The following is a 115,343-nucleotide window of genomic DNA, read 5'->3' as shown; positions in this document are numbered from 1 at the left end:
GCCTCTGGTCCTGGTCCTGCGCACGCCGCTGCTCCTGGTCCTGGTCCCGCCCCAGGTCGATGCCCTGTTCCAGGTCCAGTCGTATCCCGAGGGCGGTGAGGACGGCCCCGGCCTCGGCGCGCAGGGTTTCGGGGCCGGCCAGCCGCTCGCCCGTCGCCGCGCTGTGGATGACGGTGCGGGCGACGGATGCGTAGCGGCGGACCGCCTCGGGCAACGACACACCGGATGCAGCGTTCTTCGCGCAAGCCGGCGTGCAGACCGGCTCGACCACCCAGGGGTTCACCGGTTCTCCCCGCGCGGGACCGTGGTGCACCGACGAGTGGCGGGACCCGTGCCCACAGAAGCGGCCACGGAAGGACTGGGCTGAACAGAGACGCCGGAATCGGGCACGGTTCTTCCTTTCGTCGCCACTCGGATCGTCGCCACCCGGAGTATTGGCGAGCCGAATGAATACCGCGCGAATCGAGGGGGAAGCCGACCCCCCGGATCGGTGTTGGCCAGTGTTTCCGGCGGCGGGGAGTCGTTACCTCGTCGAGTTCGCCCGCCGACGTACCGGAGGATCCGGAAGGACGGGCGACGGCACGGAACCGAACGAAGCCGCACGGAGCTGCACAGGGCTGTACAGAGTTCTACGGGACGGCTCCTGGCCGGCGTGGACGACGTCGAAACGTGGAGCATCTCTGTCGGCCGCGCCATAGCGACTCGCATTCGCGCATGCACCCACAAAGAGGAAAGGTCTCTCCCGGGATCAAAACATCCTGGGCGGAAACTCTCCCGCTCACGCCGCGTACGACCGGTGCGAGGCTGGAGCGCACGACCCGCGATGCACACCTCAATGAGCCGTAGGAGTTCCTCAAGGCCCGGCGCGCCGAGCTCAGCCCCCGCACCGTAGGGCTGCCCGACAGCGGAGCGCCACGACGGGTTCCGGGTCTGCGCCGGCAGGAAGTGGCCCAGCCGGCCGCGATCAGTACCGACTACTACACCCGTCTGGAGCAGGACCGCATCCAGGCGTCCGCGTCCGCGCCCGTTCCGGCCGCCCTCACCCGCGTCCTGCGTCTCGACGACGACCAGCACGACTACCTCTTCAACTCGTCATCTGGACCGCCGAGGCGGGCACCCTCACCCACGACGGACTGCGCATCCTCGCCTCCTGGGCCGCGGACCACCCCAAGGTCGCCTCGGACAGCACCTACTGACCGCGCACACGCACCATCGGCGGCAACAATCGCTCGGGTATGGCGGAATCCAAGCACCACCGAGCCCGACCACACCTGCCCGGGCTCGAAGTCAATGAACGACACACGTCTTCCGGAGTGAATAGACCTCCAGAAGACACCCAAACGGGCGAACGGCACTTCAAATCACCCACACACAAAGCTATTGACGGCACGTCACGTTGCACCCGAATGGCATACGGGTGACTGCCGTCCCGGCCGATGCTCCGGCACCGGCATTTCGGTATGCCCCGATATGACAGCCATGGAGTCCCTACGTACGTTCAATCACGGGTCCGCTGCCCAGCCGACCCCACTCCGAGACAGGAGAAACGACATGACCACACGTTCCACCGTCCTCACTGCCGCCATCGCCGCCGCCGCGGCCCTGACCGCCACCGGCAGCACCTTCACCTCGGCCGCCACGAACGAGCCACCCAAGGCCGCCCCGGTCGTCCAGCAGGCCGCCGCGGCCCCGGCCCCCGCTGCGGCCCCCAAGGACAGAGGTGACGCCGGAAAGAGCGACGAAGGTCGCGGCAACGGCGAAGGCCGAGGCAACGACGAGGGCCGAGGCAACGACGAGGGCCGAGGCAACGACGAGGGCCGAGGCGGCAACGGCGAAGGCCGAGGCGGCAACGGCGAAGGCCGAGGCGGCAACGGCGAAGGCCGAGGCAATCAAGGCCGAGGCGGCGACGAAGGCAGGGGCGGCGACGAGCGCGGAGGCGACGAGGGCCGGGGTTACGGAGGCCGGGGCCACGGCGGCCGGGACTACGACGAGGGCAGGATTCACTTCAACGAGCGCACGTACTCCGCCTCCCCCGGCGGCTGCGTCAGCGTGGCCAGCGGCCTGGGCTCCACCAGCTTCAACATCTTCAACGAGAGCCGGCGGACCGTCGAGGTCTTCAGCGGGGCGACCTGCGACAACGGTGCGCCCGTCGCCGTCGTCGGCCCCCACGGCGCCACTTCAGGCGTGTTCCCGAACCGCGTCGAAGGGGGTGTGTTCGTCAACAACGGGGTAGGGGGCAGCTTCCGAGTGATCGAAAACGACTACTACGACTACTGACCGGTCCGCCCGCGCGACGTGACGTGGTCCGCCCGCGCGACGTGACGTGACGTGGTCCGCCGGCCCGCCGGAATCGGGCCGGCGTACCACGTCCCCACCGCCCCGCGTCCTCCATCCCGGCTTCCCATCCCGGCGTTCCAGGGACCACCTGTTTCCCCAGGCCAGGGGGATGGAACCATTCCAGCGTCCCGAATCAGGCGTGCCGACTTGATCAACGTCCCAGCCGTCCCCCACAGTTCAGGACGGCATCCGGCAGCCACACCGGACGGCCGAAGAACACGACCGAAGACCACTGCGCACGGGGGGACCCATGAAGCACACGCACCTCACCAAGAGCCTTCTCGCCGGCATCACGCTCGTCGCCGCACTCGCTCTCACCGCCTGCAACAGCGATGACACCGCGGCGGGCGCGTCAACTCCCGCGGCGAGCGCGTCCGCCGACCAGAGCGACAACAGCAACAGCTCCGGAACCGGTACCAGCACCGGTACCGGCACCAGCTCCGGCACCAGCTCCGGCACCAGTGGCAGCACAGGAAACAACGACAGCTCCAGCACGGGCGGCAGCAGCAGCTCCAAGACACCGATCTGCACCACCTCCACCCTCCGCGTCACCGCCGCCGACAACAGCGCGGGCTCGGACAGCAAGGACACCGGCGTCGTCACGGTCCAGCTCTTCAACAAGGGCGGGCAGAACTGTCGTGTCAGCGGCTTCCCCGGCGTCGACCTGAAGACCAATGCCGGAAGCATGTCGGTTCCGCGCAACAGCGAGAAGCCGTACCCGGCCACCCTCAAGCCCGGCGAGTCCGCCGCCTTCAACATCCAGTTCCCCGTCAACAACTCGGGCGGCTCCGGCGTCCGGCCCACCCAGATCGTCATCACACCCCCGAACGACACGCACCAGGCGACCGTGCAGTGGCCCGCGGGCTCGCTCCCCGCCACCGACGGTTCCGACAGCGGCCCCAAGCTGGAGGTCGGCCCCGCCAACAAGGTTGGCTGACACCTCGCACACCCCGCGCACCCCGCGCACCCTCGGCGACATCCCGACGGCCGGGCGCGCACCGGCATGGCACGGATCCATCACCCGGAGTTGTAGCCCCAGCGGGCATGGCCGTCCTTGCCCATGAAGCACTTCGCGGGCCGTCCGTCGACAGTCGTCGCGGTGGCGCCCACGGGAGAGCAGTACTGACCGAACCGGGCGCCGCCCTGGCTGCCGGTGCCGCCTGTGCTACCGCCCGAACTGCCGGAAGAGCCGCCGCTGGTGGTGCCACCACTGCTGGACGAGCTTCCACCGGTACTGCCCCCGCTGTTACTGCCGCCACTGGTACTGCCTCCTGTGGTGCCGCCGCCCGAAGCGGTGCCGTACGAGGGCTGGGGGCGCGGCTTCGGCTCGGGCTTCGGCTTCGGCTTCGGCTTGGGCTTCGGCTCAGGGCTGGGTGCGGTGCAGGGGTCACTGGGACCGATCAGCCACAGTTTGACCGGCGTCCAGGTCGAGACCTCGGTGTCGGGTTCGGGCTGCTGCCGGCACACCCGCCAGTCGGCCAGGTCACCCGTCTCGTCGTCCAGGTACTTGCCGGTGTGCGCGTGGAAGTACACCGCACGAGCGAGGCCGAGGTCCCCGAGGGCACCCGAGGCGTCGTCGAACCGTTCACCGATGAGGTCCGGCATGACGATCCGGCGGGAGCCGAGCAGCTGTGTCGGGCACTTCTCCCGCTCCGGGACCGCGTACAACGTCAGCGTCCTGGCGGCCGGGACTACAGCCTTGTCGCGGGCGGGCAGCTGGAAGCAGACCCGCCAGCCCGACCCGGTACTCGTCACCGGCCGGTGGGCGGAGGAGGCATCAGCTGCCGTCACCCCCAGCCACGCATGGGCGCCCGCCTCCGCCATGGCCACCGGCAGAGAGGACCCGGTGAAATCGGGAACGACCAGGGTGCGCTCCGCACGAACCTGCGCAACGGTCTCCTCCCCGCTGGAACCCGACCCCAGGCCGGTGAGGGCCATTACGGCCACGCCTGCGAAAATCAGGACGGGATGTCGGCGTACCCAGGTGAGGAACCGCGTCCCGCGATCCGGGCGCAAGGGAGATGCAGGGGGCAGGAGTTCCCCCGTGGCTTCGAGGAGCTCTCCCTTCGGGTCGAGCTTCGAGCCGTGCAGCTTGTGCGGTCTTCCGTCGACAAGGACCTCGACGGAGTCGAACAGGCCGTACCTGCGGCGGAGGATCCACAGCGGCTTGGGCACGCGGGTCGCCTTGGGCGACAGGAAATTCCTGAGAAGGATGAGGCCCCTTCGGGTGAGGGCGGCGTAGCCCCATCCGTTGTGGTAGATGGCCCGGACGACTTCGTCGGGCTCCAGTTCTTCCAGCAGCACCTTCTTGCAGTCGTCGGAAAGGGAGATGGTCTCGCCTGCGACGGCCGCGCTCAGGCGCCAGTCCCCGGCCGACGGCTCGGGCACGAGTGTCCCGGTGCGCAGGAGCAGATCGCCGGACTCGTCGATCCGCGAGCCCCACAGGCTTATTCGCCGCCCCTCTACGGACACGTCCACGCGCCGCAAAGACCCGTACGCGGGGCGCTGTATCGCCAAGGGCCTCGGAACACGCGCCGGAACATCCCCGTCCAGGAGAATGAGGGAACCCTCAGTGAGCGCGGCGTGCCCCTTCCCCTGGCGGTACAGGGCCAGCACGGACTCCCCGGCCCGGAGAGCACGGAGCAGAGCCTCCGCTCCACGGGTCGGGAGCCCAACGGCCTCATGGGCCGCCACCTGCACGGTGCGTGGGTCGTTTCGCAGGAGGCGCTGCGCGGCAGTCTCGGACATGTGGGGATATTAACGACTGCCGTTCGAGGCTCGGACACCGGTGCGCTCACCTCGCAACCCCAGCGGTTGCGGCGGTCTGTACTACTTCGGGGAGTTCAGCGATCACCGCGAGCCGGGAATCGCCATGCGGGCCAAGGAGACCTCGGACGGTTACGAAGCACGTAACGGTCCGTACAGCTGCCGCATCGACGGGGACACCGTCACGATCTACCAGAACGGCAATCGGATCGGCAGGGAGAGCCTCAGCCCCGAACCGTCCCCGTCCTGAGGCCGTGGTGTCCTGGGGCGGAACATGATCGGATGCAAACCGGTATCGCCGGAGTCGCCCGCCCTTGCCTCCGTCTGCGAACCCGACGTTAGGATTTCTCCCGGGGCGGCCCCGTCGTCCGCGCGCTCGACCGTGCGGGCCGACCGGGCGTGACCACGGGGATACGGAAACCAATGGGTGGGGACAGCGCATGCGAGAAGGCCGGTGGACCACGGTCACCGAGTCGGAGTTCGACCATGAGCGGCGTGGGCTGAAAGCCATCCGGGAGAAGCTGCCGGACGCCGACCCATGGCGTGCCTGGTCGAACTTCACCTTCACCGCGAACAGCGGCCACGTCCGCGAGGTGGACCTGCTCGTCGTCGCCCCCGGCGGCGTCTGCATGATCGAGCTCAAGAACTGGCACGGTTCCCTCGCCAGTGAGAACGGCACCTGGGTCCAGACGACACCCACCGGCCGCCGCGTCCCGCACGGCAACCCGCTGCACCTGGTCGACAAGAAGGCCAAGGAGCTGGCCGGTCTCCTCGGCCAGAACGGCAAACGGGTATGGGTGGGCGAGGCCGTCTGCTTCACCGAGGGCTCCCTGCGCATCCGTCTGCCCGCCCACGACCAGAACGGCGTGTACAGCGTCGACCAGCTGGTCGACATGTTGAAGCAGCCACCGAGCGACGAGCGCCGCCGCATCACGGCGATCGGCTCCCGTGAAATCAAGGCCGCACTGACCCGCGTCGGTATCCGCAAGAGCGAGGCCGAGTACAAGGTCGGCCCGTACGAGCTGAAGCGGAAGTCGTTCGATACAGGCCCGACCTGGGCCGACTACCTGGCCGAGCACACTGAGCTTCCGGAGTCCGCACGCGTCCGCATCTACCTGCGGGAACGCGGCTCGGACGCCACGATCCGGAAGTCGGTGGAGAACGCCGCCCGGCGCGAGGCCGCGGTACTGCAGCGGTTCCAGCACGTGGGTGTGGTGCAACTCAAGCAGTACAACCCGTCGGGGCACGCGGCCGGGCCCGCCCTGATCTTCGACTACCACCCGCAGACCCTGCGCCTGGACGACTACCTGCTCCAGTACGGCGACAAGCTCGACATCCTCGGGCGCATGGCACTCGTACGGCAGCTCGCCGAGACGATGCGGTCCGCCCATTCCAGCCGGATCTACCACCGCGCGCTGGCCGCGCACTCCGTGCACGTCGTCCCCCGCGACCGCGGCCCCCGGGAGCGGGCGACGGGCGAGGAAGCTGCCTGGCTCACTCCTCATCTGCAGATCTCCGACTGGCAGATCGCCACCCAGCGCAGTGGCTCGGGCAGCGCCGCGACGGGCGTGACCCGGCATGCGCCGACCGCCCTGTCCACGACACACCTGGCGGAGGACTCCGACGCCTACCTGGCGCCCGAACTGCGCGCCCCGAACGCCGACCCGGTGTACATGGACGTGTACGGCCTCGGCGTCCTCACCTATCTCCTGGTCACCGGAAAGGCGCCGGCCGCGAGCCAGGCCGAGCTGCTGGCCCGCCTGGAGGCCGGTGAGGGGCTGCGCCCCAGTTCCCTGGTGGACGGACTGTCCGAGGACATCGACGAGCTGGTGCAGGCGGCCACTGCTTACCGCGTGGAGCGGCGGCTGTCCACGGTCGACGAGTTCGTGGAGATGCTGGAGCTGGTCGAGGACACGCTGACCGCTCCTGCCTCTCCGGCCGCGCCCGAGGCTCCGGAGAAGGACCCGCTCGAAGCCGTGGCCGGGGATGTCCTCGGCGGGCGCTGGGAGGTCCGCCGCCGCCTCGGTACAGGCTCGACGAGCCGCGCGTTCCTGGTGCGCGACCTGGAGGCCGAGGCGCGCGGGAACCGGCCGCTGGCCGTCCTCAAGGTGGCCCTGTCCGACAGCCGTGGCGAGACCCTGGCCCACGAGGCGCAGGTGATGGGCCGACTGCGCCCCGACTCCCGCGTGATCCGGCTCGTCGAACCCGAACCGCTGCGCATCGCCGGCCGTACACTCCTGGCTCTGGAGTACGTGGGTGACGAACGGGACGACGCGACCGAGGGCGCCGAGCAGGGTGGCGGCAGCCGCACCCGGGCCCGCGAGGAGACGGTCGCCCGCCAGCTCCGGGACCGCGGACGCCTTCCGATCGACCAGCTGGAGGCATACGGCGACTATCTGTTCGGCGCGGTGGACTTCCTGGAGGGCGAGAGCGTCTGGCACCGGGACATCAAGCCCGACAACATCGCCATCCGGGTCCGACCCAACCGCACCCGCGAGCTGGTGCTCATCGACTTCTCGCTGGCCGGCTACCCGGCGAGGGATTACGAGGCGGGTACGGAGGGCTACCTCGACCCGTTCATCGGCACCCTGACCCGTACCGCCTACGACTCCCACGCCGAGCGGTACGCAGTCGCCGTCACCCTGCACCAGATGGCCTCGCGCGAGCTGCCCCGGTGGGGCGACGGCTCGGTCCTGCCCCGGCAGACGGACAGCGAGGAGTTTCCCTACCCGACGCTCGCGGCCGACGCCTTCGAACCGGCGGTACGCGACGGCCTGGTCGCCTTCTTCCAGAAGGCCCTGCACCGCGACGCCGCCCAGCGCTTCCCCGAGCTGAAGCCGATGCGGGACGCCTGGCGGAAGATCTTCCTGGACGCCTCGCAGGCCGTTCCGTCCAGCCGTCACCGGCACAGCGAAACCCCCGCGGCGGCCTCCGACGACGGCCGGCCGACGATCGCGGACGCCGAGCCGCTCACCGCGGAACAGCAGCGCGACCAGTTGGCCAAACAGGTCACCCGTGACACGCACCTGTCGGCGTCGGGCCTGACCCCGGCCGCCGAGTCGGTCCTGTACGGCCTGGGCATCACCACGGTCGGCGGGCTCCTCGACTACAGCCGCCGCAAGCTCGTCAACGCGCCGGGGCTGGGTGCGAAGACCCGTGGCGAAGTGCAGCGCCGCCAACGTGAGTGGGGTGAGCTGCTCAGCGAGACGCCGGTGTCGCCGCTCACTCCCCGGGGACGGGCCGAGGCCAAGGAAGAGATCGCGCAGCTGACCGCCCGCGAGGCCACCGTCCTGGACGCCCTCGCCACGGGCGGCAGCACGTCCGGTCTCCCCGGAGCAGCGCTCCGCTCGGTCAGCCTGGACGCCCTGGCCACGATCCTGGTACCGGAGCTGAACAACAACGGTGCCAACCACAACAAGGTGGAGATGGTCCGGCTGCTGTTGCGCCTGCCGAACGAGCGCGGGGTGCTCCCGGACATCGGTGTCTGGCCGAAGCAGAAGGATGTCGCCGACGCGCTGGGTCTCTCGGCGGGCCGGATCCCGCAGATGCTCAAGGAGGAGCGCAAGCGCTGGAAGAAGGATCCGGCCGTCCAGGCGCTGCGCGCCGAGATCATGGACCTGCTGACCGGTCTGGGCCGGATCGCTTCGGCCTCGGAGATCGCCGACGCACTCGCCGTGCGACGCGGCACCCAGCTGCCCGAGCGGGAGCAGCGGCGCGCGCTGGCGCTCGCGGCGGTGCGCGCGGTGGTGGAGCTGGAGCAGTTCGATCCGGAGAGCGCGCAGTTCCAGCACCAGCCGAACCGTAAGGCCACCGAGGAATCCCTCGGCGCGGGGATGCTCGCCCTGGACGTGCGGGAGGCCGACGAGGCCACGGGCACCGCGGGCGACCCGCCGGACACCCCCACGGCCCCCGGTCTGCTCGACTACGCGACCCGGCTGGGCAGGAAGGCGGGCAGCCTCGCGAAGCTGGACACGCTGCCCACGGCGACGACGGTCCTCGGAGAACTGGGCGCGCTGACCCCACCGCCGGGAGCGGTGGAGTGGGACGAACGCAGGCTGGTCGAACTGGCCGCCGCCGCGTCCGAGAACGCGGCGGCCACCCCGCGCCTGGAGATCTACCCCCGGGACCTGGACTTCGTACGCGCTCTGCGGCTCACCCAGGCCGGGCTGGTCCGGCTGATCCCGGGCGTGCCAGAGGGACGCCAGCCGGGGATCACCGGTGAGGACGTGCACGAGCGGGTACGGGCCCGCTTCCCGGAGATCGTCGTGCCGGACGGCCGCGGCGGCACGACCCACGACCTGCCGACGGCCGGCCCGCTGACGAAGGCGCTGCGCGAGGCGGGCTTCGACCTCACGCTCTCGACGCACGAGAACTCCGGGACGCTGCGCTATCTGCCGACCCGGATGGACACGGCGTCCAGCTACCTGACGACCGGCACCTGGCGCCGCGCGACAAACGTGGGCCTGGTGACGCGGTACGCCGACGACCCGCTGCTGGCAGGTGCCGTACGCACCGACGAACGCCTCACCGCCTCGGCCCGACAGGACGGCTACCGGGTACTGACGGTGCGCCAGGACCTCTCCCCGAAGGCCGTGAAGGCTCTGGGCGGTACGGGCAGCCGGATCGGCGCACACACGGTGTCGGTGACGGAGCTGTTCCTCGAATCCCTGCACGCACTGGTCCCGCCGGGGACGAAGCCGACCTGGGAGACCCTGCTCAAGGCGGACGCGGCGGAGCCGGGTCACCGCAACGCCGCGAAGTTCGCGGAGTACGCACGCACGGCCTGGGGGGCGGTCGAGCCGCGCGTCCGCGAGCTGCTGGCCGAGGGCGGCTCCGCAACGCCCCCGGTCCTGCTGACGGACGCGGCCGTGTTCGCCCGGTACGACGCGATGGGCGTCCTGCACCGGCTCGCGCAGGCGGCCCGGCACGGCGGGCGCGGGCTGTGGCTGCTGGTCCCGCAGGGCGACCCCGCCCGCGAGCCCAGGCTCGGCCAGACCGCGGTCGCCTACCAGGCGGGGCTGGGCGAGTGGATCGAACTTCCGGACGCGTGGGTGGACGACGCCCACCGGGCCGGCTCAGCCGCTGACGGCGGCGCCGAAGCACACCAGGGAGACGACAAGTGATCGATCGCAAGGCTCTGTTGGACGACCTGAAGCAGCAGGTCAAGGCGGCCGAGACCGATCTGGCGCAACAGGTGAAGGCCGTCACGGAGGTGGACACCCGCCTGCGCGCCGAGTACGACCGGGCCCGCAAGCTGGGCCGTACGGCGGCGACCTTTAACTCCTGGCTCGACGAACGCGTCACCCAGGTCGCGGTGGCCTGGGTGCTGGGCACGGTGTTCGTCCGCTTCTGCGAGGACAACCGGCTGATCCCGGAGCCGTACCTGACGGCCCCCGAGGACGACCGCCGGGACCTGGCGCTCGCCCGGTTCGAGGACTACGTGTCGACGTCCGAGGACCCGACGTACCGGGGCTGGCTGGAGACGGCGTTCGATGAGCTGGGCGCGGGCCAGGCGGGCCGGCTCCTCTTCGACAAGAAGCACAACCCGCTGTTCCAGATCCCGCTGTCCCACGACGGGGCCCGCGACCTGGTCGACTTCTGGCGCGGCCGGGACGAGGCGGGCGCGCTGGTGCACGACTTCACGGACCGGCTGGAGGAGGACGGCGACGGCACGAAGGGCTGGGACACCCGGTTCCTGGGCGACCTGTACCAGGACCTGAGCGAGGCGGCCCGGAAGACGTACGCGCTGCTCCAGACCCCGGAGTTCGTGGAGGAGTTCATCCTCGACCGGACGATGGACCCGGCGGTACGGGAGTTCGGGTACGCAGAACTGAAGATGATCGACCCGACGTGCGGGTCGGGACACTTCGTGCTGGGCGCGTTCCGGCGGCTGGTGCGGCTGTGGGCGGAGGGGCAGCCGGGGAAGGACCGGCACGAGCGGGTACGGGCTGCGCTGGACTCGGTGCACGGGGTGGACCTGAACCCGTTCGCGGTGGCCATCGCGCGGTTCCGGCTGCTGGTGGCGGCTATGGCGGCCAGTGGGGTGCGGACGCTGGGGGAGGCGGCGAGGTTTGAGTGGCCGATTCACCTGGCGGTGGGTGACTCGCTGATCAAGCACCGGCACAAGCAAGAGAACCTGTTCGACGGCCTGGAGGAAGAGGGCGCGGACGAGCTGGCGGATTTTAAGTACGAAACGGAAGACGTGCACGAGCATCCGGGGATTCTGGAGCCGGGGCGGTACCACGTGGTGGTGGGGAACCCGCCGTACATCACGGTGAAGGACAAAGAGCTCAACGCGCTGTATCGAGACCTGTACGACGCTTGTGCGGGCAAGTACGCACTGTCGGTACCATTCGCTCAGCGATTCTTTGAACTGGCCATGCGAGGGGACGCAGATGGCCACGGGTACGGCATGGTCGGGCAGATCACGGCGAACTCCTTCATGAAGCGGGAGTTCGGCACACGGCTCATCGAGACGTACTTCGGTCACGAAGTGGAGCTGACGGAGGTTATCGACACCTCGGGTGCCTACATTCCTGGGCACGGGACGCCCACGGTCCTCCTTGTGGGGAAGCGGCGCGCGGGAAGCGGACGTTCCGAAACGATTCGCACCGTGCGTAGCGTTGAAGGTGAACCCTATGCACCGGAGCGTGGCGATGAGGGAAAGGTCTGGCGAGCCATTGTCGACCAGATCGACAGACCTGGTTCGGCAAGCCAGTGGGTATCGGTCGATGATCTTGAGCGTGAGCGCTACTTCGGCCATCAGCCATGGGTCCTTGCCGACGGCGGCCTGGAAATGATGGAAGCAATGACCGAAGCCAAGCAGGGCGTCTTGAAGCGGGAAACTTCCCGCATTGGCTTCTACGGCATTATGGGTTCAGATGACGCAATGACTGCGACCTCTCGGACCTTTCGGAGAATCAATGCGGAAGAACGGTATGTCAAGCGTCTCGTAGTAGGCGATGAGGTTCGCGAATTTGGATTCCTGGACGGCGATGACGCCTTTCACCCCTACGACAGCAAGCGCAATCTGGAACAGCTCACGAGCTTCCCTCGACTAGGCCGTTTCCTTTGGACTTCCCGAACAGAGCTGGGGAATCGGGCCACCTTCTCTGGCGGGACCTATTTCACTGACGATCGCCCTTGGTGGGAATGGCATCAGCTCCCCAAAGACTCCAAGACCCACACGCTGTCCATCGTGTTCGCGGAAGTGGCAACACACAACCATTTTGTACTGGATCGGGCTGGGCATGTGTTCAAGCAGACTGCCCCAGTTATGAAGCTGAGGGAAGGAACCAACGAGGTAGAGCACATGGAGCTGCTCGGCGTGCTCAACAGCTCCGCGGCGGCACTCTGGCTCAAGATGCGGTGCCATAACAAGGGCAGCACTGTCGACGCCAAGGGAGCGCGTCAGTCTACGGTTCCTTTTGAGGACTTCTACCAGTTCAACGCCACCAATGTCGCCGAGTTCCCCCTCCCCGCCAGGTACCCCACCCTCGCAGCTACCGCTCTGGATGCCCTCGCCCAACAACTCACCGCTACAAGCCCTTCCGCCCTTGTTAGCGAAGGCACCAACAGTGTCTCCAATCTTCGCGAAGCCCGCGCCGCATGGCACTCAACCCGGGCCCACATGATTGCTCTCCAGGAGGAGCTGGACTGGCAGGTATATTCGCTCTACAACCTCCATCCGGAGGATTTGCGCGTATCCGAAAACCCCAATGACCCTGTCATCCCTAAACTCGCTCTCGGAGAGCGCGCCTTCGAGATCGCCCTTGCTCGCCGAGTCGCCGCAGGCGAGGCCAGCGGCGAATGGTTCAAGCGCCACGGCTCGACCCCCATCACAGAGATCCCCGCGCGCTGGCCCGCCGCCTACCGCGAGGTAGTCCAGAAGCGCATCGACGCCATTGAGTCGAGCCGGGCCATCGGCATGGTGGAGCGCCCCGAGTACAAGCGTCGCTGGGCCACCGAAGGTTGGGACGCCCTCCAGCAGAGGGCTCTCAAGTCCTGGCTGCTGGAACGGATTGAGAACCGGGTGCACTGGTTCGACGAGAACGACATGCCCGCTCTTGTCACCCTCTCCCGCCTCATCGACGCACTCTCCCGCGACAAGGACTTCGTCTTCTTCGCCAAGATCTACGAGCCTCGCAAGGAACTGCCGACAGTAGTTGCCGAGTTGATGACCACCGAGCACGTGCCGTTCCTCTCTGCCCTGCGTTACAAGCCCTCCGGGCTCAAGAAGCGGGCAGACTGGGAACGTGTCTGGGACCTCCAGCGGCAAGAGGACGCCGCGCCTGACGAACTGGCCAAGCGGAAGATCCGGGACACCATCCCCGTACCGCCCAAGTACACATCCGCCGACTTCCTGCGCCCCTCGTTCTGGAAGGCGCGCGGCAAGCTCGACGTACCCAAGGAGCGCTTCATCTCGTACGGGCAGAGCAACGCCGCCACCCCCGAGCTGTACGGCTGGGCCGGCTGGGATCACCGCGAGCAGGCGTACGCCCTCGACGCGTACATCGCCTCCCACGAGGCTCTGACCTCCGAGGAGCTGACGCCGTTCCTCGCCGGGCTGCTGGAACTCCAGCCCTGGCTGGACCAGTGGCACAACGAGTTTGACGCGGCCTTCAGCGCCTCCCCCGCCGCCTTCTTCCGGGGCGACCGTCAGATGGTCCAGGGCGAGCACGGCCTCACGGATGACGACCTGCGCGCCTGGCGCCCGGTCCCCGCCAAAAAGGGTGCCAAGAAGAAGTAGACCGGGCGCGGAGACGCCGACGGCCCCCGATGACCAGTCGCTGGTCAGCGGGGGCCGTCTCGTAGAGCCGGTGCGTCAGGCGCGCAGGGCGCCGTCTTTCACAGCGGACACGAACGATGACCAGCCATCCGCAGCGAACGTCAGCACAGGTCCACACGGGTTCTTGCTGTCCCGCACAGGAACGACGGTGGCCAAGTCATCAGAGACCTCGATGCACGCGCCACCGTCCTGGTTGCTGTAACTGCTCTTGCGCCAGAACACGGTACTCAGGTCGATGGATCGCACGTCACTTCCTCCAACATCCGCAGGATGAACTTCCGCGACTCGGCTGGGGACAACGCCAGGTCGCGAACCGCATCGTATGTCTTCTGCAAACGTACGACCGGCCCGGATTCCTCGATGAGTTCGCCTCGGTATCCGTTCTCGGTGTACGCGACGGTCCGCCCCTGCGGCAAGAGGAGGTACCACACGTCCGCCCCCATCAGACCGTGCAATCCAGCGCTCTGCGGCAGCACATGCACCGCCACATTCGAGCGATCCGAAGCCTCCGCCAGGTACTCCAGCTGCTGCCGCCACTCCCCCGCATGACGCATCGGAGTCCGGAGTACGGCCTCCGACAAGATCGTTCGGAAGTCCGGAGCGGTGTCCCCCTCCAGCAGCTCCCGCCGCCCCATCCGAGCCTCCACCTGCTGCGTCAGCTCCGGCTCCTTGATCCCGCCCGCCGCCAGCAACTCCCGCGCGTACCCCGGTGTCTGCAACAGCCCCGGCAGCACGCTCACCGCAAAGTGCCACAGACTCGTCGCCTCCGCCTCCAACGCCATGTACCGCCGGTACCGCTCCTTGAACTGCGTCTGGTCGCTGACCGCCAGCTCCCACAACGCCAGCAGCAGTCCCGGCGTCCCGTAGTGCTGGTCCAGTGCCTGCACCACCTCCGGGCCGCCGACCGTCTCACCCTTCTCCATCTTGCCGAACAACGACCAGTCCCAGCCCAGCCGTTCACCGAGCTGCCGCAGACTCTGGCCGCGCGCGGTGCGCAGGAGCCGCAGCTCCTCCGCGAACCGCGCACGTGGTTCTCTGCTGCGACCCGTGACCGTCCGCCTCGTCGGCATTTCACCCTCCGTGGAACGTGTTGCACCCGGCCACTCACGCGACCAGCCCCTCACGCACCGTAGTCGTAGACATGCGCCCAGGCAGAAGAATCCGCAAAGAACAACCGAAGGAAGGCACCCACGACACAACCCCCGCGGAGCACCCCTCCCCCGCAGAACACTCCAGGTCAACCCGTAAGCCCGGGATCGGAGTCGCCCAGCCCACCCGACACTCTCCCCGGCCCGACAAAGCGGCGCCCCCGCAGTAGTTTCCGAGAGTGCGACACAGACCTGTGCAGCGAACGGCGGGGGCTCGGTTGATTCGTTTCTACCAGCGTCCGGCCGTGAGTCAGCTGTCGAGGTTGGGTTCTACCAGGGGGAGCGTTGTCGGCCCTATGCCCTACTCTGTGAATAGGCGCGGGGCCTAAACGTCCTAGGAGGACGATGTGCGCCACGCCCATGTGAACGCCGCGAAGTTCATCAGCCGCGATCTCGGCGAGCCCTACGACGAGTTGCTCGGTGGCGAAGAAGCCCACCACCTCCTCGCCACCGCACACGCAGACCGCGTCTGCCCGCCGACCGGCCACCGCATCTCTTGGGAAGACTGCTACGCCTCGGCCGACCTCTATCCGCTCACCTGGAAAGCACTCCTCCTCCTCGATATGAGGGGAGCAGCCCTCCCACCCACCGAGCACTTGACTGGCGACGACCGGCAACGCGCGGTGGCAGCAGGGGACCTGGCCGAGTGGATCACCCGGGAAGCCCGAACGTTCCTCATCGCCTGAGCGAGGTGAGACGGTTCCGAGGCTGGGTCAGCCCTAGGCTCCGCGGCTCAGCCAATACGAGGCGGTACGCGAAGAGGCACCGGCTCATCCTGCCCATCCCAGACCAGACGCAGCACGGCGGGAATCGGGGACCCCATGGACCCCGCCATCATGAACTCGTGCACCTCGCCCGGCGGGAGCGAGAGGTCATCTTCCCAGCCTCGTACCACCGCCTCCGGCAGCTCGTCACAGCGGATATGCTCAGCAGCGGCGGTTCCCGAGTTGATGAGCTGCCACACCGCCTTCCTGCTGTGCTCGATACTGAGCACCGGGCGCGGCCGGTTGGCCTCCGCAACACGCTGCACCTCAGCCGCACGCTGCTGGTCAGCGAGCGTCAGCTCGGCCGCAACGGCCGAGCGTACTGCGGCATCCCCCGATCGGCGCGCCTCCCGCACCGACTCTTCGGCCGCGTTCGCCGAGCGCCGACCATCCCGCTGCGCCCTGAAGCTGACCCACAGCGCCCCACCTGATATCGCGAATGCAGCCCAACCGGCCGCGTCTCCCCAGTCCATGGGCGGACCGTACCTCTGAAAGATGCCGGCGGGATGAGGTTCGGGCACGAGCTGGAGGATCTCGCCAGGTCTGGTTCTACGTGGTGGCGTGCAGGGACCGGTTACGCAGGTCGGCGGCGCAGAACGCGACCACTATTCGGAATCAGGATGCATCTGTACCCACCTGCCGTCGATGGACCTCATCTCCACGCCGTAGTACGGCTGGGGCGGGTGGACCAACCGCTTGCCGCGGCGTGGCGCTGCCGGCGGCTTGGAGCGTTCGGCGCGTTGCGGCTTCGCTGCGCCCGGCTTCATCTTCGTATCCCGCTTCCGCAACGCTTCGATGCGTTTGAGGAGTTCGGCACGGCTGATGTCTTTCGGCGCCCGGGGTAGACCGAACGGAGCCGCCGAACGGGTCGACGAGCGGTCTGTATTCGACTGGCAGGCGCGGTGCACCGGCTCTCCGCCTGTGGCGAAGACGAGCTTCTTTCTGCTCACCGGCTGGCGGCATACGGTACAACGTTTCATCGCAGGCTTGGATTTGAACACGTCCGACACGATCCCCCCGGGGTGATGCCTTGGTGGGACAGCAGGATAGGGGCAGTAGTAGCAATCTGGGAATGATATCGAGCCCCGGCTCGCACCCGGAGCGGCGCAGTACACCAGTGACCACCTCTCCCACCTGTTCACCGCCCTGGCTCTCGACCTCGGCCAGGATGCGACCACCTTCGCCTTCCACGGGCAGGACTTCGACAGCCTCGCCGAGACCGCGCCGTCCTGGGTAGGGCAGGCACTCTGAGGGCCGCCAGTTCACCATCCTGCGCGGTCACGACAACTACGTGGACGACGTCGCCTGGGCTCCGGACGAACAGCGGGTGGCCACGGCCTCCGGCGACTGGACCGCAGCAGTGTGGGACGCGACCACGGGGCGCCGTATCGACGTACTGAAAGGCCACGAAGGCCGTGTCCGCGGCATTGCCTGGTCCCCCGACGGCCAGTCCATCGCCACCGGCTCGGACGACCGCACCCTACGTGTCTGGTCCGCCTCTTCCCTCGAAGAGATCGCCATCGTCGGCGTCCACCAGGACAAGGTGACCTCGGTCGCCTGGTCGCACGACAGCACGCGTCTGCTGACCGCCTCGTTCGACGGAACAGCCCGCATCTGGGCTGCCGCCCCCGACTTCGACCAGCTCGAAGCCCACGCCCGAAACCGTGTCTTCCGGACACTCGATGAGGACGAACGACGACGCCATCTGCTGCCGCTGACAACGACGTAGCCGAACCGGGTTCAGTACCGTTCCTCCACCGTGCGGTCGTCGGTGCTCACCAGATAGTCGTCCGGATCGAGCTTCATCGCCTTGCGGGCGGGCGATGCCCAGTACAGGGCGTTGCGATCCGCGAAAGTCTCCGGACCGTCGTAGGAGATCAACCAGACGAACTGGTTGCGCTCCCGGTCGACCCACGCCCCACCGATTTCGAATCCCAACTCCAGCCGCAGCGGCACGATGTCCGCCTGCCAGCGTTGCACCCAGGCGTCGAGCAGGCCGTCACGAACGACGTAGGTACGGAGCTGAGTTGTCTTGGCCATGGGATTTCATCCCTCCAGGAGTTCGATCTGCAGGCAGTACGCCAGGCCAGTGTTCCGCATCGGTTCGTCGAGGGCCGTGTGATCGGGCCGGCCGGAGAAGCTGGACCCCGAGGCGCAGAAGCCGCAGCTCCTTCGCAATCCGCGCCCGTGGTTTCCTGCTGCGGCCCGTGACCGTCCCCGTCATCGGGGTCGCACCCTCCACCGTCTGCCGGGCCCACCAGCACGCCGCTGGCGCGAGGAAAAGGGGGATCTCCAAAAGGAGCCGCCCGGCGGCATCACCGATGCGTCGGGCGGCACCTGCGGCGGACCACCCGCACTACGGTCCCCGACCCGGCCACGTCGCCGGCCCCGGACCTGAGGCTGCCCCCGGGATGTGGACACCCTGACAATGGATCGTCGTGCGAGCCTTGGAGCTCGCCGGTGAGGAACTCCAGGGGTGCCCCAGGTGCGTGATGGACCCGAGGCGCTCCTGTCGGCATGACCGTCGATCCGTCGCTCAGCGCATCGACTGGATCCAGCGCCAGCCACCCTCGCCGATCAATACGGACGGGCCGAAGCCGGTACCTGCCGCATCGCCCGGGAGGAACAGCAGGTCACCGGTGGTGGTGCCCTGCGGTGCGGTGGTGAGGAGCAAATCGGCGCGCCCGTCGCTGTTGATGTCGCCGACCGTGCCGGCGAGGGGGTACGGGGTGCTCGGCACGGAGCCGATGACAGTGGGCGCGGGAAGCGCCTGGGCCCCGGCGGACAGGAACTGGCGGAGCTGCCCCTCTGCGGAGCGGGCCCACAGGTCCGCGCGGCCGTCCTTGTTCACATCGCCGGGGGCGAGGATCTCGGGCAGGTCTGCGGGCTTCCACTCCGGGCCGCCCAGAACCACGGCGCTTCGCGGCAGGGTCGGGTTGGTGCCAACGCTGCCGCGGTGCATGTAGAGGCCGTTGACACTGCGGCCCAACAGGTCGGGCTGTCCGTCACCGTCGATGTCCCCCACAGCAAGGACATTGGCGTGTGCCCAGCCGGTGTGGCGTTCGCCCATCGGGATGCGGTCGCCGAGGCGGCCGAGGCCGATGTTCGGGTAGACCCACAGCTCGTCACCGATCCGCGCGATAACGTCCTCGAGGCCGTCGCCGTTCCAGTCGCCGCGGTGGCTGACGTCGGCACCCGCGAAGCCGCTCGCGCCGATGACCTGGTATGGGGCGAAGCGCCCGTCGCCGAGCCCGGGGTAGAGCCGCAGCGAGCCGTCGTCCTGGACCGCGAGCAGATCCCGGACGCCGTCACCGGAGAGGTCTCCGGCGACCGGCGTTCGCTCCCGGAACGCCGCCGCCGAGCGGACCAGCAGGTGGTCCTTCACCTTGGTGAAGGACGTCTCCACCGTTTCGCTGTGCAGGTCGCGGAAGTCCTGACGGGTGAAGAAGGTGAAGTCGAACTTTGAGACGTATTTCGTACCCGTCTCGTTGTCGACGAGGGTGGGAGCGCCGGAGCGGCACTCCGTGGCGCCGGCCGTCTTACACGCGGCCGTGAAGTACTGCTGGTCGGTACCGTCTGCCTCGGCCAAGGACAGGGTCCCCGGCCGGCCTGCGTATACCGGATCCATGTGTACGTAGTCGGGGCGGGCGTTGAAGTCGCCGGCCAGGACGACCGGCAGGCCGTTCGCCCAGGTCTCGATCCGCTCCAGTAGCGCCGGGGTGTCGTTCTTCGTGGCGTCGTCACGCCGAAGGTGCGTACCGCAGGCCAGGACGGCACGCCCGTCGAGCGGGGCCTTGGCACAGACCACCGAGCGCTTCTCCCCGGTGAAGCCGGGCGGTGTCAGCTCCGCCGACATCCCGGTGACCTCGCTCTGCGGGGCCTTGATCAGGAGCGCCTGGCCGAAGCTCCTGTCGTCACCCCACGCGGAGCAACCGTCTGCGGTCTGGGTGCTGGTCCACACGCCCGCGTAGCCGGGCAGAGCCTGCCGCAGTCGGTCGTACTGGCCCTTGCACATCTCCTGAAGCATCACCACATCGGTGTCCCAGTCGATGATGTGACCCTGGAGGCCGTCGGCCCAGGCGGCCAGCGGCATCTCGCTCTGACACTTCGCCGCATACGCGCCGCAGACGTTGTACGAGATCGTACGGACCGGCGGCGTACCCGCCGGCGCCTCGGCAAACACGGTCACCATCGACGGCACGCTCGCGAACAGACCCGCGGCCAGAACGAACCCCGCGGCTGCCCACCCCCGAAGTGCTCTTCTCTTTGTCAAAGCATTCCCTACCCTGTAGGAATCAAGCAAAGGGGGACAAGGGTAGATCACGCCACCGGCCCCGGCTGCCGGGTGAAGTTCCCCGCAAGTAGCTGAGGGGATTCTCACCCCTCGGCCCTCACAGATCCGTACGTGACGATCTCTCGTCATACGGTTCGGGGGTGGTCGGGCACGCCGGGGCACGTTTGCTGGCGGATCTCGCCGGGGCCACCGGCCTGACCACCGCGTACTCCACTGCGCTCGGGCCGCTACGACCGCGCGGCACCGGGCATGATCCGGGCCGGACCGCCACCGATCTCGCGGTGATGCTCGCCGACGGCGATGAGGCGATCGCGGATCTGGTCGCGCTGCGGGACCAGGGCGAGGTGTTCGGCCCGGTCGCCTCCACGCCCACGGCCTGGTGGTTCCTCGCCGACATCGACAAGTCTGCACTCGCTTAACTGCGAGCGGCCCGCGCCACGGCCCGGGAAGTCGCCTGGATGCAGGCCGCCGAGACCGGCGAGGGCATACCTGCTGTCCGGGCCGGCGGTCCGGAGCCAACACGCGAGCACCAACTCCCACTCCTGGCGTCCGATGTCTTCGCGGACATCCCCGACCGTCTGGCCGTTCTCTGCTGCAGCGTCCTCGGGCAATAGGTCGACGGCCTGCCGAAGGAGTGTGAACGCGTCATCCATGTCTCGCATTGCCTCATGTCCCCGGACGGCTTCTCATAGGCGATCAGGCAGGAGCCGACGGCGCGACACGCTCAGAAGTTCCCGGGCACCAAGATCTGCCCACTACTTTCAGCAACTCGACTGCGATCCGCCCTACCGGCCGGCCGGCTGGGTCAGTTCGGACAAGCCTGCGTCAGGTACTCGCTCCTGCGGCAGGACCCGGCCCAGCGGGCACGGCTGGCCGAGATCCGCGACAACCTCACCGCTCGCAGCGCCGAAGCCGAACGAGAGGGCTGGTTCGGCGAGGTTGAAGGGCTACGAACCAGTCTCGCCGGCGCCGACGTGGAACATGTGGAATGTGCGGCACCCGCCCGGGAAGCAAAACCCGCCTTCGGTGAGTCCTGCCCCCGGCCGGGCCATTCTCGCTATCAACCCCTCACGCAGAGCAGTTCAGCCCTGCGGCCGGGGCGGAGGATCCGCCCAACGACCAACCGAAGGAAGCCACCATGACGCCCACGTCGCCCCTCCCCCGCAGGACACCGCAAGGCAGCCCCTCCCGCGGTGCAGACGCTCCCGTACCGCCGGTCGAATGGCGGATGGAGCCGGCCAGGACCACGGAGGCGCTCGAAGCCCGCGACGCCCTCGCCGCCGCCCTCAGCCAGGCCGGTATCCAGCTCCCCGCCATGGATGTCCGTACCCCCTGGGCCGACACCATCCACCCGCACGGGCCGGCCACCGCCCACGCCGAGGAGCACGAGGCCGAGCGCACGCGCGAGGTCCGTTACGCCCTGATCCACCTCGGCATCTGCTCCGCCCCCGTCGCGCTGGCCCTGGCAGCCGTGATCAGGAACGGAGCAGCCAGGTGACCGACGACGGCAGCCCCCGCGTCGGGGCGGCCGTCCACGACACCGGGAGCGGCCGGGTGGGGCTGGTGATGGGCCACCAGGGCTCCTACATCCAGCTCCGCCCGCTCGGCGGAGGCCGCGAGTGGGACGCGGACCCCGCCCGCGTACGGCCGGCCAGCCGGGACGAGTTACTGAGCGCACAGCTCGCCGCGGTGAACGCACGCAGTCGGCACAAGATCTGATCAACGCTCCGCCCTGTCGGGCACTGCGGTCCGGCGAACCCGGCCGGGCAGACACCCGTTGTGTCTTGCGGAATCGCCCGAGCCCAGCTCGCCCGAAACCCCTGCCGCCCGATCCGCCCGCTGTCCTAGGATGAGAAGGATCATCTCAGCGGCCCGACGGGCTTCCGTTCCGCGTCAGCGGACTGAAGAGGACATGCCCCCACCCGCACGAGCTACTTCGTGCTGCCTGGGGGCATTCCTTGCTGTTCCGCGAGTCCGCCGCAACCGTCGCCGCCCGCAACCTCGAAGGGACGCTGGCGCTGCACCTGATGGAGAACTTCCAGCACGCGCAGGGCCACCGGCCCGGAGCGTCCGAGGTGCGATCCTGGGAGCGCAGCATTCCCGCCCTCACCGGTGCGCTGCTCGACGCCGGGCTCGACGACGTCGAGATGCTGATCGAGTACACCCTCCCTCTGACAAGCAAGCGCGCCGACGTGATACTCGCCGGGGTCCACCCGTCGACCGGCGAGCCGTCGTACGTCGTGGTCGAGCTCAAGCAGTGGAGTCAGGCCTTCGCCGAGGAGGAGGATCCCCTTCTCTGCCGTATAGACGCATACCCGCGTCCCGTGCTCAACCCGATCGAGCAGGTCCGTGGCTACTGCTCCTACCTCCTGTCGTTCAACGGCGCGCTGGAGCGGATGCCGGAATCGGTCGCCGGAGTGGCGTTCCTGCACAACGCGACGGAGTTCGGAATCAGTTCCCTGCGCGAGGTCCCGGAGGACCTGCAGGGCCGTATGTACACCGCCGAACAGCGCGGCGCCTTCCTCGACTTCCTGCGTTCGCGGCTCGCGCCCAAGTCCGGGGCGGGGGCCGCAGACCTGCTCGTCCAGGGCAGGACCCGCCCGTCGAAGCAGCTCATGGTCGTCGCGGCAGCCGAGGTCCGCGACCGCGAGCAGTTCGTCCTCCTCGACGAGCAGCGGGTCGCCTATGAGCTGGTGCTGTCGGCGGTGCGCAAGGCGAAGCGGTCGAACCACAAGCAGGTGGTCGTGGTGACCGGTGGCCCCGGTTCCGGCAAGAGCGTCATTGCCCTGTCGCTCCTCGGCGAGCTGTACCGGCGCGGGGAGACCGCTCTGCACGCGACCGGTTCGGCGTCGTTCACCAAGACCATGCGCAAGGTTGCCGGTGCGCGCAAGCCCGAGGTGCAACAGCTGTTCAAGTACTTCAACAGCTTCATGGAGGCCGAGCCGAACGACCTCGACGTACTCATCTGCGACGAGGCCCACCGGCTCCGCAAGACCTCCGCCAACCGCTACACCAAGGCCGCTCTGCGCACCGACCGCCCCCAGGTGGCGGAACTGATCGACGCCGCCCGGGTACCGGTGTTCCTGCTCGACCAGCACCAGGTGGTGCGCCCCGGCGAGATGGGGACCAAGGAGCAGATCAAGGACGCCGCCGCCGCGCAGGGCCTCGACTGCGTCGTGGTGGAGCTGGACAGCCAGTTCCGCTGCGGCGGCAGCGAGGCCTACGTGAAGTGGGTCGCGAGCCTGCTCGGTCTCGAGGGCGACAAGCCGACCGTCTGGGAGCCGGACGGCAAGGTGGAGTTGCTGATCGCCGACAGCCCGCAGGAGCTGGAGGACTTCCTCGTCGCCCGCCGCGATGAAGGCGAGGGGAAGAAGTACAGCGCGCGCATGGCGGCCGGGTACTGCTGGAAGTGGACCACGAGGATCACCCCGGAGATGTCCGAGCTGCCCCGCGACGTCGTCATCGGCGACTGGTCACGGCCCTGGAACGTGCCCGGCGACCGGTCCCTGTTCGGCGCCCCGTCGGCACCGCTTTGGGCCAACGATCCGGCCGGTTTCGGCCAGGTGGGCTGTGTGTACACCGCCCAGGGCTTCGAGTACGACTGGTCGGGCGTGATCATGGGGCCGGACCTGGTGTGGCGGACCGACCGCTGGGTGGTGGACCGTACCGCTTCGAAGGACCCGATCTTCACCAAGGCGACCCCGGACGCCGAAGTCCACCGGCTCATCCGCAACACGTACAAGGTGCTGCTGACCCGCGGGATGGTCGGGACGATGATCTACTCCACGGATCCGGAGACCCGCGAGAAGCTGCGCTCGCTCGTCCACCCGGTGGCGGGGGTCAAGGCGGCCGTTCTCGTCTGATCCGGTGATTGCGGAACTATTGGTCCGTTGTCGTACCTACGCCATACGATCGGACGACACCCGCGCCACCGCCCGTCGGAGAGTGAGACCCGCCCATGGCCCAGCAGCCACCCCTGCTCCGCGATGTCATCGACATCAAGGAGTCCCTCTCGACCTCGGACTTCGTCCTCCAGCTCTCGGAGGCGACGACCCCGGAGGGCGCCGAACGTGCCCTGCGGGACTATGTGGTCACGGAGCGGCTGCGGGACAACTTCGACGAGGCGCTGGGGCTGATCAAGGCAGCGTTGGACGGGCACACGTCCAAGGCGGCCTATCTGCACGGCTCGTTCGGTTCGGGTAAGTCGCACTTCATGGCAGTGCTACACGCCCTGCTCAGCGGCAGCCTCGCCGCCAGGTCCCGCGACGATCTCGACCCCGTACTGACCAAGCACGCGTGGCTCGGCACGGCCGGGAAGAACTTCCTGCTCGTGCCGTACCACATGCTGGGGGCCAAGGCCCTGGAGCAGCGGGTCCTCGGCGGCTACGTCAGCCATGTGAAGAAGCTGCACCCCGAGGCGCCGACGCCGCAGGTGTACCGGACGGACGCACTCTTCGACAGCATCCGCTCTCTGCGCGAGCGCCACGGGGACCGTTTCATCATCGACGGCCTCGCGTCCTCGGACCCCGACGCGGCGGACGACGATGACGAGTGGGGCGAGGCCTTCGCCTGGGAGCCGGGCCTCCTGGACACGGCGCTCGCCGCCGAAGAGGTGCACGAGTCCGGTCAGGCGCTCAATCTGGTCAGCCCGTCCACCCCGGCCGAGCTGCGTGCCCGCCTCGTCGAGGACGCGAGCACGAATCTGCTGCCCGGATTCACCAAGTACGCCGCCGAGGACGAGCACGGGTTCGTCTCCCTGGACGCGGGCCTGTCCGTCATCGCCGAGCACGCCAAGTCCCTCGGCTACGACGGTCTGATCCTCTTCATGGACGAGCTGATCCTCTGGCTCGCCACTCTGATCCACGACCAGAAGTTCGTGGCCCGCGAGGCCAGTAAGATCACGAACTTCGTGGAGGGTGGCGACGCCCGTCGTGCCGTCCCCGTGGTGTCCTTCATCGCCCGCCAGCGCGACCTGCGGGAGCTCGTGGGCGAAGAGGTGTCGGGAGCGGCCGAATCGTCCATCCAGGACACACTCAACCTGGCGTCCGGCCGTTTCGACAAGATCACCCTGGAGGACCGCAACCTCCCCCAGGTCGCACACGCCCGACTGCTGACCCCCAAGGACGCGGAGTCGGCGGCGCTCGTCAACGCCGAGTTCGAGAAGACCCGCAAGGTCCGCCAGGAGGTGTGGGACACGCTGCTGGGATCCGACCGGGGCACCGACGGGGTGGGTGCCGACGAGGAGAGCTTCCGGCTGACCTACCCCTTCTCTCCGGCCTTCATGGACACCCTCGTCCATGTCTCCTCCGCGCTCCAGCGGAACCGGACCGGTATGAAGCTGATGGGCCAGCTGCTCGCCGACCATCGCGATGAGCTGCGGCTCGGCGACCTGATCCCGGTGGGCGATCTGTACCCATTGATCACGGCGGGCGGTGACAAGCCCTTCACCGACAGTCTCAAGGTCGTCTTCGAAGCGGCGGACAAGCTCTACCGCACCAAGCTGCGCCCGTATCTGCTCGGCACGTACAACGTGTCCGAGGAGGACGTGGAGCAGTACGCCCATCGCGGCCCCGACAGCATCGCCGACCCGGACCTGCGCGGCAGGGTGAAGACCTTCATCGGCGACAACCGGATCGTCGGCACGCTGCTGCTCTCCGCCCTCGCACCCAGCGTCCCCGCGCTCGCCGACCTCACGATCCGCCGACTCTCCGCTCTCAACTACGGCTCCGTCGTCGCCCCGATTCCGGGGCGCGAATACGGCATCCTGAAGAACAAGGTCGCCGAATGGGCGGGCCGCTTCCCGGAGATCAAGGAAACCGGCACCGACGCCAACCCGGGAGTGCGCCTCGAACTGACCGGCGTGGACGTCGACTCGGTCATCGCCAACGCCAAGGTCAACGACAATCCGGGGAATCGCCAGGCACTGGCGAAGCGGATCCTCTCCGAGGAGCTCGTGCTGGAGCACGGGCAGCTGACGAGCCGGGTGAACTTCGACTGGCGTGGTACGAGCCGCAGCGCCGAAGTCGTCTTCGGGAACGTCGCCGACGAGGAGGAGCTGCCCGACCACGACCTGATGCCGCAGGAGGACGGTCTGTGGCGGATCGTCGTCGACCTCCCGTACGACGAGAGCGAGTACGGAACAGCCGAGGACGTCGAACGCATGCGGCGGCTGCGCGAGAAGCAGCACCAGGGCAAGCGGTCCCGCACGGTCGCCTGGCTGCCGGCCCATCTCTCCGCACAGCGGTACACCGACTTCTGCCGCCTGGTGGTGATCGACAAGGCGCTCTCCGACGAGCAGCGCTTCGACAGCCAGTACGCCGGCCACCTCAACGCGGACAATCGCGCCCGTGCCAAGGGCCTGCTGGAGACCCAGCGCGAGTCCCTGCTCAAGAACGTGAAGGCCGCCTTCAAGCAGGCGTACGGCCTGGCCGAGAAGAAGCCCACCGATGTGGAGCTGGGCTTCGCAGATCACCTCCAGTCGCTGCGTGATGTCGACGGGCTGGTCTTCTCCATGGGCCAGTCCCTGCGCGACGGTCTGCGGCACGTCGCGGGCAAGCTGCTGGCCGACCAGTTCCCCGACCACCCGGACCTGGACCCCGAGAACACCGGCATCCCCCTGAAGGCGGCCGACGCCCGCAAGGTCTTCACCCACATTCAGGCGGCCGCCGAGGCACGCGACGGCCGGACCGAAGTCCCGGCCGGTGACCGCAAACTCCTTCAGCGCATCGCCGGCCCGTTGCGCCTCGGTCAGCAGAAGGAGGCGTACTTCGAGCTGTCCCTCTTCTGGGCCGACCACTTCCGGCAGCTCGCGCGTGAGCGAGGCGTCACGGGTGACCTCTCCCTGATCACCCTGACCGACTGGACCGACCTGCCGCAGCCGCGCGGGCTTCCCGACTTCCTCTCCCGGCTCGTCGTGGCCGCCTTCGCCGAGATGGACGACCGGGTCTGGGTGCGCGGCGGGATGCCGCTCGACCCGGCCCCCGAGCTGTCGCAGATCAAGGATGTCGACACGCTGCGCAGCCAGCCGCTGCCGTCGGAGGAGGACTGGGACACCGCACGCCGACGCTTCGAGACGATCTTCGGGAGGCCGGCGCCGACCCTGCGGCGCGGGCGCATGGTCAACCAGTTCGCCCGGCAGATCACCGAGCAAGCCCGGTCCTACGAGGAGTACGCGATCGCTCTCGTGGCGAAGCTGGAGGAGCACGCGGGGTTTCTCCATCTCGACGGCACCGACGAGTCGGGGCGGCTTCCGCTCGCCCGGCGTTCCGTCGAACTGCTCAGGGCCCTCACCCGGACAGCAGGGCAGGGTGCGGCCGGGGCGAAGAAGACGGTGGATTCGCTGGCCGCCTTCGATCTCGGGCAGGTCGGCGCGGACCGTTTCGGTTCGTCGATCACCCAGGCCAAGGAAGTGGCCAGGGCCCTGACCGACACGTCCTGGACCACGCTCGAACTGGCGGCCAACGAGGGCCCCGAGGGTCAGGCCCTGCTGGACTCCCTACGAAACGCCGCCGGTGACGACCAGCGGACCAGTCCCCTGCCGGGCGCTTTGGTCCGGACCCAGCGCGAGGTCCTCGCGCTGATCAAGCGCAACCGCGCCGCCGCCACTCCCCCGCCGCCCGCTCCCGTCGCCCCGAACGCGAATCAGGTGCCGCTGAACACGGACACCAGTCACCCGCCCGTCCCGACCGACCGCACTCCCGCACCGGCCTCCGACGGGCCGCGGGTGCAACGGTCGGGAGGCGGCCGCACCACCGCGGCGCGCGCCGTGGCGGAACTGCAGGCGGAGATCGCCGACCTGGCCGCACGTGAGCCCGGTGCGGCGGTCGAAATCACCTGGCGGGTCGTCGAATCGTGAGCACCCCGCAGATGACCACGCGGCTGAATGTCGCCACCATCACCCAGTACCTGTCGTCCCAGACGTCGCTGGCCGCCTCGCTCACCGGCGCCGGGCGGCGCCGTGCGGTCCTGCTGCGTTCCGCGCCCCAATGGGACGGTCCGGCCGAACCGGCATGGGGCGACGGCCGCACAGCCCGTATCGCTGTGGCCCCCTCGCCCTTGGCCGTACACGAGCTCCTTCTGGACCACCTCGGTGAGCAGACCGCAGTCCGAGGCTCCCGCTCCGGCGGCCCCGCTGTGCTCGTCGTGCTGACCGACCGCGAACAGAGCGAGCTCGACCCCGCGATCCTGGCCCGCGCTCACACGAAGCGCATCGACACGCTCGACAGCTGGGACGTGGTACGCGAGGCCTTCGGCGCGGAACAGGTCGACACCCGGCTCAAGAACGCCAACTGGGCCGCTGAAGCCCTGCTGGACGCCACCCCTCCCGGTGGCTGGCCCCCGCTCGCGGGGGGTGTGCTGTCCCGGCAGAAGGCCCTCTCCGCACTCGCCCTGCGCCGTCTCAGGCTCGGCAGGTACGACACCGAGTCGAGCGGACGACCGGTGAGCGTGGCAGCGGACGCCCTGGACACACGCGCCCTCCTCGGATGGTCCTTGAGCCCCGGTGGTCCCGAACGGCTACTGGAACTGCGGGGACCCGAACGTGCGGGTCTGCGGGAGTTCCTCGGCGAAGCGGACCAGGCCGGACTCGCCGGAGAGGCCCTGCTGGCTCTGGTCGAGGCCGATCACGGCGCGGACGCCGTGGCATTCGGGCTGGTGTGCGGGGCACTGTGGCTGCACGCGGCGCCGGACGCCGACGTCTACCGGGCGCGAGGCCGTGCCGAGCGCTGGTTCGGCGAACAGCCCCTGCCCTCCGGAGAGCAGCTCGATGCCCTGGCGTCCGCGTTCGGACGTGCCTGCGAGAAGTACGCGAGTGTGCTGCTGACTGCTGCCACCCGAGACCGAGGCGGGGAGAGCGACGAGGCCCGGGAGGCACGCCGGACCAGCGACACGGTCCTGGACCGGGCTTCCTCCCTGATCCGGCAATTCGGTGCCGAGACCGCCGCCCAGGCGAGTCCCTTGCTTCCCCTGGGCCTGGAAGCACGCTTCACCGCGGTGGGGCGGGCTCTGGAAGCCGGGCGCCCCGGCCCCTTGGCCGAAGCACTTCGAGACCTGGACGAGCACCGGCGTGCCGAGGATCCCGAGTCCCGGTCCCGCATCCGAAGAGCCCGGATGGGCGGGCGCCTGGCACAGTGGCTGGCCGGTGAACCCCCCGTCGCGTGCGACTCGACAGGTGACGGCATAAAGCGCCACCTCTCGGAGACCGGGTGGGTGGACCAGGCCCTGGAACACATCGAGGCCGGCGGAGACCCGGACCCCATCCTGCGCTCCGCATACGACAAGCTGGGCGCACGCGTCCGGGAGCGACGGCATGAGATCGACCGGCACTTCGCCCGGTCACTCGCCACCTGGACCGCGGCGGGCACGCATCCCGGATCCATGCTCACCGTGGAGTCCTTCCTCGACCGTGTCGTGCGGCCGGTCGTCCGAGGTACGGACAGCCGACGCGTCCTGCTGCTCGTCCTGGACGGCATGAGCGCGGCGATCGCCACCGAGCTCGGCGAGGAACTCCGCTCCTCGTGGGCCGAGTTCGACCCGGTCAGGGAAGGCGAACCGCACCGCCGGGCCATGGCCGCCGCCCTGCCGACCCTCACCGCTGTCTCTCGTACATCACTGTTCGCAGGCCGGCTGATGAAGGGGGCCCAAGCCGACGAGAAACGGCTCTTCCCTCAGCAGAAGCTCTGGGGCGGTGCTCCGGCGGCCGTGTTCCACAAGGACGACCTGCGCGCCGCGAGCGCCGGGGACACCTTCGGCCCAGGTCTCGGTGAAGCACTCGCCGACGGACACACCCATGTGGCGGTCGTCCTGAACGCCATCGACGACCGCTTGGCCAAGGAGCAGAAGCTCGGCGACGGGGCGTGGCGGGCTGCCGACATCCCCGGTCTGGTCGACCTGCTGAGGGTTGCCGCAGCACAGGGCATGGCGGTCCTGATCACCAGCGACCACGGGCACGTCGTGGACCGGCACGGCACGAAGGTAGGCGCGGACACTCCGGAATCGGCCCGCCACCGCCTGCCGGACAGGGGGCCGGGCGCAGTGGAGGTGGTGCTGAGCGGTCCACGGGTGGTCTGGCCCGACCCCGGTGCGTCGATCGTGGCCCTGTGGGACGCCGACTCCCGCTACACTGCGCACAAGGCGGGCTACCACGGTGGTGCCTCCCTCGCGGAGTTCACCATCCCCGTCCTCGCCTTCCTCCCCTTCGGAGCGACACCGCCCAAGGAGTGGCGGGAGCTGGGCGACCAGCGGCCCCCGTGGTGGTTCCTGGACGAACGCGCGCCTGCGACCGCACCCGTACCGGCCCCGGCCGGCGTTGCACCCCCGTCCAAGAAGCCGGTGCGGCAGACACCGTCGAAGACGCAGGCCGAACTGGCCCGGACACACGATTCCCTCTTCGACGTCGTCATGGTCCCGTCGGACGAGACCGGGGACGCCCTGGTCGCCCCGGAGCTGCGCACGCAGACGGAGACGCTGGTCGCCGCGCTGTTCGCCTCTGCGGCCTTCCAGGATCAGGTGGAGCTCCTGGCCCGCAAGCCGCGCGAGCGTGAACTGGACAAATTCAGGCTGGCCGTGCAGGAGCTCGCGGATGCCGGGGGCACCCTGCCGGTGACGGCGTTGGCGCAGCGCGTCGACTTCCCGGTCGGCCGTGCGGACGGGTTCGCCGCGGTCCTGCGCCAGCTGCTCAACTACGACGGGGTGCAGGTCCTGGAGACCCTGCCCGACGGGCGCACCCTGCGCCTTCACCGAGGGCTCCTGCGGGACCAGTTCGGGCTGGGCTGAGGACGGGGCGCGTGCGGTCATGAGGGCCAGCCGCGCCACGTCCTCCCGTGCTAGCCTAGGCTCCAGGGACGTCTCCAGAAATCGACGCCCGGTTCGCCTCAGGCCCCGTGGAAGCGGGGCCTTTGTGCTGCTCAGGTAGGACTTGTGGGGGCGGGCTCCGCGAGTGGGCCGGTGGACTGCCCCGGAATCCAGCAGTGCTGATGAGCGACCCGGGGAGCCACGTAGGACCACAGCTTCTCGTTGGCGCGGCGCGCTCGGGGGTCGCCGTCCTGCCCGCTGACAAGCCGCCGGTGCAGATAGGCGATCAGGTCAGCGGCCTGCAGCAGCCGGCTCGCCTTCGAGGGCGCGAAATGAATGGTGTCGACGAGTCACGGCAAGGTGTTACTGACGCTCCCGCCGGTACCGGCCAGCTGGTAGTCGCGGAAGTGCCGTCGGTGGTCGTCCGCTCCGTCGATCTCGTCGGCGATCACCAGCGCCAGTTCGTCCCTCACCTGCACGTGTTCGCAGATCTGCTCCAACAAATGCCGCAATACCACCTCGTGCGGCGGCGGGCAGCCATCTGTGCGACGTGCCCCGGAAGCCCTGAGGTCGAGCCCACGGACGATGACCCGTACGTCGTATGCGCCGATCGCCTTCATCGCGTCCGCATAGACACCGATGCGGGCGCGCACCATGTTGTGTCCCTTGTTGCCCATCCGCGTCCAGTCGTCCCTGGCCTGCACCAGGGCGTGGCCATGCAGTTCCGCATGGCGATCGACGGGGTAGTGATCGGCTGCCTTGGCCACAACGGAGTCGAGTGCGCGGTGCAGCGGTCGCAGATGCTTCTCCGCGACCACGAGAGCGACCATCCGGTAGTGATCTCGGTCGTATGACTCATCGACGTAGGTCAGTAACACCACGTGAGTGTTTCACACGACCTTCGCCCAGGGCCGCCGATCATGCGGAGTGAGAGACTGTGACGGTGAGTTCAGCGAAGCCGAATCCCTCCTCCCCCGCGTCGGCCGTCCGTCGGCGGGCTGTCATCGACGCGCTGCGCCGTGGCGCCGTACCTCACAGTGGGCTTGATCTGCTGGCCACCGGCCTTGACCGGTTCGAGGCAGCGCTCGACGCGGAGCTTGACGCAGTCGTCTCGGGCGGGGCGGTATTCAAGGCCGTCCGGGGGGAGTACGGCTCCGGCAAGACGTTCTTCACCCGATGGCTGGGCGAGCGGGCCAAACGCCTGGGCTTCGCGGTCGCCGAGATCCAGGTTTCGGAGACCGAAACTCCTCTGCACAAGCTGGAGACCGTCTACCGAAGGCTGACCGAGCGGCTCACGACGGCGAGCTTCCCCCCGAGTGCGCTCAGGCCCATCGTGGACGCCTGGTTCTACGCACTGGAGGAGGACGCCCTCGCGGCCGGGGCCACCGAGGACGAACTGGCCGGTGAGGTGGAGACCCTGCTCACCTCCAGGCTTGCCGAAGTCTCCCGGCACGCCCCGTCCTTCGCCACCGCCTTGCGTGGATACCGGACCGCCCTGGCCGAGGGAGACGAAGCCACCGCTGCGGCCGTGCTCGCCTGGCTCGGCGGACAGCCGCATGTGGCCGCCGCTGCCCGACGGTCGGCCGGCGTCCGAGGCGATCTCGACCATTTCGGCGCTCTGGGCTTTCTGCAAGGGCTGTTGACCGTACTGCGCGATTCCGGGCACCGAGGGCTGTTCGTCGTGCTGGACGAGGTGGAGACGCTCCAGCGGGTACGATCCGACGCCCGGGACAAGGCACTCAACGCCTTGCGTCAGCTCATCGACGAGGTCCACTCCGGCCGCTTCCCCGGCCTCTACCTGGTAATCACCGGCACCCCCGCCTTCTATGACGGACAACAGGGCGTGCAACGCCTGGCCCCGCTCGCGCAGCGCCTGGCCACCGACTTCACCACCGAACCGCGTTTCGACAATCCGCGTGCGGTGCAGTTGAGGCTGCCCGGCTTCACCCAGGACTCGTTGGTGCGCCTGGGCGTGACCATCCGCGACCTCTACGCGGCGGGCGCGACAGCCCCCGACCGCGTCAGAACGCTCGCAGACGACGCGTATGTCGCGGACCTCGCACGAGCAGTCGGGGGCGCGCTCGGCGGCAAGGTGGGCGTGGCACCACGGCTTTACCTGAAGAAACTGGTGGGTGATGTACTCGACCGGGTCGACCAGTTCGACGATTTCGACCCGCGGCAGGACTACAAGCTGACGGTGAGCGGCAATGAACTCAACGATGTCGAACGGAACGCGGCTGCCGGCCACTCGGCCGACGACATCGAACTGGACCTGTGATGGCGGAGTCCCCCACCGCAGGTGACCCCGTGGACCGACTCGATCCGGTCGTCCTCCACCACGTGGTGAACACTCTGGGCTGGCCGGACCTGCGGCCGATGCAACGGGCGGCGATCCACCCGCTGATGAACGGCGAGGACGCCGTTCTCCTCGCCCCCACCGCCGGGGGGAAGACCGAAGCCGCCTGTCTGCCGATCCTGTCGGCCATGTCGGAGCAGCGCTGGACCGGCACCTCCGTCCTGTATCTGTGCCCGCTCAAAGCACTACTCAACAACCTCGTGACGCGTATCGACGGTTACGCTCAATGGCTCGGTCGCCGTGCTGCGCTGTGGCACGGCGACACCAGGGAGTCGCAGCGGCAGCGCATCCGCAGCGAGCGACCGGACATCCTGCTCACCACTCCGGAGTCGCTGGAAGCCATGCTCATCGGTGTCAAGACCGATCATGCACACCTTCTAGGAGGTGTGCGGGCGGTGGTTGTGGACGAGGTCCACGCCTTCGCAGGCGACGACCGTGGCTGGCATCTGCTCGCGGTGCTGGAGCGTCTGGAAAGGGTGGTCGGACGCCCCATCCAGCGGATCGGGCTGTCGGCGACCGTAGGAAATCCTGAGGACCTGCTCACCTGGCTCCAGGGCTCGGGCGCCGGAAAACGACCGGCCCGCGTCATCGCACCCGATGCGTCCACCGGCAGCGCGTCCACCGCTTCCCCGGCCGGCGAAGTGGAGCTGGACTACGTCGGCTCCCTGGAAAACGCCGCCAAGCTCATCGCCGCACTGCACCGGGGCGAGAAGCGGCTGGTGTTCTGTGATTCCCGACGGCAGGTCGAGCAGTTGGGTGCGGCCCTGCGCGAGCGCGAAGTCACAGTGTTCCTCTCGCACGCATCGCTGTCAGCAGCGGAGCGAGCCAGGTCCGAGGAGGCCTTCGCCGAGGCCCGCGACTGCGTCATTGTGTCCACGTCCACGCTGGAACTGGGCATCGACGTAGGTGACCTGGACCGTGTCATCCAGATCGACTCACCCAGCAGCGTCGCCTCTTTTCTGCAACGCATCGGGCGTACAGGGCGGCGGCCGGGCAGCACACGCAACTGCCTGTTCCTCGCCACTACGAAGGACAGCCTCCTCCAGGCAGCGGCACTGCTCCTGCTCTGGGGGAAGGGTTGGGTCGAACCAGTTACCCCACCAACCGAGCCGCGGCACCTAGTGGCGCAACAACTACTCGCCATCACCCTCCAGGAGCAGCGGATCGGCGACCGGCTGTGGCCCGAGCAATGGAACGGGCTGCCCCCCTTCGATCTCTCGGCAGAGCCGATCGTGCGCCATCTGATGGAGCAGGGCTTCCTCGACTCGGACGAGGGCCTTCTGTTCATCGGACATGAGGCAGAAAAGCGCTTCGGCCGACGGCACTTCATCGAACTGACAGCCTCCTTCACCGCGCCCCCGCAGTTCACAGTCCTCTCCGGGCGCACCGAGATCGGGCAAGTGGATCCCGCGGTACTGACCGAAGAACGCCCTGGGCCTCGCCGACTTCTGCTCGGCGGGCGCAGTTGGCAGGTGACGTTCATCGACTGGACCCGCAAACGGGCCTTTGTCGAACCGGCCGACGGCGGCGGAGTCGCCAAGTGGAACAGTGGATCGCTCGTCGGCCTCTCGTACACCATCACGCGCGCGATGCGGGACGTTCTGTTGGGGGCCGACCCCCCGGTCTCCCTGACACGCCGGGCCGAGGTGTGTCTAGCAGAATGGCGAGAGGAGGAGGCCCCCGAGCTCGTACACCCTGAAGCGACTCTGGTAGCCCGCCACGGCAACGACGTCCGATGGTGGACCTGGGCCGGTTATCGCGCGAACGCAACGCTTGCTGCGACGCTGCCTTCGATCGCCGATCCCGTCCAGCGGCCGACGGACTGCTATGTGCGCCTGCGCGAAGATCTGACTCCTGACATGTGGCGTGCAAGCCGTGAGTCCGCGGGCAACGGCGCGGCCCTTGTACTTCCGGATGTCGACCGCCGCGCCGTGCACGGCCTGAAATTCTCCGCGGCCCTGCCCGAACGGCTGGCGGTGGCCACAGTCGCTGCGAGGCTCGCCGATCTCGAAGCAGCCAGGGAGGCTCTACGGGAGCCTGTGCGCTACCAGCACGGGCTCCACCGCGCGCAAGGCGTCGGATGACGGCACCCGGACATGTGACGGGACGTGCTCCCAGGCTGTTCGTCCGGCCTGTCTTGGCAGTTCACCCGCAGCTCATCAAGGTGAAGCCGAGGGTCGTGAAGTCGCGCCGCTACCACCACGCCCGGACAGAGAACGCACCCCGACCAGCCGATAGTCCACAGTCCGCGATGCCTCAACACGCCAAGCGAGACAGCGAGGTTGAAGAGCAAGTTAGGAGCTGTGCTGTGTTAGAACTCCTAACTCCTCGATCAAGCGCGTGGCCCGCTCAGGCCCCAGGGCCCCCGTCCCGCCCACAGGAGCTCTCCCGCAGGTCGCGCAAAGGGTCGTGCGCGGTACGGGGTTCGGCGGACCAGATCCGGGTCGCGCGGGTGTCGGGGGTGTAGCTCGGCCAGGACGGGTCGAGGTGGCGGACGAACCGCACCCAGGACCCGTGGAGAGCATCGGCGAGCGGCTGGGGAGGGTGGTCGCCGAGGGCCTCGGGGACGCCGGGAGCGTTCAGGAGGTCGAAGGCGAAGGGGAGGTCGACGCAATGGTGTGCCAGGCCCTCGAAGGCAGGCGCGGTGGCCCGCCATTCGAACTGATAGAGCCAGGTCGGGCAGCCCGCGTTGGCCCGGGCCTCGGCGATCGCGAGCGCGGGGACACGGAAGATCTCGTCGGTGAGGGCCGCGCCCAGCGCGGGAGGCTCGATCATGTGGAACTCGTGGGCGGTGAAGCCCAGCATCAACGGGATGTCCGCACCGGCCTCGCCGTCGACGAGTGCCTCGTGCACCGGCTCCGGGACGAGCTCGCCGTCCGCGAAGGGGGCGAGGAGCGGCATCGGCATCGCCTCGCTGTCGGGACCCGGCTCGACCAATTGGTCCTGAAGGACGAGGAGTTCGTCGTCGGTGAGGTCCCGCAGGGCGGTGGCGGTGGCCGGGACGCCGGTACGTGAAGTGAACAGCGCCGACACCTTCTCGGCCACCTCCCTGCCCTGGGGCCGCATGACCGCTCCCGAGACCGAGAGGGCGGCCCGGAAGAGCCCCTGGGCGGCCGGAACCGCGAGCAGGGTCTGAACCGCGCCACCGCCCGCGGACTGTCCGGCGACGGTAACCTCCGCCGGATCGCCGCCGAAAGCCGCGATGTTGTCCCGTACCCATTCCAGTGCCGCAACCCAGTCCCGTACCCCGCGGTTGTCGGGGGCATCCTCCAGTTGCAGGAAGCCCTCGATTCCCAGCCGGTAGCCGATGGACACCAGCACCACACCGTCCCGGTTGAACGCTGCCCCGTCGTACCACGGACTGGCCGCCGATCCCGCCACGTAGCCGCCCCCGTGGATCCACACGAGGACCGGCAGACCCGCCTCCGGGTCGGCGGCCGGAGTGAACACATTGAGGTTCAGCACACCCTCGCCCGGGATCGAGGGCTCCGGAATCGTGGTGACCTCGGCGAAGGCACGGCGCTGCGCCGTCGGTCCGTACGCCGTGGCATCCAACGGCTCCGTCCAGGGGGTCGGCGGCACCGGAGCCGCGAACCGCAGTTCGCCCACCGGGGGCTGCGCATAGGGAATACCGAGGAAGCGAAGGGTGCCATCGGTGCGGTGTTCACCCCGCACCGGGCCGTGGCCGGTGCGGACGACGGTGTCGGTCATGGAGAAGGCTCCTGTGGTGAAGGGGTCAGTGGCCGGGCGCGTCGTGTTCGACGTGTTGGCGGATCTTCCGCAGCGTTTCGGGGTGCGGCTCCCGCACGCCGAAGGTCCGGTCGGCGTCACCGGTGCTACGGCGATCCGGCCGTCGCGCAGGAGGGCCGTCGAGTCGGCGTCCTTCGCCGTCTCCGTGCTCGGCTCGCCAGGCGTGTCGATGGCCGTCAACTACGGCCTCAACAAGGTGCGTTTCCCCTCCCCCGTACGTGTCGGCTCGAAGATCCGCACGCACGGCCGCGTGGTCTCCGTCGAGGACGTCAGGGGCGGCGTCGAGGTCGTCGTGGACCTCACCGTGGAGATCGACGGCGTCGACAAGCCGGCGTGCGTCGCCCAGGCGGTGTACCGCTTCTACGCCTGACAGCGACGACGCCCGAGGGGTTCCGCGAGGTCGTGGCGGCCACCGCCCGGCGCGGCTGGGGGCGGGAGGAGACCGAGCTGGAGGACGGTCTCCGCCCGGCCCCGGCCGGGCGGCTCAGTCCCAGGCCGCCGCTCAGTCCCCGTCCGTCGCCGGGCGGAGCGCCGCCACCGCGCCGAGCATCAGCTCCAGGGCGAAGGGGTAGCCGCTGTCGCGCATGTCGGCGGCGAGGAGCCGGAAGGTCGCGGCGATGTTCGGGTGGGTGTCGGGCGAAAGCCTGCCGTACACCCCGTGCCAGACCCCCTCCTCCGCCTCCTGGGCCGCCCTCGGCAGGGCGAGCGCGGCAGCGTCCTGCGCGGCGAAGGCGAGCGCCTGGTCGACGAAGGCGTGGTAGATCCGCACCGCGAGGGCGTCCGGGAAGCCCCCGGACCGCAGGACTCCGAGGATCGTCTCGACGGCCCGGGTCTCATGGGGGCGCCCCGTCGTGCGGTGCGCCGCGAGAAGGGCCGCCTGCGGGTTGGACCGGTAGGAGGCGTGAATGCGCAGCCCGATCGCGCGGAGGTCGGCCCGCCAGTCACCGGTGACCGTCCAGCCCTCCTGTGCACGGCCGATGAGCTCGTCCGCGAGGGCGAGGAGCAGCGCGTCGGTGTTGCGGAAGTAGCGATAGAGAGCGCTGGGGTCCGCGCCGAGTGCGGCACCCAGCCTCCGTACCGAGAGAGCCTCACCACCGTGTTGTGCGACGAGGCGAAGCGCGGTATCGACGATCAGCCGTTCCGAGAGGACGGCGCCCTGCTTGGTCGGTCTGCGGCGCCGCCGTCTGCCTTCGGGAACCACACGTTCAGCCATGCCCGGACGTTACGTCAACACCCTTGACGTGTAAACGGCCGCCCCGATTCCATGAAGTCCACCAACCCCTCACCTCACGCTCTGGAGCGTCATATGACCACGGCTGACCTGGTCTTCACCCGCGGCCCCGTTCTCACCATGGATGCCGCGCGCACCCGGGCCACCTCGCTCGCCGTCGTCGGCGAACGGATCGTGGCCGTCGGCCACGACGAGGTGAGTGCACTCGTCGGTCCCCGCACCGAGGTCGTCGACCTGACCGGGAAGCTGCTGCTCCCCGGGTTCCAGGACTCCCACATCCACGCCGTCTCCGGCGGGACGGAGCTGGCCGAGTGCGATCTGACCGGGACCGTGGGCGTCGCGGACTACCTGTCCCGTATCCGTTCGTACGCGGATGCCCACCCGGACCACGAATGGATCACCGGCGGCGGCTGGTCGATGGAGAGTTTCGACGGCGGGCTGCCCACCCGGCAAGTGCTCGACTCCGTCGTCCCGGACCGCCCGGTCCTGCTGTCGAACCGTGACCACCACGGCGCCTGGGCCAACACCTGTGCGCTCGAACGCGCCGGGCTCACCGCGGCCACCCCCGATCCCGCTGACGGACGGATCGAGCGGGAACCGGACGGCACCCCCAGCGGCATGCTCCAGGAGGGCGCCACGGCGCTGGTCGCCCGGATGGTGCCGGCGAGCACTCCCGCGGACCGGCTGGCCGGCCTCCTCCGGGCCCAGAAGCTGCTGCACTCCTTCGGCATCACCGGCTGGCAGGACGCACTGCTCGGTGTGTTCGGCGGCAACCCCGATCCGTCGGACGCGTACCTGGCCGCCGCCCGCGACGGGTCGCTCACCGCCCGGGTCACCGGCGCCCTCTGGTGGAACCGGGATCGGGGGGCCGAGCAGATCGACGAACTGGTCGCGCTGCGCGAGAAGTTGAGCCACGAGCAATTTCGGACGGGCTCGGTGAAAATCATGCAGGATGGCATCGCGGAGAACTTCACCGCCGCCATGACCGCCCCCTACCTGGACGGCTGCGGCTGCGCCACCGTCAACAGCGGACTGAGTTTCGTCGACCCCGAGGCGCTGCGCGGGTACGTCACCCGCCTCGACGCCCTCGACTTCCAGGTCCACTTCCACGCCCTCGGCGACCGCGCCGTCCGCGAGGCCCTCGACGCCGTCGAAGCCGCGGTGGCCGCCAACGGCCACCGCGGCAACCGCCACCACCTCGCCCACCTCCAGGTCGTCCATCCCGACGATCTCCCCCGCTTCGCCCGCCTCGGCGCCATCGCCAACATCCAGCCCCTCTGGGCCGCCCACGAACCCCAGATGGACGAGCTGACGATTCCCTTCCTCGGCCCCGAACGCGCCGCCTGGCAGTATCCGTTCGGCGATCTGCTGCGGGCCGGAGCCACCCTGGCCGCCGGCAGCGACTGGCCCGTCAGCAGCCCCGACCCGCTCGAAGGCATCCACGTCGCCGTCAACCGCAGGGATCCCGAGGCCACGGACGGCCGGGTCTTCCTGCCCGAACAGCGCCTCGACCTCACCACCGCCCTGGCCGCCTACACGGCCGGCTCCGCCCATGTGAACGGCCGCGACGACACGGGCAGTCTGCGCCCCGGCCACCTCGCCGACCTGGTCGTACTGGACCGGGACGTCCTCACCGCACCTGCGGAGGAGATCGCCGAGGCCAGGGTGGAGCGAACCTATGTCGGCGGCAGGCTGGTGCACTCCGTCTGAGCCCGCCGCCGCGGGGATCAGCCAGGGCCCGTCCGCAACGAGGACGCCCGTACTTCGAGGCGGGTCGGCACGAGCACCCCGGCCGACTCCCGCCGGCCGTGCTCCAGGACGGCCACGAGCTGTTCGATGCCTGCCTCCGCGACCTCCCGGGGCTGCAGGCTCAGCGTCGTCACGGGCGGCTCGGTGTGCTCGGCCGTCGCATCCTCGCTCACACAGACGAGGAGCAGATCGCCAGGCACCTCGTAGCCATGGCGGCGCGCCGCCTCCAGGACGAGGGGCGGGCTCGCCTCGGCCACGACGAACAGCGCGTCGGGCCGCTCGCGGTCTTCCTCCGTGTCATCCGCCGCGGACTCCGCCAGAGCGGTCTCGACGGCGCGTACGACCGGTCCGTTGCCGGCGGCCTCGGCGCGTACGATCCGCTCCGGCAGACCGTGCTCGGTGCACCAGTCGCGATAGGCGGCGAGCACCCCCGCATGGAACCGGGTGGTGCTGTCGGGCAGGACGAGTACGGGCCGCCGGGCACCCTGCTTCCCGAGGTGGCCCAGGGTCTCGCGGACCGCCGCGCCCGCGTCGACGTCCCCCCTGAACAAAAGCTGTGGCGACGTGAGCCCGCGCGGTGTTACCACGGACGGCGGAGAAGTCGCGCGGGGCGCCGGAACGTCAACGTGGATTCGTCTGTACCCCGCGGCGGATGAGTGCGACGGTCTCGCTCGTCACCATCCGGTCAACAGCAGGTGGTTGACGAGCAGGGCGACGACGGCCTGGGCGGTCAGCCAGCCGCGCCGGGTGCCGGTGGGCAGCAGGGCGGCGGCGGGCAGCAGCCAGAGGATGAAGGGCTGCCAGATGCGTTCCGTCTCCGCCTTGCTCATCCCGGACAGGTCGGCGGCCAGGAGTGCCAGGAGCGCCATCAGAGTGAGCAGAATCAGCCGTTGGGGTGCACAGCCGGTGCCGGTGCGCAGGGCGCGTACTGCTTCGGGGGCGCCCGCCAGCGTACGGCGGAGTCCGGCGACCGTGGCGAGGCCCGCGGCGATCGTGGTGCAGGCGAGATTCGCCCAGACCCAGTAGGAGTACGGGCGCAGGCCACCCGCGCCCTGGTAGTAGCGCTCGACCAACAGGCGGTAGCCCTCCCACCAGTTGTAGCCCGTCAGGGTGAAGAGGACCGGGACGACCAGCGCTCCGGCGAGGAAGAGGGGGACGGAGCGGGCGGTACGGGCGAGGACGAGGACGGCCAGGAGCAGAAACGCGATCAGCGTCAGACCGTAACTGAGGTAGCAGGTCAGCCCGAACAGCAGACCGGAGGCGAATGCGGCGGCCATGGGGAGGCGCGCCGAACGGGTCGCGGCCAGGGCGAGGAGGGCCACGGACCAGGCGGCGACGCCGGCGAAGTAGGCGTCCGCCGAGGTGCCGGTCCACACCGCGACCGGTGCGAGGACCAGGAACGGGGCTGCGCGGCGCGCGAGGCGCTCGTCGGCCAGGGCCCGGAGCGCGATCAGGGCGGCCGGAACGGCGGAGGCGCCGACCACGATGCACCAGACCCCGGCCCAGGCGCCGCCGCCGAGCCCGATGCGGTCGAGCAGGACGAAGGTGAGCGTGGCGCCCGGTGGGTGCCCGGCGACATGGGTGGGCCAGTTGTCCGGGGAGCCGAGCAGGATGTGGCCGTTGAAGCCGCGCAGGGCCGCACCGATGTTCTGGAAACGGTCGATGGCCTGCAGATATTCATGCTTGTTGGTGAGCCGTTCGGTGATGCCCCGGCCCCAGCCGTCGATCAGCGCCAGCGAGAAGACCCAGGCGAGCGACGCCGCCCAGGCGGCCGGGAGCAGCGCCCGCCGGCGGATACGGTCGGCCAGCGGCGGCCCGTACGCGACGACGGCCGCTGCCACGACGACGGCGGCCGGGGTGCCGGGTCCGGTGTGCGGGTACCAGGACGCCAGCAGGGGAGGCCAGTGGACGAACAGGCTTCCGTCGGCGTCCTGAATCGACCGGCCGACAAGCACGGCGGCGGTGACGAGCAGAACGCCCGCGGCGGCGGCGACCAAGTCGCTGCGGCGGCCGGTGCGGTGACCGGTTTCGTTCATGGTGGGGTGTTCTGTACGGTCCTCGGTCTTCACGCAGGCACGCTATGCACAGCAGGGCGGTTACGCGTGATGCCACGGGATCGTGTCACCGAACCGTCAGATCTTGCTCCGGCTGCCCGCTCCGGGGCGTGACGTCAGAGATTCGTCAGGAGTCGTACGCCCTGCGGTCAGGCGTCCCGGGCATAGCTTCGGGACATGGGTGACAGACGTTTCGGAAAAAGCTCCCCCTTCTCGTTTCCGGGCTCGGCATCGGGTCGTGGCCCGGCCTTCACCGGGCGGCTTCCCTCCGCGCCCGGGTTCTGGCGCAGCCCGGTGCGCGGTGTCCGGTTCACGGCGGTGCTCGGGCTGGTCCTGCTCGCCGGGCTCACCCTGCTGTTCGTGACCGGTCTGCTGTCGTACGCCGCGTACAACCCGGACCTCGCGCCGGTCAACGACAAGACGCCGGGCAAGGGCCTGCTGGGGTTCTATCTCTTCGCCTGGCCGACCGGTCCGCACTGGCTGTACCGGCTGACGCAGGGGCTGCATGTCACGGTGGGCATCGCCCTCGTCCCCGTACTGCTGGCGAAGCTGTGGTCGGTGATCCCGAAGCTCTTCGTGCTGCCGCCGGTCCGGTCCGTGGGGCATGCGCTGGAGCGGGTGTCGCTGCTGCTGCTCGTCGGCGGGGCACTGTTCGAGTTCATCACCGGACTGCTCAACATCCAGCTGGAGTACGTGTTCCCGGGGTCGTTCTATCCGCTGCACTTCTACGGGGCGTGGGTGTTCTTCGCCGCGTTCCTCGCCCACACCGGGCTGAAGTTGCCGCGGGCCGTCCGGGTGCTGCGGGGCGGCCGGCTGGAGGGCTCCGCGCCGGGCGAGGCGGATGAACTGGCCGCCCCCGACCCCGCTCCGCCGACCATCTCCCGGCGCGGTGCGCTCGCCATGGCGGGCGGCGGGTCGCTGCTGCTGCTGATCACGTCGGCGGGCCGGAGCTTCGACGGGCCCCTGCGACAGGTCGCCCTCCTCACCCCGCACGGCGCGGCCGAACCCGGTCCGGGGCCGAACGGCTTCCAGATCAACAAGACGGCCGCGGCCGTCGGCGTGACGGCGGCCGATACGGGGAAGGGCTGGCGGCTCACCGTCAGCGGGCCCGCCGGGAAGATCCGGCTCAGCCGGGAACAGCTGCTGGCCATGGACCAGTACAGCGCGGCGCTGCCGATCGCGTGTGTGGAGGGCTGGGCGACATCGGACCAGTGGTGGCGCGGAGTGCGGCTGAGGGATCTGGCGGTACTCGTGGGGTATCCGGACCGGCCACCGGGGGTGATGGTGGAGTCCGTCCAGCGCAGCGGGGCGTTCCGGAAGGTGGCGCTTCGCGACAACCAGGTGCGTGACCCGCGCGCGCTGCTGGCATTGCAGGTCAATGGCGAGAACCTCTCACTCGATCACGGATATCCGGCGCGGATCATCGTCCCGGCGGCCCCCGGCGTACTCAACACCAAATGGGTGGCCCGGCTGACGTTCGAGGCACTGTGAGCGGGAAGGCGGGGAACCAGGTGAATCCTCGAGTGGTTCTCAGGCGTTGGTACGGGGAAGGGCCGCTGCATCTCCTCCTGCTGGCCGCGACATTCGCCCTCGCGGGCTATGCGGGCGTGCGGCTGCTGGCGGGCGACACGTTCGCGATCGTGGTGTGGTTCATCGGCTCCGCGCTCCTGCACGATCTGGTGTTGCTGCCGCTGTACGCGTCGGCGGACCTGGTCCTGCGCCGGGCGCTCGGGCCTCGTACCGGGCTGGTCAACTACGTCCGCGTACCGGCCTTCCTCTCCGGCCTGCTCCTGCTGATGTGGTGGCCGCTGATCACCCGGCACGCCATGCGGTACGAGCCGTACAGCGGGCTGTCCCTCGACGTGTTCCTGGGGAACTGGCTGCTGATCACGGGGTTGCTGTTCGCGGGCTCGGCGCTGTTGCTCGTCATCCGTACCGCCCGGTTGCGGCGCAGGGACACGAAGGGACGGCCGTCCGCCTCCCACTGATCGACGGGCTGCCACCTGTACGCCTGCGCGTACCGCAGCAGGGCCGGTGTGCCGAGCCGGGCCCAGGGGAACGGTGAGGCGGTCGCGGGGCCGAAGGCGCCGGTGGCGGCGGCCGCTGTGCCGCGTCCGTCGTCCAGCCGGACCTGGAGTCTCTCGTCGATGTCATGGGGTGTCGTCTCGGCGATGAGCAGACCACCCGGGGCGAGCAGGTTGGCCGTGCGGCGCAGGAGGAGAGGCGGGTTCCCGCCGATGCCGATGTTGCCGTCGAGGAGCAGGGCGGTTCCCCAGCGGCCCTCGCCCGGCAGCGGGTCGAAGACGGAGCGGTGCAGCGCCGCTCCGCCGAGTCGAAGGGTGCGGGCGACGGCGGTCTCGCTGATGTCGATGCCGAGTGCGCGATGGCCGCGGAAGGCGAGCTCGGCGACCAGCCGGCCGGGCCCGCAGCCGATATCCAGAACGGGGCCTTCGCAGCGGCCCAGTGCCGACAGGTCGGCGGCGTCGGCTTTCGCGCACCAGCGTTCGACGTCCAGGGGCAACAGCCGGCCGTCGGTACGGCGGAGGAAGAGCGGTCCGTGACCGTTGCGCAGCGCCTCAGCGTACGGATCGGTGCCCCAGGACGTGGTGCCGCGGTCGGGGGACGGGGGCGCCGTGACCAGCCTGCTGCGGTGAGGGACCAGGTTCACTGGGCCTCCGCCGGGGTCAGCAGGGCGAGCGTCGCGGCGAACCGGCCGTGCGGCGCCGCGGCGGCGACGGCGACGGCGTCCTGTGCGGTGTCCACATCACGCAATTGCGGAAGATCGCGCACGGTCAGCCCGGCGTCGACCAGGCGTCGGCGCTGGACCGCGCCGGTCTCGGGTACGGACATGGGGACGCCGAGCAGGAGTTCCGGGGCGGGGACGGCCAGGCCCAGCGCCCAGAAGCCGCCGTCGTCGGCCGGTCCGAACCAGGCGTCGCAGCCGTCCCAGGCGGCGGGACGGAGCGCGGCGGCCAGGTGGGCGGGGGTGATCTGGGGGGTGTCCATGCCGATGAGGAGAGTCGGGCCGGTACAGCAGGCGAAGGCCGCGGCAAGCCGTTCGTCGAGGCGGCCGGTGCCCTGCGGCAACACCTCGATGCCGGGCGGCAGCCACGGCCCCGGCCGGCCCTCGAGGACGACGGCGCGGCGCCGGGCGGGCAGGGAGCACACGGTCCGCAGAGTGTCACCGAGCGCCGCCTCGGCGAGCCGGGCGGCCTGGGCAGGTGTGAACGGCGGGGTGAGCCGGGTCTTGACCCGGCCCCGCAACGGTTCCTTGGCGATGACCAGCACGGTCGTCGGGCCGGACAAGTCCTCGGCCGCACCGGGGCCGGCCGGGGCGCTCACCGGGACACCCCCGGGCGCACGGTCCCCGGAGCCGTCCCGGCCGGTGGCTGAAGCAGCACCGCGCGCATGTCGCGCACCGCCTGCCAGGTACCCCGCCAGGTGCCGGTGACCTTCGATTTTCCGCTGCGGGGGAGATACGGGACGTCGGTCTCCGTGACCCGCAGCCCGGCGTCCGCCGCGCGGACCACCATCTGCAACGGATAGCCGCTGCGCCGGTCGGTAAGACCGAGCGCCAGCAAATCCGCCCGGCGCCCGGCCCGCATCGGGCCGAGGTCGTTCAGCCGCAAGCCGGTGCGGCGGCGCAGCATCCGGGCCAGCGCGAAATTGCCGGCGCGGGCGTGCAGCGGCCAGGCACCGCGGCCCTCGGGGCAGCGGCGGCCGAGCAGCAGGTCGGTCTCGCCGTCGGCGATCCGGCGTACGAAGGCGGGGAGCAGGCCGGGGTCCAGCGAGCCGTCGCAGTCACAGAAGCAGACGAACTCCGCCTCGGCGGCGAGCAGTCCGGCATGGCAGGCGGCGCCGAAGCCGCGTCGCGGCTCGTGCACGACGGTGGCGCCGAGCGAGCGGGCCAGTTCGGCCGACCCGTCGGTGGAGCCGTTGTCGACGACGATCGCGCGCCAGCCGTCCGGGACGGCGTCCAGCACCCGGGGCAGGGCCGCGGCCTCGTCCAAACAGGGCAGGACGACGTCGGCACGCGGGGTGGGGATATGGGCGGACGAAGGGCCCGCCAGGGGGGAATCGGTCACGCCGCTCACCCTACGGAGCAGAAACCGACATTCCGGGCTCCATTTTCTTACGAAAAATGGACGTCGGCCTGATAGCAGCGGATGGGGGCCGTGCGTGCCTCACATGCATGCCAGGGTGGCGGGATGGAGAACATCCCGGACGGTTCAGGCCCGATCATCTTCCGGTGCTTGGGCGCATCCCCCGCAACGGGGCCGTCGCAAACTCCGCCATTCCCGTGGCGAACCCTTCCTGCGGTTTCCAGCCCAGCTCGTCTCGCAGTCGTCGTGAGTCCGCAGTGACATGGCGTACATCACCGAGCCGGTATTCGCCGGTGACCTCAGGAGCAGGGCCACCGTGTGCCGAAGCCAGTGCCGAGGCCATCTCGCCGATGGTGCGGGGATCCCCGCTCCCTGTGTTGTAGACAGCAAAACTGCCCGGCCGGTTTCCTTTGACGGCCTCCAGTGCCAATGCGTTCGCGGCCGCCACATCCCTTACGTGGACGAAATCCCTCCGCTGGCAGCCGTCTTCAAAGACCTGGGGGGCCTCTCCATGGGCCAGAGCCGACCGAAAGAAAGAGGCGACACCGGCGTACGGTGTGTCGCGCGGCATCCCCGGTCCGTACACATTGTGGTAACGCAACGACACCGCGAACCCGCCCGTCGCGCGCGCCCAGGCCGCGGTGAGATGTTCCTGGGCGAGCTTGGTGGCCGCGTACACATTACGCGGGTCCGTGGGCGCTTCCTCGGTGACCAGGCCAGGTGCCAACTCCGCACCACAGCATGGACAGTGTGGCTCGAACCGGCCCGCGTCCAGGTCAGCCACCGTCCTCGGTCCCGGCCGGACCGTGCCGTGGCGGGGACAGTCGTAACGTCCCTCCCCGTAGACCACCATCGAACCGGCCAGGACCAGGCTCCGCACACCCGCCCCGGCCATCGCCGCAAGCAGCACCGCCGTCCCGAGATCATTGCACCCGACATACTCGGGCGCGTCCGCGAAGTCACTTCCCAAGCCGACCATCGCTGCCTGATGACACACGGCGTCGATGCCCCGTAGGGCCCTGCCCACCGCCTCCCGATCGCGAACGTCCGCGATGATTCGCTCGGCGTCGCAGCCTGCGGGGTCTACTGCCGCACCATGCACCGAAGACAGCAGTGCGTCGAACACGACTGACTGATGCCCGGCCGATCTGAGGGTATGGACGATCTGCGACCCGATAAATCCGGCTCCACCGGTAACCAGTACGCGCATGGCGGCCACGCTAGGCCGCCGGCGAGTCACATGGCCGGTTCCCGCGCGGCGCGTCACGGGATCGTAAGAGATGTCCTACGGGCGTCTGCCGACGAAACGAACGCGAACTCGTCACTGGACCGACGCAGCAGTCATCACCTGCGACCCAAACCACCTGACACCCCATCGGAACGAGTGCCGAATGGGCGTCACGAGCGTCATTTCAGCGTCAAGATATCGCCCGTAACGCCCACGACGCACGTCGTGCGCACGCGCAAAACCGCAGGTCAGGAGCATGTGCAGGGTGTCCATGAGGCATTCCCCTCAGTTGGGGAGCACCCGCGGTGCCGGCGCGCGCGGCGCGGCCCTCAGGCCCGGAGGTCGCCGAGCCAGCGCAGGGCGCTCAGGCCCGGCAGGAAGCAGTACTCGCCGCCGCGGGTGACGACGAACCGCGGCAGGGGCGCAAGGCGTCGTCGCACCGGCCGTCGGGGAATCGTGAAGCCGGTGACGCCGTCGTGCGATCCGGTGACGGGGTCTTTGGCGTTGCCCGAGCCGAAGAAGACGCCGTCGTTCATCCATTGCGACTGGACGAACTCGAACTGCCGGCCGAGATGGGCTCCGATGAACGCGAACATCAGGCCGCGGTCGGCCCCGTCGTCCTCCAGAACTCCCTCGGGCAGCGGCGGACCGTAGGCGGCGCCGCGTCTGATCATGCGGTGCAGACGTACCTCTCCCGCCACCGAGGCGTCGCGGGGGTTGGCCCGGCGGATGTGGCAGCCGCCGGGCGTGATGAATCCCGCCGGATCGTCGCGCTCGTACAGGAAGGTGTTGCGGCGGTGCGGGTCGGCACCGAGAGCGGGGTCGTCATGCTGCGGACTGAGCGCCAGGGGAGCTCCGCTGCGCCAGCGTCCCATGATCTTGGCCGCGAGCAGTTCCTCGTCGTCGGGGCCGGTGGCGTTGTCCCGCAGATAGCGCCGGAACGCTGCGACGTCCTGGTGGAGCTTACGGAAGACCGCGTAGCTGCCGTTGCGCCCGAGCTCCTCCGGCTGCGGGGTCTGGCTACCGCCGATCTCGTCCCGACAGCCGAGCACGAACTCCCCGGCCTTCAATGGCACCTCCAGTTGGTTGGACCCGGGGATGCCGCTTCCTTCGACGGCCGGATGGCTGACGCCGTCGCGATAGCCGAAGTGCTCGGTCTCGGTGGGCAGCGCGTAACAGTCCTGCCGCCAGATCGCGGTCACACCGGCGAGGCCCTCGTACGCGGGCCGGGCCCGATCGACGGCCGCCTCCAACCGCGGGACGTCGGGCGCGACCGCCGCGAGCACCACATGGACATCCGGCGTGCCCAGCGGCGCTTCCCAGCTCTCGGGGCTGCTCTCGCCGACATCGCCCAGCGCTGTGGCCCGGGCGGCCATCCCCTGCCGGAATTCCCAGGCGAACGAGTCCAGTGACCCGCGCGGCACGCCCAGCGCCTCCAGACCGTGACAGGTGACGGCGACACTGACCCATGTGTCCCCCAGGGGGCTGACTGGGTCGGCGGCAGAGGTCACCACCGCGCTCGCGCGCCGCATCAGTTCCCGACCGTCGGCCCGGTCATCGACGCGGAACACAAGATATGTCGCCGCGTAGGGAGTCGGCCGCGGGCTGAGAACCCCGCGCTGGATGTCGTCGAGTTCCAACACGATTCGCGTGGGCTCGCTCACGGTCCACCTCCCTGCGGCGCTACTTCGAGACGAGGTTCCGCCAGAAGTTCCTGAGACTCTCGTCGCCTCCGAACAGCGAACTGAAGATCGTGGAGTCCGCCAGCAGTACATCGCCGGCCCGCTCACCGCTCGGCGGCATCCACAGGAACATGTTGAACTCGGTATTGCCGGCATCAGTGAACGGATGCGGCCTGGAGGTGTCGATCGGTTGCCTTGCCAGGACATGGATGGCATCCGGCTCGTCGGTCGTCACGGCGTAGTGCGGCAGATGCATGTGGAAATTGAAGTTCGTCACCCCCTCCAGCCACCCTTTGGCGTCCAGGTCCCCGATCGTGGACAGCGGGGCGATCTTGTTCTTCTCCCGCACCGCGGGGCGCAGGCCGTAGCGGTTCTCGACCGGCACCGCGAGGCCGTGCATCAGGCCCCGGACGTAGGTGGCGAATCGCTGCTGGCGGGGGACCAAGGGGTCGCCGTGATGGTGGTACTCCACGTCCCGCGCGGCCAGATCGTCCGATGCCCCGACGTCATGGTGGGGTCCCAGGACCAGACAGGCGTCCTCTCGGCTGAGGAAGGCCCGCAGTGCCTCGACCTCCTCGGGCTGGGCCTCCTGCCCGGTGACCATGTGGTCAAGGCCGAAGACGAAAAGGGTGTCGGTGTCGGCCAGTACGCGCTCGTCGAGCGGGGTCCGGAATCCGGCCTGGTCGATGCGCTGATACACCGGGACGGGGTGCCCGGTGACCTCCTCGACGAACTCCTGGAACGGCACCCAGGCCCAGAAGAACAATTCCAGTGAGCCGGCGATGCCCTGCTGGAACTGCATCGGGTCGGACCACTTCGGGTCCTCGTAGGCAGGCCACGCCACCCGTCTGACCTCCGTCAGCGTGGAGAACCGGTTGTCCAGCTCAGCCGGATTCCTGCCCGCCTCGGCCGGATAGCTCCACGAGACGTAGATGCTCACCCGTCGCCGACCAGGGGTGCGTTCGCGCGGGATGTGGTTCTGGTTGTAGGTGCGCGCGGTCCTGACCTCGCTCATCTCGTCTCCGATCCGCAATGGGACAAGCACACGACAGCCCGCTCTCACTGCAACTGGTCGAGCATCTCCGACAGGGCACCCTTGATCCGCAGAGCCTTCTTGATCTCATCAGCGGACACGTACGGGTACTCCCCGTACTCGATGAAGCTCGGACAGTGGTGTTCGCGCACAAACCTGCCGAATGCCTCAGGGTTGGTCCGCCAGTCCTCGGGGAATCCTTCGAGATTCTCGAAGGCCGTGTTCACCCCCGCCTTGCCGAAAAGCGCGATGGCGTCCTCGGTGTACTTGTCGAAGTCGGTGTCGAAGATCCCCTGATACATGAAGCGCGTGTCGTCGTCAAAGAGCACCCAGCGCAGGTAGTGCAACTTCAGTGGCGCGAGAAGGTGGGGGTCTTCCTCCAAAGCCTTGGCCAAGGCATAGCCATACTCGCGCATCGCGTCGGCGCGGCCGAGCTTGACCTTGGCGACGATGGTGAACCCATAGCACGCCGGTGTCTTCGGAAAAATGGGGCCGTATTTCCCCTGCTCGAATTGGGCGGTGTCCTTGGGGATGATCGCCGCCTGCGGCTTGATCTCCATGTCCGCTCCTGCCGCCATCTACTGGCCGGAAACAAATCCCTCTCATATTCCCACGGACCACATCCACCCGCCTCGGGAGCAGCAAGGAGGAGGAGAGCCAGGGCGGTCCGTCGGCCCGTGGTTCACCGGTCGGTGACCACGATCTCGCGTTTGAGGATCTCGCCGGTGGGGCCCTTGGGGAGCTCGGCTGTGGAGGTGACGATCCGGGGGTACTTGTAGGCGGCCACCCGGTCCTTGACGTGGTCGCGGATCTCCTCGGCCGTGGCATGGGCACCGGGCCGGACCGTGATCAACGCCGCGATCTCCTCTCCGTGGACCGGATGCGGCACGCCGACGACCGCGGCCTCGGCGACGGCTGGGTGCTCGTCCAGCACCTCCTCGACCTCGCGCGGGTAGACATTTGTAGCCGCCGCGGATGATCAGGTCCTTCTTGCGGTCGACGATGAGTAGAAGCCGTCCTCGTCGACACGGGCCAGATCACCGCTGCGGAACCATCCGTCGCTGATCGCTTCCTCTGTGGCCTCCGGGCGGTTCCAATAGCCGGTCATCACGTTCTCGCCACGGATCGCGATCTCCCCGACCTCGCCCGGGGGCACCTCGGCGCCGCCCTCGGCCACGAGCCTCATCGCGCAGGTCTGGCCGAAAGCGTGGCAGAGGGGCAGACCGCCGAAGAGCACGTCGTCAGGTCCGACCTGAAGCAGCGTCTCGGCCGTGGTCGCGGTGTTGGTGGCCAGGTTCCGGTGTGACAGTTCGGCGCCCTTCGGCGTCCCGGTGGTGGCCGAGATGTAGAGGATCAGGGCCTGGTCGTCATCGGTCCGGTCGACGATGCCGGGCAGAGGCGGTCCAGCTGACAGCGCGGGCCGAGGGATGCTCTTCCACCCACCTGCACACCCGAGCCATACAGCCTGACCCACGAGCATCGAACTCGGGACCACTCAGAAGGCAATTGTGGTGCCGTCCTACCCACAGTGCGGGCAGCAAGAAGAACAAACCGTCAACTCCGACGGCCACGCCATCGCCTTCGTGACAGGAACACCGAGCGTCACCTGAGCGTCAAGAATCCACAGCGACGCCCTGGCACCGTGACCGGTACGGTCGCCGGCTCAACCTGAACATGCAGGTCAGGACATCTCCACAGCGGAGGCTGTCCGCTCGACCCGTTGCCTGCCCAAAAACAGGTCAAGCGGCCCACCGTCCGCCGCGAAACCGCAGGTCAGGAGCCCTTCGCGGTCGGCTCGAGAATAGCCACGCACTCCACGTGCGAGGTCATCGGAAACACGTCACCCTGGAGGCGGGCACTGAAACAGCAGGTCGGAGGTTGCGTTCCGGCCCCGATGAGGGCCGTCGGACACGCGGAGCGTCAAACGAGCGTCACAGCCGACCGACGGGCCGTGCGTCGCTCGGCAGGGGATTCCTCACCGGGCCGACGAACGTACTCGTCCGCCGGCCGATCAGTGGCTCACGGCCCAAGGGGCGTACCGCCCTCGGTCGCATCACGGACCCGTACCCCGGGTGAGGTGGCTACGCGCCGAACGCCGAGTCCATCTCCAGCCTGAGGTCGCTTCCCGCGGGGACGATCCGGACGTACAGACCTGTGAGCCTTCCGGCAAGCTCGGCGTTCAGACCACCGCGTCCGATGGCGCTGCGGACCTGGTGGCGCGGAACGGCGACGACGGCCCGCTGCCGGTCTATGAGTATGCCCGTCGGCTCCGCGTAGACGAGCGCGTTCACGAGGAGGGTGCGCTGATCGCCGGAATGGGCGATGACCTCGAACTTCTCCTTGGTCTTCCCCCCTGACAGCAGGTGCTGGGCACCCCTGATCCGCTCGGCGTCCCTTCCTACGAATGCTCCCCTGACGCTGGAGGCCGGCCTGGTGGGTGCGGCGGCGATCTTCGTCAGTGCTCCCGCGACCCGGGCGATCCGGGTGATCACGACATCGCCGGTCGTCAGCTCGGGCACGAACCCGACCAGAACGCGCTCCACCAGGTCCGGGGAGGTGAGGGAGAGAACGAGGGCTCCGTCCCACGGCTCGAGGACCAGCGCGACGACGTGGTCACCCTTCGTCAGACGTGAGAAGGGCTGGTCCCTGGGGGACTCCCGGAATTCCTGCGTCGGCAGGACCGCTTGGTGCACCTGCCCGGTGACGGGATGGTGGACGGTGCATCGGTACGCTTCCGGCGTCCGGCCGGTGACCCGCGCGGTCACCGCCATACCGGGTGCCGGGACGCGGTCACCGGAGTCGTTCAGGATGAATGCGGCCGCCTCGTCCGGCGTCAGGCGCAGGGTGTCCGCGACGAGTCGCACCAACCCGACCTTGCTCGGATAACAGTGCTTGCACGAGACCTGCCCCTGAGAGGTGACCTTCAGGACGGCGTCCCCGTGGTCGCCCCGGTCACGGGGGCACGTCCACACCACCCCGTCCTCCGAAGCGACGCCGAGTCGGCGCAGCAGCACGGCGGGGTCCGCCGCATTCGCCTCCGCGATACGCCGGTTGAGCGGCGACAACGCGGGCACCGGCATCACCTCGGTCGTCTCCCTGCCCTTCACGGCCTCCTTGCGGAACCGGTCCGCCGCCTTCCTGATCAGCTCCAGGTCGACGCCCTGACCCTCGGTCGACTTGCCCACCGGAGGCGGCTCGGTTCCGGTGGACAGGACCGGCAGGCGCCACTCGGTGTCCCCCCTGGTCCGCAGAGCCGCGACCCTGGCCAGCATGGTCAGGGCAGCCGCCGCCGAGTCCGGCGGAACCATGCGCAGCCGTGCCGCGTAACGCACCGTCCGCAGGGTGGTCTCGTCCAGCCGCGCGGCCGGGTCGACGGCGAAGGGCACGGTGGGCATGCCGTCCGTGGGTGGTCCGCCCGCCTGGGCCCAGGGCAGGTGCGCGTCCGGCCGTGCCACGTCACCGATGTGCTCCGTGAAGAGCTGGAGGCCGGCCATGTCCAGCGTGCTGCCATCGGCGTGGGCGTCCACCCACCGGTGGGTGAATCCGACCATCGCGGTGTAGACCGGCAGGGCGGCCGCCGGTCCCGGTGGAGCGATGAAGAGGATCCTCGTGGCCACGTCACTCGGTGACAGACCGCCCGCCCGCAGCGCGTCCGCCGTCTTCGGGTTCGCTTCCGCCCCGGCATCCCACGGAATCAGCACTTCCTTCGCCGCCATGCCGGGCGGCACCGGCGGTGAGTGGGTGGTCCGGATCGCGAGGTCGTACTGCGGTGGCGCGACGGCGGGCGCGTCCGGCAGCGGAACGCCCAGTCGGCGCATGACCCGCTCGTCCACCCAGCTGAGAGCGCGTTGACCGGTGTCGATGTGGTCCTGGCCGTCCGGGTGGGGCAGCCAGGCGAGGAAGCTGGGCGCGGTGCCGCTCAACTCGGCCAGGCGGCTGGAAACCGCGCGGGTGGTCCGTAGGAGTTCGGGCGGCGGGATCGCTCCGAGGAGGATCCGGCGCGTCCCTTCGGCGAAGTCGAACTGCCACTGCTGGGGTGGCCGGTCGATGTCGCCGACCCGGTGGAGCAGGCCGCTCAGGAAAACCTCCGCGAGGTGTCCCGAGTCCACCGAGGCGCCCAGTGCCTGCCGGACGAGTTGCATCGCGGGTACGGGCAGTGGCGCGACCGCCGCCAGGTGCACCGCGACCCGGTACGCCTCCGTCGACGCGAAGGAGCGGAACCGCAGTACCTCGGCGTACGGCTCCTGAGGAGTACGGGGTCGTGCGGCGCTCGGCGCGTCGGACGGGATGCGCCGGGGGGCGGGCCCCAGCAGCGGGAGCAGCGCAGTGGTGCCCGCCGAGCCGACCAGACGGGTCCAGGCCGTCACCGCGTCGGGGGTGGGGGTGAGGACGGGGACGGGTGTGCCGTTGAACGGCCGCAGGTCGGGTGGCAGTACGGGATCCGTGATGCCCCACGTCGCGTTGGCCGCCGCCTGGCGGCGCGTGGTCACCTGCCAGTGCTCCGCCCGGATTCCGGTGCCGGCCCACATCCGACGGGGGAGGGTGTGCAGCACGGCGACCGGGCTCACCTTCGCCAGCCGGTCGAGCAGATGGTGCATACGGCCGTCCTGCCACGCCCGGCCCACTCCGTCGCTGACCACGATCAGCAGCGTGCGGCCCGAAGGGTCTGCGACGGCGGTGGGCGGGAGCGTCGCAGGAGCCGTGCCGAACGGGCGGTGGCCCAGCAGCGGCCCGTCCGGGCTCCGGGTGTCCAAGCTGAAGGTGTGGACGACGCCGAACGCACCGCTGCGTTCCATGAGGAGTCGTACCTCGGTGGCGAGGCGCTGCCAGGGCAGCATGGACACTCCGTCGTCCACGAGGATCGCGAGATCCAGCCCATGCCGGCCGGCCGGCCGCAGCACGACATCGGGCAGCCCGGTCTCGGCCATGGCTGCCACGGTTCGGGGAATGTCCAGCTCGCGTCGGCGCGGATCCGGCCGGGGCATACGGAGCGGGCGCAGCGCACGCCCGAGGGCGAGTTCCGCCGCGCCGAGGGCCTTCTCACCAGGAGGCCGGACCGATACGGCCGGGGCTCCCGGGGGCACGGTGAACGTCCGATCGGGCTCCGGAGCGGGAGCCGCGCCGCCCCGCAGGGCGCCTCGACCGCGCCGGGGCCGCCGGAACGCGCTGGCCGGGCGGGCGTACGGGGCCCGACCGCCGGCAGCCGTCGGCCCCGTCGATTCACCCTCGTCGCCTTCCTCGGGGCCGTCGTCCGGCAGTGTCCCGGACGCCTGTGCCGGCGCACCCGCGGGGGCCGACGGCAGCCGGGTGGCCAGCCAGAGGGCGTCGAGGAACTCCTCGCTCGACAGATCTGCTCCGCAGTCGGCCAGGGCGTTCCGCACCCGCTCGAACATGCTCGGCTACACCGTCCCGCTGAGGCGGTGCAGTACGGCGTCCAGTAGACCTTCGGAATCCAGGCCGACACCGCCGAGGCGCAGGAAGACGGCGTTGAGCAACTGGTCGGTGGCCAGCTCGCCACTCGCGCGCCGGGCCAGGAAAGCGCGCACGAGCTCATCGACCTCTTCGAGCCCCTCGTCCTCCGGCCCGTCGCCACCCAGATGGGCCCGTACGATCGCCCGCAGTCGTTCCTCGTCCGGCTCGGGCAGGTCGAGACGGACACAACGGCGCAGGAACGCCGGGGGGAAGTCCCGTTCGCCGTTGCTGGTGATGACGACGACCGGGAACTCCTCACACCGTACCCAGCCGCGCTCGACGTCCGCCCGGCCTCCCGGATCCCCCGTCACCACCCGGACCCGGTCCTGCTCCCTGGTCAGCCGGGCCAGCTCGGGGATCTCGAACTCGCCGTCCTCGAAGATCGTCAGCAGGTCGTTGGGCAGATCGATGTCCCCCTTGTCGAGTTCGTCGATCAGCAGAACCCGCGGTCGGGTCCCCGGGAGCAGAGCCGTCCCCAGCGGTCCCAGGCGGATGTAGGAGCCCATGTCCGGCTCCCCGGGCGCCGTGTCCTGCTCGCCGTGCCGGTCACGCCGCAAGCTCGCCTCGCGCAACCTGCCGATAGCGTCATAGTGGTAGAGGCCGTCCTGCAGCGTGGTCCGGCTGTTGACCGGCCAGTGCAGCACCCGCCCCAGACCCAGCTCGTGGGCGACCGCGTGCGCCATCGACGACTTGCCGGTCCCTGGTTGCCCCGTGACAAGGAGGGGCCGCCGCAGCATCAGGGCCGCGCTGACCACGTCCGCCTCGTCGGACCCGATGAGATACGGGCGCTCGCGGCGTCGTCCTGCCCCTGGCGCGACACCGCCGAACCGGCGCCACGGCGGTGCCGCCGGGAGATTCGCCTCGCGTACCCGGCCGTCGCCCCGGAACAGCCGCCAATCGTCTCCGAGGTCCTTCGCAGTCACCTGGCAGCCATCCTTCCGGAGTTCGTCACAGCGTCGGGGGGGTCGTTGTAGGCGGGCGGCGTGGGGAGGACCATGCCTGGGTCGTCCCATACCACGGCGGGGCGTGCGGCGTCCGTCCTGGACTCGTCGTAGTACACGTCCTGCCGGAAGCTTCGGACCGCCTCCGGCAGATCGGACAACGCCACGCCGCCGACGATGCTGTCGAGCCGCTGCGCGTGTTCCACGTCCGTGGCCTCACGGTCCCAGAGCACCACGGGAACACCTAGCGCCACGCAGAGTTTCAAGAGGTCCTCGCGGAAATCCCGCCCACCGTGCAGAACGACCCATGACGCGTCGCGGTGTTCGTCCCGCAGCGCGCGATAGACCACGCGCAGTTTGGTGCCGTCCTTGATGACGAGAGGGTCTGTGCGCCCGGCTGCCCAACGCCGCTCGATGTTGTCACGCCGGTCTTTCTCACTTTCCGTGTCCGGGTAGAACTCGCGCAGTCGCAACGTCACCTGGTATTCCGCCCCCAGCACCAGGCCACAGTCCTGGGCAGCCGAGATCCCGAACCTGGCGAACTCTTCCTGCCCGGTGGACGCTGTCCAGCCGTCGACCGGCATATGGAGATGCTGCGCTCCGACCACCACGTCGATCCGGGGAAAGGGCTCATCCCCCCCGTCGCCCTGTTCTCCGGCCAGTCCGTGGATCAACCGTCCTATCTCCTCCGCGGTATACGATCCGGCCGAAATGCCCGTCGCCTCTGGCGCCCGGCCCTCACGCACCCGCCAGAAGTGGCAGAAGTAGGGCTCGCAGACCGCGTCGTTGCGGGACAGGTCGACGACGATCCGCGTCACCGACCGACGCCGAGACCTGACCCACTGCGAGGCCTGCGCACGGTATTCGGCCAAGAGGGACGGGTCGCGGCCCAGACGCCGGCCGACGTCGTCGCACCAGGCGTCCAGTTTGCCCCTGATCGCCTTGTCGGTGACGGCGGCAGTCAGAAGGACGGCCAGCCGGAGCAACGGCGGCATCATGTCCGCGCCGACCCGGTCGAGATCGTCGACCGCCGCCGCCAAGCGCTCCTCCGGCACAGCACCGTCGCGGACCCATTCGGGCAGACGGTCGGCCAGCAGCAGTACGTGGCGGGCGGCCTGGCAAAGGAGGCGGGGGTGGGCGGTGTTGACGGGTGTCAACAGCTCGAGAAGCCTCCGGTGCTCCCTGACGGACAGGAGGCGGACGCCCTCCGCCTCCAGTCCGTACGCCACCAGTCGCTTGAGTGTCGTCCGGCGTCTGTCGTCCACCTTCTCCGTGAGCAACTCGTCCAGGGTGGCGAGTGCGCGTCCTTCACTGAACAGGAGGACTGCCAGTTCTTCTTCCAGCTGGAGAACGGCCGTGGCCGACTCCTCGGCGGTCATTTGCAAGCCGAGTTTCCTCGCCAGCCGGTCCGCTTGGTATTTCAGTTGTTCCTCGCTGTCGAACAACTCCTGCAGACGGTCGACCGCGCCGTCCGGTACGTTGCCCGTGTCGGTGAGGGGGTCGGACAGAGCGTTGATCACGTCGTGCGCTTCCGCTCGAACGAGCTCGTCGTGGATATGCTGCCACGGCACCGTCAGGGTGCGCCGCATCACCTGTCTGTCCGACGACAGTCTCTCGTTCACGACGTGGTGGGTCACCAGTCCCACGGCCACCGTGAGATCGCGCTGCCTGAACAGCGGACCGCCGCTGTAACCGTGCTGGATGGAGGCGCCGCTGAGGTCGGCGTCGGCGTAGTAGTACCAGTCATCGGCGGCTTTGATCTCGGTGTCGGCAAAGGTGCCGGGGTCACCACCACCGTGGTACGCCCGCACCTTGAGCCACTCCGTCATGTCCTGCCACACCACGGCGGGCATCGAGGGCGCGGCGGGCTCATCGAGCTCCAGCACCGCCAAGTCGCCTTCCCCCCAATTGCTCCTGGGACTCCGGCGAGGAGGTACCCACACCACCGGCCGAGCCGTACTCCGGTGGCATTGCGTGCCCTGACGCAGCACGACGTCGAGACGCGCGGAACGCGTCGGTGGTTCGGTGTCCGTCTGCGTTTTGCCCAGTGCCTCGGTGACCACGTGCGCGCAGGTCAGAACGTAGCGCGGGGAGAGCAGTGCCCCGGCACCGGCAGCGGACGACGCTCCGGCCTTCAACACCGATACCAGCGTCGGCCTGTTGTCTCCCGACCGGCGGAACCACCCCATCCGTCAGTTCCCCCGGGCGTCGCCGGCGTCCCAGGTGGCCGAAACCGTCATCGTGGCATGGCCGTTTGCGCCCACGATGCCCAATTTGAGGTCCTGCCCCACCTGGACTCCGAACGTGACCGAAAGTTGCTGAGGCGGCTCGGGAACGCTGGTGACCGAACGGTGTACCTCCTCCAGCAACGGCCCCAACGGGCTGAGCATGAGCCGCAGCCCTTCTGTAGCAACCACCGCGGCGCGACCGCGCCGGGCGGACACGGGCGTCACCGTGCCGAAACCCTCCGGCAGATCCAACCGGTGTTCATCGTCCTCGACCGGGCCGGCATCCGAAGCAGGCTCCCCCACATCGGACAACTCCAGCCGCAGAACCGCTCCTGCTAACTCGACTTCAAGCGAATCAGGCATGAACACATCTTGTCCGACAGCCAGGTCATGCGGCTAGGCAATGCCACAACAGTCCACGGCGGCCTGCGTGGAGCGGGTACGAGAGGTGCGACCCGCGTTGTCTGCTCTCAGGGACTCCACAAATCTCGGTACAGATCACCCCACCGCGCCGCTGAGTGCGCCGTTGTCATTGCGACAGCAGTGGTGGCTGCCCGCCCCCATAGAGAGTCGCCAGATCAACCAGGAGCAGATCTTCGCGGCCGGCCGCGGACTCGATCAGGTCCGGGTAGAACCCGTGCAGGGAGAACAGGGCCAGGGTGGTGCCCGTGGTGTCGTACCCCTGGTCGGCGAGCAAGGTGCGGATGCGTTCCAGGCGCCGCAGGTCGCCGGTGCCGCGGCGGGCGGCGGTGGCTTTGGCCTCGCCGAGGAGGGCGATCCGGACGCGGGGGGCCTGCGGGCGCTCGCCCAGGGCCAGGGCGATGACATCGACCTCGTGCTTGGTACGGGCCGCGGGGTCCGCCACTTCGGTGGTACCTACCGGACCGGGCAGGCCGCCGGGAAGCAGGGTGTGGGCGTAGCGGCGCGTGAAGGTGCGGGCGAGGTCCTCGAAGTGGGGGCCGAGGATCTTGGAGTTGAAGGTCGGTGCGGTGGCCTGCCACGCCTCCTCGGCGAAACCCTCTTCGACGGTGGCCGCCTGCGGCAGGGTGATCAGCTGATTGAAGCGGATGACGGGGTCGGCCAGCGTGATGACGGGATGGCGGGGACGCAGGATGTCCTGCTCGCGCTGGATGTAGCCGGTGGACTCCAGGACGTCGAGCGGGTGGGTGACTGCGTTGCGCTGACGTTCCAGGGCCGCGCCGATCTTGGTGGGGGTGGTGGCGCCCTGGGCGATCGCCGTAAGGATGTCGTAGTAGAGGGTGTGCTGGGTGATCCGCGGATCCTCGCGCAGCAGATATTCCGTCTCCGTGCGCGAGTACACCGCCCGCCCCGGGTCCAAGAGCGTCCGCGTCAGCCAGGAGGCGAAGCCGTCGTTCGGGTGCGGGCGGGCCGCCACGGGGCGGTATCCGGGAGCGCCGCCGAGGACGGCGTCCACCTGCAGGGCGGTCAGCGGGTCGTCGATCTGCCAGAACGCGCGGCTGGCCCGGTAGTCGAAGGCCCCCAGCCTCAGATCGATCACCGCACGGCCGCGCAACGGTCTCGTCCCCGACAGTAGTTCGTGCATGACGCTCATCGCGGACCCGCAAAGGATCACCCGCGCTCCGGGGCCGGCCCCGGTGCCCCGCTGGCGCTCGTCATAGAGCTGCTGCAGCAGGCCAGGGATCTCAGGAGAGTGCTGGAGGAGATACGGCAACTCGTCGATCACCAGCAGCGGCGTCTGTGAACGCGCGGTGACCTCGAGGGCGTTGAACAGGACCTCACGCCAGTCCGTCAACCGCAGCGTGCCGGGCCGCAGACCCGCGTGGGTCGCGATGGCGTCGCTGAACCGCTGGATCGCCGGCAGCCGCCCTTCCTCCCGCACCGCGGTGACGTACAAACCCCCGACCTGCTCCGACAGCGCCTGCAGAAGATACGACTTGCCGTGCCGCCTGCGTCCCGACACGATCCCCAGACGCATCGCCGGATCCGGGTCCGTGACGAATTCGGTGAGCAGACCCCACTCACGATCACGGTCGACCACGTCCTCGGGCTTGGCAAGCATGCTCTCGTGCACCGGAACTCTCCACCAGCCTAGATCGCCTACGACGTGTCTAAGTCTACTTAGACGGAATCCGTCCAGCTCGACTTCCTTGATGATCGGCGACAGAGATCACTGGCAGTGATCGCCGCGGAGCTGTGTCAGCAGCTCCCGACAAGGAAGTCACGGGGCATCGCAACACACTGCTCCAGTCGGTCTCGCCGACGGGAGTCGAGCGTCATATGAGCGTCAAGAACCCCGACGGCCAGGCATCGCGCAGCCGCTCCTACCGGTCATTCCAGCACAAATCCGCAGGTGAGAGGGGCCCAAAGAGGTCGACGTGCTGGATATCGCGAAACAGGTCGAGCAATCCACCAGGGCCGCAAACCCACAGGTCAGGCACTCTTCGTGGCAGGCTCAAGAATCGCCACGCACTCCACATGATGCGTCATCGGAAACAGATCGAACGCCCGCAGCGTCCGCACCCTGTAGCCGCCCTCGCGGAAGTACGCCAGGTCGCGGGCGAGGGCTGCCGGGTCGCAGGCGACGTAGGCGATGCGGCGGGCGCCGAGGCCGGTCAGGTGCTTGACGGTCTGCTTGCCGGCGCCTGCGCGCGGGGGGTCCAGGACGATCAGGTCGGTCTCGGTGATGCCGGTGCGCGGCAGGACCTGGTCGACCTTGCCGTGTTCGATGCGGACCCGCTCCAGGTCCTTGAGGTTGTGGCGGGCGTCCTCGACGGCGCGCTTGCCGGACTCGATGCCCAGGACCGCGCCCTTCTCGCCGATGCGCTGGCCGAGGGCGCCCGCGAACAGGCCGACGCCGCAGTAGAGGTCGAGCGCGGTGTCGCCCTTGCGAGGCAGGAGGCCCTGCATGACGGCGCGGACGAGGGTGTTGGCGGCCTGGGGGTGGACCTGCCAGAAGCCGCCGGAGCCGACGCGGTAGGTGCGGTCGTCGGCACGCTCGCGGACGAAGGCGCGGCCGTGCACCCGGTGGACGCCGCCGTCACGCTCGTCGACGCGCATCACCGAGACGGGCTTGTCGAGCTCGACGAGGGGCAGCCGGCCGCCGGGCTTCGGGGTGAGGATGACCTGGCGGTCGTGGGAGCCGGTGGCGGCGATGGCTTCCACCGAGGCCATGCCGGGCCATTCCCGCTTCTCGACGCCGAGTTCGGTGACGCCGGGGGCCGCGATCAGGCAGCGCTCGATGGGCTCCACGTCGTGCGAGCGGTGCTTGCGCAGGCCGACGCGGCCGTCCTCGTCGATGGCGTACTGGACCCGGGTGCGCCAGGCCGGGACCTCGCCCGCGGGAAGCTTGTCGCCCTCGGCAGGCATCACGGTGCCGTCCCAGCCCGCCTCCTCGGGGGTGAGGCCCGCGAGGTGCTGGAGCTGTTCGGCGATCACTTCGCCCTTGAGCCTGCGCTGGGCGCCGGGCTTGGCGTGCTGCCAGTCGCAGCCGCCGCACTTACCGGGACCCGCGTACGGGCAGGGCGCCTCGACGCGGTCCTTGGACGCCTTGATGATCCGTACCGCGTCGGCACGCAGGAAGCGGGAGTCGCTCTCGCCCTCCGTGACCTTGGCGACGACCTTCTCGCCGGGGAGCGTGTGCCGTACGAAGAGGACCCGGCCCTCCGAGGTGCGGGCGATGCAGTGGCCGCCGTGTGCGACCGGCCCGACCTCGACCTCGTATTCCTCCCCGACCAGCGACGACGTGGGTTCGTTCTGCATGAGGGGGTGGCTCCAGAGATCAAGGGAAAAACGGCCGGACAACAACCCACGAGTCTACGTGGGTGTCGTCCGGCCGTTTACCACGAGCGGGCGGGCACGGTCAGCCCATGTGGCGGGTCGGCCGCGACTGGCGCCGGCCGCGACTGGCGCGGTCAGCCCTTGTTCGCGGGTTCCTTGGGCCTGCGTTCCACGGGGCCGCGGCGCACCGAGCCCGGTGCGTTCCACTCGGCGCGCTTCCTGGCGCGCTTCTTCGCCGCCTCGGAGGACTCCAGCTGGTACGGCACGGAGGTCACCATCACGCCCGGGGTGAACAGCAGCCGCCCCTTCAGGCGCAGGGCGCTCTGGTTGTGGAGGAGATGCTCGTACCAGTGGCCGACCACGTACTCCGGGATGTACACGCTCACGACGTCCCGCGGGCTTTCCCGGCGCAGGCCCTTCACGTAGTCGATGACGGGGCGGGTCACCTCGCGGTACGGGGAGTCGAGGATCTTCAGCGGGATGTCGATGCCGCGCCGCTCCCAGTCCTCCCTGAGCGCCTTGGTCTCGGCCGCGTCGACGCTGATGGAGAGCGCCTCCAGGCGGTCGGAGCGGATCAGCTTGGCGTAGGCGAGGGCGCGCAGCGTGGGCCGGTGGAGCTTGGAGACCAGGACGATCGAGTGGACCCTGGAAGGCCGCATCGTCTCGTCGAGCGGGGTCTCCTCCGCCGCGATCTCCTCGGCGACCCGGTCGTAGTGCCTGCGGATCGCGCTCATCGTCCCGAAGAAGATCACCATGCCGAGCAGCGCGACCCAGGCACCGTGGGTGAACTTGGTGGCGAGCACGACAACGAGCACCAGGCCGGTGAAGAAGGCGCCGAAGGTGTTGATGGCGCGGGAGCGCATCATGTGGCGGCGCTTGGCCGGGTCCTTCTCCGTCGCCAGGTGGCGGTTCCAGTGCCTGACCATGCCGATCTGGCTGAGGGTGAAGGAGACGAAGACACCGACGATGTAGAGCTGGATGAGCCGGGTCGAGTCCGCTCCGTAGACCCAGGTCAGCAGGATCGCCGCGCCCGCCAGCAGCACGATGCCGTTGGAGAAGGCGAGCCGGTCACCGCGGGTATGGAGCTGGCGCGGCAGGTAGCGGTCCTGGGCGAGGATCGAGCCGAGCAGCGGAAAGCCGTTGTACGCGGTGTTGGCGGCCAGGAAGAGAACAAGTGCGGTGGCCCCCGCGAGGACGATGAAGAGGAACGTGCCCTCGCCGAATACGGCGGCCGCGACTTGCGAGATCACCGGGTCCTGGACGAAGCCGGAGCCGACCGGGACGCCCTTGTTGATCAGGTCCGTGGCCGGGTTCTCCGCCATCTTCACGTCGGTGGCCATGGCCAGGGCGATGATGCCGCAGAACATGGTGACGGCCAGCAGGCCCATCATCGCGAGGGTGGTCGCGGCGTTCTTGCTCTTCGGCTTGCGGAAGGCGGGCACACCGTTGCTGATCGCCTCGACGCCGGTGAGGGCGGCGCAGCCGGAGGAGAAGGCCCGCAGCAGCAGGAAGACCAGCGCGAAACCGGCCAGCCCCTCGTGCTCGGCCTTGATCTCGAAGCCCGAGGTCGGGGCATGCATGGTCTCGCCGAGGACCAGCCCTCGGAACGCACCCCAGATGATCATGATGAAGACGCCGGCCACGAAGAGATACGTGGGGATGGCGAAGAGCTTGCCGGACTCCTTGACACCGCGCAGATTCATCACCGTCAACAGCACGATGGCCGCGATCGCGCACGCCGTCTTGTGCTCGACGACGAACGGGATCGCGGACCCGAGGTTCTCCACCCCGGAGGCGATCGACACCGCGACGGTCAGCACGTAGTCGACCAGCAGCGCACTGGCCACGGTCAGCCCGGCCTTGGGCCCGAGGTTGGTGGTGGCGACCTCGTAGTCACCACCACCACTCGGATACGCGTGCACGTTCTGCCGGTACGAGGCAACGACCGTGAACATCAGCACCACGACGGCGAGCGCGATCCAGGGGCTGAAGTGGTAGGCCGACACGCCCGCGACGGAGAGCACCAGGAGAACTTCTCCGGGTGCGTACGCCACCGATGACAGCGGGTCGGATGCGAAGACAGGAAGTGCAATGCGCTTGGGGAGGAGCGTCTCTCCCAGCTTGTCGCTGCGCAGCGCCCGTCCGATCAGGATCCGTTTGGGCAGGTCGGTCAGTTTGGACACGCAGAGGATCGTAAGCGCTCCGTATGGAAGCCGCAGACCCACCACCCGCGTGGCCTCGCAATCTCCTGCGCTCGGCCGAGAAAGCCACGAAATCCTTAACGAAATCCTTGCACTGAGGCGTCCGCGAACAGGGCGCTGCAGCCGTTGAGGGCGGACTGGCCGCCGAGGTGGGCGTAAAGGAGGTGGGCGCGCCTGCTCCCGACTTCCCTTGACGCCGCTGCCGAACCCGGATCGCACCGGGCAGTCACAGCCGGTCCAGGCCGAGGGCCGGAGAAGGGAGAGGGGCTGTTGGCGTCACGGGCGGGGCACGGGCCCGGCGAAAGCGCACTCGGATGAGGCCTCGCACTCCCGGCCGCATAAGCTCATCCTGGGCAACGGGACAGACCGTTGCCCCGTTGTTTGCCCGGCAAACTGAGAAAGAAGTGTGAGCAGGGTGTTTTCGCAGGTCAGCCGGACGACCAGGACTGCGAGGTAGGCGCAAGGTGCACATCGTCATCATGGGCTGCGGGCGAGTCGGAGCCGCTCTCGCGCAGACCCTGGAGCAGCAGGGGCACACGGTCGCCGTCATCGATCAGGACCCGACGGCGTTCCGGCGCCTGGGGTCCGGATTCGGTGGGCGACGCGTCACCGGTGTCGGCTTCGACCAGGACACCCTTCGCGAGGCGGGGATCGAGGAGGCCGGTGCGTTCGCCGCGGTGAGCAGCGGCGACAACTCGAACATCATCGCCGCCCGGGTCGCCCGCGAGATGTTCGGCATCGAGAATGTCGCGGCGCGGATCTACGACCCCCGGCGCGCCGAGGTCTACCAGCGTCTCGGCATCCCCACGGTCGCCACCGTGCGCTGGACCGCGGACCAGATGCTGCGCCGGCTGCTGCCCTCGGGCGCCGAGCCGCTGTGGCGGGATCCGAGCGGCGGAGTGCAGCTCGCGGAGGTGCACACCACCCCGTCCTGGATCGGCCACAAGATCAGCACGCTGCAGGAGGAGACGGGCGTCCGCGTGGCGTTCCTCACCCGGCTGGGCGAAGCCATACTGCCCACCTCGCAGACAGTGCTGCAGGAGGGCGACCTGGTCCACGTGATGATGCGTACGGACGAGATCGCGAAGGTCGAGGCGGCCTTCGCCGAAGGTCCTGAGGAGGGCGGTCACTGATGCGTGTCGCGATTGCCGGGGCCGGTGCGGTGGGTCGCTCCATCGCGGGCGAGCTGCTGGAGAACGGGCACGAGGTGCTGCTCGTCGACAAGGCGCCGACGGCCATTTCGGTGGAGCGGGTGCCGATGGCCGAGTGGCTGTTGGCGGACGCCTGCGAGATCACCTCGCTCGACGAGGCGGCGCTGCAACGCTGCAACGTCGTGATCGCCGCGACCGGCGACGACAAGGTGAATCTGGTCGTCTCGCTGCTCGCGAAGACCGAGTACGGCGTACCGAGGGTCGTCGCCCGGGTCAACAACCCGAAGAACGAGTGGCTGTTCAACGAGGCCTGGGGCGTCGATGTGGCGGTCTCCACGCCGCGCCTGATGTCGGCCCTGGTCGAGGAGGCGGTGAGCGTCGGCGACCTGGTCCGGCTGCTGCGCTTCAGCCACGGCGACGCCAACCTGGTCGAGCTGACGCTGCCCCCGGAGTCGGCGCTGGCCGGCACCCAGGTCGGCGAAGTGGCCTGGCCCGAGGACACCTCGCTGGTCACCATCATCCGCGGGCAGCGCGTTCTGACGCCGGGCACCGACGAGACGCTGGAGGCCGGTGACGAGCTGCTGTTCGTGGCCGCGCAGGCACGCGAGGAGCAGTTGGAGGACCTGCTGTCGGTGCGCCGGGGCGACTCGGACGACTGACCGGCTGCCGGGCTGCCCGGCTGGCCGGCTGGCCGGCACAGGGCGGCGAGCAGAGGGAAGGGGCCCGGAACCGTGCGAAACGGTTCCGGGCCCCTTCCCTCTGCTCCTGAGGTCCTGCTGTCCTGAGGTCCTGCTGTCCAGAGGTTCTGGGCGGTTCAGTACTCCCGGTGTGTTGTCGCGGCGGCGGCTGCTTCCGCTTCCGCCTTGCGGGCCTTCTCGGCCTGCTCCTCTGCCTCCATCTCGGCGAACACATCGATGGGCGGCGGCGCCTTGGCAAGGAAGACCCAGGTCAAATAGACCGCGAGCAGGAACGGGGGGATCTTCAGCGCAACCAGGATCCAGCCGAGCTGGGTCGTGTCGGCCCACCAGTACAGCGGGAAGAGGATCGCGCACTTGGCGAGCAGGATCAGCCCCCAGGCATAGCTGGACTTGGCGTACGCCTTCTTGCGGCCGGGGTTCCTGGTGCGCCAGGAAAGGTTCTCCTTGAACACCGGCCCCAGGATCAGACCGATCAGGGGCACCCCGGCAAGGGTGGTGATCAGGTAGGCGAGGGCCAGACCGAGCGTGTAGAGCATGCCCGGAAGATAGAAGTCCTTGGCATTGCCGGTCATCATCGCGAAGACCACGCCGAAGGCCACGCCGAAGACACCGCTGAAGGCGTGCTTGACGGTGTCCCTACGGATCAGTCGTACGGCGACGAGGACCAGGGACACCACCAGGGCCGCGATGGCCGAGATGTGCAGATCCTTCTTGATCGTAAAGATCGTGACGAAGAGCAGCCCGGGAAGAACTGTCTCCACCATTCCCCGGACACCGCCGAACGCCTCGGACAGCGCTGCCTCGGTGACCGCCTTCGCTTCGGCCTCCTGCTGGTCGGTGCGGGTGGTGCGGTCCGTGTCGGACGTCGGCTTGTCGAGAGACGTCACCGGCTACTCCTTGCCGAGTGGTCGGAGTTCGTATTTGGGGTTGAACAGCACCCGGCGTCCATGACTCATGGCGATCCGGCCCGAGGCGATGAGCTTGCGGCCCGGTTCTATGCCCGCGATGGAGCGCCGGCCCAGCCAGACCACGTCCAGCGGCGCGGTGCCGTCGAAGAGCTCCGCCTCCAGGGCGGGCACTCCGGCGCGCGGCCGCAGGGTCACGGTCCGCAACGTACCAGTGACCTTCACGATCTGCCGGTCGGTGCATTCGGAGATCCGCGTACACCCCGAGGCCTGCGAGTCCTCCTGCAGCTCCTCGGACTCCAGGTCCTCCTGGGAGGTGGACAGCCGGTCGAGCATCCGCCGGAAGCGGCCGGACGGCTTCGCCGCCTTGCCTGGCTTCTCGAATCGAGGAACAGCACTCATATCCGAAGGGTACCGGTCTCCGGTGCTCCGAGCGGGTGTCCCGGGTCTCACTCGAACGGGTTTACTCGCGGGGGTTCACCCGGTCGTCCGGTCGCCCTGTCCCCAAGTTTCCCTGCCGCCCCGCCTCCCCCCTCAGCCGCGCTCGAAGCGGTAGCCCATCCCCGGCTCGGTGACGAAGTGCCGTGGGTGCGAGGGGTCGGCCTCCAGCTTGCGCCTCAGCTGCGCCATGTAGACCCGGAGGTAGTTGGTCTCGGTGCCGTACGAGGGCCCCCATACCTCCTGGAGGAGCTGCTTCTGGCTGACGAGGCGTCCGCTGTTGCGGACCAGGACCTCCAGCAGGTGCCACTCGGTGGGGGTGAGCCGTACGTCGCGGCCCTCGCGGTGGACCTTCTTCGCCGCCAGGTCGACAGTGAAGCCCTCGGTCTCGACGATCACCGTGTCGTCGGAGCCGTTCTGGCCGACCGGTTCGGCGCGGCGGACGGAGGCGCGCAGCCGGGCCAGCAGCTCGTCCATGCCGAACGGCTTGGTGACGTAGTCGTCGGCGCCGGCGTCCAGGGCCTCGACCTTCTCGTCGGAGGTGTGGCGGGCGGAGAGCACCAGGATCGGCACCCGGGTCCAGCCGCGCAGCCCCTTGATCACCTCGACGCCGTCCATGTCGGGCAGTCCGAGGTCGAGGACGACGACATCGGGGTGGCGGGCGGCGGCGAGCTGAAGGGCGGTCGCGCCGTCGGGCGCGGCGTCCACCTCGTACTTGCGTGCCTTCAGGTTGATCACGAGGGCACGTACGATCTGCGGCTCGTCGTCGACCACAAGCACCCGGGTCATGGGGGCCCTGCCTTTCTGCTGTACGGCGATCTCCCGGGACGCTGCGGAGATCATGAAGTGGCCTGCGAGGTCATGAGGTGACCTGCTCGGACAGGTCGGGGCCGACCGGAACATATCCCGATGCCGCCTTGAGCGTCAGCACCATGGTGAGGCCACCGCCGGGGGTGTCCTCGGCGTCCAGCGTGCCGCCCATGGACTCCACGAAGCCGCGGGCGACGGCGAGGCCCAGTCCGACGCCCGCGCCGCGCGGAGCGTCGCCGTAGCGCTGGAAGGGCTCGAAGATGTGCTCCTTGGCGTCGTCGGGGACCCCGGGGCCGCGGTCGGCCACCCGTAGCTCGACGCGGGTGCCGAGCGCGCTGGCGGCCACGTTGACGCGTTCGCCGTAGGGGCTGTACTTGACCGCGTTCTCGACAATGTTGGCGACGGCCCTCTCCAGCAGCCCGGGGTCGACGCCGACCATCGGCAGGGTCTCGGGGATGTCCAGGTCCACGCTGCCCTCGGGGACGCCGCCGAGCGCCATCGGAACCACCTCGTCGAGGTCGATCTCGCGGATCAGCGGGGTGACGGTGCCGGTCTGCAGCCTGGACATGTCCAGGAGATTGCCCACCAGGTGGTCGAGGCGGTCGGCGCCGTTCTCGATGCCCTCCAGGAGTTCCGCCTGGTCCTCGTCGGACCAGGCGACGTCGTCGGAGCGCAGGGAGCTGACGGCGGCCTTGATGGCGGCGAGCGGGGTACGCAGGTCGTGGCTGACGGCGGCGAGGAGCGCGGTCCTGATCCGGTTCCCCTCGGCGAGCCGCCGGGCCTGCTCCGCCTGACCGACCAGGCGCTGCCGGTCCAGTACGACGGCGGCCTGGGCGGCGAACGCGCCGAGCACCCGGCGGTCCTCGGCGGGCAGCACCCGGCCGGAGAGCGCGAGCGCCATGTGGTCGCCGACGGGCATGTCCACGTCGGCGTCGTCCGGCCGGGCCACCGGGGCCGGCCCGACGCTCCCGGCGCAGGTCCACGGATCGACGTCGCTCTGCCGCTCCAGCAGGGCGACGGACTCCATGCCGAAGGTCTCGCGGACCCGGTCCAGGAGCGCGTCCAGGGTGGTCTCGCCGCGCAGCACACTGCCGGCCAGGAAGGAGAGGATCTCCGATTCGGCGCGCAGCCGGGCCGCCTGGTGGGTACGGCGCGCCGCCAGATCGACGACCGAGGCGACCGAGACGGCCACCGCGAAGAAGATCACGATGGCGACGAAGTTCTCCGGATCCTGGACGGTCAGCGTATGGGTGGGCGGGGTGAACCAGTAGTTCAGCAGCAGCGAGCCCACGGCCGCCGAGGCGAGGGCCGGCAGCAGCCCGCCGATCAGGGCCGCCGCTACGGTCATGAAGAGGAACAGCAGGACGTCGTTGGCGAGCCCGGGGCCGCTGTCCAGGCCGATCAGGAGCAGCGTGAGAAGGGCCGGACCGCCCACCCCGACCAGCCAGCCCCAGATGATCCGGGCCCGGCCCAGCCGGGCGCCGCGGGCGATGGGCAGCCCGCGGCCCTTGGCGACCTCTTCGTGGGTGACGATGTGGACGTCGAGGTCGGGGCCGGACTCGCGGGCGACCGTGGCGCCCACGCCCGGTCCGTAGATGTACTGCCAGGCCTTGCGGCGGCTGGAGCCGAGGACGATCTGCGTGGCGTTCACCCCACGGGCGAATTCGAGGAGCGCCGACGGTATGTCGTCGCCGATGACATGGTGGAAGGTGCCACCGAGGTCCTCCACGAGGGTGCGCTGGACAGCGAGCTCCTTCGGCGAGGCGGAGGTCAGTCCGTCGCTGCGGGCGATGTAGACGGCGAGGATCTCGCTGCCGGAGCCCTTGGCCGCCATCCGGGACGCGCGGCGGATGAGCGTACGGCCCTCGGGACCGCCGGTGAGGCCGACGACGATGCGTTCGCGGGCCTGCCACGTGGTGCGGATGTTGTGCTCGCCGCGGTACTGCTGAAGGTATTCGTCGACCCGGTCGGCGACCCAGAGGAGGGCCAGCTCGCGCAGGGCGGTCAGGTTGCCCGGGCGGAAGTAGTTGGACAGGGATGCGTCGATCCGGTCCGGCTTGTAGATGTTGCCGTGGGCCATCCGGCGGCGCAGCGCCTGGGGCGACATGTCGACGAGTTCGAGCTGGTCGGCCCTGCGGACGACCTCGTCGGGAACGGTCTCGCGCTGGCGTACGCCGGTTATCGCCTCGACGACGTCGCCGAGTGACTCCAGGTGCTGGATGTTGACGGTGGAGATCACGTCGATGCCGGCCTGGAGAAGCTCTTCCACGTCCTGCCAGCGCTTGGCGTTGCGGGAGCCGGGCACATTGGTGTGCGCCAGTTCGTCCACCAGGGCGACGGCCGGGTCGCGTTCCAGTACCGCGTCGACGTCCATCTCGGTGAAGACGGCGGAGCGGTATTCGATCTCGCGCCGCCGGATCTGCTCCAGCCCGTGCAGCATCACCTCGGTGCGCGGGCGGTCGTGGTGCTCCACGAAGGCGACGACGCAGTCGGTGCCCCGCTCCACGCGCCGGTGCGCCTCGGAGAGCATCGCGTACGTCTTGCCGACGCCGGGTGCCGCACCCAGGTAGATCCGAAGCTTGCCGCGTGCCATGGCCCCATTGTCTTCTCTGAACCGGCTGCGGCCGATGCGGCAGCCGATTTCGAAGCTACCCCGAGGATTCCCGACATAAGGGACGGGGGGTGGGGTGAGGGACCGAATTGACAGGATTCTGACGCCCGGACCGGGCCCGGTGAGCGGCCCGTCGGTTCTCCGCGTCGAGGCGTCGAGGCGTCGAGCTGCCTCGTCGGCTTCTCCGCGATCAGCAGCGCGTCGCGCACAAGCGCCGAAGGAGCCTGACGGCACCGAGGTGTCGTCAGGCTCCCGAGCCTCCTGAAGGTTCTCAGCCCTGGTTCGCCAGGTTCACCACCTGCTTGAGCGCGATGTTGAGCTGGAGGACGTTGACCCGCGGTTCTCCCACGAAGCCGAGAATCCGGCCGTCCGTGTGCTGCTCGACGAGCTTCTCCACCTGGGCGACAGCGAGGTGGTTGCGCTCGGCGACGCGGCGCACCTGGAGCTGTGCGTACGCCGGGGAGATGGCCGGGTCGAGGCCGGAGCCCGAGGAGGTGACGGCGTCGGCCGGCACGTCGGTGGGGCTGATGGGGTGGCCGGGGACGGAGTTGTCCTTGACGACAGCGGCCTTGGCGGCGGTGACCCAGTCGATGAGTTCCTTGTTGTCGCCGGAGCGGTTGGTCGCGCCGGAGAGGATCAGCTTGTACTGGGTGTTGACGCTGTTGGTGCCGAGGCCGTTGGACGGGCGCGGCTGGAACCATCTGAGGTCCGGGGCCGCGGTCTGCTGCCCCTTCTTCGGCGGCAGGTCGTAGCGCTGGCCGATGAGTCCGGAGCCGACGACCTTGCCGTTCGCGGTGACCTCGGAGCCGTTGGCCTTGTCGGGGAAAACGCCCTGGGCGACACCGGTGACGGCGAGGGGGTAGAGCACGCCGCAGACGACGGTGAGGACGAGCAGGGCACGCAGCCCGGCCCAGAGCAACCGGGCGGTGTTTGCTACGGAGTTGTTCATGGCAGGTCAGCCGATTCCTAAATTCAGTTCAGCCCGGAATTCAGTTCAGCCCGGGGATGAGGGAGATGACCATGTCGATGATCTTGATGCCGATGAACGGGGCGACCAGTCCGCCGAATCCGTAGATCCCGAGGTTGCGCCGGAGCATCGAGTCGGCGCCGCTGGGCCGGTAGCGCACGCCCTTCAGGGCGAGCGGGACCAGCGCGATGATGATCAGCGCGTTGAAGATCACGGCCGACAGGATCGCGGACTGGGGCGAGGACAGCTGCATGATGTTGAGCTTGTCCAGGCCGGGGTGGACCACGGCGAACATCGCGGGGATGATCGCGAAGTACTTCGCGACGTCGTTGGCGATCGAGAACGTCGTCAGCGCGCCACGGGTGATGAGCAGCTGCTTGCCGATCTCGACGATCTCGATCAGCTTGGTCGGGTTGGAGTCCAGGTCCACCATGTTCCCGGCCTCCTTGGCGGCCGAGGTTCCGGTGTTCATGGCCACGCCGACGTCCGCCTGGGCCAGCGCGGGCGCGTCGTTGGTGCCGTCGCCCGTCATCGCGACGAGCTTGCCGCCCGCCTGCTCCCGCTTGATGAGGGCCATCTTGTCCTCGGGCGTGGCCTCGGCGAGGAAGTCGTCGACCCCCGCCTCCTCGGCGATGGCCTTCGCGGTCAGCGGGTTGTCACCCGTGATCATGACCGTCCTGATGCCCATCCGGCGCAGCTCGTCGAACCGCTCCCGCACGCCTTCCTTGACGACGTCCTTGAGGTGGATGACGCCCAGGACGCGGGCACCGTGCTCGTTCTCCAGGGCCACCAGCAGCGGCGTGCCGCCCGCCTCGGAGATCCGGTCGGTGAGCGCCTGCGCGTCCGGCGAGACACTGCCGCCCCGCCCCTCGACCCAGGCGACGACCGAACCGGTCGCGCCCTTGCGGACCCTGTGCCCGTCGACGTCCACGCCCGACATCCGCGTCTGGGCGGTGAACGCGACCCACTCGGCCTGCCGCAGCTCGCCCTGGTGGCGTTCGCGCAGCCCGTACTTCTCCTTGGCGAGCACGACGATCGAGCGGCCCTCGGGCGTCTCGTCGGCCAGGGAGGACAACTGGGCCGCGTCGGCCAGTTCGGCCTCGGTCGTGCCCTTGACGGGGACGAACTCGGCGGCCTGCCGGTTGCCGAGTGTGATGGTGCCGGTTTTGTCGAGCAGCAGCGTCGAGACGTCTCCGGCGGCCTCGACGGCGCGCCCGGACATCGCGAGCACATTGCGTTGGACGAGGCGGTCCATGCCGGCGATACCGATCGCGGAGAGCAGGGCGCCGATGGTCGTCGGGATCAGGCAGACCAGCAGGGCGGTCAGCACGATCATCGACTGCTTCTGACCGGCGTAGATCGCGAAGGGCTGGAGGGTGACGACGGCGAGCAGGAAGACGACGGTGAGGGACGCGAGCAAAATGTTCAGCGCGATCTCGTTGGGCGTCTTCTGCCGGGCGGCGCCTTCCACCAGCGCGATCATCCGGTCGATGAACGTCTCGCCGGGCTTGGTGGTGATCTTGATGACGATCCGGTCGGAGAGCACCTTCGTACCGCCGGTGACGGCGCTGCGGTCGCCACCGGACTCCCGGATGACCGGCGCCGACTCCCCCGTGATCGCGGACTCGTCCACGCTCGCGACACCCTCGACGACGTCTCCGTCGCCGGGAATGATGTCGCCGGCCTCGCAGACCACCAGATCACCGACGCGCAGCTCGGCGCCCGGTACCCGCTCCTCGTTCCTGCCGGTCATCCGCCGGGCCACGGCGTCGGTCTTGGCCTTGCGCAGGGTGTCGGCCTGCGCCTTGCCGCGGCCCTCGGCGACCGCCTCCGCCAGGTTGGCGAAGATCGTGGTCAGCCACAGCCAGACGGCGATCGCCCAGCCGAACCAGTCGCCCGGGTCCAGGCAGGCCAGCACGGTGGTGAACACCGAACCGATCAGCACCACGAACATCACCGGGGCCTTGATCATCACCCGGGGGTCGAGCTTGCGTATGGCGTCGGGGAAGGACTTCAGCAGCTGCTTGGGGTCGAACAGGCCCCCGCCGACGCGTCCTTCGCTCTGGTGACCCGTGGGTGTGTCCTGGTGCGGTGCACGGGTGGGGGTGACAGTGGACATCGAGTCCTCTTGCTCCGTACGGGTGGTCATGACGCCAGCCCTTCGGCCAACGGCCCCAGCGCCAGGGCCGGGAAGTAGGTCAGCCCGGTGATGATCAGGATCGTGCCGACCAGCAGCCCGCTGAAGAGCGGCTTGTGCGTGCCCAGGGTTCCCACCGTCGCCGGTACGGGCTTCTGCCCGGCGAGCGAGCCGGCCAGCGCCAGTACGAACACCATCGGCAGGAACCGGCCCAGCAGCATCGCGAGACCGATCGTCGTGTTGAACCACTGCGTGTCCGCGTTCAGCCCGGCGAACGCCGAACCGTTGTTGTTCGCACCCGAGGTGTAGGCGTACAGCACCTCGGAGAATCCGTGCGCGCCGGAATTCAGCATCGAGTGGGGCGGGGTGGGCAGGGCCATCGCCGCGGCGGTGAAGCAGAGCACCAGCGCCGGGGTGATCAGGATGTAGCAGGCCGCGAGCTTGATCTCGCGGGTGCCGATCTTCTTGCCGAGGTACTCGGGCGTACGACCGACCATCAGGCCCGCGATGAACACCGCGATGATCGCCATGATCAACATGCCGTAGAGGCCGGAGCCGACACCGCCGGGCGCGATCTCGCCGAGCTGCATGCCCAGCATCGTGATCCCGCCGCCGAGCCCCGTGTACGAGGAGTGGAACGAGTTCACCGCACCGGTCGAGGTGAGTGTGGTGGCCACGGCGAAGATCGACGAACCGGCGATCCCGAACCGGGTCTCCTTGCCCTCCATCGCCCCGCCCGCGATGTCGAAGGCGGGCCCGTGGTGGGTAAATTCGGTCCACATCATCAGGGTGGTGAAGCCCAGCCAGATGACGCCCATCGCCGCCAGGATCGCGTAACCCTGCTTGAGCGAGCCGACCATCCGGCCGAACGTCCGCGTCAGCGCGAACGGAATGACCAGGATGAGGAAGATCTCGAACAGGTTGGACAGCCCATTGGGGTTCTCGAACGGGTGGGCCGAGTTGGCGTTGAAGTAGCCGCCGCCGTTCGTACCCAGCTCCTTGATGACCTCCTGGGAGGCCACGGCGCCACCGTTCCACTGCTGCGAGCCGCCCATGAACTGGCCGACCTCATGGATGCCGGCGAAGTTCTGGATGGCACCGCAGGCGACCAGTACCAACGCGCCCACCACGGAGATCGGCACCAGGACGCGCACCGTGCCGCGCACCAGGTCGGCCCAGAAGTTGCCGAGTTCACCGGTACGGGACCTGGCGAAGCCCCGTACGAGTGCGACCGCGACGGCGATGCCGACTGCGGCCGAGACGAAGTTCTGCACGGCGAGGCCGCCGGTCTGGACGACGTGACCCATGGCCTGCTCGCCCGCGTACGACTGCCAGTTGGTGTTCGCGACGAACGACGCAGCTGTGTTGAACGCCTGGTCCGGGTCGATCGAGGAGAAGCCCAGCGAACCGGGCAGGCTGCCCTGGAGCCGTTGGAGCAGGTAGAGGAAGAGAACACTCACCGCGGAGAAGGCGAGCACACCACGCAGATACGCGGGCCAGTGCATCTCCGTGTTCGGATCGGCGCCGATGGCCTTGTACATCCACTTCTCGACGCGAAGGTGCTTCTTCGAGGAGTAGACGGCGGCCATGTGGTCGCCGAGCGGTCGGTACGCCAGTCCCAGCGCCGCAACGAGCGCGAGGACCTGGAGCACGCCGGCGAGGACGGGGCTCATATCGGGCTCAGAACCTCTCCGGGTACAGGAGGGCGAGGACGAGATAGCCCAGCAGGGCCACGGCCACGACGAGGCCGACAACGTTTTCGGCGGTCACAGCTTGGACACCCCCTTGGCGATGAGAGCCACCAACGCGAACACCGCGATCGTGGTGACGACGAAGGCCACGTCGGCCATCGTGTGCTCCTGGATGAGGTACGGATTCTCGGACCTCATGAGCAAACCTCGCGGCAAAGGCGTCGCGGCCTGCGTTGATGGCTTCCTTACGGGGAACGCCGGGCCCTTGACGGCCCGCATACGTGCCTCATACGCGACCCATACGCGCCCCTTTTGTGCGCTCCCCGGAGCCGGTCCGGGAACGCGAAAAGGCCGGTGGGCCGCACCCCCTCGAAAGGGGGTACGGCCCACCGGCCGAAGCTGTACCGGGCGGCTGTCCGGCTCGGCTCAGCGCACCTCGGTGATCTCGGGTCCGCGCTGGAGCTGGCCCATGCCTCCGGAGAACTTCGAGTTCTCCTGGCTCTCCTGCTGGACGCCCTCGGGCACCATCTGGGCGTCGTCGGGAAGCTTGAGGACGATCGGGTCGCGCGGCGCCATCGGGCCCTCGCCGCGGACGACCACGGTGTCCCGGAAGACCGTCTCCAGCAGCCCTGCCGCCTCCGGCTGCACGGCGCCCTGGCCGGAGATCACGCCGCGCAGGAACCAGCGCGGCCCGTCGACGCCGACGAAGCGCACCAGCTGCACGCCGTTCGTCCCGTCCGGGAGCTGCACGGGGACCTGGGCTCGCAGCTCCCAGCCCAGCGGGCCCTCGACCTCGTCGATGATCCCGCCCTGCTGGGTGATGCCCGAAGCGATCTCCTCGCGGACCTCGCCCCAGATGCCCTCCTTCTTGGGGGCGGCGAAGGCCTGCAGCTGGATGGCGCTGTCGCGCAGCACCACAGTCGCCGCGACGATCGCGTCACCGGCCACCTCGACGCGCAGCTCCATGCCCTCGACGCCGGGCACGAAGATGCCGCCCAGGTCGACCCGGCCCTCGCCGGGCCGGGAGACCTCGGTGATGTCCCACGGTCCGTCCGGCCGCGGCGCGGGCGGGAGATTCACCCGACGCGAGCCGCTGTCGGCCCCATCGGCGTCATCGAGCTCGTCGACGACCTGCTCGGCCTCGCGCGCTTCGTCCGCCACGTCCTCGGCGGAACCACTCTTCTTGCGACGTCCGAACACGTCACTGTCCTTCCCGGTCGGGTACGACCGAAGCGTAGCTGTTCCCGCCCTGGGTATTCCCGCCCCTGACGCCATCAACATCACCGGAAGCGTGGCCTCCGGTGGAACCGAAGCCTCCCTCGCCGCGAGCCGAGCCGGGGAGCTCCGCCACCTCGTGGAAGCGCACCTTCTCGACCTGCTGGACGACCAGTTGGGCAATCCGGTCGAACCGCTCGAACCGCACGGGCTCGCGCGGGTCGAGATTGACGACGATCACCTTGATCTCTCCACGGTACCCGGCATCAACCGTCCCCGGGGCATTCACGAGTGCGACTCCGCAGCGTGCTGCGAGGCCGGACCGCGGGTGCACGAACGCGGCGTACCCGTCGGGCAGCGCGATCGACACCCCGGTGGGCAGCACGGCCCGCTCGCCCGGGGCGAGTTCGGCGGCCTCGGTGGTCACCAGATCGACCCCGGCGTCGCCCGGATGCCCGTAGGCCGGAATCGGCACTTCCGGGTCGACACGGCGGATCAGTACGTCCACGGGACGGCGCATCAGGGGTTCACCTCGAACGCGCGAGCGCGCTTGACCTGGTCCGGGTCGGCCATCGCCGCCCGGATCTCGGCCGGGCGGCCGTTCTCGATGAAGTGGTCGACCTTGACCTCGATGAAGAGGGCCTCGGCACGGACCGCCACGGGTCCGTCCGGCCCGCCGATCCGGCCGGTCGCCCGGGAGTAGATCTTCCGGCCGTGCACAGCGGTGATCTCGGCGTCGAGGTGCAGCACGGTGTCCACCGGGACCGGCAGCACGAAGTCGGTCTCCAGCCGCCCGGTCACCGCGATCACCCGCAGCAGCCAGTTCAGCGAGCCGAGAGTCTCGTCCAGCGCCGTGGTCAGAATGCCCCCGTGCGCCAGGCCCGGAGCGCCCTGGTGGGCGGCCTGCACGGTGAACTCGGCGGTGACACCGACCCCCTCACCGGCCCGCGCCTGGAGATGCAGCCCGTGCCGCTGTCCGTCGCCGCAGCCGAAACAGTGTTCGTAGTGCGCGCCGAGGAGTTCGCCGGGGGCCGGGGCTTCGGGGTGTCGGACCGGTTTCACCGCGCCGACCGGGGGCTTCAGAGCCGCAGATGTTCCACTCACAGGCGCAGACCTTACCCGCGCGGCCACCCGGGGGTCGCGCCGTGCCAAGCTTGGGTCCATGCAGCCTTCCACCCCGCCCTTCGACGAACGACTGACCGCGCCCCGTTCGTGGTGGCTCATCGCCTTCCTGGTCGGCATCGCCTGTGCCCTGATGCTGCTCCCGCTCGGCACCCTGCCGCTGCTGGCCGGCCTGGTGGGCGGCACGGCCCTGTCGGCGGTCGCGGTGAGCTCGTACGGCTCGGCCAGGATCCGCGTGGTCGCGGGCGCCCTGGTGGCCGGTGACGCGCGGATCCCGGTGACGGCGCTCGGCGAGGCCGAGGTCCTGGACGCGGAGGAGGCCCGCGCGTGGCGCTCGTACAAGGCGGACACCCGCGCGTTCATGCTGCTGCGCAGCTACATCCCGACGGCGGTCCGCGTGGAGGTCACCGACCCGCAGGACCCGACGCCGTACGTCTATCTGTCGACCCGCGAGCCGCAGGCCCTGGTCGCGGCGCTCAGCGCGGTACGGGCGTAGCCCCTAGGGCTCCGGCTCGCCCGGCTCCGGCTCGCCCGGCTCCAGCATTCCCGGCTCCAGCATTCCCGGCAGGTCCTTGCTTCGGAGGCGGCCCGGCCGCTCCAGCGGAGGCTGCGGCGGGAGCCGGTCCCAGGGGATCTGGCGCTTGCGCAGGTCCTTCCTGACCCGTTCGGCGAGCTTTCTGGTGTCGCGCCGGTTCATCATCGCGCCGACGGCGGCCCCGACGAGGAACGGGGCGAGATTCGGCAGATCGCGCACCATGCGCTTCGTGATCTGCTGGCGCAGCTCGCGCTTCATCCGGCCGCCCAGCGCCGCGTCGACCGTCGCCGGGAGGGTGACGTCGATGCCGCGCTCGTGCGTCCAGGACGTGAGGTAGGCGCCGGAACGCTGGGTGATGCCGCCCGGTGGGCGCAGCCCGTAGACCTCGTACAGCTCGGCGATGAGCTTCATCTCGATCGCGGCCACACCGCTGATCTCCGCCGCCAGTTCGGCGAGCATGGCGGGCGGCACGGGCATCATGGCCGCCGCGCCGATACCGGCGCCGACGGCTGCGGTGGACTTGCTCGCCCCTGCGATGAGCTTGTCGGCGAGCCCCTCGGGCCCGAGGCCCGGGAACTGCTTGCGCAGGGTGGCGAGATCACGCACAGGGATGCGGGGAGCGTTCTGGATGATCAGGTCGGCAATATGACCGATCGCGGCCCTGGCGCTCTCCCCGCCCTTGCGTGCTCCCCGTTTCACTGAACTCAGACGGCCTGCCCCGGTCACGGGCTCCGTCCTGTCGACCTGTCCGGCCCCATCGGCCGTGTCGACTTCTGCTTCTTCTTCGGCTGCCGTGACTGCTTCGAGCGAGGCCCACCGGCCCCGCTCGTCGTCCCACTCACCCGGGGAGGGTGGCAGGGCGGACCGCTCAGCAGGCGCTGCTACGCCTTCTGCCGGGCCTGTGCCGCCCTGATTCGCCTCCGACGACCTTCTGCGCCGCAAGCGTCGCTTCCGGAACGGTGTGTCGCCTGCCACGGTCGGCTCGACCTAGTCGCAGTCGCGGCAGATCGGCTGGCCGTTCTTCTCGCGCGCCAACTGGCTCCTGTGGTGCACGAGGAAGCAGCTCATGCACGTGAACTCGTCGGCTTGCTTGGGCAGGACCCTTACGGCCAGTTCTTCGTTGGACAGGTCTGCGCCGGGCAGCTCCAGTCCTTCGGCCGCGTCGAACTCGTCGACGTCGACGGCGGACGCCGTCTTGTCGCTCCGGCGTGCCTTGAGCTCTTCAAGGCTGTCCTGGTCGACGTCGTCATCGGTCTTGCGTGGGGTGTCGTAATCCGTTGCCATGTCGCCTCTCCCCCTCTGGGTGTCTGCGGTGTCTCAGCGCACGTAACGCGTGAGAGGCCGGACTTGTGCCCGACCCGAGGCGGAGATTTTGCCTCACATCAAGGTCTGTTACTCAATCGACACCCAAAAGAACCGCTCGTGAGCGATCAGCTTGGGTGGCGATGGGGACCGTACACGGTCCCGGTATCGCGCTCCACGGGCGCCACCCCGTGTACTTCCCGTGATATTGGACCCCGAAAACCCTGACTTTTGCGGGTTTTCCGGCGAAGGCCCTGATCACGGAGCGTTGACGTGCCTGTATTCGCTCATGTGATCGATCACACACGTCCACTCCGGGTGCAGGTCCCGAAAATTCCGCTCAAAGCGAACAAGGCAAATTCGTGTGCGGATCGCTTGGCCCTGCCTGTCAGACCGGAAGTGAGACACGCATCACAAGACCACCCCCCTCGCGGGGTTCGGCGAGGATACGGCCGCCGTGAGCGCGCGCCACGGACCTCGCGATCGACAGGCCGAGCCCCACCCCCTTGTCGCTGCCCGTTCGCTCCGTACGGAGCCGTCTGAAGGGCTCGAAGAGGTTGTCGATCTCGTAGGCGGGGACCACGGGTCCCGTGTTCGAGACCACCAGCACGGCCTGGCCGGACTGCAGCTCGGTGGTGACCTCCACCCAGCCCTCCTCCGGGACGTTGTAGCGCACGGCGTTCTGTACGAGGTTCAGCGCGATCCGCTCCAGCAGGACGCCGTTGCCCTGGACGACGGCGGGGGCCCGCTCGCCGCGGATCTCCACGCCGCGTTCCTCGGCCTCGCCGCGCGTCTGGTCGATCGCGCGCGATGCCACCTCGGCGAGGTCGACGGGTTTGCGCTCGACGATCTGATTGTCACTGCGGGCGAGCAGCAACAGGCCCTCGACCAGCTGCTCGCTGCGCTCGTTGGTGGCCAGCAGGGTCTTGCCGAGCTGCTTCAGCTCCGGCGGGGCCTGGGGATCGGAGAGATGGACCTCCAGGAGCGTGCGGTTGATGGCGAGTGGGGTGCGCAGTTCGTGCGACGCGTTCCCGACGAATCTCTGCTGGGCCGTGAAGGCCCGCTCCAGGCGGTCGAGCATCTCGTCGAAGGTGTCGGCGAGCTCCTTCAGCTCGTCGTCCGGGCCGTCCAGCTCGATCCGGCGGGACAGATCGGTTCCGGCCACCCGGCGGGCGGTGCGGGTGATCCGGCCCAGCGGGGAGAGCACCCGGCCCGCCATGGCGTAGCCGAAGGCGAAGGCGATGACGCTGAGACCGACCAGGGCCAGCAGCGACCGGTTGAGGAGGGTGTCCAGCGCCTGCTGGCGCTGGTGGTTGACGCAGGTGTTCATGGCCGCGTTGGCGGCTTCGTTTGTGGTGATGCCGCTGAAGTTGCACACGTCACTGGTGACCTGGCCGCTCACGATCTTGAACGGCAGCTCGCTGCCGACATGGAGGGCCTCGGCGGCCAGCATGTAGATGATCGAGAGGAGCAGGATGCCGGCGATCAGGAACATGCCCCCGTACAGCAGCGTGAGCCGTATGCGGATGGTCGGACGCAGCCAGTAGGGCGGCTCCTGATGTTTGGGCTCCCAGGTGGGCTTCGGAGGCGCCGTCGGCGGCGCGGGGACGGTGGGCATCGGCTATCAGATCCGGTAGCCGGAGCCGGGCACGGTGACGATCACGGGCGGCTCGCCGAGTTTGCGGCGCAGCGTCATGACGGTCACGCGCACGACATTGGTGAACGGGTCGGTGTTCTCGTCCCAGGCCTTCTCCAGCAGCTGCTCGGCCGAGACGACGGCGCCCTCGCTGCGCATCAGGACCTCCAGCACGGCGAACTCCTTCGGCGCGAGCTGGATCTCGGTCTCGCCCCGGAAGACCTCGCGGCGGTTGGGGTCGAGCTTGATCCCGGCACGCTCCAGGACGGGCGGCAACGCCACCGTCGTCCGCCGGCCCAGCGCCCGTACCCGCGCGGTGAGCTCGCTGAAGGCGAACGGCTTGGGCAGATAGTCGTCGGCACCCAGCTCCAGCCCCTGCACCCGGTCGCTGACGTCCCCGGACGCGGTGAGCATGAGCACCCGGGTGGGCATGCCCAGCTCGACGATCCGCCGGCAGACGTCGTCGCCGTGCACCAGGGGGAGGTCCCGGTCCAGCACCACGACGTCGTAGTCGTTGACCTCGATGCGCTCCAGGGCCGCCGCACCGTCGTACACGACATCGACGGCCATGGCCTCACGGCGCAATCCAGTGGCCACCGCATCGGCGAGCAGCTGCTCGTCCTCCACGACGAGTACGCGCACGGCGCTGTCCTTCCTTAGAAACTTCAGTACGTAGGTGACTTCAGAACGTCTCGATGTGCCCACGGTCCGTAATGCGGCCGCTCATCAGCATCGGTCTGTGCTGCTCCATCCTGCCCGCAACGCGTATAAACCGGCGGTAAGGCGGCGCTCGTCCGCCGGGGCCCCGGGGAATCCACAGGATTTCCGGGCCAGTTGAGGTTTCTCTGAGCTTGGTGCCGGGGAGGACGCATGCACACCCGCGATCACGCCTCGAATGTGGCGTACCACAGGCCACTCCGTCCCCGGAGAGCGCGTGATCACCCGCCCTACCGCCTCCGTGCGGAGGGAAACCCGGGCACACCCCCGTGCCACCGACCCACGATGAGGGGGCGCATTATGGACGCTTTCACCGCCGGTCTGCTGCAACGCATCAAGACCACCGAGTCCGACCTCACGAAAGCTCGGGAGACGGGCGACGACTTCCTCGCGGATGTCGAGCAGGGCGAGCTGGACGACCTGCACCGCCTCGCCGCCGAGCACGGCGTCGAAATCGGCGCCACCAGCGCCTGAGCCGCGCGAGAGGGGCCCCTGACGCCGCACACGGCGTCAGGGGCCCCTCTCGCGCGCCGGGAGGACCCGGGCGACCGGTTCTAGTCGTGCCAGGCGCCGAGCTCCTCCAGCAGGGCCTGCAGCGGCTCGAAGACACCCGGCGTCGCGGCGACCGTCAGGTCCCCGTCGGCGGGCCGCCCGGGACGGCCGCCGGTGTACGCCCCCGCCTCACGGGCGATGAGGTCACCGGCCGCCAGGTCCCACGGGTGGAGTCCGCGCTCGTAGTAGCCGTCGAGGCGCCCCGCGGCCACATCGCAGAGGTCCACGGCGGCGGAACCGCTGCGCCGGATGTCGCGCAGCCGCGGGATCAGCTGCTGGGCCACGTCCGCCTGGTGCGCACGGACGTGACCGACGTAGTTGAAGCCGGTCGAGACGAGCGCCTGGTCGAGCGGCGGCGCGGGCCGGCAGCGCAGTGCGGTGCCCTCGCCGTACACGCCACCCTTCGCGTGGGCGCCGCCGCCGAGCACCGCCCGGTACGTCTCACGGCGCATCGGGGCCTCCACGACACCCACGACCCGCTCGCCGTCCCGTTCGGCGGCGATGGAGACGGCCCACGTGGGCAGTCCGTACAGGTAGTTCACGGTGCCGTCGAGCGGGTCGATGACCCAGCGGATACCGCTGCTGCCCGCCGCGCTGGCCCCCTCCTCGCCGAGGAAGCCGTCCTGGGGGCGGCGCTCGGCCAGGAAGCCGGTGATCAGCTTCTCGGCGGCGATGTCCATCTCGGTGACGACGTCGATCGGGCTGGACTTGGTCGCGGCCACCCCCAGGTCGGCGGGGCGGCCGTCGCGCAGCAGCGCACCGGCGCGGCGGGCGGCCTCCAGGGCGAGGTCGAGCAGTTCGGACAGGTTCGGGTCGGTCACGGCGCTCCAGGGGCTCCAGGCATGCGGCGGGGGCTACGCGTACGGGCTGTCGGCGCCCGCGGCGGCGGGCTTGAGAGTCCGGGCCGGACAGCAGCCGACCGGGCAGAGATCGTGGCTCGGGCCGAGCGCTCCCAGGGCGCACCGCTGCGGGCCATACCCCTGTTCGGTGGCGGCGCGCTCCAGCACCAGGTCGCGCACGGCCGCGGCGAACCGCGGGTCGGCGCCCACGGTCGCGGACCTGCGCACCGGGAGCCCGAGCTCGGCGGCCTTCGCGGTGGCCTCCGTGTCGAGGTCGTACAGCACTTCCATGTGGTCCGAGACGAAACCGATGGGGGCCATCACCACCGCGGGCACGCCGTCGCCGTGCAGCGTCTCCAGGTGGTCGCAGATGTCGGGCTCCAGCCACGGGATGTGCGGGGCGCCGCTGCGCGACTGGTAGACGAGCTGCCAGGGGTGCTCGAAGCCGGTCTCCTCGCGCACCGCGTCGACGATCAGGCGGGCGACGTCCAGGTGCTCGGCGACATAGGCGCCGCCGTCGCCGTGCTCCGCGACGGGGCCGGAGGTGTCGGCTGCGGAGGTGGGGATGGAGTGCGTGGTGAACGCGAGGTGCGCCCCGGCCCGTACGTCCTCGGGGAGATCGGCCAGGGAGGCGAGGACACCGTCCACCATGGGCCGTACGAATCCGGGGTGGTTGAAGTAGTGCCGGAGCTTGTCGACCCGGGGCACGGGCAGGCCCTCGGCCTCCAGGGCGGCCAGTGACTCGGCGAGGTTCTCGCGGTACTGCCGGCAGCCCGAGTACGAGGCGTAGGCGCTGGTGGCGAGGACGGCGACGCGGCGGCGCCCGTCCTTGATCATCTCGCGCAGGGTGTCGGTGAGGTACGGCGCCCAGTTGCGGTTGCCCCAGTACACCGGCAGATCGAGTCCGTGCTCCGCGAAGTCCTTGCGCAGGGCGTCCAGCAGGGCTCCGTTCTGGGCGTTGATCGGGCTGACGCCGCCGAACAGGAAGTAGTGCTTGCCGACCTCCTTCAGCCGCTCCTCGGGGATGCCGCGGCCACGGGTCACGTTCGCCAGGAACGGGACCACGTCGTCCGGGCCTTCGGGGCCACCGAAGGAGAGCAGCAACAGGGCGTCGTAAGGAGCGGGATCGCGCAGATCGGACATGACAGCGATCCTGCCACCCGCCTCGGACAGCGCTCCCACCGACGTCGGTTCCCCGGCCGACCCCCGTGTCGGACCGGCCACCCCGACCGTAAGCTGTACCGGCCACATTCACGCATTACAGGCGCGTGCGATCACGCTGTTCCGGAGCCTTCCTTGCCCAGTCCCTACCGTGCGATTTTCGCCGCCCCCGGCACCAAGGGGTTCTCGGCGGCCGGATTCCTCGGCCGGATGCCGCTGTCCATGATGGGCATCGGTGTGGTGACCATGGTTTCGCAGCTCACCGGCCGTTACGGGCTCGCCGGTGCGCTCTCCGCGACGCTGGCGATGTCGGCGGCGGTGATCGGGCCGCAGATCTCCCGGCTCGTCGACCGGCACGGGCAGCGCCGCGTCCTGCGTCCCGCCACCTTCGTCGCGCTGGCGGCGGTGGCCGGTCTGCTGATCTGCGCGCAGCAGCGACTGCCGGACTGGTCGCTCTTCGTCTTCGCGGCGGGCGCGGGCTGCGTCCCCAGCGTGGGTTCGATGATCCGGGCGCGTTGGGCGGAGATCTACCGCGGTACGTCGCAGCAACTGCACACCGCGTACTCGTGGGAGTCGATCGTCGACGAGGTGTGCTTCATCTTCGGGCCGATCATCTCGATCGGCCTGTCCACCGCATGGTTCCCCGAGGCGGGGCCGCTCATAGCGGCCGGGTTCCTGCTGGTCGGCGTCTTCTGGCTGACCGCGCAGCGCGCCACCGAGCCGGTGCCGCATCCGCGCGAGCAGCACACCGGCGGCACCGCGCTGCGCGCCCGGGGCCTCCAGGTGCTCGTGGTGACGTTCGTGGCGACCGGTGCGATCTTCGGGGCGGTCGACGTGGTGACGGTGGCGTTCGCCGAGGAACGGGGCCACAAGGCCGCTGCGAGCCTCGTGCTGGCCGTGTACGCGCTCGGTTCCTGCCTGGCCGGCGCCGTCTTCGGGCTGCTGCGCCTCAAGGGAAAGGCGTCCACCCGGTGGCTGGTGGGCGTGTGCGCGATGGCCGTGAGTATGATCCCCCTCCAACTGGCCGGGAGCCTCCCGTTTCTGGCCGTGGCGCTCTTTGTCGCGGGGCTCGCCATCGCACCGACGATGGTCACCACCATGGCCCTCGTCGAGCAGCACGTACCGCGCACCAAACTGACCGAGGGCATGACCTGGACCAGCACCGGGCTCGCCGTCGGTGTGGCGCTCGGCTCCTCGGCCGCCGGCTGGGTGGTCGACGCCTCCGGAGCCGAGGCGGGGTACGCGGTGCCTGTCGTGGCGGGAGCGCTCGCGGCCGCGGTGGCGTTCCTGGGGTATCGCCGGCTCAGCGGGCCGGTTCCTACGGAAGGGCGCGCGGAAGATGACGGACACCGACGCACGGACGACGACGAACGCGTGGCGTAACTGGGCGGGGAATGTCAGCTCCCGTCCGGTACGGGCCGTGTCCCCCGCCTCCGTGGCGGAGCTCGCCGAAGTGCTGCGCCGGGCGTCCGAGGACGGCCTGCGGGTGAAGCCGGTCGGCACCGGACACTCCTTCACCGCGACGGCGGCCACCGACGGCGTGCTGATCCGCCCCGATCTCCTCACCGGCATCCGGAAGATCGACCGTGCGGCGATGACCGTGACCGTCGAGGCCGGCACTCCGCTGAAGCGGCTGAACACCGCCCTGGCACGGGAGGGCCTGTCGCTCACCAACATGGGCGACATCATGGAGCAGACGGTCGCCGGGGCCACCTCGACCGGCACCCACGGCACCGGCCGCGACTCGGCGTCCATATCCGCGCAGATCCGCGCCCTCGAACTGGTCACGGCCGACGGTACGGTGCTGACCTGTTCGGAGAAGGAGAACGCCGACATCTTCGCCGTCGCGCGGATCGGGCTCGGCGCCCTGGGGGTCGTCACGGCGATCACCTTCGCCGTGGAACCGGTCTTCCTGCTGACGGCCCGTGAGGAACCGATGAGCTTCGACCGGGTCACGGCCGACTTCGACGAGCTGGTCGCCGACAACGAACACTTCGAGTTCTACTGGTTCCCGCACACCGGCAACTGCAACACCAAGCGCAACAACCGCAGCGCGGGCCCCGCCGCCCCGCCCGGGAAGGTCAGCGGCTGGATCGAGGACGAGCTCCTCTCCAACGGGATCTTCCAGGTGGCGTGTTCGCTCGGCCGGGCGGTCCCCGCCACCATTCCGTCGATCGCCAAGCTCTCCAGTCGCGCCCTGTCCGCCCGTACGTACACCGACATCCCGTACAAGGTCTTCACCAGTCCGCGCCGGGTCCGTTTCGTGGAGATGGAGTACGCCCTGCCGCGCGAGGCCGCCGTGGAGGCGCTGCGCGAGGTCAGGGCGATGGTGGAGCGTTCGCCGCTGCGGATCAGCTTCCCGGTGGAGGTACGGACCGCCCCCGCGGACGACATCGCGCTCTCCACGGCCTCGGGCCGTCAGAGCGCGTACATCGCCGTCCACCTGTACAAGGGCACGCCCTACCAGGCGTACTTCACGGCCGTCGAGCGGATCATGACCGCCCACGCCGGCCGCCCGCACTGGGGCAAGGTCAACACCCGCGACGCCGAGTACCTCGCCGGGGTGTACCCACGCTTCGGCGAGTTCACCGCCGTACGCGACCGGCTGGACCCGGACCGGCTGTTCGGCAACGACTATCTGCGCCGGGTGCTGGGCGACTGAGCGGCGCGGCCGTTCACTGTCCGGTGCCCGTGCCCGTGATGGTGCCGTCGCCCTGCGCCGGGGCGTCGCCCGCGCCCGTGGGGTTCGGGGCAGCGGTGCCGCCGTCGCCGGGCACCGCCGGGGACGGCGTGGCCGCCGGGGACGGGTTCGTCTGTCCGGTGTTGCCGGACGGCGTGGGGCTGGGCGTCGGATCGGCGGAGGAACGGTCGCCCTGACCGGAGTCCGGGTTCCGGCTCTGCCCGCCCTGCGAGTCCGTACCGGGTGTCGCACCGCTCTCCTGGCCCGGGCTCCGCTCCTGGCCGGAGTCGGTGCCGGTCAACGGTGCCGGGTCGTGCGATCCGGCCCCCCGCTCCCCGCGAACGACGGAGCCGACGGTGGTTCCCTGACCGCCGCTCAGACCATTGCCGGAGACCAGCTCGAACGTGGTGATCCCGGCCATCGTCACGGCGAAGACCACGGCCGCCCCGAGCGCCGACCGCTTCCAGCCGCGGATCCGGGTGCCGTGGGTGGTGGCTTCGGAGAACTCCTCGTCCGGCTCCGGACGGACCCTCCAGGGTCCGTCCGGCTCCGGACGGACCCTGGAGAGCGGCCGCGTCCCATCGAGCGGCCTCAGCAACCGCGTACGGTCCGGATCGTCCGCCATCTTGCGCAGTACGGTCGTGGCGTCCGTCTCGCCGCGCATGGCCGCGGCATCCACGGCGCGCATCATCGTGGTCGCGTCCATGGCTCCGTCGGCCGTGCCGGCCGGTGGTCGTCGCACCCCCTGCGCCGCGCGCGGGTCGCTCGTCCCGCGCGTCTGTACGGTCACCTCACGGCCCGGCTGCTTCACCTGGACCGTCACTTCGCGGATCTGTTCCCCGGTGCGGCGGAAGAAGTGCTGGAAGAGCGAACCGCCGCAGGTGGCGACGACGCTCATCACTCCGGCACCGAGGATCGTTCCGTACACACCCAGCTGAGAGGCCGCCACCGCTGCCGCGATCGCCGCCACGGCGCTGCCCGCCACCTGAGGCAGGCTCAGATCTATACGCCTTTCCTTGGGCTCTATGTCACTTTCCGGCTTCTGCACCATTTCCAGCCCTTGATTGACATCTCTCCCACCATGCAACAGGAAGGGACATTTGAGCGAAGTGAATAGTTCCGCTTCAGGAGATTCTGTGAAGCAGGACACGCACGAAAGGCACCCCGCCCCCTGCCGGCCAACTCGGCCCCCCCGCCTCACGAGAAGTTCGGCGGCGCGGCGGGCCACCCACATGGCCCGAATGGAGTACTGTGGCGAGCCCTGGGGCCGGACTCCCACGTGGGCGTCCGGGATCTTCGGGAGGGGGCCGAAGGAGGCACTCGATCCGGCGGCGCCACGTCATTGCACGGGGACTGGCTACACGAGGTGACCATCGGTCACTTCGTGTTGCACAATAGGTCACCGTGTCATACCGGCGATCAAGGGCTCACGCCCGACACGCCGGGCAACACGGCAATGTTGTGGCAGGCTGCACCCGGGCAGGCCACACTCGACTAGCGGAAGCAGCGACGCACGTGACGTCGGCAGGCACCACCCGGGAGGTCCCCATGCCCGAACTGCGTGTCGTGGCCGTCTCCAACGACGGCACACGACTGGTGCTCAAGGCTGCGGACAGCACGGAGTACACGCTTCCGATCGACGAGCGGCTGCGAGCCGCCGTGCGCAACGACCGCGCACGGCTCGGCCAGATCGAGATCGAGGTGGAGAGCCACCTCCGCCCCCGCGACATCCAGGCCCGGATACGAGCCGGTGCCTCCGCGGAGGAAGTCGCCCAGTTCGCCGGGATTCCCGTCGACCGTGTCCGTCGCTTCGAGGGCCCCGTACTCGCGGAGCGCGCCTTCATGGCCGAGCGAGCCCGGAAGACTCCCGTACGCCGTCCCGGCGAGAACACCGGCCCCCAGCTCGGCGAGGCGGTGCAGGAGCGGCTGTTGCTGCGCGGCGCCGACAGGGAGACCGTCCAGTGGGACTCCTGGCGCCGCGACGACGGCACCTGGGAGGTCCTGCTCGTCTACCGGGTCGCGGGCGAGCCGCACTCGGCGAGCTGGACGTACGACGCGCCGCGCCGGCTGGTCCAGGCCGTGGACGACGAGGCCCGGTCACTGATCGGCGAGACCGACGACGTCGCCGCGCCCGAGCCGAGCTTCCCGTTCGTGCCCCGGATCGCCCGGCTGCCCCGCGACCGGCCGCTGGACCGCGCCCTGGACCGCCAGATGGAGCGCCCCACGGCCCCGGTGCCCGAGCCGGAGGAGCACATCGGCGGCATCTCGGCCGGTGAGCGCGATTCGCTGACCAGCCTGCTGGAGGCGGTACCCAGCTTCCGCGGCGACATGGTGGTGCCAGAGCGTCCCGCGCCGCCCGAGCCGCCCGCCATCGAGCCCGCCGCGCAGGAGCCGGAGGCCGACGAGCCGCCGGCCGCGGCGGCCTCCGCCGGTGCCGGATCCGCCTATGCGGATGTGCTGATGCCGCGGGCGGTGGCCGGTCATCGCGACCGGCTGACCGGGACGACGGACCGCCAGGCCGAGGCGGACGGCGTCCGGCCGGGCCGCCGGGCCGCCGTACCGAGCTGGGACGAGATCGTCTTCGGTACGCGCCGGAAGAAGCAGGACTAGTGTCGTGACCGGCAATGTTTGCCGCGTCCGGGCAAAGCTTGCCGGGAGGGGCACCAGAGGCGGGGTGACCGCAGCATGACGAGGGCCCGTACGCCGATGCGTACGGGCCCTCGTGTCGTCTGCGCCCGGCGCACCGCGTGCGCCCCGTGCGACCGGATCCCGTTACGGCGGTTCCGGTCACGGTGGCCGGTGCGGGCTCCGTTACTGCGGGTCGGGGCCCTTGGCCACCGGGCGGGACTCGTCGGCGGACCACTCGGACCAGGAGCCCGCGTACAGCTCCGCGGGGATCCCGGCGACGGCCAGGGCCAGCACCTCATGGGCGCCGGAGACGCCGGAGCCGCAGTAGACGCCGACCTCTGGCGCCCGGTCCGCGCCAAGGCCCTTGAAGCGGGCCGCCAGCGACGACGCGGGCAGGAACCGGCCGTCGTCCCCAGTGTTCTCGGAGGTCGGCGCCGACACCGCGCCCGGGATATGGCCGCCCACCCGGTCGATCGGCTCCACATCTCCCCGGTAGCGCTCCGCGGCCCGCGCGTCGAGCAGCAGCCCGGAGCGGGCCAGCGCCGCCGCCCCATCCGCGTCCAGCAACGGCAGAGCACCGGGGACCGGCCGGAAGTCGCCCTCGGCGGGCGTCGGGGCCTCCGTTTCGAGATCCCCCTGCCAGGCCGCGAGCCCGCCGTCCAGGACCCGGACGTCTTCGTGCCCCGTCCAGCGCAGCAGCCACCACGCGCGGGCCGCAGCCCAGCCTTGGCCACCGTCGTACACGACCACGGGAGTGTCCCGGGAGACACCGGCCCGGCGCATCACCGCACCGAATTCCTCCGGGTCGGGCAGCGGGTGACGGCCGCCCCTGCCTGCCGGGCCGGCGAGTTCCGCGTCCAGATCGACGAAGACCGCACCGGGGATGTGCCCGGCCTCGTAGTCGGGGCGGCCGTGCGGGCCGCCCAGCTGCCAACGTACGTCCAGGAGCACCGGCGGACGTGGCCCCGCCGACTCGCTCATGCATTCGGATGCGGTGATGATGGGCTTCATGCGCGCCATCCTCGCGCAGGAGCCTCCCCACCCGTAACAGCACCCAGGCGGACGTTTCACACCAAAACGGTCCACCGCCGTCGAGATCCCGGAAAGTACGGCGCGGCCGGGGCGCGTCGTGCGCCGGGTGGTGCAAACATCTCCACGGGGCGTACACATCCTGTACCGCATGGTGGCACACCGGCCCCGTTCACCCCGTACGGCCACCACGATGGTCCGAGGAGAGAGTGACGATGACGGAGGCTGCAGCCCGACGCACGCCCGGAACACCTTGCTGGGTGAGTCTGCTCGTGCACGGCCTGAGCACGACCCAGGACTTCTACGCCCGGCTGTTCGGCTGGGAGTTCGTGCCCGGCCCGGACCAGCTGGGTCCATACGTCCGCGCGCTGATCGACGGGAAAGTGGTCGCGGGCATCGGACAGTTGCCGCCCGACCGCCATCTGCCGGTCGCCTGGACGACCTATCTGGCCACCGACGACGCCGACACCACGGCGGAAGTGATCCGTTCCTGCGGCGGCACGGTCGCCGTCGGGCCGCTCGACTCGGGTGATGCGGGCGAGGCGGGGCGGCTCGCCATTGCCTCCGACCCCAGCGGCGCGGTCTTCGGGATCTGGCAGGCCGCCGCGCACGTCGGTACGGCGCTCGCGGGCACCCACGGCACGCCGGTCTGGAACGAGCTGGTGACCCGCGAGACGTCGACGGTCTGCAAGTTCTACCAGACGGTTTTCGGCTACGAGGCGGAGGCGGTCGTCTCGGCCGACTTCGACTACCAGACCCTTCATCTGCACGGCCGTCCGGTGGCCTCGCTGCACGGTGTCGGCCGCGCCCTGCCGCGCGACCGCGGCCCGCACTGGATGACGTACTTCGAGGTCGACGACACCGACGAGGCAGCGCATCGCGTGGTGGAATTCGGCGGATACGTTCTGCAGCCGCCCCGCAAGGGGTCGAACGGCCGGGTGGCGACCGTGGCGGACCCGGAGGGCGCGGTGTTCACGATCGTACGGTCGGCCGCTCGCTGAGCCACCGGGCCGCGGGGCGGATCAGCCGGTCCGGAACCGTTCCACATGCCGGTGGGCCGGGCCGGCCAGCCGGGTGTGCAGCTCGTCGAAGAGCTCGGACGCCTCGGTTCCGCTCCACTCGGCCGGCAGCAGTTCACGCGGGACACCGGGATCGAGGTAGACGAGCCGGCGCCAGTCGGTGAGGACCCGGATGTACGTCGTGAACGCCTCGCGGTCCGTCACCGGGCTGCCGCCCGCGATCCGCTCGGCCACCGGACGGTGTGCCGCGAGGAATGCGACGTACAGCCGCTGCAGCCGGACGGTGTCCCACCAGGAACGCACCTTCGCGGGCAGGCCCCCGTTCCCGTCCCCCGCCACGGAGAGATAGTCGGCCCGGAAGAGGTCGGCGTACGAGCGCAGCCCGTGCCGGGCCAGCATGTCCTCTGCCTCACCGTGCACGTGTCCCGGTGCGATCCACACACCGGCGGACACAGAGCCGAAACCGAGCCGGGTCAGCTGGGTGCGCAGGGTGTGCCGCTTGGCGCGTTCGGACTCGGGTACGGAGAAGACGACCAGCACCCAGCCCTCGTCCACGGTGGCCCTTCGGGCTGCGAAGATGCGCGGGTCGCCGTCGCGCAGAATCCGCTCGGTCTCGGGCGAGATCCGGTAACCGGCCGCTCCGGACACCGATTCGGCTTCGAGCAGTCCGGCGCGCTTCAGCCGCGAGACCGAGGACCGTACGGTCGGCGCCTCGACGCCGAGGTCGGCGAGCAGCTGGATCAGCGAGGCCACGGACATCCAGCCGCCGGTGTCGCGCGCGTACAGCCCGTAGACCGTCACGATCAGCTGCCGCGGCTGCACCTTGCCCAGTGGGCCCGGTTCGGACTCGGCCTCTGTTCCGCGCACCGTGTTCACAGCGTCATCCTAAGCATCCGTGCCGGACGCCCGGAGGGACGGGGTCAGGCGGAGGTGACGGGCAGCACGTCCGGTGAGAGGGAGCCCGCGCGGGCGCTCGCGCTGGTCGTCCTGCGCTGGTGGTGGCGTCGGCAGAGCACCTCGTAACCGACCTCGCCCGCCTGCTGGTTGACGTCCCCCACGACCACCTGGGCGCCTTCGACGACCATCGCGCCGCCGACCGTACGGGCGTTGTGCGTGGCCCGGGCACCGCACCAGCAGAGCGCTTCGACCTGGAGGGTCTCGACCCGGTCGGCCAGTTCGATCAGCCGCTGGGATCCGGGGAACAGCTTGGTCCGGAAGTCGGTGGTGATACCGAACGCGAAGACGTCCATGCCCAGGTCGTCGACGACCCGGGCGAGCTGGTCGATCTGGACGGGAGCCAGGAACTGCGCCTCGTCCACGATCACGTAGTCCGCCCGGCCGCCCCGGCTTATGAGGTCGACGAGGTGCGCGTACAGATCCATGCCCTCGTCGGCCTCGACGGCCTCGGTGACCAGACCCAGACGTGAGGAGAGCTTGCCCTCCCCCGCCCGGTCGTCACGGGTGAAGATCACGCCCTGCAGGCCGCGGGCCGAACGGTTGTGGCCGATCTGCAGCGCCAACGTGCTCTTTCCGCAGTCCATCGTTCCGGAGAAGAACACAAGCTCGGGCATGAGGGGCTGAGCACCTTTCGGGCGGGGCAAAGCAGTCGAAGGGGAGACCGGGGTGGGGAAAACGCGGCTACGAGCGTACTTCGAGCAGGGGAACGAGCTGCTCGACGGGGGTCATCGAGCCGTGCATGCCCACCATTGCCGACTCGTGCGGCTCATTGACCGAGGCGGTGATCACCACGTCGTCGTGGGCCGCGGCGACGACATCGCCGATCCTGCCGTGCACGCGTTCGTCGATCTTCGGGCCGAACCAGCCGGCCGCGATCGCCTCGTCCCGGCTCGCCACCCAGAACTGCTCGCCGAGCACTTCCCGCCAGACGGTCAACACATCGCTCTCGGCGCCCGGGACCGCGTACACATGACGGGCCCGGCCCTCGCCGCCGAGCAGGGCGACGCCCGCGCGCAGCTCCCAGTCCTCGTCGAAGTCGATCCGGGACTGCTCGTCGAAGGGAATGTCGATCATGCCGTGATCGGCGGTGATGTACAGCGCCGAGCGGGGCGGGAGCTGTTCGGCCAGGCGCCGGGCCAGCCCGTCCACGTACATCAGCTGCCCGCGCCAGGCGTCGGAGTCGACGCCGAAGCGGTGGCCCTTCCCGTCGACCTCGCTGTAGTACGTGTAGACGAGCGACCGGTCGCCCGCGGCGAGCCGCTCGGCGGCGACGTCCATCCGCTCCTCGCCGGACAGCCGGCCGAGGAACGAGCCCCCGCTGAGCGCGACCTTGGTGAGCGGGGTCTGCTCGAAGTCGGGGGCGGAGACCTGGGCGGTGCGCACCCCCGCGGCGTCGGCGAGCGTGAAGACGGTGGGGTGCGGCTGCCAGGTCTTCGGCGGCGTCCAGGGCTGCCAGCGCAGCTGGTTCATCAGCTCGCCGGTCTCCGGATTGCGCGCGGTGTAACCGGGAAGGCCGTGCTCCCCCGGCGGGAGTCCGGTACCGACCGAGGCGAGTGACGTCGCGGTGGTGGCCGGGAAGCCCGCCGTGATCGGGCGGCCGGTGCCGCCGCGCGAGGTGGGGAGCAGGGAGTGCAGAAACGGTGCCTCGTCCGGGTGGGCCTTGATCTGCTCCCAGCCGAGGCCGTCGATCAGGAACACGCAGTTCCGGTCGGCGGGGGTGAGTTCGGGGATCGCCGCGGTGAAGCCCGGCACCCCCTGTCCGGCGACGAGCGTGGGCAGCAGATCGGCGAGCGAGCCGCTGCCGTACTCCGGGACGGGGGCGGTGTCGACGGGGAGCAGGACGGGATCCTGCCAGGCCGGCTGGGCCATCAGCTGCCGGACGCCGCGGTCACGGCCGTGGCCTCGGAGAGGGACTGCGCGAAGGCGAGGGTCTGGCGCACGGTGTCCGGGCCGTCACCGGCCTCGCTGACCCGCAGGCTCAGGTCGTCGGCGGTGGAACTGCCGGTGTAGCCGTGGTCGGCCTCGCAGTTGGGGTCGCCGCAGGCGGCCGGCTCCAGGTCGATGCGGGAGACCGCGCCCCAGCCGATGGTGAGGACGACCTCGCGGGGCAGCGTGCCCGGTACGTACTTCTCCGGGTTGGCGACGACGCGGCTGACCACGACCGACGAGATCCGGTCGAGCTTGACCGACTCCGTGGAGGTGGTGGCGTACGGCGTCGGGGAGCTGGTGTCCGCGTTCTGCTCGTCGGTGTGGCTGACGATGAAGCGGGTGTCGGTCAGGACCAGGACCGTGACGTGACGGCGCACCTCGTTGGAGTCGAAGGTGGTCTCCTGGTGCACCAGGTACGAAGCGACCGGCTCACCGCCCACGGCGGCCTCCACCGCCTCGGCCACGAGGGCCGGGTAGTAGCCACTGCGCTCGATCGCCGCGCGCAGCCCCTGGGTCGTCGTACCGGTCTTAGCCATGAGGACCATCCTACGGGGGGCGGATGACTGCCGGGGACGATGTTCTCCAGGGCGGCCGGGGCCCGCGCGGAGGAGGGACCAGTGCTTTCGGTGCCGTCCGGCGGCCGGGCAACCAGCGGTGCCGTTCCGGTCGGTGTCCGGTCAGTAGTTGGGGAGGCGGCGGGGGCCGAGGTCGGTGCGGGCCGGGGGCGGCGAGAGCCGGACGCTCGCGCCGAGAACGGTCAGCCCCTGGGGGGCGACCACGACCGGTTCCAGGGCGATGGAGACCACCTCGGGATGGTCGTCGACCAGCCGGGAGACCCGCAGCAGCAGCTCTTCGAGCGCCGCGGTGTCCACGGGCGCCGCGCCGCGCCAGCCGAACAGCACCGGGGCCGCCCGGATGGACCGGATCAGCTCCGCGGCGTCGCGGTCGGTGGCCGGAACGAGGCGGTGGGCGGTGTCGCCGAGGAGTTCGGAGGGTGCGCCCGCGAGCCCGAAAGAGAGGACGGCGCCCGCCGCCGGGTCGATCGTGGCCCGTACGACGGTGTCGACGCCGCGCGGTGCCATGGCCTGGACGACGGGCCGGAGTTCGGCGGGCTTGCCGAGCAGGTCGGTCAGTTCGCCGTAGGCCCGTCGCAGCGCGCTCTCGTTGGCGAGGTCCAGCCGGACGCCGCCGAGGTCGGCGCGGTGGCGCAGATGGGGTGCGGTGGTCTTGAGCGCCACGGGATAGCCGAGCCGCGCCGCCGCGTGGACGGCGGCTTCGGGGTCGGGGGCCGGAAGCGTCGGTCGTACGGTGATGCCGTAGCGGCCCAGGAGTTCGCGTGCCTCGTCGTGCGCGAGTGGTCTGCCCCTCGGGTCTGGGTCCGGGCCGAGCAGGGCGTCGATCAGGTCGGCGGCGCCCTGTTCGTCGATGGTGTCGTCGAGGAACTCGGGCACCTTGCCGGGTACCGCGGCCTGTCGTCGCCACTGCGCGTACCGCACCGCTTCGGCCAGGGCGCGCACGGCCCGCTCGGCGGCGGGATAGGCGGGGATCCGGCCGGTACGGGGGCGGGAGTCGGGGGTGGGTTCGGGGCGGTCCTTGCTCTCCGTGCCCGTGGTTGCGGTGGCCGCGTCGCTGCCGGGGGCGGAGGCGGTGCGCGCCGGGGCGGGGCCGGGCGCTGAGGGGGTGTTCGCGGGGGCGGGGCCGGGCGTGGTGGTGACGGCGGCTCCGGCGCGCGGGGACGTCGCGGCCGCGGAGGGCTGCTTCGAAGGGCGCGGCTGCGCGACCGTGCTGGTGGCCGCGGCGAGGGCCTCGGCCAGGCCGCCGATCTCCACGTGGACGACCGCCACCGGCTTGGCGGGACCGGCGGACGCGGCCGCGTGCAGGGCGGTCGCCAGCACCTCTCCGTCGCCCGCTTCCGCCTCGCCGTCCTCGCCCACCCACGGGATCGCCGTCACGATCACCGAGTCGCAGCCGTCGTCGGCGAGGGCCTCGGCCAGGGCGTCCCGGAAGTCCTGCGGGGTCGCGGCGGTGGTGAGGTCGAGGGGCCGGCGCGGGCGGAGCCCCTCGGCCAGGCAGGCGTCGTACGTGAGCAGGCCGAGCGACTCGGAGTTGCCGAGGATCGCGACCCGTGGGCCCGCGGGGAGCGGTTGGTCGGCGAGGAGGAGACCCGCGTCGACCATCTCCGTCACCGTGTCGACGCGGATCACGCCCGCCTGCCGCATGAGCGCGGAGACCGTCGCGTCCGGGATCCGGCTGACCGGCACCGCGTGGCCGGGCGGGGTGGAGCCGCTGTGCCGGGCGCCCTTCACGACGACCACGGGCTTCACGGCGGCTGTGCGCCGCGCGAGGCGGGTGAACTTGCGGGGGTTGCCGAGCGATTCGAGGTACAGCAGGGCGACATCCGTTTCCGGGTCCTCGTACCAGTACTGCAGGAAGTCGTTGCCCGAGATGTCGGCGCGGTTGCCCGCGGAGATGAAGGTGGAGAGGCCGGCGCCGCGCCGGTAGAGCCCGGAGAGCAGCGCGATGCCGATGGCTCCGGACTGGGTGAAGAGGCCGATGCGTCCGGGAGCGGGCGGTTCGGGGGCGAGGGAGGCGTTCAGCCGGACGGCCTCGGCGTTGTTGATGACGCCGAAGGCGTTCGGTCCGATGATCCGCATCCCGTACGAGCGGGCCTGACGGACCAGTTCACGCTGCCGCTCCCTGCCCTCGGCACCCCATTCGGCATATCCGGCGGAGAGGACGACCAGCCCCTGGACACCGTGCTCGCCGCAGTCGGCGACGGCCTCGGGAACACGGTCGGCAGGGACGGCGACGACCGCGAGGTCGACCGGTTCGTCGATCTCGCCGATCGAACGGTGGGCGGGGACCCCGTCGATCGTGCCCCGGTCGGCGGCGAAGGAGCGGTTCACGGCGTACGTACGACCGGTGAAACCGGCCCCGAGGAGATTACGCAGGACCGTGCGGCCGACCCCGCCGGAAGTGCGGCCGACGCCGATGACGGCGACGGAGCCGGGCGCGAGCAGCCGTTGCACGGAGCGCGCCTCGGCCCGCTGCTCACGGGCGCGCTGGACGGCGAGGGACTCGGCGGTGGGTTCGAGATCCAGGGTGAGGTGGACGGAGCCCTCCTCGAAGCTGCGCTGCTGGGTGTACCCGGCATCCCGGAACACCTTGATCATCTTGGTGTTGGCGGGAAGCACCTCGGCCGCGAAACGGCGGATGCCACGCTCGCGGGCGACGGCGGCGATGTGCTCGAGGAGCGTCGAAGCCACGCCCCGGCCCTGGTGCGCGTCCTGGACGAGGAAGGCGACCTCGGCCTCGTCGGCGGGTGCGGAGGCGGGCCTGCCCCGCTCGTCGATCCGGTCGTAGCGGACGGTCGCGATGAACTCGCCGCCGACCGTGACCGCGAGCCCCACCCGGTCGACGTAGTCGTGATGAGTGAAGCGGTGCACGTCCCTGTCGGAAAGACGAGGGTACGGAGCGAAGAAGCGGTAGTACTTCGACTCGTCGGAGACCTGCTCGTAGAAGCTGACCAGCCGTTCGGCGTCGTCCGTGGTGATGGGCCGGATCCGCGCGGTTCCACCGTCGCGAAGGACCACGTCCGCTTCCCAATGGTCGGGGTACGCGTGATGCGGACTCTGCTGCGACGAGGGCTGCATGGGCAAAGACTACGGCTCCGTCAGCGGTCGCGTAGGTCCTGGGGCCGGGGCAGTCTGAGGGGGCCGAGCGGCGGTACAGCACGGGCTGCGGGCCTGCCGCGGTTCGGCCGGATCATCGCGCACTGCGTGAGAGACTGGTCTAGACAACCGTAGATTCCTGAAGGGCAGAACCATGGCAGAGCGCCGCGTCAACGTCGGATGGGCCGAGGGCCTGCACGCCCGCCCCGCTTCCATCTTCGTCCGTGCCGCCACGGCCTCCGGCGTCCCCGTGACGATCGCCAAGGCCGATGGCAACCCGGTGAACGCCGCCTCGATGCTCGCGGTGCTCGGTCTCGGCGCGCACGGCGGCGAGGAGATCGTGCTCGCATCCGAGGCCGACGATTCGGAAGCCGCCCTGGACCGTCTCGCGAAGCTGGTCGCCGAGGGGCTCGACGAGCTGCCGGAGACCGTCTGACCCATTTCCCACGAAAGAGCCGTGGCCCCCTTGACGGGATCCGCGGCTCTTTTGCTTTCCCGGGACGAAACTTCGTGAAAAATGAAGAGCGAAGACAATTCGGACAGCCCGAAGAAAGCCCTGCGGAATGGCCACTCTTTGTATACGGCGTAATTATTGAGGCCGGATTCCCGTGGTGTTTACGGGATGTTGCGAAGCCCTCACCCGGCCGGCGCGTGGTGCCGTGGGCCGGCGGTCCGGCCGACGCGTGGGGCCGCGGGCCGGCGGTCCGGCCGACGCGTGGGGCCGAGGGCCGGCGGTCCGGCCGACGCGTGGGGCCGAGGGCCGGCGGTCCGGCCGACGCGTGGGGCCGCGGGCCGGCGATCCGGCCGGTCGATGCGGCGCAGCCGGTACGCGGCCGCGGCCTGTTCGGCGTGCTGGGCGGTCAGCGCCCTGGCCCGTTCCGCGTCACCGCGCGCCACCGCGTCCACGACGGCTCCGCGCTCGGCCCAGGAATCCGCCGGGCGGGCCGGCTGCTCAACCGCGTACGTCCAGGCGATCTTGTGCCGGAGCTGGGTGAGCAGCGCGATCAGTCCGGGGCTGCCGGAGGCCTGCGCCAACGTCTCGTGGAACCAGCCGCCCAGCAGGCACAGATCCTCCCCCTCGCCCCGCCCGGCCCACTCCTGGCCGAGCCTGACCAGACCGCGCAGCACCTTGAGATGCGCCTCGGTGCGGCGCTGCGCGGCGCGCGCGGCGGCCAGCGGCTCCAGCAGCAGCCGAACCTCCAGCAGGTCGGAGGCCTCCTGCTGGGTGGGCTCGGCAACGCAGGCGCCCGCGTGCCGCCGGGTGACCACGAAACCCTCGGACTCCAGGGTGCGCAGCGCTTCCCGTACCGGGACACGGGAGACCCCGTATCGACGCGCCAGCAACTCCTCGGTGAGCCGGCTGCCACGTTCGAAGACGCCGGAGACGATGTCGTCACGGATTGCCGTGCATACCGAATGCGCGGGAATGCGCATGTCCGAACCTCCGCCTTAATCACCGCGAAACGCGGCCGACCGACGCCTGTTCTGTGACTCTATTGCAATGAGGCCGAATTTCCGATGCCGGGTGAAAATTCATGAATATCTTTTGGCCACGGCGCGGCTCGGCGGGCAGGCACGGCCGACGGGTACCACGGGCAGGCACGGAGGCCGGACATCGAGGGCAGGCACGGAGGCCGGGCGCGGAGGCCGGACATCGAGGGCGGGCACGGCGAAGGCCCCGGTGTGTGCCGGGGCCTTCGAAGAGGTGCTGCGGGCGGGACGGGTGGCGTCGGTCAGACGTTGACGCCGTGGGCGCGCAGGTATGCGACGGGGTCCATGTCGGAGCCGTACGACGGCGTCGTCCGGGCCTCGAAGTGGAGGTGCGGGCCCGTGGAGTTGCCGGTCGAGCCGGAGAGGCCGATCTGCTGGCCCGCGCCGATGCTCTGGCCGACGGAGACGCCGATCGAGGAGAGGTGGCCGTACTGCGTGTACGTGCCGTCCGTCATCCGGAGCACGATGTTGTTGCCGTACGCGCCGCCCCAGCCGGCCTCGACGACCGTACCGGCGCCGACGGCGACGACGGAGCTGCCGGACGCGGCGTGGAAGTCGATGCCCGAGTGGCTGCCGGACGACCAGAGCGAGCCGCTGGACTTGTAGCCGGTGGTGACGTACGAACCGGCGACCGGGAGCTGGAAGGCGCCCAGGCGGGTGCGCTCCGCGGACCGGGCGGCACGCGCCTTCTCCGCGCGCACCTCGGCCGCGCGCTTCGCTTCGGCCTCCGCCTTCTTCTTGGCTTCGGCCCGCTTCTTCGCCTCGGCCTTCCGCTGGGCCTCCACCTTCGCCGCGGCCTCGGCCTGGTGCTGCTGTGCAGCGGCCTGGGCCTCTATCTGGTCGGCGAGGGCGCTGTCGATGGCGATGACCTGGTTCAGGCCGGTCTCGTTGACGGAGGCGACCCCGGCGTCCGCTGCGAGGGCCGGAGAGGCCACGCCGCCGATGACGCCAGTGGTGGCCAGGGCCGCGACGCCGGCGATCTTCGCGCTCCTGCGCGTCAGTCGGCTCGGGGCACGATGCTTCCCGGTGGCACGGGTGAACGCCATGAAGTGGCTGGTCCTTTCCTTCCTTCTCGCCTACCGGGTTAGCTGACGGGTTCGGAGCAGGAAGGTCTCCTACGGACGCCCCGGCCTCGGTGAGGCTCAGGCATCCGATTCACCCCAGGGACTTCGTGGGTCCCCGGCTCCCCAGGCTCGCGCCTGACGGGGACTCGGCGATGACTGTCCGGTACGTCGCGGATGCGGCATACGAGTGACGGACAGCCCAGCCGACGCTAAGCGGGGTCACTTTCATTCACCAAACGGACAGGTCGTTTTGTAGCGCATCCCACAGGGCAGACTGGCAACCTCTCCACCAGAACGGACAAAAAGGAAGACCCCGGCGAGATGTCGCTCACAGGGGTCTTCCTCTTGTCCCGGTATGTGGACATACGGCGGGTCGGTGGATCGGCGTACCGGTGGGCTGCCACAGGTGAACCGTCACCAGCGAACTGTCGCGGGCAACGGGCCGGCCGGCCCATCAGGCAGCCTCCCGCGTCCGCGACAGGTACGCCCGTCAGCCGGCGACCACCGACACCTCTCCGATGTCCAGGGCCCGGACCGGCTCCTCGATCTGCGCCGCGTCACCGACGAGGATCGTGACCAGCCGGTCGCCCGGGAAGGCGTTGACCACCGCCGCGGTCGCCTCGACCGTACCGGTCTCCGCGAGCCGGGCGTACAGGTGTGCCTGGTAGTCGTCCGGAAGGTGCTGCTCGACCTGGTCGGCGAGGGTGCCGGCGACGGAGGCCGCCGTCTCGAACTTCAGCGGTGCGACACCGACGAGGTTCTGCACGGCCGTCTCGCGCTCCTCGTCGGTCAGCCCCTCGGCCGCCAGGGTCCGCAGGACCGTCCACAGGTCCTGCAGCGCCGGTCCGGTGGACTCCGTGTCGACGGATCCGCTGATGGCGAGCATCGCGGCACCGGTCGCCCCCGAGGCGGAATCCGGGGCCGACGAGCGCAGCACCTGGGCGAAGGCCCGCACGCCGTACGTGTAGCCCTTCTCCTCGCGCAGCACCCGGTCCAGCCGGGACGTGAGCGTGCCGCCCAGGCAGTACGTGCCGAGCACCTGGGCCGGCCATACGCTGTCGTGCCGGTCGGGGCCGATCCGGCCGATCAGCAACTGCGTCTGCACCGCGCCCGGACGGTCGACGATCACCACCCGGCCGCTGTCGTCGGCGGTGATCGGCGGGGCGGGACGGGGCTCGGCGGTGTCGCCCGACCAGTCGCCGAGGGTGTCGGCGAGCAGGGCGTCCAGGTCGATGCCGGTGAGGTCACCGACGACCACGACGGTCGCCGTGGACGGCCTGACATGGGCGTCGAAGAAGGCGCGCACGGCCGACGAGTCGATCCGCTCCACCGTCTCCTCGGTGCCCTGGCGCGGGCGCGACATACGCGCCGTGGCCGGGAAGAGCTCCTTGGAGAGCTGCTTGGCGGCGCGCCGGGCCGGGTTGGCCTGCTCGTGCGGGATCTCGTCGAGCCGGTTGCGTACCAGCCGCTCGACCTCGCTGTCGGCGAAGGCCGGCGCCCGCAGCGCCTCGGCGACCAGCGCGAGCGCCTTGGCCAGCCGGGAGGCCGGGACCTCCAGGGAGACCCGGATGCCGGGGTGGTCGGCGTGCGCGTCGAGGGTGGCGCCGCAGCGCTCCAGCTCGGCGGCGAACTCCTCGGCCGTGTGCTTGTCGGTGCCCTCGGACAGCGCCCGCGCCATGATCGTGGCCACGCCGTCGAGGCCCTCGGGCTCGGCGTCCAGCGGGGCGTCGAGGACGATCTCGACCGCCACGACCTGCTGGCCGGGGCGGTGGCAGCGCAGCACCGTGAGGCCGTTGGGCAGGGCGCCGCGCTCCGGTGCGGGGAAGGCCCACGGGCGGGCGACGCCGGGGGCCGGCTGCGGGTGGAACTGCATCGAAACTCCAGTCGCGGCAGCGTCGGTCACTTGTCCGCTCCTTCGTGCGCGTCGGTGTCGTCGGCTTCGGTCTCATCGGTGTCCGGTGATTCCGCGGGCTCGGCCGATTCGACCGGTTCGTAGACCAGCACCGCCCGGTTGTCGGGGCGCAGCTGGGCCTTGGCGACCGCCTGGACCTCTTCAGCGGTGACATCGAGCACCCGCTGTACGGCGGTCAGGGCGAGCTGCGGGTCGTCGAACAGCACGGCGAACCGGCAGAGTTCGTCGGCGCGGCCGGCCACCGTACCGAGCCGGTCGAGCCACTCGCGCTCCAACTGGGCCTGCGCGCGCTCCATTTCCTCGGGCGTGGGGCCCTCGGCGGCGAACCGGGCGAGCTCCTCGTCGACCGCGGCCTCGATCTGCGGCACCTCGACGCCGCCGGACGTCTTGACGTCCAGCCAGCCGAGGGAGGGCGCACCGGCCAGCCGCAGCAGCCCGAACCCGGCCGCCACGGCCGTACGGTCGCGCCGGACCAGGCGGTTGTGCAGCCGTGACGACTCGCCGCCGCCGAGCACGGTGAGCGCGAGATCCGCCGCGTCGCACTCGCGGGTGCCGTCGTGCGGCAGCCGGTAGGCGGCCATCAGCGCCCGCGCCGGGACCTCCTCCTGCACCTCTTCACGTAGCTGCTCGCCGATGGTCTCGGGGAGCGTGCCGTCCCGGGGCGGCTGCTTGCCGTCGTGGGACGGGATGGAGCCGAAGTACTTCCCGATCCAGGCGAGCGTCTGCTCGGGGTCGATGTCACCGACGACCGAGAGCACCGCGTTGTTGGGCGCGTAATACGTACGGAAGAAGGTGCGCGCGTCTTCCAGGGTCGCGGCGTCCAGGTCCGCCATCGAGCCGATCGGCGTGTGGTGGTACGGGTGGCCCTCGGGGTAGGCCAGGGCCGTCAGCTTCTCGAACGCCGTGCCGTAGGGGACGTTGTCGTAGCGCTGGCGGCGCTCGTTCTTGACGACGTCGCGCTGGTTCTCCATGGACTCCTCGTCGAGCGCGGCGAGCAGCGAGCCCATCCGGTCCGCCTCGAGCCAGAGGGCCAGCTCCAACTGGTGCGTGGGCATCGTCTCGAAGTAGTTGGTGCGCTCGAAGCTGGTGGTCCCGTTGAGCGAACCGCCGGCCCCCTGCACCAGCTCGAAGTGTCCGTTCCCCTTCACCTGGCCGGAGCCCTGGAACATCAGGTGCTCGAAGAGGTGAGCCAGACCGGTGCGTCCCTTGACCTCGTGGCGCGAACCGACGTCGTACCAGAGGCAGACCGCGGCGACCGGGGTCAGATGGTCCTCGGAGAGCACCACGCGCAGGCCGTTGGCCAGACGGTGCTCGGTCGCTGTCAAGCCGCCGGAGCCGGCCTGGGCTGTGGCCGTGTGACCCATGGGCATGTACGTCCCTTCGATCGCGATAATGGAATTCCTGCGAGACCTGCCACTGTAAGCAAGCGCGCAGACACCTGGCGAAGTTCCCATACCGCGGAAGTTCGCGTGAAAGAGGGGCGCATCCCCCGCGGGACGGGGCGTGAAACCCCTCGGCAGGGGCCGGGAACACCTCTTGGGACGGGTCGAGGTCGGCGATGTCAGTGCGGCGGTCCACAATGGTCGGCGTCAGAACCTGAGGTTGCCCGGACAGAATCCGTCAGAATCCGTGAAGGAGTCGCAGCAGCGATGGCCCGCCGCAGCACGAAGACCCCGCCGCCGTCGGACGATTTCGAGGAGAAGATCCTCGACATCGACGTCGTCGACGAAATGCAGGGCTCCTACCTCGAGTACGCGTACTCGGTGATCTACTCACGGGCCCTGCCGGACGCCCGCGACGGCATGAAGCCGGTGCACCGCCGCATCGTGTACCAGATGAACGAGATGGGCCTGCGCCCGGAGCGCGGCTATGTGAAGTGTGCCCGCGTGGTCGGCGAGGTCATGGGCAAGCTTCACCCGCACGGTGACACGTCGATCTACGACGCGCTCGTGCGGATGGCACAGCCGTTCTCCATGCGGCTCCCCCTCGTCGACGGACACGGCAACTTCGGCTCACTCGGCAACGACGACCCGCCGGCCGCCATGCGGTACACCGAGTGCCGGATGGCCGACGCCACGTCCCTGATGACGGAGTCGATCGACGAGGACACCGTCGCTTTCCAGTCGAATTACGACGGCCAGGAGCAGGAGCCGGTCGTTCTCCCCGCCGCCTATCCGAACCTCCTGGTCAATGGCACGACCGGGATCGCGGTCGGCATGGCGACCAACATGCCGCCGCACAACCTGGGCGAGGTCATCGCCGCCGCCCGCCATCTCATCAAGCATCCGGGCGCGGACCTGGAGACCCTGATGCGGTTCGTCCCGGGTCCCGACCTGCCGACCGGTGGCCGGATCGTGGGCCTCGGCGGCATCAAGGACGCCTACGCGGCCGGCCGCGGAACGTTCAAGATCCGAGCCACCGTCGCCGTGGAGAACGTCACGGCACGCCGCAAGGGTCTGGTCGTCACCGAACTGCCCTTCAGCGTCGGCCCGGAGAAGGTGATCGCCAAGATCAAGGACCTGGTCTCGGCGAAGAAGCTCCAGGGCATCGCGGACGTCAAGGACCTCACGGACCGCTCGCACGGACTGCGCCTGGTCATCGAGGTGAAGAACGGCTTCGTTCCGGAGGCCGTGCTGGAGCAGCTCTACAAGCTGACGCCGATGGAGGAGTCCTTCGGCATCAACAATGTGGCGCTGGTCGACGGTCAGCCGCTCACGTTGGGCCTCAAGGAGCTGCTGGAGGTCTATCTCGACCACCGCTTCGAGGTCGTGCGCCGGCGCAGCGAGTTCCGCCGGACCAAGCGCCGCGACCGGCTGCACCTGGTCGAGGGACTCCTCGTCGCGCTGATCGACATCGACGAGGTCATCCGGCTCATCCGGTCCAGCGACAACTCTGCGCAGGCGAAGGAGCGGCTCATCGAGCACTTCTCGCTGAGCGAGACCCAGACGCAGTACATCCTGGAGACCCCGCTGCGCCGGCTGACCCGGTTCGACCGGATCGAGCTGGAGAGCGAGCGGGACCGGCTCAACGCCGAGATCGACGAGCTGACCGCCATCCTCGAATCGGACACCGAGCTGCGCAAGCTCGTCTCCTCCGAACTGGCCGCGGTCGCCAAGAAGTTCGGTACCGACCGGCGTACGGTACTGCTGGAGTCGGCCGGTTCGCAGGTCGCCTCGGTGCCTCTGGAGGTCGCGGACGACCCGTGCCGGGTGCTGCTGTCGTCGACCGGCCTGCTGGCCCGTACCGCCAATGACGATCCGATCGTCTTCGCCGAGGACGCCAAGCGTGCCAAGCACGACGTGATCGTGTCGGCCGTGCCGGCGACGGCCCGCGGCGATGTGGGTGTGGTGACGTCGACGGGGCGGCTGCTGCGGCTCGCGGTGATCGATCTGCCGCAGCTGCCGGACACCCACGCCGCGCCCAGTCTGTCGGGCGGGGCGATGGTTTCGGAGTTCCTCACGCTGGAGAGCGACGAGGAGGTCATCTGCCTCACCACGCTCGACGAGGCCTCGCCGGGCCTGGCGATCGGCACCCTGCAGGGGGTCGTCAAGCGAGTGGTGCCGGACTACCCGGCCAACAAGGACGAGCTGGAGGTCATCACCCTCAAGGACGGTGACCGCATCGTCGGCGCCGCCGAACTGCGTACAGGCGAGGAGGACCTGGTCTTCATCACGTCCGACGCGCAGCTGCTGCGCTACCCGGCGGCGCAGGTACGGCCGCAGGGAAGGCCCGCGGGAGGCATGACGGGCATCAAGCTCGCGGCGGACGTTGAGGTGATCTCGTTCACCGCGGTCGATCCGGCGGTGGACGCGGTGGTGTTCACGGTGGCGGGCTCGCACGGCACTCTGGACGACTCGGTGCTGACCTGCAAGCTCACCCCGTTCGACCAGTATCCGCGCAAGGGCCGGGCCACCGGCGGGGTGCGCTGTCAGCGCTTCCTCAAGGGCGAGGACGTTCTGGTGTTCGGCTGGGCGGGTGCGACGCCTGCCCGGGCCGCGCAGAAGAACGGCACGCCGACCGAGCTGCCGGAGGTGGACCCGAGGCGCGACGGTTCGGGGACGCCGCTGGCCAAGCCGGTCGCTGTGGTCGCCGGCCCCGTCTAGCCGGCCCCGGCCGGGCAGCGGCACAGGAAGCCGGGCGGGCGACGGGGCCCGCCGCTACGCGTCGCCGTCTGGCCGTTGTACGTACCGCAGGACGCCCCACATGCTTCGCTCATGTGCGGCGTCCTGCGTCGTGTCCGGTGCCGGAGCGGTGGTCTCGCGGCAGTCGGCCAGCTCCTTGTGCAGTTGCTCCGGGTCGATGCCCGAGCCGATCAGCACCAGCTGGGTGAGGCGCGGTTCGTCGCGTGCCCACGGCCGCGGGTCGAACCGCAGGAATCTGCCGACCGCGTGCAGGACGTATTTGTTGCCGCGGTCGCCCGCGCCGAAGTCGACGAACCCTTTGATCCGGTAGAGGCCCTGCGGCCTGGAGTCGAGAAACTCCATCAATCGGCGGGGATTCACCGGTACGCCCGAGGTGAAGGAGACGCTCTCGTACGCGGCATGCAGATGGTGCTCGTGCCCGGCGTCCTCTTCCTCGGCCCGCTCCGCCAGGAGCAGATCCTCGAAGGTGAGCTGGCGCGCCTTCTCCTCACCGTCCGGCCGCAGCGCCGGGTCGAAGAGCAGCTCGGGGTCGATGCGTCCGTATGCGGCGCAGATGACGGCGGCCGCGCTGCCGCCCGCCGCCGCGCCGCCGATCGCGGCGATGACGTCCCGGATTCGGGCCTGTTCCTCGCTCCCGACCCGGTCGGTCTTGTTCAGCACGACCAGATCGGCGACGGCGAGATGGCGGTCGATCTCCGGATGGCGCATTCGGGTGGCGTCGAACTCGGCGGCGTCGACGACCTCCACCAGCCCCCCGTACACGATGTGCGGATTGTCGCTGGCCAGGAGCATGCGCACCAGCTCCTGCGGCTCCGCCAGTCCGCTGGCCTCGATGACGATCACATCGAGGCGGGCGGCGGGCCGGGTCAGCGTCTCCAGGAAGGTGTCGAGTTCGCTCACGTCGACCGCGCAGCACAGGCATCCGTTGCCCAGTGAGACCGTCGAGCCGACCTGCCCCGAGACCGTCATGGCGTCGATCTCGATGGAGCCGAAGTCGTTGACGATCACTCCGATCCGGTTTCCCGCACGGTTACGGAGGAGGTGGTTGAGCAGTGTCGTCTTGCCTGATCCCAGGAACCCCGCAAGGACGATGACCGGGATCTGCTGCTTGCGGGGCGGGGACGACGGGTTCAACGGGGACCTTCCTCGGTGGACGTCAGGGTGCCGGGACCGGCTGCGGCGGGGGCGGACCGACGTAACGGGCCGCCGGGCGGATGATCTTCGAGTCCGCCGCCTGCTCCAGGATATTGGCGCTCCAGCCGACCACCCGCGCCGCGCAGAACGTCGGAGTGAACATCTCGCGCGGCAGCCCGCACAGCTCCATGACGACTCCGGCGTAGAACTCGACGTTGGTGTGCAGCTCACGGCCCGGCTTGAGCTCGGCGAGGATCGCCTCGACCTGCCTTTCGACCTCGACGGCGAAGTCGACGAGCGGGCCGCCGAAGCCCTGGGCGATGCCCCGCAGCTAGATCGCCGCGCGGCTCGACCGGTTCGAGGCCCTGGCCGAGGCGATACAGCGCGGTTAGCACGGTGGGGACGGCGGCGCACGCGGCCAGGGCGTCGCTCCGGCGCCGGTCGGCGTCGATGTCGTACACCGGCCGGAAACCGGCCGAGGCGGCATCCGCTTCACCGCGCCTGATGAGGCGCTGGCCGCGGCGCGCCGGACGGTCGACGCGCTGCCCGCGCACAGCGGCTCCACGGACCGGTTGCGGGTGGCCGTGATCGCCGCGGCGACCGCCGATCCGCTGCGCTTCGATCTCTCGCGCGAGGCGGTGCTCGCCAGTGCACGGACCCTGATCCCGACCCTGGTCGAAGCGCTGCCTCTGACCGGCGGCACATCGTCGACAGGCGATACGGCCGGCGAGGAGGCGGACGGAAGCGGGGCCGGGCTGGCCCGGCGACTGTGGCCGAAGCTCACGGCCCAACCCGCCGACGAGCCGTCAATCGCCGCGCTGGACACCGCCCTCGCCCTCCTGATCGACCACGATCTCGCGGCGTCGACACTGGCCGCCAGGGTCGCCGCGTCCGCCCACGCCCATCCGTACGCGGTGGTCTCCGCCGGCCTCGGAGTCCTGGAGGGCCCCCTGCACGGGGCAGCGATCGGTCTGGCGCACCGGATGCTGACCGAGGTCCTGGAGCGGGGCAGCGCGGTCCCGGTGGTCGCGAACCATCTCCGTACCGGACGCAGGGTGCCGGGGCTCGGCCATCGCCTCTACGACTCCGAGGACCCGCGGGCGCGGACGCTGTTCGACCTCCTCGCGGACATTCCGCGGGCGGCTGGGGCGCTTGCCGCGGCACGCGACGTCGTCACCACGACCGCTCGCCACGCGCCCCTGCACGCCAATGTCGACCTGGCGCTCGCCGTGCTCTCGGTCTCCTCCGGCATGGCCGCGGAGGCGGGCGAGACGGTGTTCGCGGTGTCCCGTACGGCCGGCTGGATCGCGCATGCGTTGGAGGAGTACGGGGAAAGGCCCCTGCGCATGCGTCCCATCGGTCAGTACGGCGGCCCCCGGCCCCCTCAGCCGCTACCGACCGTCACGGGAGAACCACTGCGATAGACGGTCGCACGGCGCAAAATCGCGACGCCATCTGAAGGCGTTGCGTGGCGGCCGGGTGGCGGAGCCCCGCACCACCAGCTCAGGCTCCGGCTCCGGCTCCGGCTCCGGCTCCGGCTCCGGCTCCGGGAGGAGAGTCCCGGACAACAGAGGGGAATCGCAAAGAGAAACTTCAGAGGGAATTTCGGAAAGCCCGGAATGCCCTCTACCGTTCATGCGATGAGCGCCCCACCGCCCGCCGTCAGAAGAGCGCGCCGGCTCGGCTGGCCGCAGCGGGTCTTCTCCCAGGTGCTGCTGATGCAGCTGGCCATAGCCACCGGCGTCACCGTACTCGCCACCGGCCTCTTCCTGGCGCCCCTCAGCGCCCAGCTGGACGACCAGGCGATGCGGCGCGCACTGGCCATCGCGCAGAGCGCGGCGGTCCAGCCGCAGATCGCCGAGGCGCTGCTCGCCACGGCTCCGGCCTCCGCCGGTCCCGTGCAGTCCGCGGCCGAGCGGATCAGACGCGCCACCGGCGCCGAGTACGTCGTCGTCATGGACCGGCACGGGGTGCGCTGGTCGCACACCGACACCGACCAGATAGGCAAGGTCGTATCCACCGACCCGAGCGACGCACTCGCGGGCCGGAACGTCATGGAGATCGACAGCGGCACGCTCGGCCGCTCGGCCCGTGGAAAGGTACCGCTGCGCGACGAGGCGCACCGGATCGTCGGCGCGGTCTCGGTCGGTATCGCCTACGACAGTGTCCGCGCCCGGCTGCTCGAGGCGATTCCCGGACTGCTCGCGTACGCGGGCGGGGCGCTCGCCGTCGGCGCGCTGGCCGCCTACCTGATCTCCCGGCGCCTCCAGCGCCAGACCCATGACCTTGCCTTCTCCGACATCTCCGCGCTGCTCACGGAGCGCGAGGCGATGCTGCACAGCATTCGGGAAGGGGTCGTGGCGCTCGACGAGCACGGCCGCATCCGACTCGTGAACGACGAGGCTCAGCGGCTGCTCGGCCTCGGCCCCGATGCCGCGGGCCGCCCGCTCGACACCGTGCTCGGCGAGGGGCGGACCGCGGATGTGCTGGCCGGCCGGGTGGTCGGCGACGATCTGCTGACGGTGCAGGGCACCCGGGTCCTGCTCGCCAACCGGATGCCGACCGACGACGGCGGCGCCGTCGCCACTCTCCGCGACCGCACCGAACTCGAACATCTCGGCCGCGAACTCGACTCCACCCGTGGCCTGATCGACGCACTGCGAGCCCAGGACCATGAGCACGCCAACCGCCTGCACACCCTCCTGGGGCTGCTGGAGTTGGACATGCACGAGGACGCCATGGAATATGTCACCGAGGTCGTCGGCGTCCACCGGGCGACGGCCGAGCAGGTCACCGAGAAGGTGCGTGACCCCCTGCTGGCCGCGCTCCTGGTCGGCAAGGCCACGGTCGCGGCGGAGCGCGGCGTCGCCCTGCGCGTGGCGCCCGGGACCCTGCTGCCGGACCGGCTCGTGGACCCTCGCGGGCTGGTCACCGTCGTCGGCAATCTCGTGGACAACGCACTGGACGCGGCGGCCGGAACGGACGGCGCCCGGGCCGAGGTGGGCCTCCACGCCGAGGGCCGCACAGTGGTGCTGCGGGTCCGTGACAGCGGCCCGGGGGTTCCGGCCGCCCAACGCGCATTGATCTTCACGGAGGGCTGGTCGACGAAGGAGCTCCCGGCCCACGGCAGGCGCGGCCTGGGACTCGCACTGGTGCGGCGGCTGGCGGAACGGCAGGGTGGCAGCGTGACGGTCGACGGGGCCGCGGACAGCGGCGCGGAGTTCACCGTCGTACTGCCGGAGGCCCTCGCCGATCCGGAAACGACCGAACCGGACGCTCCGGAACCGAACACCGGCATCTCGGGAGAAACTCAGTGATCGAGGTCCTGGTCGTGGACGACGACATCCGGGTCGCGAAGGTCAATGCGGCCTATGTGTCCAGGGTGCCGGGATTCCGGGTGACCACCCTGGCGTACTCCGCCGCCGAAGCCCTTGCGACGATCGAGGAACAGCGTGTGGACCTGGTCCTGCTGGACCACTACATGCCCGGCCGCAACGGTCTGTCGATGGTGCGGGAACTGCGCAGGCTCGGTCACCACACCGATGTGATCATGGTGACGGCGGCGCGAGACGTCGCCACCGTCCAGGAAGCCATGCGATACGGCGCGCTGCAGTACCTGGTGAAGCCCTTCACCTACGCCGGGCTGCGCACCAAGCTGGAGGCTTACGCGGCGCTGCGCCACACCCTCGAACGCGGCGGAGAGGCCGAGCAGGGTGAAGTCGACCGGCTCTTCGGCGCCCTGTGGGCGGCGGGCGAACCCAGCCTGCCCAAGGGCCACTCACCGGCCACGGCGGAACTCGTCCGCCAAGCGCTCCGCAACGCAGAGGGGCCGCTCTCCGCGCAGGAGATCGCGGAGAGTGCCGGAATGAGCAGGCAGACCGCGCAGCGCTACCTGAAGCTGCTGGAAAGGACCGGCAGAGTGCGACTGACGCTGCGGTACGGCGAGACGGGCCGCCCCGAACACCGCTACACCTGGTCCACCGGCGGTCATCCCTGACAGCCCGGCCGGTACGGAGCAGGCTCGACCGTACACGGCGCGGACTCGGCCTGTACACGGCGCAGCCCCGGCCCGTACAGCGCAGGCGTGCGGCTACACCGCCCCCGCCCCCGTCAGCGCGCGGACCTCGGTCTCCGCGTGCTTGGCGGCGTCGGGCGGTTCGGTGGAGGTGACCGTGCCGACCCAGCCGGCCAGGAAGCCCAGCGGAATGGAGACCAGGCCGGGGTTCTCCAGGGGGAAGAGCTGGAAGTCGGCGCCGGGGAAGAGCGAGTCCGGGCTGCCGGAGACGACCGGGGAGAGGAGTACGAGCAGCACGGCGGGGATCAGCCCGCCGTAGACGGACCAGACCGCTCCGCGGGTGGTGAAATTCCGCCAGAAAAGGGAGTACAGCAGCACCGGGAGGTTGGCCGAAGCGGCGACGGCGAAGGCGAGCCCCACCAGGAACGCCACGTTGAGGTCCTGGGCGACCAGGCCGAGCCCGATGGCGGCCACCCCGATCCCGGCTGCGGCGACCCGGGCCACGGCGACCTCGCTGTACTGCTTGGAGCCCGGGCGCCTGAGCGAGGCGTAGAGGTCATGGGCCACCGAGGCGGACGAGGCGAGAGTGATTCCCGCGACGACGGCGAGGATGGTCGCGAAGGCCACCGCGGCGACCACGGCGAACAGAATCGTCCCCCCGGTGGACCCTTCGCCGCCGCCGAGCTCCAGGGCCAGCAGTGGAACCGCGGTGTTGCCCGCAGAATTCGACGCCCGCACCTCGGCCGAACCGACCAGTGCCGCCGCCCCGAATCCGAGCGCGATCGTCATCAGGTAGAAGCTGCCGATGAGTCCGATGGACCAGACGACCGAACGGCGGGCCGCCCGGGCTGTGGGCACGGTGTAGAACCGCGACAGGATGTGCGGCAGCCCCGCCGTACCGAGTACCAGGGCCAGACCCAGGCTGATGAAGTCGATGCGTGCCGTCCAGGTTCCGCCGTACCGGAGCCCGGGCGAGAGGAATCGGCTTCCGTGCCCGCTCCGTTCGGCGGCGGAGTCGAGCAGGGCGTTGAAGTCGCCGTGGAAGCGGACCAGAACGAGCACGGTGAGCACGACTGCCCCCACCATCAGCAGAACGGCCTTGACGATCTGGATCCAGGTCGTGGCGCGCATCCCGCCGAGCGACACATAGATCACCATGAGCGCCCCGACACCGATGACGGTCCAGGAACGGGCGGCACCGCTCGTACCGCCGAGGAGCAGCGCGACCAGGCTGCCCGCGCCGACCATCTGTGCCACCAGATAGAGCACGGAGACGGTGACGGACGAGGTACCCGCGGCGATCCTGACCGGGCGCTCCGCCATCCGCGCCGCAACCACGTCGGCGAGCGTGAACCGGCCGCAGTTGCGGACCAGTTCGGCGACCAGCAGCAGGACGACCAGCCACGCGACGAGGAACCCGACCGAGTAGAGCATGCCGTCGTAGCCGAAGAGGGCGATCAGCCCCGAGATGCCGAGAAAGGACGCGGCCGACATGTAGTCCCCGGCAATGGCGAAACCGTTCTCCATGGGAGAGAACAGCCGGCCTCCCGCGTAGAACTCCTCGGTCGAGCCGTGCCGGTTGCGGCTCACCCAGGTGGTGATGGCGAGCGTCACTGCGATGAAGGCGCTGAACAGCAGGAGCGCCAGCGTCTGGTGGTTCCCGTTCAACGCCCGATCCCCCGCGTCATCTCCTGTGTCTCCCACCGCAGATCGAGCGCGGCCCGGTCCCTGCGCAGCCGCGCGTGCCGCGCGTACGCCCCGGTGAGCAGGAACGTCGTGAGGAACTGCCCGAGCCCCGCGACCATCGCGACATTGACCGCTCCGGCCACCGGACGGGCCATCAGTCCGGGTGCGGTGATCGCGACGACGACGTAGGCGAGGTACCAGACAAGAAAGGCAAGGGTGGCCGGGACGACGAACCGCCGGTACCGACGGCGCACTTCCTGGAAGGCCTCGCTGCGCTGCACCTCCAGATAGATCTCGGCCGCACTGTGGCCGCGCCGCGGGTCCGCCGGCCCCGGACGCCCGGCGGGAGCGAAGCCCCCCGCACCATCCAGCTCGCCCCAGCCGGAGGCCAGCGCGTCGTACCAAGGGTCGCCGAGCCGCATCGTTGCGGCCTCACGCCCTGCTTCCTTCTCCACCGAACAACTCCCCTTGTCCACGGACCAATTCGGCCGCGTACCCAAGAATGGGCAGATCGGGAAGATCCAGGGCACTTCATTCGCGGTCTTCACCTCTTCAGGTGAAGGTCGGCCCGGGCGACTGTGCGAGGCCCCGAACGTACGCATAACGAACGGTCTGTGCCCGGTCGCGCGCTCCGGCCTTCGCGAAGAGGTTGTCGATGTCAGGGGATCGGTTCAGGGGTTGACCGTGGGTGGATTCGCCGTCTCCACCCACGGGTGGAGACGGCGACTTGCTCAGACGTCGATGCGCGAGCGGTCCAGGGTGGCGGCCGAGCTGGCGATGAACTCCTTGCGCGGTGCCACGTCATTGCCCATCAGCAGATCGAA

At 69.8% G+C, this 115,343-nt stretch carries 89 protein-coding genes, 7 pseudogenes and 1 riboswitch (2 of these 97 cut by a window edge); of the genes and pseudogenes, 32 read left to right on the top strand and 64 right to left on the bottom strand.

What is annotated here, in order from left to right:
- Positions 1 to 283 carry the start of a lysophospholipid acyltransferase family protein gene (locus OH735_RS28855; protein WP_406384543.1) on the bottom strand. It extends 620 nt beyond the left edge of the window, so the window shows 283 of its 903 coding nt (coding positions 1-283); the start codon lies at positions 281 to 283; its stop codon lies beyond the left edge, outside the window.
- 563 nt (positions 284 to 846) lie between these two features.
- Here OH735_RS28855 and OH735_RS28850 point away from each other — a divergent pair.
- From OH735_RS28850 to OH735_RS28840, 3 genes and pseudogenes are all read left to right on the top strand, one after another.
- Positions 847 to 1,086 (top strand): annotated as a pseudogene (locus OH735_RS28850) (helix-turn-helix domain-containing protein); the annotation flags it as partial.
- Between the two features lie 465 nt (positions 1,087 to 1,551).
- Positions 1,552 to 2,277 (top strand): hypothetical protein, encoded by a 726-nt coding sequence (locus tag OH735_RS28845; RefSeq protein ID WP_406384541.1) that lies wholly within the window; start codon positions 1,552 to 1,554, stop codon positions 2,275 to 2,277.
- A 310-nt stretch (positions 2,278 to 2,587) separates the two neighbouring features.
- The gene (locus tag OH735_RS28840) at positions 2,588 to 3,274 is read left to right on the top strand and encodes a DUF4232 domain-containing protein (RefSeq protein ID WP_406384540.1); all 687 of its coding nucleotides are present in this window, start codon (positions 2,588 to 2,590) and stop codon (positions 3,272 to 3,274) included.
- Between the two features lie 80 nt (positions 3,275 to 3,354).
- On the opposite strand, the gene OH735_RS28835 is transcribed toward OH735_RS28840, so the two are convergent.
- Entirely contained in the window at positions 3,355 to 4,815 is a 1,461-nt protein-coding gene (locus OH735_RS28835) for a hypothetical protein (RefSeq protein WP_406384539.1), read from the bottom strand.
- 310 nt (positions 4,816 to 5,125) lie between these two features.
- Between OH735_RS28835 and OH735_RS28830 the strand changes: the two genes are divergently transcribed.
- The 3 genes from OH735_RS28830 to pglX all read left to right on the top strand — a co-directional run bounded on the left by OH735_RS28830 (position 5,126) and on the right by pglX (position 13,852).
- A complete protein-coding gene (locus OH735_RS28830) occupies positions 5,126 to 5,353 on the top strand; it encodes a hypothetical protein (RefSeq protein WP_406384538.1) in 228 nt (75 codons plus the stop codon).
- A gap of 190 nt (positions 5,354 to 5,543) precedes the next feature.
- Positions 5,544 to 10,226, top strand: coding sequence for a BREX system serine/threonine kinase PglW (gene pglW / locus OH735_RS28825; RefSeq protein ID WP_406384536.1), 4,683 nt, complete (start codon positions 5,544 to 5,546; stop codon positions 10,224 to 10,226).
- Positions 10,223 to 13,852 carry a BREX-2 system adenine-specific DNA-methyltransferase PglX gene (gene pglX / locus OH735_RS28820; protein WP_406384535.1) on the top strand — a complete coding sequence of 1,210 codons (3,630 nt, stop codon included), beginning with the start codon at positions 10,223 to 10,225 and terminating at the stop codon, positions 13,850 to 13,852. Before pglW ends, pglX begins: the two co-directional genes overlap by 4 nt.
- Before the next feature lie 75 nt (positions 13,853 to 13,927).
- Here pglX and OH735_RS28815 read toward each other — a convergent pair whose 3' ends face one another.
- Together OH735_RS28815 and OH735_RS28810 are read right to left on the bottom strand one after the other, a co-directional pair.
- On the bottom strand, positions 13,928 to 14,137 hold the full coding sequence (locus tag OH735_RS28815) for a DUF397 domain-containing protein (RefSeq protein ID WP_327258651.1): 210 nt from the start codon (positions 14,135 to 14,137) through the stop codon (positions 13,928 to 13,930).
- Positions 14,119 to 14,961 carry a helix-turn-helix domain-containing protein gene (locus tag OH735_RS28810; RefSeq protein ID WP_406384534.1) on the bottom strand — a complete coding sequence of 281 codons (843 nt, stop codon included), beginning with the start codon at positions 14,959 to 14,961 and terminating at the stop codon, positions 14,119 to 14,121. Before OH735_RS28810 ends, OH735_RS28815 begins: the two co-directional genes overlap by 19 nt.
- A gap of 425 nt (positions 14,962 to 15,386) precedes the next feature.
- On the opposite strand from OH735_RS28810, the gene OH735_RS28805 reads away from it, so the two are divergent.
- Positions 15,387 to 15,725, top strand: a complete 339-nt coding sequence (locus tag OH735_RS28805; RefSeq protein ID WP_406384532.1) for a hypothetical protein — start codon at positions 15,387 to 15,389, stop codon at positions 15,723 to 15,725.
- 47 nt (positions 15,726 to 15,772) lie between these two features.
- On the opposite strand, the gene OH735_RS28800 is transcribed toward OH735_RS28805, so the two are convergent.
- Both OH735_RS28800 and OH735_RS28795 read right to left on the bottom strand, forming a co-directional pair.
- Positions 15,773 to 16,276, bottom strand: coding sequence for a hypothetical protein (locus tag OH735_RS28800; protein ID WP_406384531.1), 504 nt, complete (start codon positions 16,274 to 16,276; stop codon positions 15,773 to 15,775).
- Between the two features lie 132 nt (positions 16,277 to 16,408).
- Positions 16,409 to 16,804 (bottom strand): hypothetical protein, encoded by a 396-nt coding sequence (locus OH735_RS28795; protein WP_406384530.1) that lies wholly within the window; start codon positions 16,802 to 16,804, stop codon positions 16,409 to 16,411.
- 290 nt (positions 16,805 to 17,094) lie between these two features.
- Here OH735_RS28795 and OH735_RS28790 point away from each other — a divergent pair, with 290 nt between their 5' ends.
- A complete protein-coding gene (locus OH735_RS28790; protein ID WP_406384529.1) occupies positions 17,095 to 17,532 on the top strand; it encodes a WD40 repeat domain-containing protein in 438 nt (145 codons plus the stop codon).
- A gap of 11 nt (positions 17,533 to 17,543) precedes the next feature.
- Here OH735_RS28790 and OH735_RS28785 read toward each other — a convergent pair whose 3' ends face one another.
- Together OH735_RS28785 and OH735_RS28780 are read right to left on the bottom strand one after the other, a co-directional pair.
- Positions 17,544 to 17,843, bottom strand: coding sequence for an NIPSNAP family protein (locus tag OH735_RS28785; protein ID WP_406384528.1), 300 nt, complete (start codon positions 17,841 to 17,843; stop codon positions 17,544 to 17,546).
- 496 nt (positions 17,844 to 18,339) lie between these two features.
- Positions 18,340 to 19,995, bottom strand: a complete 1,656-nt coding sequence (locus OH735_RS28780; protein ID WP_406384527.1) for an FG-GAP-like repeat-containing protein — start codon at positions 19,993 to 19,995, stop codon at positions 18,340 to 18,342.
- Between the two features lie 233 nt (positions 19,996 to 20,228).
- Between OH735_RS28780 and OH735_RS28775 the strand changes: the two are divergent.
- The 6 genes and pseudogenes from OH735_RS28775 to pglZ all read left to right on the top strand — a co-directional run.
- Positions 20,229 to 20,606, top strand: a pseudogene (locus OH735_RS28775) (IS1380 family transposase); the annotation flags it as partial.
- Positions 20,607 to 21,235: 629 nt separating this feature from the next.
- Positions 21,236 to 21,595 (top strand): hypothetical protein, encoded by a 360-nt coding sequence (locus OH735_RS28770; protein WP_406384526.1) that lies wholly within the window; start codon positions 21,236 to 21,238, stop codon positions 21,593 to 21,595.
- On the top strand, positions 21,592 to 21,816 hold the full coding sequence (locus OH735_RS28765) for a hypothetical protein (protein WP_406384525.1): 225 nt from the start codon (positions 21,592 to 21,594) through the stop codon (positions 21,814 to 21,816). The genes OH735_RS28770 and OH735_RS28765 overlap by 4 nt, the downstream gene beginning before the upstream one ends.
- 239 nt (positions 21,817 to 22,055) lie before the next feature.
- A complete protein-coding gene (locus OH735_RS28760; protein WP_406384524.1) occupies positions 22,056 to 23,960 on the top strand; it encodes a DNA/RNA helicase domain-containing protein in 1,905 nt (634 codons plus the stop codon).
- 95 nt (positions 23,961 to 24,055) lie between these two features.
- A complete protein-coding gene (locus OH735_RS28755; protein WP_406384523.1) occupies positions 24,056 to 27,952 on the top strand; it encodes a phage resistance protein in 3,897 nt (1,298 codons plus the stop codon).
- Between the two features lie 11 nt (positions 27,953 to 27,963).
- Positions 27,964 to 30,870 carry a BREX-2 system phosphatase PglZ gene (gene pglZ, locus OH735_RS28750; protein WP_406386789.1) on the top strand — a complete coding sequence of 969 codons (2,907 nt, stop codon included), beginning with the start codon at positions 27,964 to 27,966 and terminating at the stop codon, positions 30,868 to 30,870.
- Between the two features lie 131 nt (positions 30,871 to 31,001).
- Here pglZ and OH735_RS28745 read toward each other — a convergent pair whose 3' ends face one another.
- Both OH735_RS28745 and OH735_RS28740 read right to left on the bottom strand, forming a co-directional pair.
- Complete coding sequence (locus OH735_RS28745) at positions 31,002 to 31,226, bottom strand: DUF3800 domain-containing protein (protein WP_406386787.1); 225 nt, start codon at positions 31,224 to 31,226, stop codon at positions 31,002 to 31,004.
- A gap of 12 nt (positions 31,227 to 31,238) precedes the next feature.
- Complete coding sequence (locus tag OH735_RS28740; RefSeq protein ID WP_406384522.1) at positions 31,239 to 31,706, bottom strand: hypothetical protein; 468 nt, start codon at positions 31,704 to 31,706, stop codon at positions 31,239 to 31,241.
- A 125-nt stretch (positions 31,707 to 31,831) separates the two neighbouring features.
- Between OH735_RS28740 and brxD the strand changes: the two genes are divergently transcribed.
- Both brxD and OH735_RS28730 read left to right on the top strand, forming a co-directional pair.
- A complete protein-coding gene (brxD, locus tag OH735_RS28735) occupies positions 31,832 to 33,166 on the top strand; it encodes a BREX system ATP-binding protein BrxD (RefSeq protein WP_406384521.1) in 1,335 nt (444 codons plus the stop codon).
- The gene (locus tag OH735_RS28730) at positions 33,166 to 35,328 is read left to right on the top strand and encodes a DEAD/DEAH box helicase (protein WP_406384520.1); all 2,163 of its coding nucleotides are present in this window, start codon (positions 33,166 to 33,168) and stop codon (positions 35,326 to 35,328) included. Before brxD ends, OH735_RS28730 begins: the two co-directional genes overlap by 1 nt.
- 265 nt (positions 35,329 to 35,593) lie before the next feature.
- Here the strand turns inward: OH735_RS28730 and OH735_RS28725 are convergent, their stop codons facing one another.
- Positions 35,594 to 36,955 carry a carboxylesterase/lipase family protein gene (locus OH735_RS28725; protein ID WP_406384519.1) on the bottom strand — a complete coding sequence of 454 codons (1,362 nt, stop codon included), beginning with the start codon at positions 36,953 to 36,955 and terminating at the stop codon, positions 35,594 to 35,596.
- On the opposite strand from OH735_RS28725, the gene OH735_RS28720 reads away from it, so the two are divergent.
- On the top strand, positions 36,954 to 37,364 hold the full coding sequence (locus tag OH735_RS28720; RefSeq protein WP_406384518.1) for a MaoC/PaaZ C-terminal domain-containing protein: 411 nt from the start codon (positions 36,954 to 36,956) through the stop codon (positions 37,362 to 37,364). The genes OH735_RS28725 and OH735_RS28720 overlap by 2 nt on opposite strands.
- A 132-nt stretch (positions 37,365 to 37,496) precedes the next feature.
- Here the strand turns inward: OH735_RS28720 and OH735_RS28715 are convergent, their stop codons facing one another.
- Positions 37,497 to 38,207, bottom strand: a complete 711-nt coding sequence (locus OH735_RS28715; RefSeq protein ID WP_406384517.1) for a TetR/AcrR family transcriptional regulator — start codon at positions 38,205 to 38,207, stop codon at positions 37,497 to 37,499.
- A gap of 93 nt (positions 38,208 to 38,300) precedes the next feature.
- On the opposite strand from OH735_RS28715, the gene OH735_RS28710 reads away from it, so the two are divergent.
- Positions 38,301 to 39,935 (top strand): amidohydrolase, encoded by a 1,635-nt coding sequence (locus tag OH735_RS28710; RefSeq protein ID WP_406384516.1) that lies wholly within the window; start codon positions 38,301 to 38,303, stop codon positions 39,933 to 39,935.
- Between the two features lie 17 nt (positions 39,936 to 39,952).
- Here OH735_RS28710 and OH735_RS28705 read toward each other — a convergent pair whose 3' ends face one another.
- Both OH735_RS28705 and OH735_RS28700 read right to left on the bottom strand, forming a co-directional pair.
- On the bottom strand, positions 39,953 to 40,525 hold the full coding sequence (locus OH735_RS28705) for a substrate-binding domain-containing protein (protein WP_406384514.1): 573 nt from the start codon (positions 40,523 to 40,525) through the stop codon (positions 39,953 to 39,955).
- A gap of 123 nt (positions 40,526 to 40,648) precedes the next feature.
- Positions 40,649 to 42,043 carry a hypothetical protein gene (locus tag OH735_RS28700; RefSeq protein ID WP_406384513.1) on the bottom strand — a complete coding sequence of 465 codons (1,395 nt, stop codon included), beginning with the start codon at positions 42,041 to 42,043 and terminating at the stop codon, positions 40,649 to 40,651.
- Positions 42,044 to 42,205: 162 nt separating this feature from the next.
- Between OH735_RS28700 and OH735_RS28695 the strand changes: the two genes are divergently transcribed.
- Positions 42,206 to 43,519, top strand: coding sequence for a molybdopterin-dependent oxidoreductase (locus tag OH735_RS28695; RefSeq protein ID WP_406384512.1), 1,314 nt, complete (start codon positions 42,206 to 42,208; stop codon positions 43,517 to 43,519).
- Positions 43,520 to 43,781: 262 nt separating this feature from the next.
- Here OH735_RS28695 and OH735_RS28690 read toward each other — a convergent pair whose 3' ends face one another.
- The 15 genes and pseudogenes from OH735_RS28690 to OH735_RS28620 form a co-directional block, all read right to left on the bottom strand.
- A complete protein-coding gene (locus tag OH735_RS28690; RefSeq protein WP_406386786.1) occupies positions 43,782 to 44,669 on the bottom strand; it encodes a class I SAM-dependent methyltransferase in 888 nt (295 codons plus the stop codon).
- Between the two features lie 23 nt (positions 44,670 to 44,692).
- A complete protein-coding gene (locus OH735_RS28685) occupies positions 44,693 to 45,370 on the bottom strand; it encodes a DUF2064 domain-containing protein (RefSeq protein WP_406384511.1) in 678 nt (225 codons plus the stop codon).
- Positions 45,367 to 46,113: a glycosyltransferase family 2 protein gene (locus OH735_RS28680; RefSeq protein WP_406384510.1), complete on the bottom strand. Its 747-nt coding sequence runs from the start codon at positions 46,111 to 46,113 to the stop codon at positions 45,367 to 45,369. Before OH735_RS28680 ends, OH735_RS28685 begins: the two co-directional genes overlap by 4 nt.
- A gap of 154 nt (positions 46,114 to 46,267) precedes the next feature.
- Positions 46,268 to 47,341: an NAD-dependent epimerase/dehydratase family protein gene (locus tag OH735_RS28675; protein ID WP_406384509.1), complete on the bottom strand. Its 1,074-nt coding sequence runs from the start codon at positions 47,339 to 47,341 to the stop codon at positions 46,268 to 46,270.
- Positions 47,342 to 47,688: 347 nt separating this feature from the next.
- Positions 47,689 to 49,023 (bottom strand): Dyp-type peroxidase, encoded by a 1,335-nt coding sequence (locus tag OH735_RS28670; protein ID WP_406384508.1) that lies wholly within the window; start codon positions 49,021 to 49,023, stop codon positions 47,689 to 47,691.
- A 19-nt stretch (positions 49,024 to 49,042) separates the two neighbouring features.
- A complete protein-coding gene (locus tag OH735_RS28665) occupies positions 49,043 to 50,056 on the bottom strand; it encodes a hypothetical protein (RefSeq protein WP_406384507.1) in 1,014 nt (337 codons plus the stop codon).
- A gap of 44 nt (positions 50,057 to 50,100) precedes the next feature.
- Positions 50,101 to 50,634, bottom strand: a complete 534-nt coding sequence (locus OH735_RS28660) for a hypothetical protein (RefSeq protein ID WP_406384506.1) — start codon at positions 50,632 to 50,634, stop codon at positions 50,101 to 50,103.
- A gap of 122 nt (positions 50,635 to 50,756) precedes the next feature.
- A pseudogene (locus tag OH735_RS28655) lies at positions 50,757 to 51,473 on the bottom strand (AMP-binding protein); the annotation flags it as partial.
- Between the two features lie 682 nt (positions 51,474 to 52,155).
- The gene (locus OH735_RS28650) at positions 52,156 to 55,467 is read right to left on the bottom strand and encodes an SAV_2336 N-terminal domain-related protein (RefSeq protein WP_406384505.1); all 3,312 of its coding nucleotides are present in this window, start codon (positions 55,465 to 55,467) and stop codon (positions 52,156 to 52,158) included.
- Positions 55,468 to 55,473: 6 nt separating this feature from the next.
- Positions 55,474 to 56,469, bottom strand: a complete 996-nt coding sequence (locus OH735_RS28645; RefSeq protein WP_406384504.1) for an AAA family ATPase — start codon at positions 56,467 to 56,469, stop codon at positions 55,474 to 55,476.
- Entirely contained in the window at positions 56,466 to 58,676 is a 2,211-nt protein-coding gene (locus tag OH735_RS28640; protein ID WP_406384503.1) for a trypsin-like peptidase domain-containing protein, read from the bottom strand. The genes OH735_RS28645 and OH735_RS28640 overlap by 4 nt, the downstream gene beginning before the upstream one ends.
- A gap of 3 nt (positions 58,677 to 58,679) precedes the next feature.
- On the bottom strand, positions 58,680 to 59,078 hold the full coding sequence (locus OH735_RS28635; protein ID WP_406384502.1) for a CU044_2847 family protein: 399 nt from the start codon (positions 59,076 to 59,078) through the stop codon (positions 58,680 to 58,682).
- Positions 59,079 to 59,244: 166 nt separating this feature from the next.
- The gene (locus OH735_RS28630; protein ID WP_406386784.1) at positions 59,245 to 60,756 is read right to left on the bottom strand and encodes an ATP-binding protein; all 1,512 of its coding nucleotides are present in this window, start codon (positions 60,754 to 60,756) and stop codon (positions 59,245 to 59,247) included.
- A gap of 371 nt (positions 60,757 to 61,127) precedes the next feature.
- Positions 61,128 to 62,456, bottom strand: coding sequence for a class I SAM-dependent RNA methyltransferase (locus tag OH735_RS28625; protein WP_406384501.1), 1,329 nt, complete (start codon positions 62,454 to 62,456; stop codon positions 61,128 to 61,130).
- A 152-nt stretch (positions 62,457 to 62,608) separates the two neighbouring features.
- Positions 62,609 to 64,657, bottom strand: coding sequence for an APC family permease (locus OH735_RS28620; RefSeq protein WP_406384499.1), 2,049 nt, complete (start codon positions 64,655 to 64,657; stop codon positions 62,609 to 62,611).
- Positions 64,658 to 65,139: 482 nt separating this feature from the next.
- Here OH735_RS28620 and OH735_RS28615 point away from each other — a divergent pair, with 482 nt between their 5' ends.
- Positions 65,140 to 65,808, top strand: coding sequence for a TrkA family potassium uptake protein (locus OH735_RS28615; RefSeq protein ID WP_072485889.1), 669 nt, complete (start codon positions 65,140 to 65,142; stop codon positions 65,806 to 65,808).
- Positions 65,808 to 66,485 carry a potassium channel family protein gene (locus OH735_RS28610; protein ID WP_384447783.1) on the top strand — a complete coding sequence of 226 codons (678 nt, stop codon included), beginning with the start codon at positions 65,808 to 65,810 and terminating at the stop codon, positions 66,483 to 66,485. The genes OH735_RS28615 and OH735_RS28610 overlap by 1 nt, the downstream gene beginning before the upstream one ends.
- Before the next feature lie 155 nt (positions 66,486 to 66,640).
- Here OH735_RS28610 and OH735_RS28605 read toward each other — a convergent pair whose 3' ends face one another.
- The 12 genes from OH735_RS28605 to OH735_RS28550 form a co-directional block, all read right to left on the bottom strand.
- A complete protein-coding gene (locus OH735_RS28605) occupies positions 66,641 to 67,411 on the bottom strand; it encodes a DUF3159 domain-containing protein (protein WP_406384498.1) in 771 nt (256 codons plus the stop codon).
- Positions 67,412 to 67,414: 3 nt separating this feature from the next.
- Positions 67,415 to 67,831 carry an OB-fold nucleic acid binding domain-containing protein gene (locus OH735_RS28600; protein WP_406384497.1) on the bottom strand — a complete coding sequence of 139 codons (417 nt, stop codon included), beginning with the start codon at positions 67,829 to 67,831 and terminating at the stop codon, positions 67,415 to 67,417.
- A 132-nt stretch (positions 67,832 to 67,963) separates the two neighbouring features.
- Positions 67,964 to 68,656: a response regulator gene (locus tag OH735_RS28595; protein WP_389987320.1), complete on the bottom strand. Its 693-nt coding sequence runs from the start codon at positions 68,654 to 68,656 to the stop codon at positions 67,964 to 67,966.
- Positions 68,657 to 68,726: 70 nt separating this feature from the next.
- A complete protein-coding gene (locus OH735_RS28590) occupies positions 68,727 to 71,270 on the bottom strand; it encodes an ATP-binding protein (RefSeq protein WP_406384496.1) in 2,544 nt (847 codons plus the stop codon).
- Positions 71,271 to 71,559: 289 nt separating this feature from the next.
- Entirely contained in the window at positions 71,560 to 72,237 is a 678-nt protein-coding gene (locus tag OH735_RS28585; protein WP_406384495.1) for a potassium-transporting ATPase subunit C, read from the bottom strand.
- A 40-nt stretch (positions 72,238 to 72,277) separates the two neighbouring features.
- Positions 72,278 to 74,404, bottom strand: a complete 2,127-nt coding sequence (gene kdpB, locus OH735_RS28580) for a potassium-transporting ATPase subunit KdpB (protein ID WP_406384494.1) — start codon at positions 74,402 to 74,404, stop codon at positions 72,278 to 72,280.
- A complete protein-coding gene (gene kdpA / locus OH735_RS28575) occupies positions 74,401 to 76,065 on the bottom strand; it encodes a potassium-transporting ATPase subunit KdpA (protein ID WP_406384493.1) in 1,665 nt (554 codons plus the stop codon). Before kdpA ends, kdpB begins: the two co-directional genes overlap by 4 nt.
- A gap of 7 nt (positions 76,066 to 76,072) precedes the next feature.
- Complete coding sequence (gene kdpF, locus OH735_RS28570; RefSeq protein ID WP_037777601.1) at positions 76,073 to 76,162, bottom strand: K(+)-transporting ATPase subunit F; 90 nt, start codon at positions 76,160 to 76,162, stop codon at positions 76,073 to 76,075.
- On the bottom strand, positions 76,159 to 76,281 hold the full coding sequence (locus tag OH735_RS28565; RefSeq protein WP_406384492.1) for a hypothetical protein: 123 nt from the start codon (positions 76,279 to 76,281) through the stop codon (positions 76,159 to 76,161). Before OH735_RS28565 ends, kdpF begins: the two co-directional genes overlap by 4 nt.
- A gap of 228 nt (positions 76,282 to 76,509) precedes the next feature.
- Positions 76,510 to 77,283, bottom strand: a complete 774-nt coding sequence (locus tag OH735_RS28560) for a DUF3710 domain-containing protein (protein WP_406384491.1) — start codon at positions 77,281 to 77,283, stop codon at positions 76,510 to 76,512.
- Between the two features lies 1 nt (position 77,284).
- Entirely contained in the window at positions 77,285 to 77,818 is a 534-nt protein-coding gene (gene dut, locus OH735_RS28555; protein ID WP_406384490.1) for a dUTP diphosphatase, read from the bottom strand.
- Positions 77,818 to 78,402, bottom strand: a complete 585-nt coding sequence (locus OH735_RS28550; protein ID WP_406384489.1) for a PaaI family thioesterase — start codon at positions 78,400 to 78,402, stop codon at positions 77,818 to 77,820. The genes dut and OH735_RS28550 overlap by 1 nt, the downstream gene beginning before the upstream one ends.
- Before the next feature lie 58 nt (positions 78,403 to 78,460).
- On the opposite strand from OH735_RS28550, the gene OH735_RS28545 reads away from it, so the two are divergent.
- A complete protein-coding gene (locus OH735_RS28545) occupies positions 78,461 to 78,916 on the top strand; it encodes a DUF3093 domain-containing protein (protein WP_406384488.1) in 456 nt (151 codons plus the stop codon).
- A 3-nt stretch (positions 78,917 to 78,919) separates the two neighbouring features.
- Here the strand turns inward: OH735_RS28545 and OH735_RS28540 are convergent, their stop codons facing one another.
- From OH735_RS28540 to OH735_RS28525, 4 genes are all read right to left on the bottom strand, one after another.
- Entirely contained in the window at positions 78,920 to 79,930 is a 1,011-nt protein-coding gene (locus OH735_RS28540) for a hypothetical protein (protein ID WP_406384487.1), read from the bottom strand.
- Between the two features lie 12 nt (positions 79,931 to 79,942).
- Positions 79,943 to 80,239 (bottom strand): DUF4193 domain-containing protein, encoded by a 297-nt coding sequence (locus tag OH735_RS28535; RefSeq protein ID WP_003965732.1) that lies wholly within the window; start codon positions 80,237 to 80,239, stop codon positions 79,943 to 79,945.
- A 406-nt stretch (positions 80,240 to 80,645) separates the two neighbouring features.
- Complete coding sequence (locus OH735_RS28530) at positions 80,646 to 81,875, bottom strand: sensor histidine kinase (RefSeq protein WP_406384486.1); 1,230 nt, start codon at positions 81,873 to 81,875, stop codon at positions 80,646 to 80,648.
- Between the two features lie 6 nt (positions 81,876 to 81,881).
- Complete coding sequence (locus OH735_RS28525; protein ID WP_406384485.1) at positions 81,882 to 82,535, bottom strand: response regulator transcription factor; 654 nt, start codon at positions 82,533 to 82,535, stop codon at positions 81,882 to 81,884.
- Positions 82,536 to 82,910: 375 nt separating this feature from the next.
- Here OH735_RS28525 and OH735_RS28520 point away from each other — a divergent pair, with 375 nt between their 5' ends.
- Positions 82,911 to 83,084, top strand: coding sequence for a hypothetical protein (locus tag OH735_RS28520; protein ID WP_266749192.1), 174 nt, complete (start codon positions 82,911 to 82,913; stop codon positions 83,082 to 83,084).
- An 80-nt stretch (positions 83,085 to 83,164) separates the two neighbouring features.
- On the opposite strand, the gene OH735_RS28515 is transcribed toward OH735_RS28520, so the two are convergent.
- Entirely contained in the window at positions 83,165 to 83,983 is an 819-nt protein-coding gene (locus OH735_RS28515) for an inositol monophosphatase family protein (protein WP_406384484.1), read from the bottom strand.
- Between the two features lie 33 nt (positions 83,984 to 84,016).
- Positions 84,017 to 85,144 carry a ferrochelatase gene (locus OH735_RS28510; protein WP_406384483.1) on the bottom strand — a complete coding sequence of 376 codons (1,128 nt, stop codon included), beginning with the start codon at positions 85,142 to 85,144 and terminating at the stop codon, positions 84,017 to 84,019.
- Positions 85,145 to 85,297: 153 nt separating this feature from the next.
- Between OH735_RS28510 and OH735_RS28505 the strand changes: the two genes are divergently transcribed.
- Entirely contained in the window at positions 85,298 to 86,545 is a 1,248-nt protein-coding gene (locus tag OH735_RS28505; protein ID WP_406384482.1) for an MFS transporter, read from the top strand.
- Complete coding sequence (locus OH735_RS28500) at positions 86,502 to 87,824, top strand: D-arabinono-1,4-lactone oxidase (protein WP_406384481.1); 1,323 nt, start codon at positions 86,502 to 86,504, stop codon at positions 87,822 to 87,824. Before OH735_RS28505 ends, OH735_RS28500 begins: the two co-directional genes overlap by 44 nt.
- Before the next feature lie 13 nt (positions 87,825 to 87,837).
- On the opposite strand, the gene OH735_RS28495 is transcribed toward OH735_RS28500, so the two are convergent.
- On the bottom strand, positions 87,838 to 88,893 hold the full coding sequence (locus OH735_RS28495; protein ID WP_406384480.1) for a hypothetical protein: 1,056 nt from the start codon (positions 88,891 to 88,893) through the stop codon (positions 87,838 to 87,840).
- Positions 88,894 to 89,390: 497 nt separating this feature from the next.
- Here OH735_RS28495 and sepH point away from each other — a divergent pair, with 497 nt between their 5' ends.
- The gene (sepH, locus tag OH735_RS28490) at positions 89,391 to 90,452 is read left to right on the top strand and encodes a septation protein SepH (protein WP_406384478.1); all 1,062 of its coding nucleotides are present in this window, start codon (positions 89,391 to 89,393) and stop codon (positions 90,450 to 90,452) included.
- Positions 90,453 to 90,653: 201 nt separating this feature from the next.
- Here the strand turns inward: sepH and OH735_RS28485 are convergent, their stop codons facing one another.
- Positions 90,654 to 91,481, bottom strand: coding sequence for a sulfurtransferase (locus OH735_RS28485; RefSeq protein ID WP_406384477.1), 828 nt, complete (start codon positions 91,479 to 91,481; stop codon positions 90,654 to 90,656).
- Between the two features lie 233 nt (positions 91,482 to 91,714).
- Between OH735_RS28485 and OH735_RS28480 the strand changes: the two genes are divergently transcribed.
- Complete coding sequence (locus tag OH735_RS28480; protein WP_406384476.1) at positions 91,715 to 92,500, top strand: VOC family protein; 786 nt, start codon at positions 91,715 to 91,717, stop codon at positions 92,498 to 92,500.
- 21 nt (positions 92,501 to 92,521) lie between these two features.
- On the opposite strand, the gene OH735_RS28475 is transcribed toward OH735_RS28480, so the two are convergent.
- The 5 genes from OH735_RS28475 to OH735_RS28455 form a co-directional block, all read right to left on the bottom strand.
- Positions 92,522 to 93,394, bottom strand: coding sequence for a PaaX family transcriptional regulator C-terminal domain-containing protein (locus OH735_RS28475; protein ID WP_406384474.1), 873 nt, complete (start codon positions 93,392 to 93,394; stop codon positions 92,522 to 92,524).
- 44 nt (positions 93,395 to 93,438) lie between these two features.
- Positions 93,439 to 94,089 carry a thymidine kinase gene (locus OH735_RS28470; protein ID WP_406384473.1) on the bottom strand — a complete coding sequence of 217 codons (651 nt, stop codon included), beginning with the start codon at positions 94,087 to 94,089 and terminating at the stop codon, positions 93,439 to 93,441.
- A 67-nt stretch (positions 94,090 to 94,156) separates the two neighbouring features.
- On the bottom strand, positions 94,157 to 95,344 hold the full coding sequence (locus OH735_RS28465; RefSeq protein WP_406384472.1) for an alkaline phosphatase family protein: 1,188 nt from the start codon (positions 95,342 to 95,344) through the stop codon (positions 94,157 to 94,159).
- A complete protein-coding gene (locus tag OH735_RS28460; RefSeq protein WP_406384471.1) occupies positions 95,344 to 95,940 on the bottom strand; it encodes a DUF5998 family protein in 597 nt (198 codons plus the stop codon). The genes OH735_RS28465 and OH735_RS28460 overlap by 1 nt, the downstream gene beginning before the upstream one ends.
- Positions 95,941 to 96,081: 141 nt before the next feature.
- Positions 96,082 to 99,057 (bottom strand): GNAT family N-acetyltransferase, encoded by a 2,976-nt coding sequence (locus tag OH735_RS28455; protein WP_406384470.1) that lies wholly within the window; start codon positions 99,055 to 99,057, stop codon positions 96,082 to 96,084.
- A 172-nt stretch (positions 99,058 to 99,229) separates the two neighbouring features.
- Here OH735_RS28455 and OH735_RS28450 point away from each other — a divergent pair, with 172 nt between their 5' ends.
- Positions 99,230 to 99,511 (top strand): HPr family phosphocarrier protein, encoded by a 282-nt coding sequence (locus OH735_RS28450; protein WP_266749172.1) that lies wholly within the window; start codon positions 99,230 to 99,232, stop codon positions 99,509 to 99,511.
- Between the two features lie 338 nt (positions 99,512 to 99,849).
- Here OH735_RS28450 and OH735_RS28445 read toward each other — a convergent pair.
- The 4 genes and pseudogenes from OH735_RS28445 to OH735_RS28430 form a co-directional block, all read right to left on the bottom strand.
- Positions 99,850 to 100,509 (bottom strand): annotated as a pseudogene (locus OH735_RS28445) (GntR family transcriptional regulator); the annotation flags it as partial.
- Positions 100,510 to 100,808: 299 nt separating this feature from the next.
- Positions 100,809 to 101,612 (bottom strand): M23 family metallopeptidase, encoded by an 804-nt coding sequence (locus OH735_RS28440; RefSeq protein WP_406384469.1) that lies wholly within the window; start codon positions 101,610 to 101,612, stop codon positions 100,809 to 100,811.
- 12 nt (positions 101,613 to 101,624) lie between these two features.
- A riboswitch (cyclic di-AMP (ydaO/yuaA leader) is annotated at positions 101,625 to 101,792 on the bottom strand.
- Between the two features lie 328 nt (positions 101,793 to 102,120).
- Complete coding sequence (locus OH735_RS28435) at positions 102,121 to 103,503, bottom strand: M16 family metallopeptidase (protein WP_406386783.1); 1,383 nt, start codon at positions 103,501 to 103,503, stop codon at positions 102,121 to 102,123.
- A gap of 26 nt (positions 103,504 to 103,529) precedes the next feature.
- Complete coding sequence (locus OH735_RS28430; RefSeq protein WP_406384468.1) at positions 103,530 to 104,912, bottom strand: M16 family metallopeptidase; 1,383 nt, start codon at positions 104,910 to 104,912, stop codon at positions 103,530 to 103,532.
- Between the two features lie 279 nt (positions 104,913 to 105,191).
- On the opposite strand from OH735_RS28430, the gene OH735_RS28425 reads away from it, so the two are divergent.
- Positions 105,192 to 107,645, top strand: coding sequence for a DNA topoisomerase (ATP-hydrolyzing) subunit A (locus OH735_RS28425; protein ID WP_406384467.1), 2,454 nt, complete (start codon positions 105,192 to 105,194; stop codon positions 107,643 to 107,645).
- 54 nt (positions 107,646 to 107,699) lie between these two features.
- Here the strand turns inward: OH735_RS28425 and OH735_RS28420 are convergent, their stop codons facing one another.
- Together OH735_RS28420 and OH735_RS28415 are read right to left on the bottom strand one after the other, a co-directional pair.
- Positions 107,700 to 108,818 carry a CobW family GTP-binding protein gene (locus OH735_RS28420; RefSeq protein ID WP_406384466.1) on the bottom strand — a complete coding sequence of 373 codons (1,119 nt, stop codon included), beginning with the start codon at positions 108,816 to 108,818 and terminating at the stop codon, positions 107,700 to 107,702.
- Between the two features lie 22 nt (positions 108,819 to 108,840).
- Positions 108,841 to 109,300 (bottom strand): annotated as a pseudogene (locus tag OH735_RS28415) (citrate/2-methylcitrate synthase); the annotation flags it as partial.
- Here OH735_RS28415 and OH735_RS28410 point away from each other — a divergent pair.
- The 3 genes and pseudogenes from OH735_RS28410 to OH735_RS28400 all read left to right on the top strand — a co-directional run.
- Positions 109,295 to 110,242, top strand: a pseudogene (locus tag OH735_RS28410) (citrate/2-methylcitrate synthase); the annotation flags it as partial. The pseudogenes OH735_RS28415 and OH735_RS28410 sit on opposite strands and share 6 nt — an antisense overlap.
- A gap of 216 nt (positions 110,243 to 110,458) precedes the next feature.
- On the top strand, positions 110,459 to 112,135 hold the full coding sequence (locus OH735_RS28405) for an ATP-binding protein (protein ID WP_406384465.1): 1,677 nt from the start codon (positions 110,459 to 110,461) through the stop codon (positions 112,133 to 112,135).
- The gene (locus tag OH735_RS28400) at positions 112,132 to 112,815 is read left to right on the top strand and encodes a response regulator (protein WP_406384464.1); all 684 of its coding nucleotides are present in this window, start codon (positions 112,132 to 112,134) and stop codon (positions 112,813 to 112,815) included. Before OH735_RS28405 ends, OH735_RS28400 begins: the two co-directional genes overlap by 4 nt.
- Before the next feature lie 93 nt (positions 112,816 to 112,908).
- Here OH735_RS28400 and OH735_RS28395 read toward each other — a convergent pair whose 3' ends face one another.
- The 4 genes and pseudogenes from OH735_RS28395 to OH735_RS28380 all read right to left on the bottom strand — a co-directional run.
- Positions 112,909 to 114,501 carry a cation acetate symporter gene (locus OH735_RS28395; RefSeq protein ID WP_406384463.1) on the bottom strand — a complete coding sequence of 531 codons (1,593 nt, stop codon included), beginning with the start codon at positions 114,499 to 114,501 and terminating at the stop codon, positions 112,909 to 112,911.
- Positions 114,498 to 114,941, bottom strand: coding sequence for a DUF485 domain-containing protein (locus OH735_RS28390; RefSeq protein WP_406386782.1), 444 nt, complete (start codon positions 114,939 to 114,941; stop codon positions 114,498 to 114,500). Before OH735_RS28390 ends, OH735_RS28395 begins: the two co-directional genes overlap by 4 nt.
- Before the next feature lie 130 nt (positions 114,942 to 115,071).
- Positions 115,072 to 115,176: pseudogene (locus OH735_RS28385) on the bottom strand (DNA-binding response regulator); the annotation flags it as partial.
- A gap of 74 nt (positions 115,177 to 115,250) precedes the next feature.
- Positions 115,251 to 115,343 carry the end of a type IIA DNA topoisomerase subunit B gene (locus OH735_RS28380; protein ID WP_406384462.1) on the bottom strand. It continues 2,028 nt past the right edge of the window, so 93 of the gene's 2,121 nt are visible here — the last part of the coding sequence; the start codon falls outside the window, past its right edge; its stop codon occupies positions 115,251 to 115,253.

The sequence above is a fragment of the Streptomyces sp. NBC_01618 genome (genome assembly GCF_045209435.1).
In the GTDB taxonomy this organism is placed as follows: domain Bacteria; phylum Actinomycetota; class Actinomycetes; order Streptomycetales; family Streptomycetaceae; genus Streptomyces.
The sequence above is the reverse complement of the archived record's forward strand: the minus strand, read 5'-3'. Positions and strand labels throughout refer to the sequence as shown.

Excerpts from the sequence above, each read along its gene's own strand:
- sepH (WP_406384478.1), top strand. The coding sequence starts at position 89,391 with ATGCCCGAACTGCGTGTCGTGGCCGTCTCCAACGACGGCACACGACTG.
- OH735_RS28425 (WP_406384467.1), top strand. The coding sequence starts at position 105,192 with ATGGCCCGCCGCAGCACGAAGACCCCGCCGCCGTCGGACGATTTCGAG.
- OH735_RS28610 (WP_384447783.1), top strand. The coding sequence starts at position 65,808 with ATGCGTGTCGCGATTGCCGGGGCCGGTGCGGTGGGTCGCTCCATCGCG.
- OH735_RS28565 (WP_406384492.1), bottom strand. The coding sequence starts at position 76,281 with ATGAGGTCCGAGAATCCGTACCTCATCCAGGAGCACACGATGGCCGAC.
- OH735_RS28440 (WP_406384469.1), bottom strand. The coding sequence starts at position 101,612 with ATGGCGTTCACCCGTGCCACCGGGAAGCATCGTGCCCCGAGCCGACTG.
- OH735_RS28710 (WP_406384516.1), top strand. The coding sequence starts at position 38,301 with ATGACCACGGCTGACCTGGTCTTCACCCGCGGCCCCGTTCTCACCATG.
- OH735_RS28640 (WP_406384503.1), bottom strand. The coding sequence starts at position 58,676 with ATGGGGTGGTTCCGCCGGTCGGGAGACAACAGGCCGACGCTGGTATCG.
- OH735_RS28485 (WP_406384477.1), bottom strand. The coding sequence starts at position 91,481 with ATGAAGCCCATCATCACCGCATCCGAATGCATGAGCGAGTCGGCGGGG.
- OH735_RS28845 (WP_406384541.1), top strand. The coding sequence starts at position 1,552 with ATGACCACACGTTCCACCGTCCTCACTGCCGCCATCGCCGCCGCCGCG.
- OH735_RS28625 (WP_406384501.1), bottom strand. The coding sequence starts at position 62,456 with ATGCAGAACGAACCCACGTCGTCGCTGGTCGGGGAGGAATACGAGGTC.
- OH735_RS28770 (WP_406384526.1), top strand. The coding sequence starts at position 21,236 with ATGACGCCCACGTCGCCCCTCCCCCGCAGGACACCGCAAGGCAGCCCC.
- OH735_RS28430 (WP_406384468.1), bottom strand. The coding sequence starts at position 104,912 with ATGCCCATGGGTCACACGGCCACAGCCCAGGCCGGCTCCGGCGGCTTG.
- OH735_RS28600 (WP_406384497.1), bottom strand. The coding sequence starts at position 67,831 with ATGAGTGCTGTTCCTCGATTCGAGAAGCCAGGCAAGGCGGCGAAGCCG.
- OH735_RS28585 (WP_406384495.1), bottom strand. The coding sequence starts at position 72,237 with ATGAACAACTCCGTAGCAAACACCGCCCGGTTGCTCTGGGCCGGGCTG.
- OH735_RS28495 (WP_406384480.1), bottom strand. The coding sequence starts at position 88,893 with ATGGTGCAGAAGCCGGAAAGTGACATAGAGCCCAAGGAAAGGCGTATA.
- pglW (WP_406384536.1), top strand. The coding sequence starts at position 5,544 with ATGCGAGAAGGCCGGTGGACCACGGTCACCGAGTCGGAGTTCGACCAT.
- OH735_RS28730 (WP_406384520.1), top strand. The coding sequence starts at position 33,166 with ATGGCGGAGTCCCCCACCGCAGGTGACCCCGTGGACCGACTCGATCCG.
- OH735_RS28675 (WP_406384509.1), bottom strand. The coding sequence starts at position 47,341 with ATGCGCGTACTGGTTACCGGTGGAGCCGGATTTATCGGGTCGCAGATC.
- OH735_RS28535 (WP_003965732.1), bottom strand. The coding sequence starts at position 80,239 with ATGGCAACGGATTACGACACCCCACGCAAGACCGATGACGACGTCGAC.
- OH735_RS28390 (WP_406386782.1), bottom strand. The coding sequence starts at position 114,941 with ATGCGGCTCGGCGACCCTTGGTACGACGCGCTGGCCTCCGGCTGGGGC.
- OH735_RS28650 (WP_406384505.1), bottom strand. The coding sequence starts at position 55,467 with ATGTTCGAGCGGGTGCGGAACGCCCTGGCCGACTGCGGAGCAGATCTG.
- OH735_RS28720 (WP_406384518.1), top strand. The coding sequence starts at position 36,954 with ATGGAGAAGGCTCCTGTGGTGAAGGGGTCAGTGGCCGGGCGCGTCGTG.
- kdpB (WP_406384494.1), bottom strand. The coding sequence starts at position 74,404 with ATGACCACCCGTACGGAGCAAGAGGACTCGATGTCCACTGTCACCCCC.
- OH735_RS28460 (WP_406384471.1), bottom strand. The coding sequence starts at position 95,940 with ATGGCTAAGACCGGTACGACGACCCAGGGGCTGCGCGCGGCGATCGAG.
- OH735_RS28480 (WP_406384476.1), top strand. The coding sequence starts at position 91,715 with ATGACGGAGGCTGCAGCCCGACGCACGCCCGGAACACCTTGCTGGGTG.
- OH735_RS28785 (WP_406384528.1), bottom strand. The coding sequence starts at position 17,843 with ATGGCCAAGACAACTCAGCTCCGTACCTACGTCGTTCGTGACGGCCTG.
- OH735_RS28405 (WP_406384465.1), top strand. The coding sequence starts at position 110,459 with ATGAGCGCCCCACCGCCCGCCGTCAGAAGAGCGCGCCGGCTCGGCTGG.
- OH735_RS28660 (WP_406384506.1), bottom strand. The coding sequence starts at position 50,634 with ATGGAGATCAAGCCGCAGGCGGCGATCATCCCCAAGGACACCGCCCAA.
- OH735_RS28470 (WP_406384473.1), bottom strand. The coding sequence starts at position 94,089 with ATGCCCGAGCTTGTGTTCTTCTCCGGAACGATGGACTGCGGAAAGAGC.
- OH735_RS28590 (WP_406384496.1), bottom strand. The coding sequence starts at position 71,270 with ATGGCACGCGGCAAGCTTCGGATCTACCTGGGTGCGGCACCCGGCGTC.
- OH735_RS28510 (WP_406384483.1), bottom strand. The coding sequence starts at position 85,144 with ATGTCCGATCTGCGCGATCCCGCTCCTTACGACGCCCTGTTGCTGCTC.
- OH735_RS28435 (WP_406386783.1), bottom strand. The coding sequence starts at position 103,503 with ATGCAGTTCCACCCGCAGCCGGCCCCCGGCGTCGCCCGCCCGTGGGCC.
- OH735_RS28520 (WP_266749192.1), top strand. The coding sequence starts at position 82,911 with ATGGACGCTTTCACCGCCGGTCTGCTGCAACGCATCAAGACCACCGAG.
- OH735_RS28780 (WP_406384527.1), bottom strand. The coding sequence starts at position 19,995 with ATGGTGACCGTGTTTGCCGAGGCGCCGGCGGGTACGCCGCCGGTCCGT.
- OH735_RS28810 (WP_406384534.1), bottom strand. The coding sequence starts at position 14,961 with ATGCCGACGAGGCGGACGGTCACGGGTCGCAGCAGAGAACCACGTGCG.
- pglZ (WP_406386789.1), top strand. The coding sequence starts at position 27,964 with ATGACCACGCGGCTGAATGTCGCCACCATCACCCAGTACCTGTCGTCC.
- OH735_RS28450 (WP_266749172.1), top strand. The coding sequence starts at position 99,230 with ATGGCAGAGCGCCGCGTCAACGTCGGATGGGCCGAGGGCCTGCACGCC.
- OH735_RS28545 (WP_406384488.1), top strand. The coding sequence starts at position 78,461 with ATGCAGCCTTCCACCCCGCCCTTCGACGAACGACTGACCGCGCCCCGT.
- OH735_RS28630 (WP_406386784.1), bottom strand. The coding sequence starts at position 60,756 with ATGCTTGCCAAGCCCGAGGACGTGGTCGACCGTGATCGTGAGTGGGGT.
- OH735_RS28530 (WP_406384486.1), bottom strand. The coding sequence starts at position 81,875 with ATGCCCACCGTCCCCGCGCCGCCGACGGCGCCTCCGAAGCCCACCTGG.
- OH735_RS28465 (WP_406384472.1), bottom strand. The coding sequence starts at position 95,344 with ATGGCCCAGCCGGCCTGGCAGGATCCCGTCCTGCTCCCCGTCGACACC.
- OH735_RS28695 (WP_406384512.1), top strand. The coding sequence starts at position 42,206 with ATGGGTGACAGACGTTTCGGAAAAAGCTCCCCCTTCTCGTTTCCGGGC.
- OH735_RS28595 (WP_389987320.1), bottom strand. The coding sequence starts at position 68,656 with ATGACCCGGGTGCTTGTGGTCGACGACGAGCCGCAGATCGTACGTGCC.
- OH735_RS28725 (WP_406384519.1), bottom strand. The coding sequence starts at position 36,955 with ATGACCGACACCGTCGTCCGCACCGGCCACGGCCCGGTGCGGGGTGAA.
- OH735_RS28715 (WP_406384517.1), bottom strand. The coding sequence starts at position 38,207 with ATGGCTGAACGTGTGGTTCCCGAAGGCAGACGGCGGCGCCGCAGACCG.
- OH735_RS28840 (WP_406384540.1), top strand. The coding sequence starts at position 2,588 with ATGAAGCACACGCACCTCACCAAGAGCCTTCTCGCCGGCATCACGCTC.
- dut (WP_406384490.1), bottom strand. The coding sequence starts at position 77,818 with ATGCGCCGTCCCGTGGACGTACTGATCCGCCGTGTCGACCCGGAAGTG.
- OH735_RS28455 (WP_406384470.1), bottom strand. The coding sequence starts at position 99,057 with ATGCAGCCCTCGTCGCAGCAGAGTCCGCATCACGCGTACCCCGACCAT.
- OH735_RS28800 (WP_406384531.1), bottom strand. The coding sequence starts at position 16,276 with ATGGACTGGGGAGACGCGGCCGGTTGGGCTGCATTCGCGATATCAGGT.
- kdpA (WP_406384493.1), bottom strand. The coding sequence starts at position 76,065 with ATGAGCCCCGTCCTCGCCGGCGTGCTCCAGGTCCTCGCGCTCGTTGCG.
- OH735_RS28500 (WP_406384481.1), top strand. The coding sequence starts at position 86,502 with ATGACGGACACCGACGCACGGACGACGACGAACGCGTGGCGTAACTGG.
- OH735_RS28755 (WP_406384523.1), top strand. The coding sequence starts at position 24,056 with ATGGCCCAGCAGCCACCCCTGCTCCGCGATGTCATCGACATCAAGGAG.
- OH735_RS28665 (WP_406384507.1), bottom strand. The coding sequence starts at position 50,056 with ATGAGCGAGGTCAGGACCGCGCGCACCTACAACCAGAACCACATCCCG.
- OH735_RS28635 (WP_406384502.1), bottom strand. The coding sequence starts at position 59,078 with ATGCCTGATTCGCTTGAAGTCGAGTTAGCAGGAGCGGTTCTGCGGCTG.